Here is a 115343-nt window from a genome sequence, read left to right as displayed (position 1 = left end):
TATCGCGCCCGCCATATTGTTGATCAAATGGCCCTCACCATGCAGGCGCACCTGCTGTTACAGGGGAACAGTGCCTGTGTTACTGACGCCTTTATTAAATCCAGGCTTGGGGCCAGTGGTACACACAATACTGGGAGCCTGCCGACCGGTATCGATATCGCCACAATTCTGGAGCGCGGCAACCCTCTGGTGAGCTAACCCCTCCAATATAAAAGGAAAGAATACCCTGCGCGGTGATATACCCCTGTAAGCTCACAAGCGGCACCCATGCCTTATGCGGTCCGAGTGCAGGGTGTTCTTTCCCGCCGTCTTTTAAATCTGTCAGCGCAAGCGCTACCAGGATATCTCACTGCCATCCCAGGATAGGAATTTTCCGCTATCTGATGCGACCAACTGGCCGAGGATATTCACAATACGGTTGGCGCTCACTGCCGGGCTATAGAGTTTATCTGGCGGTACATTAGCCTGAAAAGGCTTAGACAGTGAGGTGTCTGTGGTGCCCGGATGAATCGCAACGACACAGCTCTCCTCCAGCTTGCGCGCCCACTCAATAGACAGATTCTTAATCAGCATATTTAATGCCGCCTTGCTGGCGCGGTAGCTATACCAGCCACCGAGCTGGTTATCCGCAATACTTCCCACCTTTGCCGATAGCGAGGCCCACAGCAGAGACGACCTGCGCGGTAAGATTCCGTCCACAGCTTGGGCCAAATGCAAATGCGAAAGCACATTGACCCGCATAGACTGCAATAACCAGCGATCCTCACACTGCGACAGAGACTTCTCCGGCCGCTGAAATTCATCGTGCAAAATACCGCAGCAACTGATAATCCAGTGCGGGGGGGATGGCTGCTCAGCCAAAAAACTTCCAACGGCATCAACCGACTCAGGCCCATCCAGAGCAACGGATAGATGGTGGCGCTCGCCGGCGTGGCCGGGAATCCTGTCAACGCTCGTTCGGCTTAGAGTCAGCAGCCGGGTCTGGGGATAGCGCCGAATAATTTCGGCGCCAATAGCCTGTGCAATACCGCCGGAAGCACCGGCAATAAGTACAGAGTGTGGGCTTTCAAGCATACCGGCCTCCATGCCGGATTCCAGGATTTTACGATTTCCCTGCCTTTTTCGCGACAGAGGATCGCGCTTTGCCGGACTTGGCTTGGGAAGATTCCTTAACGACCCTCAGCATCGGCTCATCAGAGCGGAAAATCAGGCCGTGGATTTCCGTTGTATTCTGCCCCTGAAGCAGTTGCTGTAAAAACTGTACTATTTGCGCCGAGATTTCCTGGCCAGGTACAAGAACGGGGATACCTGGAGGATAGGGAACAATTTCATCGGCACTGGTGCGGCCAACCAGATTCTCGATGGCCTCTGTGCCATTATCCATTAGCGGCAGTTCTTCCGCTGCCGAAAAGTAGGCATCCGCCGGCAAACAGGTGAAACGGGTAAATTCCGGCAGACGTCTCGGCGATCCAATATGAATACGCTTGTGAGTATTGCCAGCCAATTGCTTAAGCGCATGAATCAAGCGAAGCAGCTTGCTCTCAGTGCTGCCGAGGGTTACAAGCACAGTGATGGTATTGTAGGTGGTCTTTTCCACCTGGATACCATACTGGTCGAATAGTTTAATCTGCATTTCATTGCCAGAATAACCACTCTTGGAAATATCAATCGTCACCTTGGTGGGATCGAGGCGAATATTATCAGCGGCAAGGGGGGCAGCAATCAGATCATCGCGGGTGAGCGCGCGGAATACACCGGTCTCATTGACGGCGTTGCGCAAGGTTTCCACCATTTGTAGACACTGCTTCAAACGGCCGTATCCCTCCATGGCCATTTGCTTGCGGGCCACATCGAGACTGGCAATCATCGCGTACTGGGGGCTGGTGGAGGCGTGCATATTCAGGTTTTCGCGAAAGCGGAATTCATCGAAGTCCGGGTCCTGCACATGGATCATACTGGCCTGGGAGAAGGCGGACAGCATCTTGTGGGTACTCTGGGTTACATAATCTGCGCCACACTCCAGCGCCGTGGGGCGCAGCTCCGGGTGGAAGAAACCGTGAGCAAACCAGGCTTCGTCCACCAGTACTTTCACTCCGCGCTCATGGGCATAATCAATAATTGGCTTGAGATCATAGCGCAAGCCATCATAGGTACAGGAGGTGATCACCAGTAAGCGCGCATCACTGTGCTGATCCAGGGCCGCCTCAATATCTGAGCGCTTAACCGGCCCGTAAATACCAAACTCGGGGTGCAGTACAGACTTCAGGTAAACCGGCTCACAGCGATTCATAACAATCGCGTGGTGAACCGATTTATGACAGGCCTGGTCAACAATAATTTTTCCGCCACCGCCTAGGATTTGCTGGATAACCACTTTATTTGCGGTAGAGGTGCCATTGGTCAGAAAGAAAGTGTGGCGGGCCCCAAAAGCCTGAGCTGCCAGATCCTGAGCCTCCTGAATCACCGAGTGGGGCTCGAGTAAACTATCCAAGACCTGGACGGATACGGACAGGTCCGTATTGAAGATATGCTCGCCCATAAAGCGATAGAAGTCCCCCACCCAGGGGCTGTTGCGCAAGCTATCGCCACCGGAATGGCCGGGGGTGTGCCAGGCATCCCGGGCCGAGAAAACGTATTCTTTTAGTGTGTCGGCAAAAGGCGTCGATGCTCTTCGAGCAATAAATGCCTGCACCAAGCGGAACATATGATTGAAGTTGCCTTCGCGGCGGTCGAACAGCTCATCAAAGCGGCGGCGCAAGTTGGCTAGAGATTTGGAACCGGTTTTGCCCGGCTTGGAAGTGGTACCGGCAAAGCCGCTGTGGGCAACCAAAAAGATATTGAGTTGGGAACGCAATGCGTGTATCCGGTCAGCAAGCTCATCGGCACTATCCAGCCCCTGGCCATCACTGCCTCCGTCAATAATAACCGCCTGTAGGCAGTCCTCTTCCCTTGCCAGCCTTTCAGCTTCAGCCGGCGCTACGGCGGTAAAGTGGAGACCAAAAGGATTGTCGTGTACCGCAGCTGTATTGTTGAGCGCCGTAATCCAGTCATTGGCTAATTTGCTATCAGAGCTGACCAAAGCGACCCGGCACTCCAACTTAAAACTGCTTTCACTGAGATTGCCCAATTCAGGCATATTCAATTCCAAACCCATAATTCTTATCCATCAGCATAGCCTGCCACTGTGTGCCGCTTACTGTATCTATTATTTAACTATTTGATTTTATTTACTTTTATAAAGCCCCGCCGATGGCGACGGCTCTGGAATTCCAGGGCAATAAACACCAGAGGGCAAATACTAATGTAGGCGGGAGGGGAATTCTGCGACTGTTATACATTTGGCGATTTTCGCCAAATGTCTGCAGGCAAACCAGAACTATTGCCAAGGAAGATAATAAAGTTAGAACTTTGCGCTACGCACAATCCCATCAAAGGTCAGGCAATCTTCAACCCTGTGGCGCTGCACAGCAGAGAGTTTATGCAGGGGAAAGTAGGCCCACTGGGAGTGTTCATCGGAGAGGATACAGTCACCCTCATTAATAAAATGAGTTCGAAAAATAAAAACGTGGGAATTGTAAAAATTGTGGTAATAAACGCCACTGAGGTACTCAATTCGCACCTCGCGACCAAGCTCTTCATGACACTCCCGTACCAAAGCCTCATGGGCAGTTTCACCCGGATCCAGTGCGCCGCCGGGCAAACCCCAGCGGCGCTCGGCGTAAGTGGCTTTCAGCTGTAATACTTCTCCAGCACTATTGGTAATGACTGCGTGAGCACTGAGGCGGTAACTATCATCAAAGGCCATGAACAAACCCTTGTAATGAGTCAGCTTAACAGGAAAAAAGCGAGAGCCTATTGATCAAAAATACACTCTCGCCATTGATTAAAACCCCTGGGCTAAAATAAATCCGAAGCCCAAAGTCTGCACCGATTCATCGTAATCGAGGAGGCTCTCACCATAGCCATTGAAATAGCGAACATAACCATCGACGCGCTTGCCGAGGGGGAAGCCCCAGGTGAGTTCTACAGCACCGCGATTATCTGAGCGCAAATTATTGCGCAGCATCAGTGAAACGGTGTGGTCTCCATCCCGGTAGCGCCCACCCAGTTCGAAATGTCCCAGGTAGTGCTCGATATCCGGGTTGTCATCGTCATCCTTATCTTCTGGAACTCGATACCAAGGTTTGAAGCTAAGGGAATAGTTATCCCGCTCAAAAATAAAGTTTGCATATATCCTATTCCAACTGCGCGAATAGGGCTCACTGCGCCCGTTGGACTGGTGATTGATCGCCACCTGATTGGCAACATTGTGCCAACCAAACACACTCCAGTCATTGAGCCAGCTTAAAATCAATTCCGGTTCGTGATTCGTCTCGCGGAACGGAGATGAGTCATCGGAATTATACGCCTGCCAAAAACTGCGATTGGTATAGGCTACACTCAGTACAGAAGCCTGTCCCAAAAACCCCCGCCAAACAGGCACCTGGACAGAGAGCTGAAACTGCACTTCGACATTGTCCAGCTCCTCGGCCTCAGCGATACCTTCAATATCCGCCAGTCCCCCCTCTTCCGGGGCCGGGTTGTAGGTTAAAGGCAACACATAGTTGGCTTTATGGGATGCCAAAGTAAACGGGTTATTGGCCGCATCCCTGATCGCCTGGGCCCGGCCGCCTAACAAGATCTTGTCGGTAGGCAGTTCCTCTTCATACTCATCGACAATAACATCCGCTATCACCGGGCCCTCTTCCAGGGTGAGCTCGGCTCTGACCCTTTCTGCACAGATATTCCGAATCTCTCTTATTGTGACATCGGCATCTGAAATCAGAATTTGCTCGTTCAGGCAGCGCTCATGCAGAGTTTGCGGGCTGTCCTCAACACCGAGAGAGAAAGTTGATTCAGGCGCCTCTTCGGCATAAGCAGGTGGCAATGGTGCTGCTAGTACAGCGGAAGAAAGTAATGCGAGCCCGACATAAACTCCCCTTCGATAGTAGGACAAAACGCTTCCCCCTAGTCATTTCTTGCAAATAGGGTGCAAGCTTACACTGGAGAGGGTGATAAGTCCCATTACGCAATATTGCGATTATAGTGACAGTATGACCAATAGAACTAAAAGGGCTGCTATTGCCCCCCAAAACAGCACAAAAAAACTGAAAAGCCTACCCGGGCAATAAGATTGGCCCCATATCGACATATCCTTATGACCAATAGCGGATATTTAGTCTATTTTGGCGACTAAAATAGGCCTCCCAGGCTCGACGACCACTCCAAATCTCTAAGCCGAACCTGCCACAGGCGCCCGGTACTAGACGGCCAGTCATAGCCCACCAGCAAGCTGCGGCTATCGACATAGCAGTGGGCATCTCTCTCAGCTTCATCGCCCTGATAAATATATGCGCAGATATCGGCACCCAATTCCTGGGCCTTCTGCCCCGAAACATCCCCAACCATAGGTTTTGCGGTGCGATGGCTGACCCTGGGGGAGAGCAACTTGCCCCGCTGGGATGGATCGACAATATCAGGGGAAACGACTTCCAACCCTCTTTCGTGCTGTACCAGCCTCGATAGTACCGGCCCCATAAATACCCGCATCAATGGAAACAAAAGCCGCTGTTCGCCCTCCAGATTGAGGTGCTGAGGACCATTGGGGCCCGTCCAACAGACTTCAATATCATCCCCCAATGCCGGCCTCTTGCCGTCCTCAGGTATCAATTTATAGTGGGCGCTCACTTCGTCAACTTCATCCCGCCAGTACACCTCGCATTCACTCACCAGGCCACCATCTAGAGAGGCGAACACTTCGATACCAAACCCCTGCTCTCCCACTAAACGCCGACTGATCAATGAGCGCCGCCCCTGCTCATCATCCCCCAGCTGCCAACTATCCTGTACGGGCATTTCCCTGCCATCACAACTGTAGTGATACCGTCCCTGTGCCAAAGTTGAATTTAAACGCATCGCAGGCTCCCTCCTTGCTCACCGCACACCAGACCGGCGGTCCAGTACCCAAAAAGTATTGCACATGGAGGGAAACTAACCCCGCATTTTGCGCCACCTTTAAACCAAAATTTTATCCGGGGAAGTCATGGTTAACCCCTCTGCGGGAAAGTACATGGGTGTAATGAAATCAATAAAATGCTTCCGGAGAACCCCCTGAAGAGTTTTTTAAGTGAAAGTAGCCCTGTATGAAAACCTCACCTATTCGTTAGGCAAAAACAGTTTAGGGCTACTACAAAATAAGCTCGCACAAAAATAGGCAGATTCAAGTCAGTGTTCGATAACTGGAAAATCTATATCTATGCAAGTGTTTATAACTTTCCATTTTATGTTTATTTATCTAAATTTAGGTTCCCCTAGAAAGCTTCCAGAGCAGTGGCACTCAACACCCAACTCAAGGGAGCGATTCTTAGGTTCCGACTTCCGCCTGCCAACCTATTAACTTTAACGCTGGCAGCAATTGCAGAATTGACCAGTCCATATTTGCCCCGTATAGCGATTACCTTCAAGCGGAATCACTGGCGCTCAGTTATACCTGCCGCAGATAGATAAAATCCCAAGTTACACTCCACTATTCAATCCAACCAGTAACCCTGGCATCTCTGGGGCTTATTAGTAAAGATCAGCACCGCAATACCCATTTCTGAATATGCTTGAGGGGAAGACTCGCCCAAGTACCTCAACTACTCGCTTGGCCGAACTTGCAATTTATAAGTAGACCGCAAAATACCGGGGAGTGATCAACGGAGAGTGTATAAAGATAATGGCCGTATCGATTTTGTGGAATGCAAGGTCCACTGGAGAAATGCTCGCGTTACCGCCGGCATATAAAATTTTATTAGGCGTCACCGAGTAGTGATTACTTTTGCCGGACTGCCAAAAGGATAGAAAGATCAGTGATCGAATTAAGCATTCGACCACTGATTAGCATAAATTAGGCTACCGCAGCCTCTTTAGCCTTTTTAGGGCTAATCCAGTTCATATAATGGTTTGGCTGTTGGTTGTTGTACACCGTTTCACGGTGTAAATCATTAACCACCCGTGCAGCTCTCCAGGCGGAAAGGCTGAGTTGTGGCTCGGCAATACCGTGGCTAAATCGTCCAGTTCCCAGGAAATAAAGCCGGCGATCACTGTCATCATCTTTTAATTGGGCGGAAAACGCATCATTCAGGAGTAGGCGTCCCTCCTCATCCCGAACGATACGGTCCTGTAGCGGTGCAATACAAGGCGGCAGCGCTTCACTAAGCCCCGTACATAAAATAACAATATCCGCATCCAGCCACTCTTGCCCATCAGCGCCACCGAGCAGATGGTTTTGCAACTGGATTCGATAAGCACCGTAATTAGAAAGATCCACCATCTCACGATTAGGCATCAGCACCATCCGATCCCTATCGCCCTCCAGGTGTACCAATCGATAAAACAGCTGGTACAATTCTTTTAGGGTATCCGGTGAAATACCATCCGAGGCCAGCTTTTGCTCTGCCACAACCTGCTCCTTGCGCGGCTGCGACAGCTGACGGAATACATCGACATATGCCGGTGTAAACCAGTCATTGGTAAATGGTGTTTCATCCAAGGGGAGATAATTACTGCGACGGGAAACCCAGGTAACCTGCTCCGGTTTTCCCCACTGCTTATTCAGTAAATTAATAACTACCTCAGCCCCGGTTTGGCCGCCGCCTATAACAGCAACCCGCTTACCATGAACATCGGGATTGCGCAGCGCAATCTCCAACGCATGGAAACAAGATCCAGATAATTGAGGGCGGCAAAACTCCGGGATATGGGGCTTCTTACCACCGGCAACACAGATATTTTTAGCCTTGACCAGCTCCTGCCCCTTGGGGCCATGGATATCCAGCTCAAAATAGCTGCCTTTATCTACAACGCTTTGTACCCGGCTCCCCATCTCTACAGCGTCCAGGCGCTTGGCAGCCCAGCCCAAATAATCCGCAAACTCGCGACGGCTAACTGTGCGCTGCTCAGCGTTCAGAAAGTCGTAAAAGCGTTGTTTCTCAACCAAATAAGCAAGAAAACTGCATGGATTGGTCGGGTCGACAGGTGTGACTAGGTCCTTTAAATAGGAGGTCTGCATCATAGCGCCAGGCAACATCAACCCCGGATGCCAGGAGAACTCTGCTTTCGCCTCAAAAAATCGGTGTGTTAGAGATTTATCCCACATTAGGGCAGCGACAGCCAGGTTAAAGGGACCGGCGCCGATACCAGCTAAATCTAATATATTGCTCATAATTATACCTCTGTGGGAGAAACTGTATTAATTTTAGATGTTTCGTTCTCTGGCTTCTGCTCTGATAGCCAAAGGGGATTTTCCAAGTCGCCTCCAACTATAGGTACCGGTCTTTCCGCACTATCATCATAACCTTGCGATAAACGCACCCGGTTAATACAAACCCGCTCTATATGGGCACGAAAAACATCAAAACACTGGAACCGCTCAGCCATTAGCGGATTTTTTGCTACTGCCATTTTTTGATAAGCACGCAGTACTTGAGCCAATACGCTATAAAACTTAAGCTCGGGAAAATTCAGTTCTAGCATCAACTGGGAGGAAAGATAACGCAAGACCGTAACAAAGTGCCCGGTAAAAAGGTCATGGATAATATAATTTGGAGGCAGCTGATCCAGAACCTGTAAAGCTGATGATGGAATATCACTCCGCTCTGGAAAATCTCCTTGGGCAAGGCGTAGATCTCCCTGAAAATCTTTTAACAGAACCCGCGCTACGCGATCTTCCGTTAATACCAAGGTCAAATTTTGCGAGTGTGCAACTAAACCGATCCCGTAGCGGCTGAGCAAGTGATACAGCGGCACAACAGTGGCATCAAAGAGATATTCCAACCACTTTTCCACAGAGAGCCCTGAGCGCTCAATAAGTGTTGCCACAATAGATTTCCCGCTGGAATCCTTTTGCAACAGTGCTGCCATCAACAAGTGGCGCTCCCCCGCCGCACAATGGCTCGCTGGACTTTGACGCCAAGTTGCTCCCAACATCTCTCGATAGCGGTAAGGCGTTCCCTGCACTTGCTCATGATAGGGGTTGGGAACATGCAAACCGGCAACTTCCTGCAAAATACCAGTACCACGTGTAGACAAATCTTCATCTCTATCGCAGAGATTTTGCACCCACTGTGATAACGCCGGCCCACACTGCATATATTTTCCGGGAATACCGCGATAGCACGAAGTATTTAGCACCGTCAAAGGCAATTTAACATGCAGTGCTTGCGGGCGAGATAGGTTAGAGAATGTGCGCAACGAAACCTGCGGCAGATACTCATCACCAAACTCGCCCAGAAGAACGATATCCCCACGAGTTAATTGCAAGGCGTAATGCTGACAAATATGATGCTGCCACTGCCACGGATGTACCGGGAGGGGAATAAAATCCTGCCAGCTTATCTCTTTTTCCCGACAGACCTCTTCCATCAACTGTACTTGCTCAGCAGTGAGGCTCTCCTCTAATAGCTGCTGCCAGGGCCAGTGCTCGCTATGCCCATTAACGGTCAGCTCGCGCCGCACGGCCAACCATAAAAAGCGAACACTTGCCGCAGACTCTGTGCCATAGGCGCGAAATTCTTGCGCGCCCCAACCAATACGCCCCTTATTGACCATCGCCTTTGGGTGCCCATCCAAGAAGCACTGTAACTGCTCATCGGCAAACTTGGCCATATCGTCTGCCGTACAACCTTCACGCTTCTCAAGCAAGGCCATATCGGCAGCTAAGGTATTCGACAGTTCGTGTAATAAATTGCCCAGTGTGCTGGCAGTTATTTTCAGATCCTCAGCAGCATCAATAAAAAACTGAGACGCATCATCCGCAGTGCGCTTCTCGCCATCCTGATGCCTCTGAATAGTCTCCTCATCAATCAGGAGCCAATCCCAGATAGTTAGGACAGCGTTAAACTGATAGCTCACCCCAGACTTGAGTCTAACCCTATAGGATTGATCAGACTCTTGCTGAGCACTTAAAGCTTGCTCGTAGCAGAGCTCTGCTAAAGATTTAGCCAGGACTTTTTGATTGACCTGTTTCCAGTAACTGTGTTGTTTCATATCTCCCCCATACTCTCAAAGAACTCAGCTCTATCGCAGGTAACTAGTGCGGCTCGCTTGTGGGGAAAATCAAACTCTTTTACTTTTTTCCAGCCAAAAGTGCCATTGATATACTTTAATAGGGGACCGTTATCAGCTCTCGGCTCACCAACCAGTGTCTGAGTTCGGCAATCATCCAGGAACATAAAATGCGAGACCGCGTTAAACCAGGCTAGTGCATAGCGCCGTCCCAGAAAACGATTGTTGCCCACCAACATGTGAGCGCCGCGGTCAAATGGCTGGCAGTCGTAGTAAGGTGCTATGCGGTCCTCGAATGCCCAATAAATCTCAAAATAAGCAAAGGGCACATCATCAAAGCAGGCAATTAACGGGTACTTATGCGGATCCTGAATAACCTCCTGGATAAACTTTCGCTGTTTGTCTATTCCTCCTTCCTCTTCCCAAAATTTGGCCACACGATCCATGTTCATCCAGCTAGTGAAGAGTTCAAGATCACTATCCAGATCCAAATGACGAAAACTGAAATCCATTCCGAGAGAATAAAAATGACGGCGATATACCTCGCCCTTTACAGGCTCCGCTCTGAGCGGATGCTTTGTACCCTGGGCATTTTCAACCCATCGCAGGGGAAAGGTTCCTGCATTATTGCCGCGATACCAAATGTCGGTGCGCTGGTAGAAATCAGATTTAAAAACTTCTTTGAGTTTTTCCCCGCTTAAAGATAAAAGTTCAATCCGCTTAATAGTGCTGTGAACACCAAACAGCCAATCCAGCCAGGCATCCAGTTCTGATGACTCAGCCTTATCCGGGGAAATATGTATCTGCGCCCGATTACTATTCTCTGCGTGCAGTACTGTAAACAAACTACTCGCATCTAATTGACATTGATAACCCTCACCCTCCACTGTCCAGTATCTTCCATCGGGTAGTGTGCCGGTCCTGAGATCCTGCTTTGCAGTGCCAGCCGTTACATCGTTCATCATACAATCCTTATTGCTCTGCAAGGTCTGTACTACCAGGCTCTGTGGCAGATACACTTTCAGTTGCTTTCAACGGGTTATCCATGGAATGGTAGATCGAGAGAGGGTTTTCACTCGTAGTTTCGTTCATACCAATCACCGCACACTGGAAATTCCCCTTTGCCCAAATTTGCGCGGATTGAAGCAAATAGGCGAGGCAGCTGCGATCGCGTCGCTGGCCGTCATACAGAAATTGCAGACGATCGCGAAATTGATTTAATAGGACCCTTTCGCTTACAAGTCCGGCAGCGGCGATCGCTGAAATTACTCCAAAACAACTATTAACGATGAGATAGTAAACGAACAGACGATTAGCCATTTCCTCATCAAATACGTTTACACTATTTTCGGCGAGATTTGGTAAATAGGGCTTCAACAATTCTTCACCGAGGCGGCTGTAACCGCTACCTTGGCAATCGCGGAAATAACCCGCCACTGGCAGGGCCCCCTCAAAACGCATAATTAAGTTCTGCTGATGAGCGCCAAACAAAATCCCAAAATCTGCCTGGGCTATTAACAGGGGTTCTATCACTGCATCGAGAAAAGCATCAAACCAGCGTTTGCTCGCCGCGATAGAAGATATATTTTGCTCTTGTGCCAGCTGGCCGATAAGTTGAGCCGCGCGGCAATCATCTGTCCCCGGGTGATCTTGGGTCAAAGTGGCCAGCAGGCAGGTATTCTCTGCCGCCTCGCCAACAAACGGGTTTTCACGGAACATCACCAGACTTTCGATCATCGGGCTTCCGCTTTCATCCGTTAACATCAGATAGGCGGGTTCGGCCAAAACTTGGAAATTGGGATAACGGCGCGCAAATTCCTGGCCGACGGGCGTATCTCGCACCTTTAAGACTTCCAGCCCCCTGACCATTTCCTTCGGTTGCAGAGTGCGCACCGAATTCGTCAGGCGCAGGCTGAGAGAGAACTTCAACATATAGGGGCTGTCAGCGCTGTAAACTGCGCGGAGTGATGAAGTCGCCCGCCAGTCCCCCGAGCCCGCACCCAGTTCAACGATTCTGCCGCTCTCCAATAACTGGACGATTCGCTGGTCGCTCTGCAATTGCTGCCACTGCCAGGGGTGAGCGGGCACTGCGACAAAGCCCTCCGGCGGCTGTGGCGCACCATCAGTTTCACCAAGCAAAGCCGCCAACTGCTCCTCCGACACTTGGGCTCCGCTAGCACCGGATAAAAACTGAGGATCGACCCCCAACCACATCAGTGCAAAGCTATTGCCGAATTCCGGCGCAAAGCGCTCGGCGTCTCGATCGGTGAAGGGCTCCCTGCTCTTCGGGGTCGGGTGGATAGAATGGCCGCAGAGCAGGGCTTGCTCAGACTCAGCAAAAGACAGCACACCCTCAAACAAGTGGGCCATCTCTTCATCGCGCGCCTGCAAGGCTTGGGTCATATTGCGCACACTCGCCTGCACACGCTCGACAAACACCTTGCGCGACTGCTCACTTGCACCGGGGAAAAATGCCGGTTCAGCGGCGATCAACTGAGCACAATCCGCCATTGAGACCGTTTGACTCTGTGCAGGGTTTTGTTGCCAAACTATCGGCAAATCGAACTGATGCCTGCCACATTCGCTGCGGTAGGTCACATTGAGCCACAGCTCAGAATTCGTTGCCGGCAGGGGCACAGAAACTGCGGGAAGCCTGACCCCCTGAGGGAGCAAGGCGCCGCTCTGCTCGTGCCATTGGCCACAATCGGTTTCACGCAGTAGCGCATTAAAGAAACAGTTAGCCGACAATTTTTCACCAGCAAATTTGACCTTTCGGTCTTCCGCAGTCATATTGGCCCGCTGCTCAGAAGTAGTCGAGCTCATTTTTTGAGCATTAGAAGCCCCTACAGCGACGCCCGGCGTGGCCTCGTTGAGATCTGGATTGTTCATGAGTAAGGTTCTTTTACAGAATTGTAATGCGAATGATTTGTATTTTTATTATCATCTCGCTAAATTTGGTACACATCAAGCCTTTTGATAGGGAAATTATTCGGCTAAGCACTTTTGTGTAGGACAAATTTGATGTCTGGTTAAAATTTATCCTCTGGAGCCCGAATGAAACGCCCCCTCCACCTTCAACAAATAAACTGGATTGTTGCCAGTCAGGGTGCAGCCCAGGTCATCCTGCTGACCCAGATCCCACTGATCATCGAGTACTGCGGACTGGATTTGGCCACGCTCGGCGCACTGGTTGCGGTTAGCACTTTCTGCCTGATGATTGCAGGCCCAGTTTGGGGGGAGTTGGGGGATAAAATTGGGCGAAAGCCGATACTGTTATTCGGCCTCAGTGGGGCACTGCTGGCGCAGGTGTTATTCGTAGCCCTATTGGTTGCCCTGGCCCAAGGGTACCTGGACACTGACACCGCACTGGTGGCCCTGGTTGCCAGCAGGATTCTGTACGGGTTGAACGCTGCCGCAATTTTCCCCTGCTGTCAGGCCTGGGCTATTGAGCTGGGAGAGGAGCAGCAGCGGCTGTCTATTCTATCGAAAATCAGTGCTGCCGCTAACTTAGGCCGTGGCTTGGGCCCATTACTTGCACTGCCAGCCCTTGTTGCAGGCAGCTTATGGCCGCTGTTATGGCTGGTACTCTTGCCCCTTTCCGCTCTGGCCCTGGCACTGTTTTTACCCCAGGCCTCCAGTAAAAAAACGGCGAAGCAGAAAGCTGAAACCACTCACTGGCCCACTGCAACCATGGGCTTTTTCGCAATAGCACTGCTGGGCACGGTGAGTATCGGGCAACTGCAAGTTGTTATGGGACCGGTGCTGCAAGATTTATACGGTTTAAGTGCACTGGGAGCATCATCGACAACGGCTATTCTGCTTGCCGCTGTCGCAATTTGCGGATTTCTTGTCCAGGTGGGATTAGTAAGAAAAATAAAGCACCCGCAAATCAGCCTGATGATAGGCGTGCTGTGCATGGGCCTGGGCACCGCGACTCTGTCACTCGCCCTGGGCAGCGCTTTTGCCGCGCCAGGCTTACTACTATTTGTTATCGGTATTGCCTTTCTGGTTCCCGGCTACAGCGCCCTGTTAAGTCGAGGGCAACAGCGCAACGGCCGCTTGTTTGGCCTTTTATCACTGATGCATACCGGGGGCTACACCATAGGCTTTGCAGTGGGGGGCTGGCTCTATGAACAAAACCCTGTGCAACCCCTAACAGGAATGCTATTTAGTGTCAGCTTAATTGGTATTCTCACGGTGATCAGCCTCGCCAGTTTCTGGAAAAAAGCGCCCGAGGCACCGGAAACATCCGAGGCAAAGGCGATATAGCGCCGGCAAAACTACCCCAGCAGTTACCAACAACAGTAAGTCATTGCTGGGGGAAGCACTAAAAGCCCCGCCGAGATATTGCGGGGTTATGCCGAGGCCTCTAAAGATAGCGCTGCCAAAACTCCGCTTGACCAAACTCCTCATCCAAAGCGTAGGGCTTAAACCCCGTCTTGCGATAGGCCGCCTGTGCCGTGTAATTTTTTTGTAAAACTTCCAGGGTAAGTTTACAGCAACCCTTGGCTTTCGCTTCTTTGGCCAAAAAATCTAACATAGCCGTACACACCCCCAACCCCCGAGCAGACTCACTGACAATCACGTCGTGGATATTAATCAGCGGCTTACATAAAAAGGTGGAAAATCCGCTAAAACAATTGACGAGACCAACAGCGCGCTCTCCCCGATAGGCAAGGATACTAAAAGCCCCGGGAAACGCTCTTAATGTGGGCACCAATTCCGACCGACAGCGGTCCGCAAGAGGCTCGCCCCCGCCAAATGGATGGAGCGCATACTCCTCCATTAAAGCGATGATCGCTTTCCCATGCTCTAACTCATCATAATTAGCCAGGCAAATTTTTAAATCCGTAGCGATATCACAACCCGATAACATCATACAGCGCTCTGCTCTACTCCTTGAGTAAAATTCAGGGGCTTATTGAGCCCCACCAGTAGTTTAACGACGATAATAAAAAATCCTGCAAAATACGTTATCGGTATTACTCCACAATCTCCGAGTCTATCTTCTCCGCTATTTTTTCGCCCTCCGACTTATCATCTGCCAAAAAATACTGCAAATAACTGCGCAGGCGTATCCGTCTCGCCAACAACTGGCGCACCCTCAGACGGCGCCGCCCCACAGGATTTGCGTGTCTGGAAACCCTGTGCCTCCTCCCTGAGATGGCGCTTTTCTTTCTTCCCATGATCTGTCATTCCTTTTTAGACCAGGTATTAATCAATAGTCACTTTTTCAGATTAGACCAGATACACTTGGCCTGCACAAACAAAGCCGCTATCCTGCTGCGTAAATGTCCCAGTGGTCACTTCAGGATAAATTCATTGCACCCGCTTAATCATTTATTAAAAAATAACCAGCACTGGTCTGAGGCAACCCGCGAAGACGAGCCCGACTTTTTCCTTAAATTATCTGAACAGCAAAGCCCAGAATATCTCTGGATTGGTTGCGCCGATAGCCGCGTGCCCGCCAATGAAATTGTCGGCCTATTGCCCGGTGAACTTTTTGTTCACCGGAATGTTGCCAATGTCGTCGTTCACACAGACCTGAACTGCCTGTCTGTGCTCCAATACGCTGTAGAAATCCTAAAGGTAAAACATATTATCGTCTGTGGTCATTACGGCTGTGGCGGTGTTCAGGCGGCACTGCATAATGAGCAGTTGGGCCTGATCGATAACTGGCTGCGACATATCCAGGACGTGAGAGACAAACACCACACCTTGATCGACCTGTTTCAACAGCAGCAGCGCACAGACCTACTGTGTGAGCTCAATGTTCTGGAGCAGGTGATACACGTCTGCCAGACCACCATCGTTCGCGATGCCTGGCGCGCGGGCCAGGCACTCACCGTCAATGGCTGGGTATACGGTCTCAAGGATGGCCTGGTACACGATTTAGGTATTTCAATTAATCACCCCGGGGAAATTGCAAATATTTATCAAAGTGCCCTAAGCAAAATTGCCCAGCGCGGCGCGGAATAACACAACCCTCCCGCAACTCCCCACCCTTTTACCACTATAAATGGGAAGACCCCGGTTACCTTGGCTACCGGGGCCAACCCGCTTGGTGGAAAAATATGTCGATATACAAACAGTGGCAGTGCCAGAACTGCGGTTGGATATACGATGAGGCCAAAGGTTGGCCGGAGGATGGTATCGTCCCCGGTACTCGCTGGGAGGACATTCCCGACGACTGGTGTTGCCCGGAGTGCGGCGCGGCCAAGTGCGAATTCTCTATGTTGCAGATCGGCACAAGTCCCCCCGCAGAGCCGCACAACTGGGAGTGTATGGTTTGCAACTGGATATACCGTGAGGCCGAGGGAGATCCGCAAAATGGCATTGCCCCCGCTACCCGCTGGGAGGATCTTCCCGCCAACTGGAGCTGTCCCCAGTGCGGTGTCAGCAAGCGGGAATTCAATCGGGCTCCCGCCGGTAAAACCACCCCCACAGAGCCCGAGCAACCCAACAGCGCCATCACAACAACAGTGGTCATCATTGGAACGGGGCTGGCCGGATATAATTTGGCACGAGAATTCCGCAAACGGGCTCCCCTATCCCCGCTCCTGTTGATAACTGCCGATGACGGCGCCTTTTACTCCAAACCCCTGCTATCGGCCTCTTTCTCCCTGGGCAAAACAGCACAACAGCTCAGTTCTGCCAGCGCCGAGGAAATGGCTCGGAAACTCGATGCAGAGATTTTCGTGCACACACGGGTAATACAGATAGATCGCGCCAATAAAGTGCTGACCCTCCAGCAGGAGGGGGCAGAGCGAGTCTGCAGGGTTCACTACGGGAAACTGGTCCTGGCCACTGGCGCCAACTGCCGCAAATTGCCTCACTACCAAGGGGATACCCTGGCGCCTATCTTCCGCATTAACAGCCTCAGAGACTATCACCGCTTTCGCACCGCTGCGGTCGGGCGCAAGCGCATATTACTCTTGGGGGCCGGGTTGATCGGCTGCGAATTTGCCAATGACCTGATACAGGCCGGCTTCGAGGTGGATCTGGTCGACCTCGAACAGTGGCCACTGGCTGCATTGACCCCCAGAGCGGTTGGCCTCGATCTACAGAATTCACTGGAAAGTCATGGTGTGCGCTTTCACGGGGGCACATCACTGTCTCGAATCGAGGACTCCGGCGCCGGTATACGGGCGCACCTGGACAGCGGAGAGGTGCTTGAAGCAGATATTGTTCTCGCCGCATTAGGGCTCGAAGCCAATACCCATCTAGCCAGTATGGCCGGCCTATCAATCCAAAGGGGGATCGCCGTTAACAGGTATCTACAATCGAGCGACCCCTGTATCTATGCCCTCGGGGATTGCGCAGAAATCGATAAGCAGCAGCGGTTCTTTGTTGCGCCACTTATCGCCGAGGCAAAGTGTCTGGCACAAACCCTATCTGGCCACCCCAGCCCAGTCTGTTTCGGTGTAATCCCTATCGCCGTGAAAACCACCCTGCACCCCACTGTCATCTTCCCTCCCCACCCCGGCGCCCAGGGCACCTGGCAAATCCAGCGGGAAAACGGTGGAGTTTGTGCCGAATTTCGCAATAGCAGCGGAGAACTGCTCGGCTTCGCCCTGACAGGCAGCGCTGTTGCCCACCGCAGCAGGCTCAGCCAGGAGTGTCAGGCCATAGTGAACTAGCAGTCAAAAAAGACCAGTAACCATTTTTATTTTGATATGGGTTCGGGGTAAAGCGCGCAAATCATTTACTTTTGCCTTAAAATGGCCGCCCTTCACAGTTTCGGTACAAGTAGCCTTAGTATGACGACAGAGAAAAGCGGTACGACTCCCCCATCACCCGAGCAAAGCCGGCTGTTGCGGGACACCCTCGGCCACTTTGCTACAGGTGTCACTGTCATAACCACTCAGGATACCAGCGGCCAACCAGCCGGCATGACAGCCAACAGTTTTAACTCCGTCTCCCTGGATCCCGCCCTGATTTTATGGAGTATTGATAAGCAATCTATGGGCTACAAGGCGTTTACTACGCAAGAGCACTTTGCTGTTCATATTCTGCGGGCAGACCAGCAGCATGTTTCCAACCTGTTTGCCGGTCGGGGCGCAGACAAGTTTGGCCAGGTCAATTGGCATGAAGGCCCCAATGGCATACCCCGCCTTGAGGAGTGCGCCGCCTATTTCCACTGCCGTCGCGCCCAGTGTATCGACGGTGGTGATCACACGATACTTTTAGGCGAAGTCCTGGAATTTGCAGCCTTTGGCGGCGAACCTTTGATTTTCCATCAGGGTTGTTACCGCGCCCTGGCCGGAGACTAGCCGCGCGCCCCACTGTTCTACTCCCACAGGCTATAAAAAATAACTTTTTATAGCCTATTAGCCCACAACTGGCAGAAACTTTGGTGCTGCCTTAGCAATCCCGTAATACTTCAAAGGCAGTCTGCAACAGACCACGAAAATGGACTGATAAACCATGACTTCAGCTACGCTCTTCTGTTTCGCCCACCGGGGCTATCAGCAGCGAGCCAGTGAAAATACGCTCGAGGCCATCCAACACGCGCTGGAACTGAACGCGGAGGGGATCGAAATTGACGTGTGGAATATCGGCGGGCAACTTCTGGTCAAGCACGACCGGCGACTGGGGCGCCTGCTTGCGGGCTCAGAGCTAATCACGGAAGTACACCCGGAAATCCTGAAAGAAAGGCCTCTCCCCTGTGGCAATAAAGTGCCCACATTGCGACAGGTGCTGGAACTTGTGGGGAGCCGTGCCCAGCTCAATATCGAGCTTAAAGGGCCTGACTGTGCCGACCTGTTCGCAGAGGAGATTCGCGCTTTTACACAGGATACCGGCGCGAGCTGCGAACAGTACATCGTCTCCTCTTTTGATCACCGCCAGCTTTATCGGTGTCTGCAATTGATCCCCGAAGTCCGCCGGGGAGTACTGATTGTCGGTGTACCTCTCGACCTTGCCGCCTGCTCAGTCCCGCTTAAAGCCTACTCTCTTCACACCTGTGTCGATTTTGTCAATGCGGATCTGATCGGCGATGCCAAAATGCGCGGGCTTAAAAATTATGTCTTTACTGTCAACGACCCCAACGACCTGATCCTACTGGCGGCCCAGGGCGTCGATGGCGTATTCACCGATGAGCCCCAGATCGTGTTGGATTTTAATGCCCGCGCCGGGCTGACAAAAACCACCCGATAAAAAACCTGACAATATTCAGAGGCCCCTCAACCAGGGAGCCTCTGCCCTATAGGCAAGCCGCTAAAAATCTGCACTCGCGCGCAGATACCAATAGCCGCCATTAAACCCAAACGGCGATGTCAGGGCATGGCGCACACCGAGAAATCGCAGTGTCGGGTCCTGCTCATCATCGGGCATTTCATCAAAAATATTTTCGCCCCCCAGGGATAGTTTGTAATTTTCATAAAGCGTAAAAGTCGCTTCGATATCTACCAGAATTTCACTGCCATAGCTGTAAGTATCGCTGGCATTTCCGTCACCAAACAAACCACTGGTGGACTCCCAGCCGGCATATCGGTTAAAGCGCAAATAGCCCTCGAAGAAGCTACCGGTATCGAGATCAAAAGTTAACGTCGTCCGGTTGTTGGGGACCTGGTTTTCAAGATCAAACACCCGCGAGGCATTAATCGTATTTTCCGTGACATTGGTGACTTCCTGGCGGTTGTAATTGTGGCGTAGATCCACCACCAACAGGCTATCAAGTACGGCAAAATCGCTGGTAATCGCCAGGTCCACCCCGGACACTTCCGAGTCATAAGCATTGACGAAATAATTGGCATTACTGCCATTGAGCAGTGCCGCATTTTCTATACCGGCATTTTGCAGCAGGATAACTTCATCCTCTCCAATAGCGTTGTTGCGCAGAGCCAGGCGATCCTCGATATCGATACTGTAATAATCGATTGTCACACTGGTATTATCCATTGGGTTAAACACCGCACCCAGAGTAAAACTGCTGGACTCTTCCGGCTCCAACTCAGCAGCCCCCAGCGCTATCGCTACCGGGTGACTAACCGGGTAGGTACCATTGGGGATCAGGTTGCCGCTGGAATCCGATGTCGTGGTGACATTTAAGGTATTAACCTGACCCGGGGTGGGCGCCCGGAAGCCGGTATTTACCGTGGCCCGCAAGGCCAGCCGTTCATTGACATCGTAGCGGGCTGACAACTTCCAGTCCGAGGTTGAGCCAAATTCATCATACTCCTCCAGGCGCAGAGCCGCCCCCAAGGTCAGAGCGTCTGTCACATCCGCTTCGAGATCAATATAAGCCGCGATACTCTCGCTGCTGAAACTGCCAACCGCCTCGACCGGAAAACCCTGAAAACCATCGGAGCCCACGCCAAAGTAGGCCGCCGTCGGCCCCACCGCGATAGACGCTGTATCGCCCCGGCCAATTGAGTAGGTTTCTTCGCGCCACTCAGCACCAAATGCCAGGTTCAGCGGGGAGGCGAAGGCCATAACCTCAATGGGGTAGACAAAATCTGCATTGAAGCTGGACTCTTCCTGTGTGAGCGTGCCCGGCTTGAACGACGTGGGAGACAAAATCCCCAAACTTGGGTTAATAGAATTTTTAAGGACATAGTCCACTTCATTTTCTGCCAAGCGCCCGCGTATATCCCAGGACAGGCCATTAACCAACTCCCCACGGGCACCCACTACTGCGGCAATATCGTAAATGTCTGCCCCAAACTGCGGGTTATAGCCCCCGGGAAACTGGGTATAAATCGGGTTGCGCAAGACGTAGCCACTGGGGCTCGATGAGTCAGCCACCAGGTAATTCGATGGGTCCAGCCCCTGCGCCAACAGAGCGGATATTAACGACTGGGGCGCGGGATCGGGCATGTAATCGATACTGCTCGGGTCCAGCGGATCATTCGGGCTATCGACTTGCAGAGTCCCCCTGGCGGTGAATTGGTATTCCGGGTCCAGTACCGGGCCGCGATAGAAGAAGTCTGACATCGTCTCATTCTCGGAGTATCCCAGATTTCCATATAATTCAACCGAGTCAGAAATTTCCAAGCCACTATTAATAAACAACTTCATAGACTCAATATCGGGGTCCCCCCACCTCTGCCCCAGGCCATCCAGGGGCACCAGGTTGCTACCGACAACGGTCCCCACCAGCTGCGCGTCCGGGCGCGCCTCACTGCGCCAGGTTTTGTCTGCACGGGAAAATTCGACAGTGCCATTTACAAACCCAGACTCCGTCAATGCAAAACCCGCATTTGCCGCAAGGCTCATCCGGGTGCCATCCCCCTCATAATATTCCCCGGTCTGCGCAGACAGGCTAAAACCCTCTGCGTCATCCTTCAGGATAATATTAACCACCCCGGCAATCGCATCGGAACCGTACTGCGCCGATGCCCCATCCCGCAAAACCTCAACCCGCTCGATAGCCATAGCCGGCAGTGCGGCAAAGTCCACGGCTTGAGCGCCTTGATTCACAGTACCCAGGGGAGCGAGCTGTAAGTTGACCAGTGCGGAGCGGTGGCGACGGGTTCCATTGACCAGCACCAGAGTTTGGTCTGGAGATAAGTTTCGCAGCGTCACCGGACGAATAAAAGCGGTACCATCGGCAATGGGAAATCTCTGCGTGTTAAATGAGGGGGCAATTTTTGCCAGGGATTCCGTCAGATCAAAGCTGGCCTGATTGGCAACATCCGCTCCAGCAACCACATCGACCGGCGAGAGGGTTTCAGTGGGGGATACCCCCTCTTTGCGTGTACCCGTGGTTATCACTTCCTCCATTGCCCGGTCAGCAGAATTGGAGGCCTCCTCTTCCCTCTCTTCAGCGACAACATAGCCACCAATATTTAAAACCGTAACAGCCACTGCAAGAGACAAAGGCTTTAACACATAACGCTTCATATTCACCACCCTCTTTTCTCATTATTAATTTCAAGAAGAATAGCACCGGATAAAATTCGGGAGCCGCTGAGCAATACACACGGGTGTTAGGCTTGATTCAGGATTTAATCCATAAAAACCAACAAAACCAAATTCAATTAATTAGTGAGCACACCCAAAGTGAGCGCTGGTTAGGTTTTTACGCGAATAAATGCCAACTTCCAACCAATCAAAAAATTAATGACGTGCTTTTTCTTAAAAAAGAGGTAAGTTCACGTTCAGCAAAAACTCAAAACTGCCAAACGTGACTTTCTGGAGAGGTGAAAAATAACTAACTACAATAAATCAGAAAGAAATACCGCAGCTACATGCAATATTGGCTATTCAGGCGTATAGGTAACATCCACCTCATAATCTGATCCCAGGCGACTATAGCCCCGCACCATAAAGTAGGCTTCGCTCTCACCACTTGGCACGGTTAAAGAACAAGTCTCATCGCTATCCCCCTCATAGGGGCGGCAATCGTATTGGCGCAAAGTCGGTGCCGCACCAAAACGCACATACAAGTCCGCATCATTAGTACCGCTCATCTCTGCAGTAAAATCAGTACCGGGTGTCACACTGAGGGGGCCATAGTCATCCTCCGAGCTGCGGCCGACATAGCCACTGAAGGTTTCTGTTTGTTCCTCACCTGGGTCCGGATCGGGATCGGGGTCTGGATCGGGACCTGGATCATCCCCGATATAGCCCTTGGCCAACTCGGCGACATAAGCCGCTGCGAGCTTGCCAAATTTCACAGCATGACTGGCATCCCCACCACTGTTAGCGAGGGTATCACTTGAGGTGTGGATATATGGGTTTGAACCATTAAAAGTCGCCTCAAAAGGGAAGGAAACCGGGTAGCCCTCGTTGTACCAGGAGGCGTGATCGGAGCAGGCGTAACCACAGTAAGCGGTTGCAACCGTGAGATCGCTCAGGTAGGTATCAGCCAGGTCCTCAAGGAAGCTATTCTGAGCACTATTGGTGTAATCTCCTATAAGGTAGATATCACTATTTGAGCCATAGTAATTTGTCATATCCAGCTGTAAAGCACCGATCACATTCTTGTTCTGTGAGCGGTAATCTTCCGCAATATCACCGGAGCCCCGCAGCCCCACTTCCTCAGCAGCGTAGCCCATAAAAGCCAGGGTTTTATCCGGCTTGTAGTCGGTGGCAACAATTGCATTAATAACATCTGTCAGTGTTGCGATACCCGAGGCATCATCATCGGCCCCCGGTGCCCGCGTACCCTCACCGGTACCAAAACCCACGGTAGAATCCAGATGAGCCCCCAGCACAATAATTTCATCAGGATCTGTTTGCCCCTGAATCGTCAAAATAACAGAGGGCTGTGCCCAGCTATGGCTATAGAGCTCCACAGAGGCATCACTGCGTGAACTCGTCAGCGCCTGCCATTTATCCCTTATCCACTCGGCACCATCCACGCCGGTAGAAGTACTGTAATAGCGATTGGTAAAGTTCGACAAAGTTTGAATAGTTGATCGTATATTGGACTCTGAAATCTCTGCCTGCAGGGCATTCACCGCATCGGCATTGTCAATAGAGTAGGCGAGTAAGTTATTAAAAGTTGTCGTCAGTGATGAGACCTGTGCGGCCTCGGCCTCCTCCAGTGAGTCATGCACCATAAAACCGCCGCAGCGATTATGGTTAATATGCATTAATGTCGATATATCGGAGAGATTCTCCTCATCAACCTTTAAAATAGTAACGCCATTACGCTCCTCACCCTGGATTGTGAGTGACTGTTTGGCAACCAGGCTATTATTTTTCTTTAACGTTTGATAGCCGTCATTACCGATCGTTATCCACAGCTCTTGAGCCATAACAACACTGGGGATTGCAAGCACCCCCAGCAAAGACCTTCTAATCATTTTTTTCATTATCTTCTCCACATTGAATTAACCCCCTGCGCACTCCTTACACATCCAAAACACAGGCGGGCAATAAACACACATGCAAGAAGCCTGCACAAACAGCAATTTTGAATTTCAACAGCATTCAAATAGCGGAAAAATATCAAGAGTGGAACTACAGACCTTACCAACAAACAATCACGGACAATCCAAGCCATTTATTATTATTTATTTTTTGAAAAACGCAGAGGGAACAAACAAAAACAGGTTGACCAACCTGACCTGGAAAAGCTAGCACAGCACAAAAAAATACTAAAACCACTTGGCGCCATTCAACCTAGGAGCCACAATAAACTATAAGTGGATCACAAATAGGCAAAAAAACATAGAATATAAAAAAACTATTAATAACAAATAGAACTAGAAACAGTTCAAAAACCCAAGGGCTTTCTTCCCCTTTACTTTAATTAGATCTACAACTGCCCCATCACAGGAAAGGTCCACACCATCCCACCCATCCCACCCAAACCCCCTTAATCCCTGCTTGCCCTGTAATATCCCAATCGGCAAAATCGCGGATATCTACAGGTCATACTGCAAAATTGACACGCGCCCAATAGCGTTATAGCCCCACCTCAGTGCAGCGAAGCCCCGGTAAAGCTATTTGGCTTACCCGCCCGGCAGGGCTGCAAAGGCTAACTGGAACCCACTGCCATCGGCTCCCACGGCCAAGGGGCACCTCTACACCTCATAGTTTGATAAAATAATGTCCAACTAAGAAGCCTCTTCAGCTTCCAGTCAGGATCGACTGGGTAAGCTGCAATAAAACCAATGATATGGAAAGCCGTCGTGAAATTTGCTCCCGGAATCACCCTCCTCTTTCTTTTTGCGCTATTAATCTCAGGCTGTGCCACCATGAGTGAAGATGAGTGCTATGTCGCTGACTGGCAGGCAATCGGCTATGAAGATGGCGCAGCGGGTCGAGACCTGTCCTACTTGGGCGGGCGCCGCGAGGCCTGTGCAAAGTATGGAGTATCGCTCAATACCAAGGCTTATCGCAGTGGGCGCAGTGAAGGGCTGGAGTTATTTTGTACCGAACTGCGCGGATTTGACCAGGGGCGCTCCGGCAACAACTACAACGGCGTCTGCCCCGCCGACCTCGAGGGCCTGTTTCTGCGGGGATACCATTCCGGGCAAGATATTTTTCATGCCAAAACAGTTGTAGACGCACTGGTAACGACCATTCACGATCTCGAACTGGAGAGGGAGCAGACCCTCGATAATATGACAGAGATCGGTGCTCTATTAGTGGATGAAACCGTCAGCAACTCTGAGCGGGTGACGTTCATCGCTGATATCGCCCGCCTGAAGGTTCGCCATTCAGAGCTGGGGATGGAGATCGAAAATTTACAATTCGAATTGGTACAACGCGAGGCCGAGTACCAGGAAATCCTCGCCCGCTCTCCCTACCTCTAGCGACTCCTCTCTGGTCAACAAGCGTCAAGGAACCTCTGTGGAGATTAGAATCTGCGGAGGTTCAAGGGAAAATCTACCCAATCCAGCTTGGCACCACATGACAAATGGCAAAGCCGTTTATCAATAGCGAAATTGCACGGATGGCCACATCCTGGCAACAGCCCAAATTGGCACCAAGGGACCAAGTAAAGCCTCGAAAAATAAACACCCCTGCCCCCGGATCAGTGCTGATCTTTAACTCGCCCCCTCATTGCCTTTACCTGGGAGCGACGATTTTTTGTTTGCAGGCGGCGCTCCTTCGCACCGCGACTGGGCTTGGTTGCCACGCGAAACTTCGGCTTAAAAGCGGCTTTATCGACCAGCTCCTGCAGGCGCTCCAGGGCATCTATACGGTTTTTTTCCTGGGTGCGAAACCGCTGAGCCTTGATCACCACCACGCCATCAGAGGAGATGCGCCGATCTTTTAATTTCAACAGGCCGTCCTTAATCGGTGCTGGAAGTGAGGAGGCCCGGACATCGAAACGCAGATGAATCGCGCTGGAGACTTTATTTACATTTTGGCCGCCGGCGCCTTGCGCGCGTATCGCACTCATTTCGATCTCATCTTGAGAAATCGACACCTTACCTTTTCCATAAACCATAAAATCCAAAACCCGAGCTACATCGTTTTACTAAAAATACAAAACCCAGTGACTATTCTGCCCAAATAGCCCAGCGGCTAGCCAGTCCTGTCACACAGATACAATTCGCCATTGACAGAGATCAAATGATAAAAAAATGCTTTCTATAAAGTGGCAGTATTGAGGGATAAACATCATTTACCGAGCAACCCTCATTAAGTAATATTGCGCCAGCCCAATAAAAGCTATTAAAGCGGCCTCACAGGCCGACAAAATACCCGAAATGATTTGTGACTTATTTTAAAGTTATAGTCAAATTTGATAATATCGCCCAGCTACCTTGAGGTACTGGAGCAAAGAACAATAAAGACTCGCGCCCTGTAGTTTCCTCTGGACTGCTCCCGATGTCTCCGCGGGTGTGAGATTACCGCGACAAGGAGAAAACCATGCACAACGCCAAGCGTAGCCTCGCTGCGGCCATTGCACTCGCAACAATGACAAGCCCTGCGGCCTTTGCCAAAGATACCGCTTTTTCCCAAGTTATCGCCTTTGGTGACAGCCTGACCGATGTCGGCAACTACGATGTATTCACCAATGGTGGCGACGACCGCGAAGTTGCAATCAGCATCCTGTCACAAAATTTAGGCCTGGGAGCCGTTACTCCCTCCTGCGCAGATCTAACACTGTGCCTGCCGGATGTCGACCTGTCTGATACCAGCATGACTACAGAGGAGCTGCTGGCGGAAGCTCAAGCTCAAGTATCGGAAGCCTTTACCAACTCCGGCAATGGCTGGGCTGTTGGCGGCCACAAGGCAGCGGATGTCCTGGTCAATATTATCGGTAGCGAAAACTACTACGCGTACCTGGAAGCCAGTGGCATCACCTATGACTCCAGCATGCACAGCTTTGCCAGCGCACTCCTGCCCGACCGTACACGGGACACAGAAACAGGTCTTTACCCCGACCTGACTCAACTCGCCTACGTACTGGCAGCGCAAGAGGACCCGACCCTATCCTCTCAAATGCGTGCAGCTGGCGACCTGTATACCGCAGCAGGCGACACTGATACCGCAAGCTACTACTACAGCCTGGCAGATGCGATTGATGAGGCCCCGGCCACTATCATTGCTGACAGTGGCACGACTGGCAGTCCGTTCCCTCTCGGCATGGGCTACCTGGAAACCACTCTCGGTAGCGTTGACCACAATGCCCTTTACTGGGTCAATGGCGGCGGCAACGATCTCCTCAGCGGTTTCTCCAGTGTCGCCGCTGGCACTGCCACCACCGAAGAAGTCACTGCGGATCTGGAAATTGCATCGACAATGCTGGCGAGCGCTGCCGGCGCGCTGTCCGATGCCGGAGCCAATTACATCCTGCTGTCCAACGTACCGGATATCAGCAAGACCCCCGGTGTTTACGCCGCAGCCTATGAGGCGGTCTACTCCAGTGATGACGCCGCCACTCTACAGGCAGCCGTTGACGCCGGCCTAATAACCCAGGACGAGGCTGACGCCGAGCTGGCCGACGCCATTGACGGAGTGCTGTCAGAGGCCAGCGCGGCTGCTGCAAGCTTCAACGCCGACCTGCTCAGCAAAGCCAAAGATATCGACGGCGTGTTGATGGTCGACCAATCGGGGATTCTTCAGGTCGCCCTCAATAACCCCAGCCTGCTGGGACTACCCTCCGACCTTGATCAGAGCCAGTACTGCTACGACGATAGCGGTAATGACTGCATTGAGCATCCAGTTTACGGTATCGACGGCAGCGATCCCGATGCGGACCAGCTGATCTTTAACGACAGCGTACACCCCACCCAAATTGGCCAGGAAATTCTGGCTGACTACTACACCGCCGTCGTCAATGCCGCTCAGGTGGCCGGCCAGTTGCCGGATATCGCTATCCAGGCTGCCCGCACCCACACCAACAGCCTCGACGAGAGCCTGGCAAGTGTGCGCTACCGCCCCGCGCAAACCGGCGTATTCGCCGGCAGCTCCCTGGGTAATATTGACTACGATACCGACTACACCGCAAACGTCAGAGGGGACGGTTACTCCAACGTTCTCGGCCTGACCTACGCCCTGCGCGACAACGCTGAAATCGGTTTTGCGGTAAGCCGCTCCAATATCGATGTGGACAACTCCCAGCTCGCTATCGACTCCACTTCAACCAACTACAGCTTCTTTGGCCGCATGCACTACGACATTTTCTTTGTCGAAAGTAACGCAACCCTGACCGATGTAGATTATGACGAAGTTAGCCGGGCCGTCTCCCTCGCCGATTCTTATAGCGGCGACCTGACCGGTAACACCTCCGGCCAAAACCTGTCTCTGGGCATTACTGCCGGTGCCAATCTGCTCGACAGCGGCACCTTCCAGTTCGGTCCCTTTGTCAGCTTCACCAGGGTCACTACCGATGTAGATGGCTATACCGAAGATGCGATTGAAGGCTTCACCTACACCGATGCCAATGGCAATGAGCAAGATCCCCTGGGTATGAACTACGGGGATCAAGAGCGCCGCCTGAGAAATATGCGTTTCGGTGCTTTTGCCAGCAAGAGCTGGGAGACCGTTAACACCTATGCGGAAATCTGGTATGAAGACACCAATGGCACCGAGGAAGACACCATTGAGGTCGGTGTTAAGTCCATGGAAGGCAATATGAATGCTATGCCGAGCTACGCCAGTGTTGACGAAGGCATCTTCAACGGCGGCATGGGTATGATTGCCGGCATTCGCTGGCAGGCCGCTGACGCTATCGCAGTGAATGCCACTGTCGCGTCCCGCCCGACCACTGAATCGGCTTCCGTCAATGTAACCTACCGCTTCTAAGTGGTAACTGTGCCCCCAGCCGGGGGCACAGCCCCTCCCTTTTATTACCCCTCTTTCCCTCACTCAAACACCTAAGCCCCCAATAGAAATTGAAGGGTATCGGGCTCATAAAGTACTTGAGACAGATACTGGCGGCTAGGTGAAGCTGGGCCCCTAAAAGGTCTATAAACGATTCACTGAAAAACTTTTTGCGATAAAAAAATAAACCTATACAACAAAAATAAAAATTCCCCCACGGACTCTATGGTTTTTTATTGATTTGCCTCCAGGCTGAACTAGTCTCCAACTGACGATTAAGGAGAGGCCTGCCATGATTATCGCAACCGATATGCCCGAAGTCAGTCGCTGTGCCGCCAGCCAGTGCGCATATAACGCCAATGATGCCTGCCACGCCAGAGCGATTACGATTGGCGATGGTGCAGATCCCGACTGTGACACCTTTTTCACCAATTCCCGCCACACAAGCAGCTCCCGCACCGCCGGCGTCGGCGCCTGCAAGATGGAAAACTGCAAATTTAATGATGACTTTGAGTGCTCAGCGGAAAGCATTCAAATTGAATTGAGGGGAAGATCCCAGCACTGTCAAAGCTACACTCACTGATTGAGCAGGTAAAAAAGCCCGGCGCAATAGGCCGGGCTTTTTTATTATGGCTGGGTAGTTTTAACTCGCCACCTCCAACGAAGCCTCCCGGGAAACCTCGGCAACTGGAGCGCGGGGCTCCCAAACAATCCCTTTAGCATCCGAATACTGCTTAAATAACGGCTGATAGTGGGCTTCCAATACCTTGCGCTTGATCTTCAAGGTCGGCGTCAGGAACTCATTGAGGGGGGTCCACTCTTCTCTGGTAATAAAGATGGTGTTAATCCGCTCATATGGCGGTAACTTCTCATTCACAGATGCCAGCAACTTCTGCAACTGCCCATCGACCTCCTCTCGCGCCAGCTTTTCAGCAGACTCGGAGAGTGTTACCAGCATCACCGGCTGATCCATTCCATGCCCGAGCACACAGAGCTGGGCCAGTAATGTCTCATTGCCAAAATAACTTTCCAGGCGGCTGGGCTGAATAAACTTGCCTTTACTGGTCTTAAAGGTCTCAGAAATACGCCCGGTAATATGCACAAGGCCATCTTTATCAATAAAACCGGAATCGCCGGTATAATAGTAACCGTCCCGTAACACCTCCGCCGTTTTTGCCGGCTCCAGGTAGTAGCCCTTCATCAGGGAGCCGCTTTTAAATAGTATCTCCCCCTCCTTGGAAATCTTAACTTCACAGCCATGGTAAGGCTTACCCACGGTTCCAGGAACAGGGTCTTCCCCCGGCGGGGCAAAGCAGCCATAAATAAAGTTCTCGGTCATACCGTAACCATCGGCCACCTTCATACCCATACGCTCATACCAGCGAAGCAGCTCAATGGAAATGGGCGAGGCGCCACTGATCAATACCTCGGCCTCATCCAACCCCAGCCCATAGCGAACTTTTTTTCTCAGCCAAGTATTGATTCCGGGAATACGCAGCAACACCTGTTGTAGTGACGGCGGAATTTTTTCATCAATTCCCTCTTTGAACTTGGTCCAGAGCCGGGGAACTGAGAAAAACATCGTCGGGCGCGTGCGCTTTAAATCTTCCAGGAAAGTGTCCAGGGACTCGGGGAAGTGAATTCGGGTACCCGAATACAGACAGTGGAATTCAACCAATATCCGCTCTGCGGCATGAGCCAGGGGGAGATAGGAGAGCACCCGGTCGTTTTCATCCATGCCGTAACCGCGAATCATATTTGGCGAGACAAAGACCACCGAAGACCAGCTGTGCATAACCCCTTTTGGATTGCCGGTAGTTCCAGAGGTATACATAATCGTGAAAATATCATCCAAATCGAAGACCGGCTTCCCTTCAAAGCGCTCACAGCCTTTGATTAGGGACTCCAGGTCCTGATCACAGCGGATCTCACAGCGCTGGATAGCGACGGAGGGCAACATATCGGCAACCTCCTGAAGCGCCGCATTATCATCTGTGGCACCGCAAAAAAGCATCTTCGATTCAGAGTGCTTCAATACATAGGTCATGGAGGAGACCGACTGACCCGGGTAGAGTGGCACGCTAATCATACCCGCCAGCATGATACCCACGTCTACAATAATCCAGTCCGCACAGTTCTTGCCGTGAATAGCGATGCGATCACCGGGCTCAAATCGACTGCGTAAATAGCCCGCGATCCTGCGCGCCCGATCCATCACCTCGCCCCAGGTGTAGTCTCTCCACTGCCGCTGCTGCATCTGGCGAAGAAAAATGGCATCGGCCTGCTGCACTTCTCTCTGGTACAGAAGTTCCAGAGGCTGTAGGTCCTTCACCTTTTCGTACTTTTCTTCTGGGGTCATCGCTAGTCCTCTCTCATTATTGTGCTTTTTAATTATGGATAACGTCGATCGCCTGGGCAGATTGCACCAATATGCGGCATATCAAGACAAAGTTACCGGAATCACTTAGTACTAAGAAGCCTGTAAATAACTCCGTCATACTTCTACGGGGTTTTCAGAGTGACTCAGAGGCTCCATAAAGTAATTAAATAACGACTTTTGCCCAGTTTGATTAGATCCGTCTTTTGAATATGGCAGATGAGACACCCGGGTAGGGTAGTATCTCTGACAGTTATTGTTTTCTGTAAAGTTACTGAAGATCTGCTATTAGTGCAATTCCTGTTATCCCCCGGCAGAAAGCGGCTGAATAGTCACATAGGGGCAACCCCCTAAATAAGCCTTCAGGGGACAAGCCTAGACTACGCTCGTTAAGTTGAAATCAGCGACATTCAGGCATAACTTAAAGCAATGCCGCAGAGAGGTTGTACTGTAAGTACGCTATTCGAAGATATTCAAAACTGGGGATCAGCCAGCCAGCTCTCCAGCAAAAACCAATTGCCCTCCATTTTACGGCCACTCTCACTAAGCAACCTCTATTAGAGCGCCGAAATTTTCGATTATCTTATTCAGATCAGAATTGAGAGAGACAGAATATTTAATTAATACTGAACAAACAGATACTATTATTTCAACTTATAGTGATAACCTGCACAACTGTAGAAAAACAACTCGTTGAACTCTGCGCTGCCCCCCCGCTAAAAAACCCAGCGCTAATAAAAAACTGAAGATTAGTAATCCAAAAATAAAAAAGGGTGCATAAAAGCACCCTTAAAAAAATCAAATTAAAAGCCCGAATCAGCCCACCTTCTCTCCGTGGGCCTGCTTGTCAGCGTGGTAAGAAGAGCGTACCAATGGGCCGCAAGCCGCGTGTTTAAAGCCGATTTTCTCGGCGTAACGGCGATACTCTTCAAACTCATCCGGGTGAACGTAGCGCTGCACCGGCAAGTGCTCCTTACTGGGCTGCAAGTACTGGCCGATAGTGAGCATATCGATATCGTGCTCGCGCATATCGTCCATTACCTGGAAAATTTCCTCTTTCTCTTCACCCAGGCCAACCATCAAGCCAGACTTGGTCAGCACATCAGGGCGGCGCTTCTTAAATTCCTGCAACAGCTTTAAAGACCACTTGTAATTGGCGCCGGGGCGGGACTCTTTATACAGGCGAGGTACCGTTTCCAAATTGTGGTTAAACACATCCGGAGCTTCCTTCTCCAGGATATCCAGGGCCACATCCATACGACCGCGAAAATCCGGGGTAAGAATTTCCACCTGTAAATTGGGCGACTGCGCTCTGGATTCACGAATACAGTGGGCAAAGTGCTCGGCACCGCCATCGCGCAAGTCATCGCGATCCACTGAGGTAATCACCACATAGCGCAAGCTCATCGCCGCAATGGCATCCGCCAGGTTCTTTGGCTCTTCCGGGTCCAGCGGGTTGGGCTTACCGTGGCCCACATCGCAGAAGGGGCAACGACGGGTACAAATTTCCCCCATGATCATAAAGGTCGCGGTGCCGTTACTAAAACACTCGCCCAAGTTGGGGCAGCTCGCCTCTTCACAAACCGTGGAGAGCTTCTGTGAGCGGAGGATACTCTTGATGCGATCCACTTCTTTTGACGCCGGCACCTTTACGCGAATCCAGTCGGGTTTGCGCAGCAGGTTATCACTGGCGATTACTTTCACCGGGATACGCTCTACCTTATCGCCATCGCGGAGTTTCTCCCCCTGCTGGAGGCGGCGAGTGCGCTTTACAGGCACCAGATCGGGTTTATCAGCCATTAATTTATTCCTGCGGTTCTGCGCTCAGTTGCGCAAATTCTTTTTCATCGATGGGTTGCCACTGGGCGTCAGACAACCGAAGCGCGCGGAGTAACTCGCGCACAAAAATCTCAGCAACCTGTCCCCACTCGGGGGTAGGCTCCAATATCTCCGCCATCTGCACCATCTGCATTCCGGCATAACCACAGGGGTTAATCCGCAGGAAGGGGGCCAGATCCATATCGATATTGATCGCAATACCGTGGAAGCTACACCCCCGCCTTACGCGCAGACCGATAGAGGCAATTTTATTGCCCGCGCGGGGCCCTTCGGTGAGATAAACGCCCGGTGCATCGGCCCTGGGGGCTGCGGCGATCGCAAAATTTGCCAGCATCGCCACAGTGGCGGTTTCCAGTGCCGAGACCAGCTCGCGCACACCAATTTTGGCCCTGCGCAAATCCAGCAGTGGATACACCACCAGCTGGCCGGGGCCGTGATATGTCACCTGCCCGCCCCGGTCCACCTGGACCACGGGAATATCACCGGTATTCAACAGGTGCTCAGCCTTGCCGGCCTGGCCCTGAGTGAAAACCGGCTCGTGTTCTACGCACCAGATCTCGTCGGCACTCTCACTATCGCGACTATCGGTATAGTGCGACATGGCCTGCCAGACGCTCTTGTAATCTCGCCGCGCCAGATTGCGAACAATGGTCATCAGAGCACCATATGTACAGCGGGGTGCTGCTTCAACTCTTCAAACAATGCTTTGAGTTGCTCCTCACCGGTGGCGAGGATAAAGAAGGTCATAGAGGTAAATTTACCGGTGCTGCTATCGCGCAGGGTAATACGCTCTTCATCCAAGCCGGGGGCATGGCGGCGCATCACTTCCAGTACAAACTCGTGCGCGTCGTTATTGGCATCGCGCACCACCTTGATCATATAGTCTTCACAAGGGAATTCGATTTTTGGGGCTTTTTGATTGGGATCTTGACTCATACCACTCTCCGGGAACGGGCTGCTAGATATTGAGAAAAGCTTGAGCACAGCCGGGCGGCGATTATACAGCGGCTAAACAGCAGTGGACAGTAAGCAGAAGGGGAAGTGGACAGAGGTGTAGGGAGGGATGGACAGGGATGGGAATCATTCCCATCCCCGAGGCCGAAATCAGCTGAAAAAGCCCATCATAAAGCGCTTGATGGAGTCCCACATACGCTTAAAGAAACCGGCGCGCTCCACATCTTCGGCGGCAACCGCCTTAACGTCGGCAACGGTTTCGCCGTCCAGGGTCACAACCACTTTACCTACCGGCTGACCCTTCTGCACAGGCGCTTCCAGCTCACCGGCCACAATCAGGTCCGCTTTAATGCTGTCCTCACCACCACGGGGGATAGTGACAAACACGTCTTTGGCTACGGCAATGCCCACGCTGGGCTCTTCCCCGCCCCAGACACGCTCGGTTTGCAGCTCTTCACCCTGGCCGTAGACCTTGTGGGTCTGGTAGTAGCGGAAGCCGTAAGCCAGCAGTTTTTGGGTCTCGGAAGCGCGTTTTTCATCGCTATCGGTGCCCACCACGATCGCGATCAGGCGCATACCGCGCTTCATCGCCGAAGCTACCAGGCAGTAGCCGGCCTCTTCTGTATGACCGGTCTTGATACCGTCGACAGAGGAGTCGCGCCACAACAGGCGGTTGCGGTTGGGCTGGTTAATACCGGAATAGCTGAAGTATTTCTCGGAGTAAATGTCGTAGTGTTCCGGGTGATCCATCACCAGTGCGCGGGCCAAAATGCCCAGGTCGCGGGCAGTAGTTAAATGCCCCTCAGCTGGCCAGCCGGTCGCATTGACGAAGTGGGTATGCTCCATGCCCAGCAGTTCGGCCTGCTGGTTCATCACCTCGGCGAAGACTTCTTCGCTACCGGACACATGCTCGGCCAGGGCGATACTGGCATCATTGCCGGACTGGATAATGACACCGCGCATCAAGTCGATCACCGGCACCTGGTCACCCACTTTGACGAACATCTTCGAGCCGCCCTTGCGCCAGGCCTTCTCGGAAATGCGCACCATATCGTTCTCTTTGATACTCCCTTTCAGGATTTCCTCAGAGACGATATAAGCCGTCATCATTTTGGTAAGGCTCGCCGGGGGGAGCTGGGTATCCGCCTCGTGCTCAACCAATACTTGGCCGGTATTGGCATCCAGCAGCAGGTAAGACTTGGCCGCCAGCTGGGGCGGTGCCGGGATAAGAGATTGCGCCTGGGCCAGGCCCGCACAGAACAACAGGAAAGAACAGGCGATAATCCGTGTCATCATAGGTATATGTCTCGTCATTCCTCGTTTTCGTTGGCTATGGACTAACCTGCAACGAAGACTACAGGGTTAATCAGCGGCGCTACAGCTTGTCACCAAACGCCGCCCATCATTACAAGATTACAAAATACAAGAAAAAAGGCGCCAGTGCGCAGTATTTTGTGAATGGGTATTCAAATGACTATCGCCCGCCGGAATAGTCATAGAGCATCTGGGGAGATTTACCCCACCGCATTGATGCCCATAAGCCCAAAAACATTATTCATAAACAACCTGTGGCTGGCCAAGCTGTTTTTGCTCAACCGTTTCCCGCGCAGTTGCCAGGGCTCGCTGTTGGGTTAGCGGGCCTATTCGCACCCGATAAAAAGTCTTGCCGCCGCGCTGAACGGAACTAACCGCAACAGGATAGTCAATGGCAACGGCCAACTGGGCGCGAATCTCCCGGGCCTGTGTTGCGTTGCTATAGGCGCCGACCTGCAAATAGGTATTATCGGGCAGTTTAATAGTCGTATCTTCTGCCAAGCCCGCAGTGCCATCGCTGTTGGCCAGCACTTCATTGGCAGCGGGCAGTGAGGCCGGGTCCAGCGCTTCCACCTCAACCCGGGCAACGCCTTGATCCAGATAGCCGAGCTTCTGTGCAGCGGTATAACTCAGGTCGATAATTCGCCCGTGCACAAAGGGGCCCCGATCGTTTACCCGCACAATAATACTGCGGCCATTGTCGAGATTGGTCACCTTGGCGTAACTGGGCAGCGGCAGCGTTTTGTGGGCGGCAGACATGGCGTACATATTGTAGATCTCGCCATTTGCGGTGCGCCGGCCGTGGAATTTTGTCCCGTACCAGGAGGCGTGCCCCACCTCTTTGTAACCTTTGACATCATTGCGCACACGATAGGTGACGCCGTTGACCTTGTAGGGGGATTTATTGCCCGCATCACCGATAGGCTCGCGCACAGGGATAGGCTCTGGGGCGGCTTGCATATTCACCGGTGTGGAAGGGCCGCTATCTTTAAGACTATTAAAATCCGGCGTGGTATTTTGGCTTTTCTGCGGTTTTGGCTGCGGGCTACTACAGGCCGCCAATATCAGGACCGCCAGGGCCACTCCCCAACGCGCTTTGCACTGAAACATAATCCCCCCGGCGCGCGATTGCTGCCGTCTCCAAACCGTTATTATCTGGTACTGCGAAATAAGATAGAAAGAGTCAGAACGTCAAAAGTCCAAATGGTTCCCTCCATTTGGACCGAATTTAGCAGCGCAGCTAAGGCCGCCTTAAGACTTGCCACCTCTCGCTTTGACGATCTCCTGAGCCAGGTCGTTGACGGCCATGGCATAGAGACGACTGCGATTATAGCGGGTGATAGTGGCAAAGTTGTTGAGGCCCAGCCAGTACTGTTTGCCCTGCTCCGTTTGCAGAGAAAATACATTGGCGGGCATTTCCGGGGCCACCTGGCTGGTGGCGCTAAAGCCTTTATCCGCCAGCTCGCCCACCGTCCACTGCGGCCGCAGGGTATCGTTGACGATGGTCATATCCGCATTGGGGCGCGGGCTCGCCAGTACGGCAACCGGCTCGCCGGGCTTCCACCCGTGCTTTACAAAATAGTTGGCCACACTGCCGATGGCATCGGTGGGATCGTTCCAGATATCCGCCTTGCCGTCTTCGCTAAAGTCCACCGCATAAGAGCGATAGCTGGAAGGCATAAACTGGCCGTAGCCCATAGCGCCGGCATAGGAGCCCTTGAGGGCCAGCGGGTCCATATCCTGCTCGCGGGTCAGCAGCAGGTAATTCTCCAGCTCTTTGGTAAAAAACGCCGAGCGGCGGGGGTAGTTGAACGCCAGGGTGGAGAGCGCATCCAGCACCCGGTAGCCGCCCATATTGCCACCGTAGCGGGTCTCAATACCGATAATGGCAACGATCATCTCGGCGGGTACGCCATATTTTTTTTCAGCCTCAGCCAGGGCCTCGGCATTCTGATCCCAAAAGTCCACGCCACCGGCAATACTCCTCGGGGTGATGAACATTTTGCGGTATTCATACCAGGGCTTGGCCTTCTCGGCGGGGCGTTTGATCGCCTTGAGAATGGCATCCTTGCGCTTTGCCTCGCGCATCAGCTGCTGCATTTCTTCGCGGTTAAAATCGTGCTCCTGCACCATATAATCGACGAATTCCTGCGCCTGCTGGTTGTTACCGTGACCAGGCTCCTTTGCACAGGCGGCGAGGGCCAGGCCCATCCCGATCAATAATCCCGAGGTCCACTTCAAAACGACCACTCCTGTCTTCATCTCGCGTCTCTAAAATCCGATTAATTTCCTTAAAGCGCCTATTAAAAATGTACTCGGCGCCGCTCAGTCGCAACAGCCATCAGCAGGCCAAACCCGGCCATCAACGTAATTAGGGATGTCCCGCCATAACTGATCACGGGCAAAGGTACACCGACCACCGGCAATAATCCTGTAACCATACCAATGTTTACAAAGACATAGACAAAAAAAGTGAGAGTTATACTCCCAGCCAGCAGCCGGCCAAATACGTGTTGGGCCATAAAGCTAATATAAATACCACGGGAGATAATTAGTACATATAGCAAAAGCAGTAACAAGGCGCCGCGCATCCCCCACTCCTCCGACAGTACCGCGATAATAAAATCGGTGTGGCTCTCCGGCAGGAAATCCAGCTGCGACTGGGTGCCCTGAAGGTAGCCCTTGCCGTAGACACCACCTGAGCCGATAGCCGCCTTGGAGTTAAATATATTCCAACCCGCGCCAAAACGATCATCGTCTGGATTGAGCAGAGTCAAAATTCGCTGTCGCTGGTAATCGTGGAGCCCCCAGTGCCAGATAGGATAGGCGGCAACCAACAAAGTCATTGCCGCTGCTCCGATCATCGCCCAGCTCAACCCCGCCAGGTACAGGGCAAAAAGCCCAGACGCGGCAATCAGGATTGAAGTGCCCAAATCCGGCTGGCGCACAATCAGCGCTGCCGGAATCGCTACAATCGCCAGTGCGCCCATCACTGTCGGCAGCGAGGGCGGCAGGCGGCGCTGATGCAGGTAAGCCGCCACCGCCATAGGCACACCGAGCTTCATCACCTCCGATGGCTGAAAGCGAAACCCACCGATTTCCAGCCAGCGCTGTGCGCCCATCGCCTTGGTGCCAATAAACAACACCCCGACCAGGAGCACACAGCCGCCCAAATAGGCCCAGGGAGACCAGCGCCTGTAGAAGTCGAGGGGAATTTGCGCCACGATAAACATGCCGACAAAAGCCGCGCACATAAAGATCGACTGGCGGCGCACATAGTTCATATCGCCGCCGGAGGCGCTGTACAGCACCCCGAGCCCCACCGCAGCCAGCACCAACAACAGCACCAGCAGCGGTATATCAATGTGCAGGCGACGGGAGAGACTGACCGGTTTGCGCAGACTACCGTGGACCTCTGATAAACGGTGGGAAAAGTCGCGACTAGCCATTATTGCCCGCCCCCTCACTCAAACTCATCGTATCTGCCGTTTTCTGCGACTCTTGTTGCTGCCGTGGCACCCACTCGGCAAATAGCTCCCGCGCTATAGGTGCCGCCACCTTTCCCCCGCCCTCACCGTTTTCAACCAGCACAGAGACGGCAATACGGGGATTATCCAGCGGGGCAAAGGCCACAAACAGAGCGTGATCGCGGTGGCGTTCCTGTAGGGCTTCTGAGTCATAACGCGCCCCCTGGGCAATACCGACCACCTGGGCAGTACCGGATTTACCCGCCACGCGGAAATCCAAGTCTCTGCCGGCCCGCTTGCCGGTGCCGGTGCGATGGTTGACCACGGCCTCCATCCCCTCAAACACCAGGTCCCAGTGATCCGGGCGGGCCTCAAAGTTGTGCAGTATCTCTGCGGGCTGTGCCACCCCATTGATCGACTTGACCATCTGCGGGCGGTAGTGGGTACCGCGATTGGCAATCGTTGCCGTCATCACTGCCAATTGCAGTGGTGTCGCCAAGACAAAGCCCTGCCCCAGTACCGCATTTAAACTGTCGCCGGGAAACCAGGGCATACCCCGGGCACCGCGCTTCCAATCCCGCGACGGAAACAACCCTGAACTCTCTATCGGCAGATCGATCCCGGTCTTGGCGCCCAGGCCAAAATGAGTGGCAATGCTGTGCATCTCATCGATATCCCAGCGGTGCGCCATATCCCAGAAGTAGACATCACAGCTCTGCGCCGTGGCCTGTATCAGATCTACCTTGTCGCCGTGGCCCCAACGCACGTGGTCGCGGTAGATGCGGGGATCGTTGGGCAGCTTGTAGAAGCCAGGGTCCTTGACGGTAGTTTCCCGAGTGATAATACCCGCCTGAAGCCCCCCCAATCCCATCAGTGGCTTTATCGTAGAACCGGGCGGATAGCGCCCCTGCACCGCGCGATTAAACAGGGGGACATCGAGGGAATCACTGAGGGCGCGGTAGTCGGCAAAGCTGATACCGGTCACAAATAAGTTGGGGTCGAAGGACGGCTTACTGACAAACGCCAGCACGCCACCGCTGTTCACATCGATCGCGACCACCGCACCGCGACGGTCACCGAGGGCATCCGAGGCCACCTGTTGCAGGCGCGCATCCAAGTTGAGGACCAGGTCCGCACCGGGCTTGGGGTCCTCGCGCTCAAGTACCCGCAATACCCGCTCATGGGCATTGACCTCAACATTCTCATAACCGACCTCCCCCAGTAGCAGGTCCTCGTAGGAGCGCTCCAGCCCGACCTTGCCAATGCTGCGAGTACCGCTATAGCGGCGCACATCACCCTCAGTAAAATTACTCAGATCGCGGTCACTGATTCGCCCCATATAGCCCACACTGTGGGCAAAGAGGTCTCCAAGGGGGTAGTAGCGCACCAACTCCGCCCCCACCGACACCCCCGGCATACGGAATTGATTGACACTGATACGGGCTATTTCATCGTCGGTCAGTCGAAAACGGAGGGGGACTGGCGCATATGAGGCGCGCGGGCGTTTGAGGCGCTTGCGGAATTTGGCGATATCGTTTTCATCGAGCCGCACCAGATTGCCGATCAGCTCCAGGGTGGCGTCCATCTCGCGAACCCGCTCGCTCACAATCAACAAGCTGTAACTGGGGCGGTTATCCGCCAATAAGAGGCCATTGCGGTCGTAGATCAAGCCCCGGGTCGGCGCGACCGGGCGTACCTGAATGCGGTTAATATCAGAGGCGGTGCGGTAGTCTTCGTAATTCACTACCTGCAAGTTGTAAAAGCGCGCAACTAAAACCCCCAGCAGAGCGATCACCCCCACAAGCGCCACCAGCATTCGGTTGCGAAACAGCCGCTGTTCGGTAAGGGGATCCTTGAGCGGGTCCTTGGGCGAAGGCTGAAAAGAGGCCTTGAAGGGGACCTTGAAGCGGTAATCGTGCGGCATCAGAATCTAGTCGATGGTTTTTGACTGGCGTGCAAAAAATCTAAATCCTACATTAACACAGGGCGAGCCGGGAGAGAGAACCGAGTCGGCAAATCTCTCCACGACTTATCGCAAACCCATTATTTGTGATAGGGGTGCCCGGCCAATAGAGTCCAGGCGCGATAAATTTGTTCCGCCAAAACCACCCTCACCAGCGGGTGGGGCAAGGTGAGTGGGGACAGGGACCAGCGCTGGCGCGCGCGGGCGAGGCAGTCTTCAGATAAGCCGTCGGGCCCACCGATAAACAGACTGACATTTTCCCCCAGTAGCTGCCAATCCCTCAGCTGGGTCGACAGCTGCTCGGTGCTCCAGGGCTTGCCTTTCACATCGAGCGCCACCACGTGATCCCGAGGGCCCACAGCGGCGAGCATTGCCTCACCCTCTTTTTTACGCGCTTTTTCAATCAGGGCCGCAGAGCTTTTTTGGCCCCGCTGCCCCAGGGGGATTTCCACCATTTCCAGGGCGATTTCCCGGGGCAGGCGCTTGGCGTACTCGGCGTAGCCCTCCTGCACCCAAGCCGGCATTTTTCCACCGGCGGCCAGAATGCGGATTTTCACAGCGATTAATCCCGGTGTGGATCGCTGCCATCGGCATCGTCGCGGGTGTTCGGCGTCATGGACCAGAGTTTCTCCAGGTCGTAGAAGCCGCGAACATCGGCGAGCATGACATGAACGACTAGATCGCCATAGTCAACTAACACCCACTCGCCCTGCTCGACGCCTTCAACGCCAATAGGGCGGATACCTTCTTTCTTCAGGTCGTCCACAACGTTCTCTGCCAGAGATTTTACCTGGCGGCTGGAAGTACCGGTGCAGATCAGCAGGCTATCCATTACATCTGAAAGTCCGGAGACATCCAGATCAACGATATCCTTACCTTTCAAATCCTCCAGCGCGTTGAGAGCGATATCTTTAATATTTGTCATAACACCTTGATTCATTGCGGGTCGCCGGAGGCGACCTCTGTATAAAGTCGATGGTTTTCTATGTACTGCAACACTGTGGCCGGCAATAAATAGCGTGGCGATTGACCACTTTTAATTAATTCACGAATTTGTGTCGCGGAAATTGGCAGCAGGCTCTGTTCCCGCAACAGTAGGCAGCCATAGGCCCGGGTATGCAAGTCTGTAGCAGTGCCCCGGTGGCGCTCCAACAACTCGACAAGGGGCCCCTGCCCTTCACTATCCCGATCCGGCAAATGCCAACCGGGCCGGGTCACCACTACTAAGTGCGCCAGTTCCAAGAGGCGCTCCCAGCGGTGCCAGCGATGCAAACTCAACAGGGAATCCAGTCCCATACAGAAACTGATGGAGACTTCGTCTCCCAGCTCACTGCGCAGCTCCTCCAGAGTATCCACCGTATAGGTTGAGCCGCCGCGAACAAGTTCCCGCTCATCCAGAGTTAATTCCTCACAACCCTCCAGCGCCAGGGCCAGCATTTCGCTGCGCTGGCGGGAGGAGACCCCGGGGCTCTGCCGGTGGGCCGGCTGGTGACTCGGCAGCAGGCGCATCTCATCAAATTCGAGCAGCTGGCGCAGCTCCAGCGCCATGCGCAGATGACCGAAATGGATCGGATCAAAGGTGCCGCCAAACAGGGCCAGTGTATGCCTTTTGCTCGCCACTATTACCTCTCGTGCTCGCAGCGCCTGCGGGAAAATATCTATTGGCGGATATGGCCATCCCCGAACACAATCCATTTCTGCGAGGTCAGTCCCTCCAGACCAACCGGGCCACGGGCATGGATTTTATCAGTACTGATACCAATTTCCGCCCCCAGTCCGTATTCGAAACCATCCGCAAAGCGGGTGGAAGCGTTAATCATCACCGAACTGGCATCCACAGCACTCATAAAGCGACGGCTGCGACTGTAGTCCTGGGTGACAATGGCCTCGGTATGACCGGAACCGTAACGGGCGATATGCGCCATGGCCGCCGCCATATCCGCGACAACCCGCACGGCGAGAACCGGGGCCAGGTACTCCTCGCTCCAATCCTCCTCTGTCGCCGCAACACAGTGGGGAAGGATTTCACGGGTGCGGTCACAACCGCGCAGCTCCACCCCTTTCTCCCCGTAGGCACTGGCCAAGCGCGGCAGTATATCCGCCGCAACCGTCTCGGCAACTAAAAGTGTCTCCATGGCGTTGCAAACACCGTAGCGGTGAGTCTTGGCATTGAGGGCGATATCAAATGCCTTTTGCAGATCGGCACGGTCATCAATATAGACGTGGCAGACACCGTGCAGGTGTTTGATCACCGGTACCCGCGCCTCGCGGCTGATCCTTTCAATCAGGCCCGTACCGCCGCGGGGAACAATCACATCCACATATTCCGGCATGGTAATCAGGGCACCCACCGCCGCGCGATCGGTGGTATCTACAACCTGCACCGTCGTTTCCGGCAAACCCGCTTCGCGCAGGCCGGCCACAATACAGCTGGCAATTGCCTTGTTGGAGTGCAGCGCTTCACTGCCCCCACGCAAAATGGTGGCATTGCCGGATTTCAGGCACAGGCTGGCCGCATCGATGGTCACATTGGGTCTGGACTCATAAATAATGCCCACCACCCCCAGGGGCACACGCATTTTGCCCACTTGGATACCGCTGGGGCGGTAGCGCAAGTCTGCAACTTCCCCCACCGGGTCGGGCAGTTCTGCAACCTGGGTCAGCCCCTCGATCATAGCGTCGATACGGGCATCGTTAAGTTCCAGGCGGTCGAGCAGAGCCGCGTCCAAGCCGCGCTCGCGCCCCGCCTGCATATCCAGTGCATTGGCCTCTAATAAAGACGGTCGCTGGGCCTCCAGTTGGGCGGCGATGGCTTTGAGGGCGCGATTTTTGGTAGCGGTATCGGCGCCAGCTATCTGTCTGGCTGCGGCGCGGGCGGCACGCCCCATATGTTCGAGCTTGGCGCGGGTGGATTGCTGATCAGCGGTGTCTGTGGCGGTCACTTGGCTCTCCGTGCAAAATCCGGTCGGCCGCGCAGTATAACCCAGCGCGATCCGCTTGAAAGTGCCGATTGCCGCGCCCCAGGGTTTTATAGCGGTCTATTCCCGGGCCCAGCGGTCCAGGTTCTCCGCGATGGTCGCAAGCCGCATAAGCGGATCTCGCACCGCCAACAGGTCTGTGCGCACCTTGTCTTCCAGCGGCAAAAGTTGTGCCAGCTGCCAGGAGAGCGCGTCGGCCGAATCCACCGGCTCAAATTTGAGCGACAGTGTGTGCGCCCGCTCCTTGAGCTCCTCCAACACCGACAGGAGGCCGTCGCAATCCACCGGAACCGGTTTTTCCTCGTCCTCGGGCAGCCACTCCACCTCCCCCAGAAGCAAGTCATCTTCTGCGCGACTGGTTCTGACGATGCGAAAGCGGCGCCGGCCTTTCACCTCTACGTTCAGCAGGCCCCCCTCGCCCTGCCCCCAGTCGACAATCTCGACATACACGCCGAGAGGCCATACAGAGGCCCGCCCCACTTCGCCCCCGGAGCGAATCAATACAATGCCAAAACCGCTATTGGTTTTCATGGACTCACTGACAAGGTGAATATAGCGCTGCTCAAAAATCCGCAGGGGCAAAGTTACGCCGGGATACAGGGGGACACTGAGGGGAAAAAGGGGAATCTGTTGCAAGGTGGTCACTCATTATTTTGCTGTGCCCTAAAGATACCACCGCCCGGGGATAGCCTGTGGCGGGGCACCAGACTTTTTACCGCCAATCCGCCGAATTGGGGTAAGTTTTTCCAATTTGGGACAATTGTCTCTGGCAAGCCCAACACCCAGCCTTTAAGCTGCTGCGGTAAATTGACCAAACGGAGATTTTTCATGCCTACAGCAACCGCTCGTCACATCCTGGTTGAAAGTGAGCAGCAGTGCCAGGACCTGAAACAGCAAATTGAGAACGGCGCTGACTTCGGCAAAATTGCCGAGCAGTACTCCCAGTGCCCCTCTAGCCGTTCCGGCGGTGACCTGGGCTCCTTCAGCAAGGGAATGATGGTTCCCGAATTCGACAAGGTCGTATTTTCCGAGGAGCTGCACAAGGTGCACGGCCCGGTCAAAACCCAGTTTGGCTACCACCTGCTGGAAATCACCAGCCGCCAGGACTGAGTCCGCGCTGTTTAGCAGACACAAAAAAGCCGGGATTATCCCGGCTTTTTTGTACTCCAAATTCCTTCTCTTCAGGCGCTCGGCGCCTCCTGTAGCGACACCTCGGGCTCGACCTCATCGGCCTGTCTCTGGCGACCGAGGGGCTTGAACATCACCAGCAACAGCGGCAGCAGGGTCAGGGAACCCAGCAGTGCGGCAGACATCGCCAGCGCGGTGAGCAGGCCGAAGTAAATCGACGGCACAAACTTCGACAGCGCCAGAATTGAGAAACCGGCAATAATCGTAATCGCGGTGTAGAACATGGCGCGGCCGATAGTGGCATGGCTGCGGTGCATGGTCGCCAGGTAATTGCCGTCTTTGGCAAACTCGGCGCGGAAGCGATACAGGTAGTGAATCGCGTGATCCACACCGATGCCCACGGTAATCGCGGCGATAGTAATCGTCATCATATCCAGCGGAATACCCGCGAGCCCCATACCACCGAGTACCACGCAGGCAGCCAACATATTCGGCACCAGCGCGATCAGCGCTATCCACAGGGAGCGGAACAGCACCAGGAACATCAGCAGGATGCCGACAAAGACCGCACCCAAAGTCAGAATCTGGGACTTGAACAGACTCTGCAACATATTGTTATACAGAACCAGCAGGCCGGTCTGGTGGATATTTTCCGGGGCTACACCCATCTCATTGTGGGCGTAGTTGTAGATACGCTGGATCAATTCATCCCGGCGCAGCGTCGGGTCTGTCTCCATCACCCGCAGGGTAATGCGGGCCTGGTTGTTCTCCGCCGACAGGTAGGGATTTACCAGCACCGAGCGGATTTCTGCCGGCAGGCTGGTATTGGCCACTGCCAGCTCAAAGTCATTGAGGGGGCCGCCTTTCAGATCTTTGGCGACCTTGTACAGGGTTGCCAGTGATTGCACCTTGCCAATCTCCGGCTGCTGCTCCAGGTAATCGTGCAACTGCTCCAGTTTGCTCAAGCCGGCCACGGTAAACCAGTAGCTCTGCTCCGGGGATGCCTCTTCACTGCCGAAAGGATCATCGCTGGCAAAAGGGTCCTCCTCCACGGCGAAGGGGTCTTCCTCGGCTTCCATCGCGAAGGGGTCCTCCTCGCCCTCGAAGGCCGCGTCCTGCTCCTCGGGCTGATCCAGAATAATATCCAGGGTCACGGTGCCGCCCAGGCGGCGGTCGATCACCAGCATGCCCTGGTAAATCTCAGTGGAATCGTCGAAGTAATCGATAAAACGGTTTTCCACTTTCAACTGCGCAATCCCCACCACGCTCACCACCGCTGCGACCAGGGAGATACCCAGCACTACAAACTTGTGGCGCTCGGCAAAGCGGGAAAATTGCAGGGTAAATGCGTGGGAGTTATCCGCACTCACACTGCCCACGCGCTTCGGCAGCAGCATCAGGAAGCTGGGAATAATCAGGAACGACAGCAGCAGGGCCACGGTCACCCCCATTGTCATCATCCAGCCAAAGTCGATTACCGGGCGGATGCCGCTCACCACCAGAGAGGCAAAAGCCACAATGGTGGTCAGCGCGGTATACAGACAGGGCTTGGCCATAAAGCGCACCGTCTGCAACACCAGCGTTTCAAGATCCCAGTCCGGGTTCTGGGCGATATATTCCCGGTAGCGCACGGCCAGATGAATCGTGATCGCCAGGGTGATAATCAGCAGCAGCGCGACAAAGTTGGCCGAGATCACCGTGAGTCGCCAGTCCAGCCAGCTGAGCAGCCCCAGCATCACAATCGCAGTGGTGACACAGGTCAGCAGCGGCAGCAGTACCCAGCGCGGCTGGCGGAAAATCAGCAGCAGGGTGATCACGATAAAAGCGAGAATACCGATACCGAAAACCAGCAGGTCGCTTTTAATAAACGAAATCATATCGGCGGTAATCATGGTTACACCACCGAGGAACAGCTCCGCCTCACCGCTGTAGCCGGCCAGGATAGCGCGCACCGTATCGACCCGCTGGTGAGCCACTTTCTCCTGTTCAGTGCGGTGGGCCAGGTAGACCGCGCTTATCTCTTCCAGGCGAGCGGCCTCTTGCGGGGTCAGGCCCTCGCTATTGCGCTTGCTGCGCAGGGCATCCCGCTCGCGCACCATCTCAATACCCCGGCTATCCAGGGTTAAGTTCGCCAGCAGTGCGGTTGTCTGCCCGTCCGGGCTCAGGATCAGCTCCCGATAAATTGGGCTGGAGAGGAACTCTTGCCGGGCCATATCCCGGTCCACATCGGGCCTGGAGAGGGTGCGCACCTCATCGCTGATATCGGTGAGCGCCAGTTTGGGGCTGTACAACAGGGGCACATCGAGAATGCTCTGCACACTGGACACACCGTCGACCTTGGCCAGTTGATCCCGCAACTTGCCCAGGGTGTGCAGGGACTCATCGCTGAACAGGTCCCCGGTCTTGGAGCGGTAGGTAACGACGAGGAAGTCGCCACTGGCATAGCGCTCGGAAATCTCGCGGAAGTAATCCAGGGATTGATCGGCCTCCAATGTCAGGGAATCGGCGGAGGCGTCGATCTTCAGCCGGGGCAGGCCCAGGGCCGCCAGCAGGGTTAACAAGCCGATCACCACCAACACCGCAGCGGGTCGCTTGGTCACCAGGTATTCATAGGACTTCTGTAAAGCTGGTAGCATAAAATTCCGCTTCTTATCCAAACTAAAAACTGACCGCATTGCGGCACAAACATTGTTCGCCCCGGCAATGATTTCGCAAACCTGAATTTGCCATAGCGCTGTTTTATTGAAACTTTTTTCAGGGTTTATCGATATGTCCCAGGTCACGACCGGGAAACAGGGTGTCCCTGACCCGCCGCTTAAGCTCCTTGGCTTCGGGGAAACCGCCGTCGCGCTTGCGCTCCCAGATTAAATTTTCACCAATCCGAATTTCGAATACTCCCCCACTACCGGGCTGCAACGCAACCTGATTTAAATCACTGGCAAATGTGTACAGCAACTCCTGGGCCATCCAGGTAGCGCGCAACATCCAGTTGCACTGCACACAAAAGTGAATGGTGATACTCGGCTTTACCGTCTCAACCATTTTGATCCCCCCAACTGGGCAGGAGTTTCTGCTCTATACCCAATTGGTCGAGCAGCCGCGCCACCACGAAGTCCACAATATCTTCGACCGAGCCGGGCTTCTGGTAAAAACCCGGGCTGGCCGGCAGAATCATCGCTCCCATACGGGTGAGCTTGAGCATATTTTCCAGGTGAATCTCGGAGTAAGGCGCCTCGCGGGGGACCAGGATTAACTGGCGGCGCTCTTTCAGGGCCACATCGGCGGCCCGCTCAATCAGGTTGTTCGAGGCCCCGCAGGCCACCGCCGACAGGGTGCCGCCACTGGCCGGGCAGATCACCATACTGGCGGGGGCTCCGGTTCCCGAGGCCACCGGGGAAAACCAGTCCCGCTTGCTAAACAGAGTCAGCTGTCCCGCCTGCGCGGCAAAGCGCTCGGCGAGAAACGCCTGTAACTCGCGCTCATCGCCCTCGGGCAGCTGCATATCGGTTTCGGTGTTGATCACCACCTGGGCCGCCTCGGACAGCAGTAGCCATACGCGAACGTTCGCCGCCAACAGGCATTGCAGCAGGCGCAAACCGTACTGGGCACCGGAAGCCCCGGTCATGGCCAGGGTCACGGTTTTTTCGAAAGAGGATTGGTGCAAGGTCGATCCCTTATTCGGCCCCGCGCACACTGGGTGGCGCAAGGGCAGTGATTGTCTGACTTACAGATCGTATTTCTGTTCCAGGGCGCCGATCAAGCGCTGGTGGATACCGCCAAAGCCGCCGTTGCTCATCACCACGATATGGCTGCCCTCAGCGGCGAGTTCCACCGCCAGTGCCACCCCACTTTCAACGGAGTCAAACACTTTTGCCGGTACCGGGCTGTCGTGGATAACTTGATCCAGCGACCAGTTCATCCCCTGGGGCTGATACCACAGCACCATATCGGCCCCGGAGCAGGCCTGGGCCAGGGCCTCCCGGTGTATCCCCATGCGCATGGTGTTGGAGCGCGGCTCAATCAGGGCAATAATTTTGTCCTGCCCCACTTTTGCGCGCAGGCCGTTCAGAGTGGATTCTATCGCCGTGGGGTGGTGGGCAAAATCATCGTAGACACGGATGCCGGCAACCTCACCCAGGCACTCCATACGGCGCTTAACCCCCTGGAAGCGCCCCAGGGCCGCCGCACTCAATTCCGGGGTAACCCCCACATGGCGCGCCGCCGCTATCGCGGCGAGGCCATTTTGTACATTGTGTTGCCCGGTCAGGTCCCACTCGACCCGCGCCACGGTCTCACCGGCAAACTGGACGCTAAAACGGCTGCCATCGGCGGCGACATCCACCGCGCACCAATCATCGCCGACCCGCTGCACTTCACTCCAGCAGCCTTTCTCCAGCACCTGCTCTACATTCTGCTCCGCAGAGGCCACAATCAGGCCGCTGGCGGGCACCGTGCGCACCAGGTGGTGGAACTGTTTCTGGATCGCCGCCAGATCTTCAAAGATATCCGCGTGGTCAAATTCGAGATTGTTGATAATCACGGTGCGCGGGCGATAGTGTACAAATTTGGAGCGCTTGTCGAAAAAGGCGGTGTCATATTCATCCGCTTCGACAATAAAGAAGGGGGACTCTCCCAGGCGGGCGGAAACGCCAAAATTACCCGGCACCCCGCCGATCAGGAAGCCCGGCTGCATATCTGCCGCTTCCAGAATCCAGGCCAGCATACTGGCGGTGGTGGTTTTACCGTGGGTACCGGACACCGCCAATACCCAGCGATTGCCCAAGAAGTGATCGCACAACCACTGGGCGCCGGAGGTATAGGGCAGCCCCTTCTCCAGTACCGCCTCCACCGCCGGATTCCCCCGGGACATAGCGTTGCCGATAATCACCAGGTCCGGGGCCGGCTCCAGCTGCGCGGCATCATAGCCCTCGGTAATCTGGATACCCGCCAGTTGCAACTGGGTGCTCATGGGCGGATAGACATTGGCATCACTGCCGGTAACGCGGTGGCCTTCCGCCACTGCCAACTGGGCCAAGCTGCCCATAAATGTGCCGCAAATACCTAATATATGAATATGCATAGCGGAAAAGTGTACTCCTACGGGTTGCGGCGCAAGCTTAACATGGCAAATCGGGGCAGTAATTGCCAAATACCGCAGTTACCATGCAATTTTATCGCTATTCCATTAGACTCCACCCCCGCACTGGCTGGCCTCATCCCCTCAGCGGGAGTAGGATTTTCCCAGTAGTGCCAACCCCGATACGAGCTCCCGGTTATCCCCACTGGCACAGGCCTTAAAACGAGATGCGAGGCGGATTACCGGATCGGAACACTTTCCTATATCTCTAAAACACAGGATAACCATGTCGAAAAAGAACGCCTTCTATGCGCAGTCCGGTGGTGTGACCGCCGTGATCAACGCATCCGCCTGCGGCGTAATCGAAGCTGCGCGTGAAAACCAGGACAAAATTGGCAATGTCTATGCGGGCCTCAACGGTATTCTCGGCGCACTGCGCGAGGAACTGATCGACGTGAGCCAGGAGAGTCCAGAAGATATCGCCGCACTGCGCCACACCCCCTCCGGCGCCTTTGGTTCCTGCCGCTATAAACTGAAGAGCCTGGAAGAGAATCGCGCCGAGTACGAGCGACTGATCGAAGTTTTCAAGGCGCACAATATTGGCTACTTTTTTTACAACGGTGGCGGCGACTCCGCAGATACCTGCCTGAAAGTATCCCAGCTGTCCGAGACCATGGGCTACCCCATTCAGGCCATCCATATCCCCAAAACTGTGGATAACGACCTGCCGCTGACCGACAACTGTCCGGGCTTTGGCTCCGTTGCCAAATATGTTGCCGTCTCCACCCGCGAAGCGGCGATGGATGTCGCCTCTATGTGCGCCACCTCCACCAAGGTATTTATCCTCGAAGTGATGGGTCGCCACGCGGGCTGGATCGCCGCCGCCGGCGCCCTGGCCCAGGAGCAGGAGGGCGATGCGCCCCATATCATCCTGTTCCCGGAAATCGCTTTCGATAAAGAGAAATTCCTCGCCAAAGTTCAGAAGACTGTGGACGAGAAAGGTTACTGCGTGATTGTCGCCTCCGAGGGCGCCCAGTACGCAGACGGCACCTTCCTCGCCGACGCCGGCACCACCGACGCCTTTGGCCACAAGCAGCTGGGTGGTGTTGCCCCGACCCTGGCCAATATGGTCAAAAGCGAACTCGGCCTGAAGTACCACTGGGCCCTGGCAGATTACCTCCAGCGCGCCGCGCGCCATATCGCCTCCGCCACCGATGTCGAGCAGGCCTACGCCGTGGGCCGCGCCGCTGTAGAAATGGCAGCAGCAGGCAAAAACGCCATTATGCCGGCTATTATTCGCGCAGAAGGTGAAGAGTACAGCTGGTCCATCGCAGAGGCACCGCTGTCTGAAGTTGCCAACGTGGAAAAGTTTATGCCGCGCGACTACATCAGCGAAGATGGCTTCGGCATTACTGAAGCGGGACGCAACTACCTGCTGCCCTTAATCCAGGGCGAGGACTACCCTCCCTATAAAAACGGTATTCCCCAGTACACCACTCTGAAGAAGCAACTGGTAGATAAAAAGCTGGATACCGATTTCGAAGCTTAATCGAAGCGGCAAGCGCTAATAAAAAGCCCCCGGGTAACAGCGGGGGCTTTTTATATTAATCTGGCCGCGCAGCCTCCATATCCGACCAAACCGCAAACTCATTGCCGCAGGGCTCCCTAAAATGAAAGCGCCTGCCACCGGGAAAGGAAAAAATCGGCTTGGCAATTTCAGCGCCATAGCGCACAACTTTTTCCAGGGTACCCTCCAGGTCGCGACTGTATAGCACCACCAGCGCAGATCCACTTTCTGGTGTACTTTTCCGCTCCGACTTAAAAAAGCCGCCATCCAATCCCGCATTGGAAAAAGTACTATACTCCGCACCGTAATCGGTAAAGGTCCAGGCAAAAGCTTCGCGGAAAAATGCCTTGGTTTTATTCAAATCTGTGGAGGGTAATTCAATATAATTTATTTTTTCACACTCTCGCATAAGCTCGTCACTTAATCCTTTTTTCACCGCTTAAACTGTCGGGCGCACCGGGGAGTTCAGCCGCTGAAAACTGATATTTGCCACTGCCAGTGGTGCCTCCGGCAGAGAGTAATGGGGGGCGCTTTCATAGGTTAGCGTGCGGGTAGAGAGGCTCTCTTTTAAAGAGTGGGTGCCGGTCCATTCCAGGCTCAAGTCTTTCAATATCTCAACTACCTGCACACCTTTCTCCCCCGCAGCGCTGTAACAAGGCCGCCAACTATCCCTAAATAATTCACTCAACCGATAAACTGCGTCGCTTTGGCCCCATAGGTATAACCGAAATCCCGGCTTTCCGTACCTTCGGCCTGATCCCTCGCCTGCCCTTCATCGCGGCGATTCCAGGGATAATTAAAATGGCTTAACCTGACCATAGATTCAAATTGGTCCGGCTCCCGCAGGGGAATACAGGTAAAGAACAGCCCGTCTAACGGGAAGCGCAATGCCTTTGGGATCTGGTTCTGCTTGGCCTCCAAGTCAGGCAAGTAGTTGTTATAGAAGTTTTTAATCGATTGGCTGGCCTTCGATCCCCTTCTATTCCTTCCGACAGAATTGGTACCGATAAAGTGCTCTCCCAGGCGCTTTCGCAGGGAACGCCTGTGCTTGCCAACATACATTGGGTAAAAACCCGTCGGATAACCAACCGCATGCAAGCCAAAAGCCGTATTTTGCAAGGCCATATACTTATCCTTTCTAAAACCGATCTCGTAGACACCGGCAGTGTCTGGAGCATCCAGATAGTGGCTCAACGGGCGCAATGGTTCCCACGAAGGCAGATCTTTCCAATATACCTCTATCATTTTTCAAATCCCTTTGGCTAATGGCGCTTAAAATCCCCAGATATTACCCAGCGGACACTTCACAAGCCAAACGGAATCAACCCGCCCAGCAACAAAACTCTAGCCGCTGCCAGGCAATTAAACGGGATATTCACCTGCAACGCTATAGGTCGATAGTTTAATCGCAGCCAATAAAACAACAGAAGAAACAATAAGGCGCCAACAATAGAGAGAGGAGAAAGCGGCCGGCCACCTCCCCCGCCAATCCAGGCTATAAAGGCACTTAATATACCGCGTCATTTATTTTGAAAAACCACCAGACCTAAACACCAATAAAACAACCCCTAATCTATGGAGACATCATTTTTCTCACCCATTGCGCACCCTTAGCTTTTCAAAATTCACCCATCAAAAAATTTTTGATACGAAAATTTCACCAGAGAATCATCACCTCTAAACAATTCAGTTGGCCGCAAGCCAAAAGATTTAAACCTGAAATCAAGCATAGGCTTATAAGAACCCTCATGATAAACCCCTCCATCGCCCCCGAAGCCAGTCAACTCTATGGTCACTATACCCTCGGGCTTCAACAATCTGGCGAGATTACTAAACGCATTATTACTATTCAGAAAGCATTCACCCGCAGCACTATAAACATCTATGGTCTCAAAGTGTTCCTCCGTCAAATCGTGACTACTCCACTCTGAACAAATGTCATATTCCAGATCAGGTCGCACATCAAGACTCTCTCGGCTGTCCACTATCAAATAGGGTTTAACCTCATCAAAATAGTATTTAAGAAGCCGAAAATTTCTAACCACCTCAAACTTCCATCTATGCAAAATAAGCCCGTATGTCTTCCCGGGCATTAACCACATGGGTAAAAAAGGCATCTATAGACTCCACTGATAATTATCTACAATTAAAAATTCCGCAAATATAAATATCGAGACACATGTCAGACTGCAACTCTTGAGATATATAAGGATTTCCGCAAAGTAGTAAATAGATCATCTGCCAGCTTAAAAGTCAGCGCTATCACAGGGTAGTGTAGCGACTCCCCAAGCATCTCTATAGAGCATTTTTCCTTAACCCAAAGGTAGATCACAGGGATATTGAGTTAAATTGAAATTCGTAATTTACTGGAGCAGCCTGCGCCCCCTCTAAATATAAGCGAACCTTACCAGAGCGTTTTCTCTCCACAACTTTCATATTATTTTTTGGTTAACTCTGGTTTCGACCTCATTTTAGCCATTTTATTTTTTTGAATAGTTAATCTTGACCCCGCTCTCATTTTGGCCATTTCGACTCTTGGCACCGTTGATTTTGGCTCCGCCCTAATTTTGGCCACCTCGACCTTTGCTGCACTTAACTTCACTCCGGCTCTCATTTTGGCTACTTTGTCTCTTGGACTAACTACTTTTTGCCGCACTCCCATTTTGGCACCAAACCCTTCTAATTCAGCCTTAAACTGATTCACTTGTGATACCAAGCTGGCAACTGCCCCGGATATAAGTTCGGCAGTTATAGGTGCACCCGTCAAATAACTTCCAGTGAGCCGGGGTGGTGCAGATACACCACCATGGTTTTCTCCAAAAAAATTGACAGGGAGCTCAGAAGGACAACGATTAGGATATAGCATCCACGTATCCCCTTGATAAACCTCCTTAACGGTGGAGAAAAAATCTTCACTTCCATTCAAATCCTCCGCCATCAAAGCCTCCCTCCTAACCCTTTGCTCGTCAAAATCATTCCAGGGATAATAGAACATCCCCAATCTCTTTAGAGCCTCAAAGTGTGCTGGATTTTTCAGAGGAATATAAGTAAAGTACAGGCCATATTTTAAAAAACCATACCCTGCTAACCCAAAATAACCACCAGCAATATCCCTATACACCTCCAGGTAATCTCTAATATTTTCATTACAATTGCTATTCGCTGGGTAATAACAATCTGCTATACCGCAACACCCTCTACCTTGATCCTTCCCGACAAACATTGGGATAAACGCTTTTGGGTACTCACGGCCATGTATCTCCTCCGGAGCAAAACTTTGCTGAACCACAGCCCCGCTCACGATAAAACCTATCTCGTAGACATAAAACTTATCCTTTAGACCTAAAAAATTCTCAGGTTCCAGCCTGCGCGGAACACTCCATTTAGGGGTTTTAAGCTTATTTATATTATCATTCCAGTCCTTAGCTTTTCCTAAGTTTACTCTCGCCATTTCTCCATCTCTTTAATTAACAGAATTTAATCCATCAATATCATCCGAATCCCCAACCCAAACATTCACACACAGTGCCACATCCCCAACCCCAGCCACAAGCCATTCCCTCTCTAAAAAACAGCAAGCCGCCAAAACGGCTGACGAGCCTCAATTTGACCGAGAGAAGCTTTCTTAGGTAGCCATCAAAGTCGTAGCTATAAACGCCATCCATATTGACACGACAGAATTCAAAGAATTAAATACTGTATATAAACACAGATAACAGAGACCGATGCCCTTACCCCGCAGCGCCCAGATTTCCCTAGAGGCAACCCCCTACTACCACTGCGTATCTCGATGTGTACGCCGAGCATTTCTGTGCGGCAGGGATAGGCAATCCGGCATTGACTATGAGCATCGCCGTGAGTGGATTGAGTCAAGAATGCACAAGTTGGCTGGAGTATTTGCGCTAGATATCGCAGCCTATGCCGTGATGAGCAATCACTACCATATCGTGCTCTATATTGACAAAGAAGCCGCGCAGGACTGGTCGGATACTGAAGTGATTCTCCGCTGGCAAGAGCTATTCAAAGTTTCCCACCTGGCCCAGCGCTTCATACGAGGGGCCTCGCTAGATCGCGGCGAAAAGGGAAAACTCAAAGAGTTGATAGATCTATGGCGGGAACGCTTAATGGATATTAGCTGGTTTATGCGCTGCTTAAATGAATCCATCGCCCGCCAGGCTAACGCAGAAGACAATTGTACCGGCCGCTTTTGGGAGGGTCGTTTTAAATCTCAGGCCCTGCTCGATGAAAAAGCCCTTGCCGCCTGCATGGCCTATGTCGACCTTAATCCTATCCGTGCCAACATCGCTAAAACGCCAGAGGATTCTAATCACACTTCGATACAGCAACGTATTCGTGCAGCAACCTCAGGGGACCAACCCAAAGATCTGCTACCCCTTGTGGGCGGCGAGCGTCTGAATATGCCCAAGGGGCTGCCCTTTCAGCTAGATCACTATTTGGAACTGGTAGACTGGAGTGGCCGACACTTAGACCCCAAAAAGCGTGGCGCGATTTCTGAAGACACGCCCCCAATTCTCAATCGGCTGGGTATCTCAGCAAAACATTGGCTCTATCTCAATCGAAACTTTGAAAGCCGCTTTAAAGGCCTGGTGGGATCGGTAGAGGCTGTACGACAAGCCTGTATTCAACTCGATAAACGCTGGGCACACGGAGTCAGTGACTGCCAGCGCTTCCTATCTGCTCCATCAAGCTAACCCCTATAAATCCCCAACATCACTCTTACTGACTTTTTATCCAAACCCACTATTTCACCCTCAAAACAGAACCCCAATCTACTTGCTCTATTTCATAGGGTTTAATTCAAAATTAGAAAGAAATACCTGCCAGAGCCGACTTCTAAAGGAGATTTCAGCACAGCCCTCCAATCTATGGGTGTCTTATTTTGTTGTTGGCTAACGCAGAAGACAATTGTACCGGCCGCTTTTGGGAGGGTCGTTTTAAATCTCAGGCCCTGCTCGATGAAAAAGCCCTTGCCGCCTGTATGGCCTATGTCGACCTTAATCCTATTCGCGCCAATATCGCTAAAACTTCAGAGGATTCTGATCATACTTCGATACAGCAACGTATTCGTGCAGCAACCTCAGGGGGCCAACCCAAAGATCTGCTACCCCTTGTGGGCGGCGAGCGTCTGAATATGCCCAAGGGGCTGCCCTTTCAGCTAGATCACTATTTGGAACTGGTAGACTGGAGTGGCCGACACTTAGACCCCAAAAAGCGTGGCGCTATCTCAGAAGACACGCCCCCAATTCTCAATCGGCTGGGTATCTCAGCAAAACACTGGCTCTATCTCAATCGAAACTTTGAAAGCCGCTTTAAAGGCCTGGTGGGATCGGTAGAGGCTGTGCGACAAGCCTGTATTCAACTCGATAAACGCTGGGCACACGGAGTCAGTGACTGCCGGCGCTTCCTATCTGCTCCATCAAGCTAACCCCTATAAATCCCCAACATCACTCTTACTGACTTTTTATCCAAACCCACTATTTCACCCTCAAAACAGAACCCCAATCTACTTGCTCTATTTCATAGGGTTTAATTCAAAACTAAAAAGAAATAGCCGGCATAACTGGCACCCAAAGACACTGCCAGCGCCATTCTCCAATCTATGGGTGTCTTATTTTGTTTTTCTTCTTTCATCTATCCCTTTATAAACCTTCTCCCTCCTGAATTTACCTGCCAGCATACGTATCACCACATTCCGCGACACCTTCTTACCTCCACCAATCCTTACATTATCCGTTCTATCCTCCGTATCAACAATGGACGGCAAAATCTTTTCCGTATTAAAATCCCCCTTCGAATACCTCTCCGCATTCTCCTTAACTCTTCTTGCATTTTCCTCACGTCGAACTTTTGAGATATCAGCAATCAGTGTGTTAAAATCATCAGACATCTCGAAAGGGTCCACCATCACCTTCGCACTATAAATCCTATCCACACAATTATAACAATGTGTCATCCCATCTTCAGGGATTTGAGCTTCACTTAAAATCCTTAAATCTAGACTCCCCTCAGTCAGCATCCGTTCTCTATTTTTAGGTTGATCGTAGTCATTCCAAGGATATTCATAAAGCCCCAATCTGAGACCTTCAAATTTATCCGGCTCTTGCAAAGGGATACAAGTAAAATACAATTCCGAAAATAGATAGGTGTAATCCCTCAAGACCCCACCATTTACTCCTGCCAAAGCTTTCCAAATATAAGTGCACCCAGCCGTCCTAACAAATTTCAACATATTATAGTATGTTGCTATACATCTATTAACTCTCTCTCTAACCTTCTTTTTGTTAGAATAGGATGATTCCAAATGTTCCCTCAAACGTTGTCGCATAGAATTCTCATGCTTACCAACATACATTGGTATAAACGAATGCATTGGATAGCCATAGCCAGATATCAGCGGGAGGCCTGTGTTCTGTTCAGCGTAACGCTCTGGTAGACGAAAGCCTATTTCATAGACACCCCCGGTATTGGGAGCCTCATGAAAATCTAGTAGACTATGAACCTTAGTCCATCGAGGCACAGGCCTTCCATTAGCGTCAGAGATTTTTTCTTCGTTTGATTTCAAAGTTAGCGTCACCGTTTAGCGCCTCTTCAATTAATAGAATTTATCCCATCACCCACCAATAAAAACCCCACCCAAATCACCAAACAGAATATACACCCACACTGCCACACCCAACCCCCACCCACAAGCCACTCCCCCTCCCAAAAAAACAATAACCCGCCAAAAATAAAAACAGACAAAAGAAAACGGCCGGACACCTCCAAAAGGTATCCGGCCGCCCAATAAAAAATCGAATTATTTATGCTTAGCGACGCTCAATCCACGCTAAAACAGCGGGCGAATCTCAATTTGGCGATAGGCTTTATCTTCACTGCCCAAATCGTCTTTCACCGTCAGGGCTATTTCATAACTGCCAGCGCTGGTATAGCGATGCAGGGCCCAGGGGCCGGTGTGGCTGTTGCCATCGCCGAAATCCCACTCGTAGCTCAGCTTGCCAGCGCCGGCGTAACTGCTGCGATCTTCCACCCATACCCAGCGCAGGAAATTATGTACTTTAAAATCCGCCTGGATATCAGCAAGCGCTGCCACCCGCACAGTTTGTTCAGCCGTAGAGACCGCACCGCGATCGTCTTCGACTTGCAAAGTAACTACATAGGTCCCCGCAGCGGCGTAACTGTGGCTGGGGTTTTGCTCAGTGCTGCCGCTGCCATCGCCAAAATCCCAGGCCCAGCGCACGATATTGCCATCGCTGTCGATACTGCTGTCGGAGTAGCTCACGGTAAAACCCTCAACACCCCAAGCAAATCCGGCCTGCGGCTGCAGATTGTCGGCGCGCAAATCCAGCTCAAGCACCAGCGGATCATGGTCTGATGCGCGGAATGCATCGGCAGAGTAAAGCGTTTGCACCTGCTCATCGGTTTTATTTTCGGTGTTGTAATCCAGCACGCGGGGCTCGTCGGCATTGATATGCCAGTCGACCGCGCCGGTTACCAAAGGCGCCAGGGCGGCACTGGCGAGGGCGTGATCCAGATAGCCGGACTCACCGCTATAAACATAGGAATAGGCCTCAGCCCCGCCAAACTCCGCCAGCAAGTCGGTATAACCCGCATCCTTTAATGTGGTGATGGGATTTTCCCGCGCGTAGCTATTGAGGTCGCCGAGTATCAGCACGCGCTCGGTGCCGCTGTTGCTGGGATCGGTATCGATCCAGCTAAGCAGGGCGTCCGCCGCTGCCGTGCGCAGGGTATTCCAGCAGCCCTGGCCATCGCCCTGGTCATCGTTCAGACTGCCGTCACCGGGGCAGCTGCCTTTCGATTTAAAGTGATTGACCACCACCGCCAGCATCTCACCGCTGGACAGCTCGCTAAAGGTCTGCAACAGGGGCTGGCGGTTGGCATCATCGAAGGGGTAGCTATCGGTTGTCGCGGCGGCCCCTACGGGCACCACCCGGTCGCTGCGATAAATCAGTCCCACCGCAATTTCATCGCTGCCCAGTTGCGCAAGGTCCGGATGAATAAATTGATAGTGCTCGCTGCCTATGGCGGCGTTGAGACCGTCAATCAAATCCCGGATTGCACTGTCGGAACCGTAGCCGTCGTTTTCAATTTCCATTAGGCCGATTACGTCGGCATTCAGGCCGAGAATAGCGGAGATAATTTTATCTCTCTGGCGCAGGAATTCCGCTTCGCTGTCGGCGCCCCGGGCAGTCGGGAAGCCCGCGCCGTTGCCGTCGCCATTGAAATAATTCAGCACATTGAAGCTGGCAACTTTCAAACTGCCCACACCGGGTAGTTGCGGAGCACTTTCGCGCGGGTTGGCCGCAACAAAATCCGGTGCTGTTACCGGGTGGATACGGTAATTCCCGTAGCTATACCCGATAACACCGCGCAGCCCCGCGACGGTATCGCCATTGCGCAAGGTATTGCTGGCACTGAGACCGGATACCGGGTAGGGCACCCGCTCTGGGTTTTGCACATTGGAGCCGTCATCCAGTATGAGCTTGTTCAGTTCGTTGGCGCTGTCTTGGGCTGCGGCCGCCGCGCCGGGCTCATTGTTGTGAGTGGGGATATAGCGGCGGCCATTGGCCAGGGTCACTTCGCCGTAGCGGCCCAGGTTGTAGTGATCGTTCACCGTCAGCGCCTGCGGGAACTCCACCAGCATGCCCTCGTATTGCTCCGGCACTTCGGCAGCGCTAAACGGCAGGGACAGCTGCTCGGCCGTCACTTGGTAACCACTGCCACACACGGCAACAGCATCGACCTCATCCAATTCGGTAAAGTCGTAGTACTCGGTGACCACTCCGGCAACCCGTACCAGATCGCCCACTTGCACCGCTACGCCAAAGCCTTCATCGTGTACAAACAGGCCCTCAGACGTATTGAGCTGGCCATCCTGATCGCCGTCTTCCTCTTGCAAAAAGAAGCCGCCGAGGCCGCTATTGGTATCTTGAAAAGCGCCGACAACCACCGCTTCAATTTCGTGGCGCTCGCCTTGCAAGGCGCTGGCAAAACCGCTCCCCTGCACCTGGCTGATCAGCGTGGAGGTGTCGCCACATTCGCCGAATAGAACATCGCCATCGTCGTCACCACCGTCCTCTTCGCCGTGCCAGCCGAGGTGGGAAAAATCGTCCAGGCCCGCACTGGACCACTGCGCTGCGGGATCGAAAGCCGCGCTGCCATTGGTGCGTCCCACAGTCACACTGAGGTCGCGAATCAATGTTTGATTCTGGGTGCCCAGGCTGCTGTCGCCCCACTGGCTGCCGGGATCAAAGCCGATTTGGCCGATAATATCCACAGCCCCGCCTGGGCCATGCAGGGCCACCGCATCGTCGCCGTTAAACAGGCCACTGGTATAAATTTGATCGGCGAGCGACAGGATTGAAGGGTCGGCACTGCCGTGGGCCAATACGTACACATCGCCATCGGCCAAGCTGCCACTCAGGGCAATTGCCGCAGATGCGCTGGTGGCACCATTAAAATAAATTTCAATACTGTAATCACTCAGGTCCACCGCCGCACCGGTGCCATTGTAAATTTCCAGGGCCTTATTGTTGCTGCTGCCCTCGATATATTCAGAAATAATGAGGTCGCTGGCTTGGACCTCTTCAGCCAAAAGTGGTAACGCCAAAGCCGCAATGGCAGCCAAGCCAAATTCTTTCATAATTTTTCCTTTAGGTTGTACCCGGTACTGATCGAGTGGCGCAAAGAGTGGCGATTAATTTCTAAAATTCGATGAATGAAATATGAAATTTAAATTTCAGATCTGTGACAGAAAATCTATATCGCCACGGGTGCAGTGGGCTCAAGGCAAAAAGAAAAAGGCATCACATTATTCTCACCCAGAGAAAAATCGCCGGGCCGGCAGTTGCAATGCACAGATAAAATAATACACTGATTTATATAAGCGCTTATGGATAGGCCGCCGATGAAATACAGCCAACTGGGAACCCAGCTGCGCCATTTAGTCGAATTGCTGGATGGCGATGTTGCGGAAAGTTATAGCGCCTGCGGTTTGGCAAACTACAAACCGCGCTACACCCCGGTGATGCGCGCGCTGATGCAGCAACAGGCGGTCACAATTGGCGAACTGGTAGCGGCTAGCCATATCTCCCAGCCGGCGGTGAGCCAGACTGTCAAAGCGATGCTGCAACAGGGCTTGGTAAAAGTATCCGCCGGGGCAGACGCCCGCGAGCGCAACATCAGCCTGACCCGCCAGGGCCGCGCTTTAATCCCCAAACTAAAACAGCAGTGGCTGGCGACCCTGGGGGCCGAGCACAGCCTCAATGGCGAACTGTCGGCGCCGCTAACCAAATTGCTCGACGAGGCAATTGCAGCCCTGGAGAAGCAGTCCTATTTAGCGCGTATACAAAAAAATCTCGCTGCGGAGCATTGAAGCCATGAAACGTCAACTCAAGCTGAGTTTAGCGGTATTTATCGGTTTTTTTACCCCCCCACTCAGCGCCAGTGACAGCGCCACGGCCTGCCAATTTGAGCGCGCGGCCGTTATTCGAGCGGCCGCAGCGGCAATTCGACAACACTATGTGCTGAAGGAAAAAGGCTACACGCTCTCCGCCCAGCTGCAGCAACTGGCCGCATCTGAGCCCTTATCGCAACAGTGTCGCGATCAGGCGTTATTCGCCGACAGCCTCAGCGAAAAAATTCACTCCCTGTCCGGGGATCAACATTTCTATGTAACCTATATCGACCCACAGCGCGATGCCACTGACTGGATTGCCCAGTGGCGCGCCGAGGCCCCGCGCAATAATTACGGGGTTCAAAAAATTGAAATTCTGCCGGGCAATACCGCCTACCTTTCCCTCTCCGCCTTTCACACCCTGGAAAATGCCCAGCCGACGCTCGCCGCCGCTTTCACCCTGCTTCGACACAGCGAGGGGTTAATTCTGGATTTACGCAGCAATGGCGGCGGGGATGAGGACACCGCCAATGCGATTATGCAGTCGTTTATTGATCCCCAGGCCCCCCTGCCGTTTGTGATTGAAAGCCGCACGGCGCGCGAAATACCCCAGCGGATTTCTCCTCTGCCCTGGCCCGCCTACGGCACCGAGAGGCCCCTGGTTGTGCTGATCGATGGCAGATCCTTTTCCGCCGCAGAGAGCACCGCCTTTGCACTACAGCAACTGGGGCGGGCCACCGTGATCGGCACGGCCAGTGCCGGCGGCGCACATATGCTGGGGGAGCCGCAGCCGCTGCCCTACGGCTTTACCATCGGCATCCCCCACAAGCGTCCGCTGAGCACAATTGCCGGCGCTCGCCGCAACTGGGAGGGACAGGGCGTAATTCCCGATATCCAGGCCGGCGCCGGAGAGATTATTCCGCTCGCGTTAAAAGTCATAGCGCAGCAACGCTGAACTCTTAATAACTTATTCCCGCTTAAGCCAGCGGGCACAGCGGTTTGACACCGCTCCACACAGGCAGGGCCGAATCCGCAGAATTATCGACTGGCGCGCCGCTGCGGCGCTTGAATGCGCCCTCCTCTATGGTCAGGCGCATCAGCGCGGTGCCCTTGCGCTCCTGCAAGCTGGGCGGGCGCACCTGATCCCAGCGGCCCGGCTCGATATCGTTAATTATCGCCTTAAACACCGCGTCAAACTCCTGCGGGTCCTGCACCCGCTGCCCCCGGCAAAACACTACCGCAGAGCGATAATTAGCGCTGTGGCGAAAGGCCGACTTGGCCAGCACCCACTCATCGCAGCGGGCAAAAGAAATACACACCTGTTCGCCGGCCTCCAACAGTTTGTGCAGGCGGCTTTTATTCGCCAGGTGAAAGTATAAAAACTCTCCCAGGCGCCAAATGGTTAAGGGGATAATGATAACTTCGCCGCCCTCCACAAAGCCCACATGGCCGAGTTTTAATTCATCCACAAGCTGAAAAACATCCTCGCGGCGATAACTGGCGCGCTGTGGGGCGCGGCGCACACGACTTTTTGCCGACCTGGGCAACTCGGTGGAAATGGCTGTATCTCGCTCCATGGGACCTCTCTCAGATGCACTCGCAATAAAATGAATATCGCCAATGTAGGGGCTTGCTGGTACGCTGATAAGAGCCAGTTTTAACTATTTTATGGTGCCAGTTTTGAGTGCCCCCGAGTTTGCAGATCTCACCCTCGACCCACATCAGCCCCTACAGGGGCAGCTGTACCGGCAGCTGGTGCGCTGGATCTGCGCCGGCCGGCTGCCGGCGGGCACCCAGCTGCCCTCGTCGCGCCGCCTGGCAGAATCCCTCGCCATTAGCCGCAACACCGTCACCCAGGTTCTGGACCAACTGAAGGCGGAAGGTTTCCTCAGCAGCCACCCGGGCAAAGGTGTATTCGTATCCAGAGAAGTCCCAGCCCAGCTGCAAAAACCGCAGGGGCGAAATTGGCGGGAGCCGGCCAATCGACCGCTGCCGCCACTGTCGAGCTACGGTAATCTGCTCCAGACTTTGCCGGCGGGCAGGGGCAGCGCGGATCTGGGGCTGCCCTTCAGCCCCGGTTTACCGGATCTCAAAGCCTTTCCGCATTCAATTTGGAACAAGCTGTACCGCCGCCACCAATCGAGAGTGGCCCTGGCCGGCTACGGCCAGGCGCAGGGCTACCTGCCCCTGCGCCTGGCACTGAGCGACTACCTGCGCAACTCCCGCGGCGTGCGCTGCACTGCCGAACAAATTATTATCACCAACGGCGCCCAGGAGGCGCTGAATTTGTGTGCGCTGACGGCGCTAAACCCGGGAGACCGGGTATACAGTGAAAACCCCGGCTATCGCCGCGCGCGCTCCGCCTTTCAGGCGGTCGGGGCGGAACTCCTGCCGGCGCAGCTGAACAACAAGCACCTGGATGTGGAGCGGCTGATAAAAAGCGCAACGGGGGCCAAATTACTTTTTACCACACCAACCCACCAATACCCGATGGGCGGAGTTATGCCTGCCAGTGCGCGGATTAAACTGCTGGACTGGGCCACGCGGGCAAACTGCTGGATTATTGAAGATGATTACGACAGCGAATTTGCCTTTCAACACAAGCCCGTCGCCGCACTTCAGGGAATGGGAGAAAATACCCCCGTGCTCTATATGGGCAGTTTTAGCAAAACACTGTTACCCAGCCTGAGACTCGGTTACCTGGTGGTTCCCAGAGCTAGCGCAGCCGCATTTATTCACGCCAAGGAAATGCTCTCCGGCCACTCGCCACTTATCACCCAGGCGGTGGCGGCAGACTTTCTCAGTGAGGGACACTTTGTGCGGCATCTGCGCAAAATGCGCGTTCTCTATCGGGAAAAGTGGCAGCATTTTTGCCAGCTTATTCGGCAAAATATACCGGCACCGGCAAAATTAATCGCCACTAGCGCCGGCATGCACCTGGTTATCTCAACACCACAGCGCGATGATATCACCCTGAGCAAAAAACTCCGTGAGCACGGCTTTGGCAGCACGCCACTATCGCTGTTTTACCCACCGCAAAAAGCGGAAAATAGCGGGTTGGTACTGGGTTTTGCCAACACCGATGCCGAGCAGCGGGCAGCCTGTGTAAATATTCTGAGCACGCTATTACAAACCTAACCCACAAGCCAATAAATAGCCGTTAGCGCCAAAATAACAGCGCGCAGCTTTGCCGGAATAGCCAGACCTTGCCAAAAGTCACAGCGCGGAGTGTAAATTGCTTTAAACGACGTGCAGCGATATTACAAAATTATTCAGGCGCACCTTAATAGGCAATCCCACCTATCGATAGAGATATCGCCCTCATTTTCCATACACAAAATACTCAATATCAGTGCTTTTCCGGCACTTCAAAGCAAGTATTCTGTATACCTGTGACAATATTACCTGGAAACTTGACTCTGCCAACCCCTCATATACTTTCCTAATAGCAATCGCCAACCTGTGAGAACCCCTACTCTTTCCCCCGCGCCAAAAATCGGCAGGGAGAGAATAATCCTATTGGGCACGAATGCCGATTAGCAGCTTAGCGGGGTGTGTTCACAGCGCATATCGAGTGCAGTGCATTCTTTCTCTCTGACCCAGTAGTAACTGAACAGCTCAATCCCAACGCCCCAACCAGCAGAGGTGCTGGCTTACCCAGGTATTACTTAACATTATTGCGGGTGTGCACACCTCTTTTTTAATGATGTAAATACTCAGGGAAATGCTATATGAAAAATGAAAATCTAAAGCCGACAAAAGTATTAATACTCACTGCTGTCGGCACCGCCAGTCTATTGCTATCCGCCGTGTCCCCAGCGGTGAGCTGCGGCGATGTTATTAGAGACGCCCAAGTACTCGCCAGCGATATTCTTAACTGCTCCTCTCATCCGGCCATCACACTGGATGATAACGGCTCACTTGATCTGAATGGCTATTCCGTGAGCTGTACTGGAGGTGACACAGGCATCGGTATTCTCTTACAGGGTAGCAATAACATCCTGGAAGACAGCGCCGGGGGAAGTTTGATCAGCAACTGTAGCACGGGAGTATCCATCGAGGGAGATGGCTTCCACCATGTTAGCGGTATCTCTGCCAGCGCAAACTCAACGGCGGGAATCAGCTTTACGAGCTTGTATAACGTTGTAGAAAACTCCTATGCCAATAATAACACGGCCATCGGTATTCGCATCCTATCTGACGCCGATCACAATAGCGTATTTTTCTCCGAGGCGAACGGCAATGGTGCCGTGGGATTTAGAATTATAGGGGAAAGCACTTTCGTGAGCTTAAGTGAGGCCAATGACAATTCAGGCAGCGGTATTTTTATTGCAACAAAGGCCAATTATTCTCTGCTCATTCGCAATACTGCCAACAATAACGGTGGAAATGGTATTTTAAGACAATCGGGATATTCCTATGACACGGTTGTTGTTGGCAATACCGCAATGGGCAATTCACAACCTGATCTCGTCGACCAGCAGAATGACTGCGATGGCGATGCCATCTGGGCAGAAAATATTTTTATCGAGAGAAACCAAGACTGTATCCAATAAAGCAGCTATCCCCGCCGATTACGCGATGCTGTGACAGGCTAGCAGCCCTCCAGTTAAATCGCACAAATAATTAGGAAACTTGACATGAAAATTGAATATAGAACTTCAATGAAAATATTACTATGCGGCCTTGCCGGCTCTGCCAGCCTGTCGCTACCTATTGCGGCCGCAGCGGTAAGCTGCGGCGATGCGATCAGGGACGAGCAAAGACTCAACCAGGATCTCACCTGCTCCTCCTATCCAGCCCTCAAAATTGAGGATCAAGGTTCACTGGATTTAAATGGCCACACAATAAGTTGTTCTAACTCGGCATATGGCGTACAACTACTTGGCAGCCACAATGTTATTCAAGATACGGTCGGTGACGGCGGCATCGAAAATTGCAGGGTTGGAATATCGGCCGAAGGTAATGGCTTCCACCATATTGTGGATATAAATATCACCTCAACCTCAGAAAAAGGCATTTCTTTAAAGAGCTCGTATAACGTTATAGAAACCTCCAGCGTCAGCAACAATACGGGTTACGGTATTTACATAAACAGCAACAGTAGCTACAACCGGGTATTAAACACAGAGGTCATAGGCAACGGCGAGCAGGGAATTAAAATTAACGGAGAAAGCAATTTGGTTAGATTCAGTGAGGTCAGCTCCGGAGAGACCATCGGAATTGCCATTAACTACCACGGGGATTATTCAGTTGTCGCGCAAAATATAGCGAACGACAATGGTATTAATGGTATTTCCCGCAAAGGAAGCGCTTACTACAATGTGATTGTCGGCAATACGGCACGGTACAATACAGGTAACGATCTGACCGACCACACCAACAACTGCAATTATGATGCGATATGGACCAATAATCGTTTCACCGATAGAAACCAGGACTGTATTGACTAAAGATATTCACCCGTACAGGCATCGCACTCAAAAGCACAAATCCTCGGCCTTTTAAGCCACGGGGACAAAATTCGCCGCTCGCCCCCAGAAATGGGGGCTGTCCCTTCCCGCAAGCGATAGTTTGTGCGTCCCGGCAAAATGCGCGCTGTATCTGTGGCGAAGTGGCAGTATTTTTATCCGTTTATTCGGCACTCAAACGATTCGCCAACAACACAGGAGCGCCACCAGTGAAAACTTACAGCGCCCCATTTGAGGACACGGACTGCTACAGGGGTTTTTCTACACCGATGGCCCATAGGCCCCATAAAAAATCTTCACCCGAGCAGCACAAAAATAGCTAGCCTCCCCCCCAGTAGCGCCCTGCCATTTAATCACACTATACTGCCCGCCAAAGCTAAAGCCGTTAACCGAGCGCAAAGCGGCCACACTTTTAAAAATACGCCGCTCTTAAAGCAGTGACGCGGTTAAAACCACTGCTTTAAGAGTAATTTCCCATACCCCTTCCTCACAACTTAATTAAAATAATTTTGTTATTGGATATTTACCCCCCGTTTCAATCCTTCAGACAATGAGGTAAATTTGACATGAAGAATGGAAATATAAATCCGATAAAAGCATCTCTGCTGACTCTCGCGGGTACCGCCTGCTTATCACTATCCACTACTGCGATCTCAGCCGTTGTATGCGGCCAGGTTATTAGAGATATTCAAACTATGGATAGCGACCTCTACTGCACTCAAAGTCCGGCGATTATTATTGGCCACGGTGGCGTTCTCAACATGGACAACCACACACTGGAGTGTGATGGAGACGGCGTCGGCATTCAATTAGTAGAAAGCCACGCCATGGTGGTCGGCGAATACATTAGCCAGGGTGGCGGCATCGGCACCATCCAAAATTGCAATATTGGCGTCGCTATGACAGAGGTGGGGCACCACCAGGCCTCAGACCTCATATTGACCGGACACAATACTGTCGGATTAAGTTTTGAAGCTGCGTTCAGCAGTGCGTATGACATCGTATCCGAAAATAATCCCGGCATGGGGGTTCGCTTTATCACGGGCCACTATTATTACCCTGAAGGGCACTACAATATATTGGCCAACGCTGAGGTAAATAATAATAACCTACAGGGGGTTAGAATGATTTCGAGCTACAATATGGTGAGAAACATCGTAGTCAATAACAATCTCGGGATAGGAATCTCTATTGAAGATGGCGGTGATGGCAATATGATCCTTAACTCCTCTCTCGACAGCAATGGCGCCAATGGCATTTCGAGAAGGCGTGAGGATCAGGTGGACAATGTCATCGCGTTCAATAGTGTATCTAACAGTGAGGGACCTGATATAACCGATTTCACCGCCTATTGCGCTGGCGCCCTCTATGGTGCTAACAGTTTTTTAAATTCCAATCAGTATTGGTGCATCCATTAAAGCAGATTTTGGCGAATGCCCGCTAAAAATTGGCTGCCCCCCTCTTTTACCCCCCGCTGCATAGAGCAAAGGGGATTTATATCAGCGCAGGTCTATACAGCGATTCTCAAGTGGGGGAATACAGCTGAATAGGCCTGCTTTTAACGCTGACTAAAAAGGAGGTCAGGCATACACTGCACCCGGCCATTAAGCTCTTAGCAGGCTCTTCAGCACGCCTTGAGTGCGGGGGCGCTGGCGAGCACAAAGAAGATATCCGCATCTCAGCGGCAGCCGCTGTGCAACCCCGCAGTCCACTCTAATTCAGCCCGGGTTATTAATTAAGAAAACTTTCCTATGGTCCTTTCGCAAAGCTCAGTCAAAATCTCTTTAGTCTTGGGGGTTCTCTTTTGTTTAACCACTCAGATTCTTAGGGAAACTTGACATGAAAAATGGAAATATGAATCCACTCAAAATACTACTTATCACTGCTGCGGGCACTACCGGTCTTTCTTTGGCCGCCGCTGCCTCAGCTGTCAGTTGTGGCGATGTCATTACGACTGCGGAAACCCTGACTGGCGATATCCTGCACTGCGATATTCACCCGGCACTGTTAATAAAGGACAACGGCTCACTCGACTTGAATGGCCATACCGTCAGCTGCGATGGCGACAGCACCGGCATCCGATTATCGGGTTTCAATAGAGTTCTACACGACAGTACAGGGCTGGGCAGTGTTGAAAACTGCAACAATGGTGTATCTGCCGAAGGCGAGGGCGGCCACCAAATTGTGGATATCAATACCACCGGAAACTTTATTTCCGGCATTACCCTTTCGAGTTCCAACAACAGCCTGAAAACCTCCATCGCTAACGCCAACCTTGGTATCGGTATACGGGTTATCGGCGACGGCAATCACGTCAGGAGTTCGGAGGCGACAGGCAACAGCTTACAGGGGATAAAAGTTACGGGGGCCAGTAACTATATTCGCCTGAATACCGCCAGCAACAATACACAGAGCGGCATTGCCATTAGTGGCGGCACTGGAAGCCTTATTTCTGAAAATCTGGCGGAAGACAATCATACTCACGGTATTATTTTGCTGGGAGACGGCGAAGTCGGCAATATGGTGGCCGACAATGTCGCCAGCAACAATACCTATACGGACCTGAGCGATCGCAGTACCCTGCCCTGCTTTGAAAATATATGGAGCAACAACGATTACACTACGTCAAATGAAACTTGTATCGAATAGTGCAGACGGCTATCGCCAGCACAGGCCTACGGGAGTTTTCCCATAGGCCTGTGAACTGACAACAAAAGAGGGAGCAAGCACGCCGATAAACAGCACCTCAGCAGCGCCGACCGCGCATAAAAAAACCCCACAAACTTGCCGCCGTCTGAGCCTTTATTTCCGAGCAAAAAACCGCACAATCCCGGCAAAACAAACCCAATACACTGCGCAGGCGCTATAACTAAATTGAGATTTCAGTTTGCCCCACCCCGCGATCTCTCGACTGGCCTTGCCGAAGCTCTCCAGACAACCCTAGCAGCGGCCAAATCAGGCACTGGCACTGCGGTGATTTAACTATCGATAACGGTTAATGATTAAACTCGACAAATATAAAGGCTGTTTTAGCGGTCTCGCCATCGGCGATTCATTTGGCGCACCTTATGAGGGCGGCCTTTTGGAGAGGCAACTGTGGAAACTTATCGGCAAAACCCGCCAGGGCAAGCGGCGCTACACCGATGATACCCAGATGTCGATGGATATCGCCACATCCTTTCTCGAACACAATGGCTTTGACCAGGACCATATGGCAAAACAATTTGCACAGAGCTATCAGTGGAGCAGAAGTTATGGCCCCAGTGCGGCACAGCTACTCAAAGGGGTTAAAAAGGGCAAGCACTGGCAGGATTTAAACCGAAAAAAATTTAAGCAGGGCTTCGCTGGCAACGGCGCCGCCATGCGCGCGCCTATTATCGCTCTCTGCTACCCGCAAAATGATCCGCAACTGAAACAGTACGTACAGGGAGTATCCGAAATCACCCACGCCCACCCCGCTGCGATTGAGGGGGCCTACCTGATCGCCATCACCATCTGTGAGGCCCTGCAAGAACGCTCGAACAGGCAGATAGTGGACAAACTGCTGGCGAGCTGCACAGTGGACATATACCGCAGAAAACTTAAAAAGTGCTCCACGCTACTGTTCCACCGGCACCTCCCCCACCCACAACAGATCAGGCAGTGGCTGGGGAATGGGATTACCGCGCCGGAGTCCTGTATTACCGCTATCTACTTTGGCCTGAAGTATCGCAGCTCGCCGTTAAACTCCCTGCTGGCCGCTATATTTTACCTGGGCGGTGATACCGACACCCTGGCGGCCATGGCCGCCAGTATTTGGGGAACACTCAACGGTGCAGAGTCGATGAAAAACCTGGCCGCTGAAGTTGAAAATATCGATTTTATTAGCCGGCTCTCCGAGAAATTATATATCCATCAGCAAGCCCAAGAACGGCTGCTCCAGCAGGCATAATAAACCCGGCGCTGACTGCGGAGCAAAGCGCCGATTAATCCGCAGCCTTGCCCCACACTTCAGCCAGCCGTTGATCGCGACCACAGCGATAGCGATAGTATTTATAGCGCAGGGGATTGCGCTGGTAATAGTCCTGGTGGTAGGCCTCCGCAGGGTAGAAAGTTGCGGCGGGCTCTATCTGTACCGCGACCTTTTTGTCCAGTTTGGCCTGAATTTTTTCCCGGCTCTCCTGTGCCAATTTCTTTTGTTGGTCATCGGCATAGAATATTTCAGGGCGATATTGGTCGCCGCGATCGCAAAACTGGCCGCCGCCGTCAAAGGGGTCGACATTGTGCCAAAAAATCGTCAGCAGCTCGGAATAGCTGACTTTGTCCGCATCGTACTTGACCTGCACCACCTCAGCGTGGCCGGTATTGCCAGCAGATACCTGCCCATAACTCGGGTTTTTAACCCGGCCACCACTGTAGCCGGAAGTGGTGGAGATAACGCCATCAACCCGGTCAAATGGCGGTTCCATACACCAAAAACAGCCGCCGGCAAAAATCGCCGTGCGAATATTCGCTGAGTCCTGCGCCAGTGCAGTGCTGGCGAGCAACAGCAGTAACAGGGTCATAGTATTGCGCATCATTCAGCCCTCTAGTGATGATCGCTGGAGTCTATAGGTGTCTGTCGTTTGTCGCTGGCAATTTATTACCGCTCAATTTATTTTTGAGTCATTTATTGCTGAGTTATCGCGCCCTCGCACGCGCGCAGGAAAATATCCCGATACTCAATGGCGTTAAAGTGCATGGGGTTGGTGCCGGCGGAGGCCTCCAGCGAAGCCATTGTCCCAATTCGATCGGCGTCGCTATCGTCGATGCCAATATCCGCCAGACGCGGGGGAATTCCGAGCTGCCTGCGCAAGCCGAGCACCCAATCCAGCACCCGGGCAAATCCACTGTCGCCGCTATCACTAGCTGGCAACTGCAAGTAGAGCGCCAGGTGTTCCATCGACGGTTGAACCGCCGGGCGATTGGCCGCGAGGACATAGGGCATCAAAATAGCGTTTAACAAACCGTGGTGTTTGTCATACAGGGCTCCGAGTGGGTGCGCCAGAGCGTGCATAGCCCCCAGGCCGCGCTGAAACGCGGTCGCCCCCATGCAGGATGCAACCAGCATCTGCTGGCGCGCCTCAAGCTCTGCACCCGCAGCGTAGGCGCGGGGCAAATACGCCTTAATCAGGCGCATCCCTTCAACGGCAATACCCTCGGCCATGGGGTGGTATTGGGGGGAGCAAAAAGACTCCAGGTTGTGCGACAGCGCATCCATGCCCGTCGCGGCGGTGAGAGCCGGCGGCAGCCCCAGCGTCAGCTGGGCATCCAGAATAACAATGTCCGGCATCATGCGCGGGTGGAAAATCAGCCGCTTAATCTGGGCGACCTCGTCGGTGATCACCGCGACCCGCCCCACCTCAGAGCCGGTACCGGCAGTGGTGGGGATGGCAACCAGCGGCAATATCGCCGCCGCGTCCACACGCCTGTAGTTATCGCCAATATCTTCAAAATCCCAAATGCGGCGACGCTGTCCCGCCATCAGGGCGATAGCTTTGCCCGCATCCAGGGCCGAGCCCCCTCCCAGGGCAATCACCCCATCGCACTGCTGTTCGCGCAGCTCGGCCACCCCAGCGCTAATATTGGCCTCGTTGGGGTTGCCTTTAATACGGTAAAAAATACGCACATCCAGCCCCGCTTGCCGGCACGGGTTGGCCGCGCTCTGCAGCAGTGGCAGCGCCGCGATGGCGGGGTCGGTAACCAACAGGGGTTTGCGTATATTCAGCGTCCGGCAAGCTTCAGCCAGCTCGGCAACGCGGCCGGGCCCCACCCAAACCGTTGTGGGATAATTCCAATTGACAGGGTATTTATCCACATTGTCCTCTCTGACGCTCTGTCATTTTTATCGATTCAAAGTGGACCGCAGCCTCTCCGCACACAGACAGATAATTGCACTCTCTGCGCCCGCGAAAAATATCCGCTAAGCACCGCACTTAAAGTGAAAAGATTTGGGGCGGGTTAAATACTCAAAGCCGAGTTTAGATAGCGTGCAGCCGCGCCCGGATTGCTTGACCCCGGTCCAGGCCAGTTCCGGGTCCAGATAATCACAGCGATTTAAAAAAACCGTGCCCACCTCCAGGCTGTCACCAATTTCCAGTGCCGCGTCTTCATCCCGGGAAAAAATAGCCGCGCTCAGGCCAAATACGCTGTTGTTCATCAAGTTCAGCGCTTCGCAATCGTCATAGACTTTTTGCACCCCCAATACGGGTCCAAAAGTTTCTTCGCGCATCACCTGCATATGATCGCGCACCCGGGTTAACAGCTGCGGCGCCATATATTGGGTGCCGCGCTTATCCTGCGGAAACTCGCTCACATCCAAATGCACTCTGGCGCCCTCTGCGACCGCTTCGTCCACTTGCGCGCGAACCCGGTCGGCAGCTTCGGCGCACACCAGCGGCCCCAGGGTGGTCTCCATTTGATCCGGGCGCCCGAGTCGGTAGTCGCGCAGTAAGTCGACGGCGCGGGCGACAAATTCGCTAAAAATATCCGCATGCACATAAGCCCGCTCAATAGCGCAACAGGACTGCCCGGAGTTAAAATAAGCGCCGTCGACAACCGCCGCTACCGCCTGGGTAAGATCCGCATCGGCGCGAACATAGGCCGGGTCCTTGCCGCCCAGCTCCAGGCCCAGCGGAATAAATCGGCCGGCCACCGTGCGCTCCAAATTTACCCCCGCGCCAACCGAACCGGTAAAGGCGACCTGCTGCACCTCGCCGGCACACGCCAAGCGCTGGGTATACGCATGGTTTAAGTGGAGGAACTGAAATACACCGCCGGGCAGCCCCGCCTCATGAAATACTTCGACCATGCGCTCGGCGCACAGCGGCGTTTGCGCCGAGTGCTTTAAAATAACCGCATTGCCCGCCAGCAGTGACGGCACCACCGCATTAACTGCCGTCAAATAGGGATAATTCCACGGGGCAATAACCAGGGAAACTCCCAGGGGCTCGTGGCGTATAAAGCGCTTAAACCCCGGCTTCTGCGCCAGGTGAATATCGGCCAGGGCTTCTGGGGCGAGCTGCGCCATGGTTTGCGCGCGCTCGATCAACCCGCTGATCTCCCCACCCGCGTAGCGAATCGGGCGGCCCATCATCCAGCAGAGTTCAGCGGCCAAACACGCTTTTTTCTTTGAAAATATTTCTACCGCCCGCTCGACAATGGCAATTCGCTCGCCGAGTGGCGTTCGCCGCCAGACTTGCTGTGCCGCGCTGGCCCGATCCAGCACCTCGCGGATTTCTATCTCCCCGGCCAGGGCGCGCTCTATATAGATACTGTTATCGATAGGGGAGATGCACTGTAGATGGTGCATGATTTTTGTGGTCTCCATCGGCGTCGATACTCCCGATTAAATAATTTCGAAGTACCGCTCCAACTCCCAGTCGCTCACATGGCGGCGATATTCCCGCTCCTCCCACTCGCGCCCCGCAGCAAAATGCGCTACAAAATCGCTGCCAAATAATTCCCGCGCCGCATCGGACTGTTTAAATTGCTGTGTGGATTCCCACAGGGTCCCCGGCAGAGTCTGCCCCTGATCCAGTTTCAGCGCGTAGGCATTACCGCTAATCGGCTCGCTGGGCGACCACTGCTGGGTGATTCCGTAGAGCCCCGACCCCAGGGCCGCCGCCAGGGCCAAATAGGGGTTGGCATCTGCGGCCCCCAGGCGGTATTCGATGCGCTGGGACTGATCTCCGCCGGGAATCGCGCGCAGCGCAGTGGTGCGATTTTCCACCCCCCAGTTGGCCCCGGTGGGCGCCCAAAAACCCGGCACCAAACGGCGATAGCTATTGACCGTGGGGGCTATCAAGGCCAGAAATTGCGGCATCAAGCGCTGCTGCCCGGCGATAAACTGGCGCATGGTGCGGCTGATGCCATCGGGCTGCTCGGCATCGAAAAATGCCGAATCGCCGCTGTCGCGATTGCGCAGTGACAAATGGATATGTCCACTCTGCCCCGGGTATTCGCCGGACCAGCGCGACATAAATGTCGCCATCAGGCCCATGCGCTGGGCCAGCACTTTGATAAAGGTTTTAAACAGCGCGGCCTTATCCCCGGCGGCCTCGGCGTCGTCCACCGCAATAGCCGCCTCCAGTACGCCCGGGCCCGTTTCCGTGTGCAGCCCCTCCAGGGGGAAATCCATGCCCTCGCCCAGATCCAGTATCTCCCGGTACAGCTCGCCGTGTACTGAGTTGCGCAGCATCGAATAGCCAAACACATCCGGGGTAAAGGGCTTTAAATGGCGAAACCCCTTTTTGCGCACGGATTCGGGGGATTCATCAAACAGAAAGAACTCATATTCCAGTGCCGCATAGGGGTCAAAACCCAGGGCGCTACAGCGCTCTACCACCCGCCGCAGCACTGCGCGCGGGCACAGGGCCTGGGCGCGTCCAGCGAACTCCGCGATAAACAGCAGCATGTCATCTTCAAAAGGAATATCCCGGCAGCTCTGCGGAACAATACGCACCGGGGCATCTGGGTATCCCGTATGCCACCCGGTGTAGCGGCTATTGTCATAGAGCTGATCTTTGACATCCCAGCCCAGGACCACATCGCAAAAGGAGAAGCCTTTCTCCAGAGATGACAGAAATTTGGCGCGGCTCATATATTTGCCGCGCATAACCCCATCGATATCGAATAGCCCCACTTTGACATGACTGAGGCCTCGCTCCTCGACAATTGCGCGGGCCTCCCGAGCGCTGGTTACCTCCCGTGCCTTTACCATGACTGCTCCTGCCCCATTATTGTTGTCTGCGAGTTACAGGATAGACCCGCCAGCCCCTCTGCGACGCGATTTACCCAGCGCGGGCGTGTAACCCGGCGCAGGCGTGACTTTCAGCCGGGCCCCGCAACCTATATAATTCGCCCTCCAAATTTTCAGTTAACCATTCATTTCATTCAGGACCCGCAATGAGCTTCGAAAAGATCCCCGCAGGTAAAGAGCTGCCCAACGATATCAATGTAATCATCGAGATCCCTGCCAACCACGACCCGATCAAATACGAAGTAGACAAGGACTCCGACGCAGTATTTGTGGATCGCTTCGTTGCCACTCCGATGTTCTACCCGGCCAACTACGGCTACGTACCCCAGACTCTGTCCGAAGACGGTGACCCCCTGGACGTGCTGGTTGTAGCGCCCTACCCGGTAATGGTGGGTTCTGTGATCCGCTCTCGCGTTGTCGGCGTTCTGAACATGACCGACGAATCCGGTGTTGACGCCAAGCTGCTGGCGGTACCGCACACCAAGCTGACCAAGCTGTACGATCACGTTGAAGAAATCGGCGATCTGCCCGAGCTGCTGATCAAGCAGATCGAACACTACTTCGAAAACTACAAAGCTCTGGAAGCGGGCAAGTGGGTAAAAGTAGAAGGCTGGGCTGACGCCGAAGCGGCGCGCAAAGAAGTGATGGCTTCCCGCGAGCGCTACCTGAAAGAAGAAGGTTAATTCCCCCTTCTTCAGCGCATAAAAAAACCGGCCAAATGCCGGTTTTTTTATGCCTGCGCGGGAGAAGTCCCGTCAGTTGAGTTCCCAGTTGGGAACAGAGACGGGAGCGGGCTCCTCCCCCTTGCGCTCACTCTCATCCAGAAGTTGGCCTTCCGCTGCACGCAGACTGAGGTGCTCTACCTCAACGCTGACCGCTTCCACGGACTTGCGTTCATGCGCCTTGACGAGGTTCCCCTCCATCGGCGCCAGGGTCCACTGCGCGCCAGCTGCGGTTTCCGTCTTGGGCTCAGCCCGCTCAGTGGCGGCGGCTCCACCGCTCTCATCCCTGATACTGACCTGGGCGCCTATTTTGGCCAAACTCGCCCGGAACTGCTGCGCCTGGGGCAGAGACACGCCCTTCTTTAATACCAGCGGGCGCCCGCTGAACAGCTTCTCTATCGCCTGGGGATTGCTCTTAAATAAGCGCGCCATACTGGCTTTCACATCAGCGGCGGTAAATCCCGCCACCAGGTCACCGCGAAAAACCAAGCTGTAGGTGGATTGCGACATAGCTACTATTTCCCCGCGTTACTCTGGCGAATCCAGGGTCTGATCCATGGTATAGGCCGGCGCGCTGTCGACCCGCCCCCCCACTTGGCGGGCGGGAACACCAGCCACCGTCGTGTGATCGGGCACATCCTGCAACACCAGGCTACCGGCAGCAATTTTCACATCCGCCCCCACCCTGACCGGCCCCAACACTTTAGCCCCGGCACCGATCATAACCCCGTGACCAATTTTGGGGTGGCGATCGCCACTGCCGCAGCCACTGCCCCCCAGGGTCACCGAGTGGAGAATAGACACATTGTCCTCTACCACACAGGTCTCCCCCACCACCAGTCCGGTGGCGTGATCGATCATAATACCGCAGCCAAATCGCGCGGCCGGGTGGATGTCCACAGAGAACTGCTCCGACACCTGGCTCTGAAAGTAGAGCGCCAGGGTGTGGCGCCCCTGGTTCCACAGCCAGTGCGCTATCCGGTGGGATTGCAAGGCGTGAAAACCCTTAAAATAAAGGAAAGGCATCAGGTACTGATCACAGGCCGGGTCCCGGTCATACCAAGCGCAAATATCCTCGCTCATACAGCGGGAAATACTCGGGTCACTGGCCAGGGCCGTGGCAATCACCTCCTGAAGCGCGGTAGCCGTAAGGGCGTTGTGCTCCAGCACCGAGGCCAAGTGATCCGCGATGGCATTGTCCAGAGACTGGTGGCGCAAAATAGTATTGTGGAAATAGCTTGCCAGAATAGGCTCACCGGCTGCGGCCTCAGCGGCTTCCGCGCGCATCGCCTGCCAGATATCCCGCTGGCCGCCGACGGCCACGTCCTCACCCATAATTGATCTCCCTCATATTACCCCGGGCACACTCTGCCGCGCAGCTTGGCAGGATCAACCGCCCCTTTCAAGGAAAAAGCCCGCGAACAGCGCCTATCTGGCCGCTATTGTGCCGCCTTATAGCGGTGCAAAAATGCACCCTTCTAACCCCAATTAAAGGCGCCTAAAAAGGCGGATAACAGTGATCCGGCACCCAAATAAAGCGCGTATATATTTCCTGAAGGTGCTCGCACACAGTCTCCCCCAGGGATAGCTCGGTTGCCTGCAGCCGCTCCGACAGCCGCTCCACACTGAGGAGTTCCTGAAGCTCGCGGGCTCTGGGGGCATAGCTCAGGTGCCAGCGCTCCGGTGCAACGCCGCCGCGATCCTCGGCATAGGGCCGGAACAGGCCATAGCTGTTACCGGCGCTAATTTGCCGGTCCAGCCAGAGGTGGAAGGCGCCGAATACACCGTCATCGGCCACCTCCTGCGGGGTCAACTGAACCGAGTAATCGTCGGGTAGCGCCGCCGCGTCAATAATGTCGAAGTCCGTACCCCAGTGGTGGCGCGAGGCCCCCGGCAGCGCAGACCAGCGCAGAATGGCAAATACCCGTTCCGCAGCGCTGAGCCGGGCGATATCCAGCGGCTTGCCAGCGCTATCGAGCACTGGGCGCGCACCGCCGGCCTTGGCATTCCAGATCAGGCACTGGCGCTCAAAGGCGCGAAACCCGGAGACAATTTTGGGGGCGAAGCCCTCTTCGCGGGCATCCCGGCACAACTGCTGAAAAGCGACCAGCGCCTCGGGGTGCAAAAGTTGGTTGGAAGCCGGGTCGACGATGACATGCTCATCGCCGAGCCCAAACAGCATCCGTTGCAGCGGTATCGATAACATGGGCCTCTCATTATTGGGCAAATTTCGAACGGTTTTAAAATGCGGTGGCTACTTTAACAGAGGGGCTACAGCGACGGCTTGCCCCTGTGAATTGATAGCACCAAAAGTAGGCGCCGCGCACAATAATCTGGCGGTAATGTTTGTTAGCGCACTGTTAATTTATGTTAAGTTCAAATTTGCAATCGGAGACTGATTGCGTGAATGGACGCTCAAACTGGCGGGGGAACACCGAATGCACCCGAGTCAATCAGAACTACTAAAACTAAAAAACCTGGGCCTGGCCTCGGTCAATATTCTCCACTCTATTGGCATTCGCTCTCTGGAAGATCTGCGCAGGGTGGGACCGGTGGAGGCCTTTATCAGTATTCGCAACCGGGGCATCAACGCCTCCAAAGTGATGCTCTACGCACTGCAAGGCGCACTGATGGACGTGCACTGGAACGACCTGGACCCGGAGCTAAAGCAGCAGTTGACCAACGAGGTCGAACGCCTGCTCGCCACACAGAATTCTGACTAGCCGCTGTGGCGCAGTGCGGGTGGAGACCCGAGACGTTATCTTCCCCATCTCGGCACAGCCATAGCGCTGGGCCCGAACTCGCCGTGCCGGCTCCCAGTAATACCCGTTACGCCATCCGTATCTAAACTTACCCTGACCCTTAAATAACTCTGTTAAATATTCACGAGAAGGAGAGATCCGATGTTGCGCATTGGGCTATTCCTGCTGACCAACTTGGCGGTCCTGATTTTGGTTGGCATTATTTTTAACCTCTTGGGGATAGGGGGCATTCTTCAGAGTAACGGCGTTGATCTCAACCTCGGCGCCCTGTTATTGATGTGTGCCATTTTTGGTTTTGGCGGCTCTTTTATTTCCCTGCTATTGTCGAAGACTATTGCCCGGGTCAGTACCCGCACACAAATTATCCAACAGCCGCGCAGCGCCGATGAGCAGTGGCTGGTGGAAACTGTGCGGGACTTATCGCGCAAAGCGGGCATCGGTATGCCGGAGGTGGGGATATTTCCCATGCCCCAGGCCAATGCCTTCGCCACCGGCTGGAATCGCAACAATGCCCTGGTCTCTGTCAGTGCCGGCCTGTTGCAGCGCTTTAGTCGGGAGGAAGCCCGCGCCGTTATCGGCCACGAAATAGGCCATGTGGCCAATGGCGATATGGTGACGCTGACTCTAATTCAGGGCGTGGTAAATACCTTTGTGATGTTCTTCGCCCGCCTGGTGGGGTTCTTTGTGGACCGGGTTATCCTGCGCAATGAAGAGGGATTGGGCATCGGCTACTTTATTACCTCCATTGTTATGGATATCGTATTTGGCATCTTCGCCATGATGATTGTCGCCTGGTTCAGCCGCCGCCGCGAATACCGGGCCGACCACGCCGGCGCCACTCTGGCCAGCCCCCAGTCCATGATTGCCGCACTGCAACGGCTCAAGGTGGAGTCCGATCGCGGCCACGAGGAACCCCTGCCCGGCAATATGAAAGCCTTTGGTATTTTTGGCAATATGGGCGCTCTTATGGCCACGCACCCACCACTGGACGATCGAATCCTCGCCCTGCAAAATTTTCGCAATTAGGGTCTAATTAAACTGGTGCGGGGCAAAGTGGTATTTTAATTACTTACAACGCCATCGCTGCCCCCATCGGGATACGGATAAATAACAGATGCCGTCAAATACTTCTCAGCAGTCATCGCCGTATTATTAATTGGCCGCTCTCCCTTATGGAGTGAAAACCCACAATATATCAATGCCAACAAGCTATTTATTTCAAACTATACCTGCACGAAAAATAACCTTGTCAAATTACAACAAAAGCTGCGATTAGCAAAACTGGAGTAACGATAAAATATGCGAACAGCATCAAGATTTATGCTTAAATACAAGCCCGAAAGGGCCAGTAAATTTACATCATTTACTTTCCTGACCGCAGTTTTAGCTCTCTTTATTTACCAGCCAATCTATTTTTTAGTTTTAGCTGGCTTAGGATTGTTGACCATAATTTGCGGCTACATCGAACAACCGAAAATTGACAGGCACTTCCAACAACTATGTGAAAAGCGCAAAGGTTTATCTATTTGTGAATTTGCCCGGGAGTTTGATTGTAAAATTGTAGATACATGGATTATTCGAGCGGTATATGAGCAACTACAAGCGGCACTTCCCACTAAACAACAGGTCCCAATTCAGGCATCAGATGAACTCTTTAATACTCTAAAACTGGATGAAGATGACCTCGATCTGGACTTAATTGAGCAAATCGCACAAAGAACTGGGCGAAGCCTTGCGGGCTGTGGAAATAACCCCTATTACGGCAAGGTAACCACGGTACGCAATCTGGTGCTGTTTTTTAATCGGCAACCCCGCACCGGGGCAATCTGAACCTGTTTATCACCAGCGCGATTGGTCAAAACGAGTTCCCGCTTTAAATCTCGCCAACAGGCCCCAATAAGCAGCCAGTACCGCACCAATATTGCGAACAAGGTACACTTTTCAACACAGTGAGCAAAAGACGGAAGACGACAGCGACACTCGGCTTCCGGCCCCGAGTTCATAGGGAGGATAGTATTAATGACTCTGCTTAAGACGCAGCTCTGCCGCTTTATTGCCGTATTTTTACTGCTCGCCCCTGTGCTGTCTGCACAGGCGGAAATCTTCGCCACCGACGACGAGCGCAACACCATGCAGGTGTTCAACTTTGCCAGCCCCTCGGTGGTCTACGTCACCAATGAAACCCTGGTGCGGGATCGCAGAACCCTGCGCCTGCACTCGGTGCCCAAAGGGGCCGGCAGTGGCTTTATCTGGGATAGCGAGGGCCATATTGTCACGAACTTTCACGTTATTGAGGGGGCGCGCCAGGTCACTATCACTTTGCAGGACCGCAGTGAGTGGCCGGCCGAGCTGGTGGGATCGGCGCCGGAAAAGGATCTGGCCGTATTGAGAATTGACGCGCCGCCAGAGCTGTTAAAACCGCTGGTGGTCGGCACCTCCAGCAATCTCGCGGTGGGCCGCAAGGTACTGGCTATCGGCAACCCGTTCGGCCTGGATACCACTCTCACCACCGGGGTGGTCAGCGCCCTGGGGCGGGAAATTGAAGCCGCCAACAATCGCACCATTCGCAATGTTATCCAAACCGATGCGGCCATTAACCCGGGCAATTCCGGCGGCCCACTGCTGGACTCCCGGGCCCGCTTAATCGGGGTCAACACCGCAATTTACAGTCCCAGTGGCGCCAGTGTCGGTATTGGCTTTGCGATTCCGGTAGATACGGTCAAGAAAATTGTACCGGAATTGATTGTGCATGGCCGCCTGGTGCGGCCGATTATCGGTATCGAATCCGCCCCGGACCAGTGGAGCAGCCGCTACGGTTTTGAGGGGGTGGCCGTGTTGCGCACGGCACCCGGACTCCCCGCCGAGAGAGCCGGTCTGCGCGGTATCCACCGCAGCCGAAGTGGCGGCTGGCAGCTGGGCGATGTGATTGTCGAAGTGGAACAGCAGCCGATTCGCAGCTATGACGACCTGCTCAACGCCCTGGAAAAACACCGTGCCGGCGATGAAATCACCCTCGGTATACTGCGCGACGGGACAATCCGCTATACGTCTATTAGACTCGCGGCACCCGAATAAAGCGGCGCTTGCGCCCTGAACACCCACTAGGCCGGGAGCCGATAATCTATGCAGAAGTACTTCCTGTGTCGCTATGACGAATTGAGCGAAGGACAATCCAAGGGGTTTTCCCTCGGCGACACTGCCGCCGGCACTGACAATGTGTTTGCAGTGATGAAAGACGGCGAGGTCTACGCCTACAAGAACACCTGTCCGCACCGGGGCATCAATCTGGATTGGCAGGAAGATCAGTTCCTCGATCCCGATGGCGCACTGATCCAGTGCGCCTCTCACGGCGCGCTATTTCTTATCGAATCCGGGGAGTGTATTGCCGGGCCCTGCACCGGCGATGCCCTGACGCCGGTACCGGTGGAATATGCCCAGGATGGTCTCTACGCACTGCTGGCCGACTGACAACTCCGCACCGCTTCTCCCTCACGGGAGAAAAGGCAGGGCCTCGGTTAACTCGACACCGGTGGCAGCGAGCTGCGCGCGGTAGGCGAGCACTTGCACACCGGCAGCGACAGCGGCGTCGAGGGCCTCGGCATAAGCGGGGTCAATTTCCCGCGCCGCCTGCACCGTCTCGATAGCGCTGTGTTGCACACAGTAAAACAGCACCGCGCGCACGCCGCTCTCGGCCAGCTTTTGCAATTCGCGCAGGTGCTTGGCGCCCCGGGTGCTGACCGCATCGGGGAAGTAACCCCGGGCTCCGTCTGCCAGGGTGACATTTTTTACCTCTACGTAGCAGTCCCCCGCAGCGCCGGACAGGAGCAGGTCGATACGGCTGTTCTCCTCGCCATAGCGCACCTCCCTGCGCAGGGAGGTATAGCCCTGTAACTCGCTGACCACGCTGGACAAAATCGCCTCTTCCACCAGGGCGTTGGCGCGGCCGGTATTGACCCCCGCCAGGGCGCCCTCCGGGGTGGTGCAGATTTCCAGGCTGTGACGGTATTTGCGTTTTGGATTGCCGGAATCGGAGTACCAGCAATCGCCCCCTTCCACCCAGCAATTTTTCATAGAGCCCGTGTTCGGGCAGTGAATGGTAAACTCCTCGCCACTGGCTGATTTCACATCGGCGAGAAAGCGCTTGTAACGGCGTAAAAGCGTTGCTTTTTGCAACGGAGGGGTAAATTTCACGGGCTGAACCACTTGGCTGTAATTTCAGGCGCCACAAAATAGCAGACAACTATTGGTAGCGCGAATCGCACAGATTTGATAGCTTCCTCGCTCTCGGTCACCGGGGGTATTGGTACCGAGAACAGGATTAGCCTGCCAGCGCAGCGAGTCACATAGGTGAAAAAAAATGCATCACTTAGAAAGATTCCAGGCTAGGCTAGATTGAATTTGGTGGTATCGCCCCCATAAAGGGGGGCCCGTATAGAAAGAGAGGCAACGACTATGCCCAAAACTGCTGCGAGCACCGAATCTCTGCACGGCTTTGAGCCCTACAAGGAGACCCAGGGCGAAGAGTACATGAATGAGAAGCAGCAGGAGCATTTCCGCAACTTGCTGTTGGCCTGGAAGGCCGAGCTAATGGCGGAAGTGGACCGCACCGTTTCCCACATGAAAGACGAGGCCGCAAACTTCCCCGATCCCGCAGATCGCGCCAGCCAGGAAGAAGAGTTTAGCCTGGAACTGCGCACTCGCGATCGCGAGCGCAAGCTGATCAAGAAGATCGACTCCACCCTGGAGCTTATCGACCAGGATGACTACGGTTTCTGTGAAGCCTGTGGCGTGGATATTGGCATTCGCCGCCTGGAAGCCCGTCCCACCGCCACTCTGTGCGTGGACTGCAAAACCCTCGCGGAAATTAAGGAACGGCAGATCTCCGGCTGATCCGCGATCGCCCAATCCATAACCAAAGTGGCACGGCGTTCGCTTGTGATCGCCCTGCTTTAAAAGGGGCGATCATCGTATCGCCCTTTTTTATTTTGAACAGTACGATTTCCTATATTGGCCGCTTCGCACCCTCCCCCAGTGGACCGCTCCACTTCGGCTCCCTGGTGTGCGCCGTCGGCAGCTACCTCGACGCCCTCGCCCACGGCGGGCACTGGCTTGTGCGCATGGAAGACCTCGACCCGCCCCGCGAGGAGCCCGGCGCGGCAACCCGTATTCTCAAATCCCTGGAAGCCCACGGCCTGCACTGGCACGGCCCCATCCAGTGGCAGAGCAAGCGCTATGCACTCTACGAGGACACCCTGTCCACACTGCGCCAACAGGGACTGCTCTACCCCTGTGACTGCTCCCGCAGCCAGATTAAAAAAAATGGCGGCCACGCCAACGACTTCTGCCGCCTTAAATCCGAGGTGAGCGAACCCTCGGCACTGCGACTAGAGTGCGCCGGCGGCGAGGAGCGCTTTGTGGATATTTGGCACGGTGAACAGCGCCAGCAGATACGCGAGGACACTATCCTCAAGCGCCGCGACGGCTTCTACGCCTACCAGCTGGCCGTGGTGGTCGACGATATCGATCAACGCATCAACCAGGTGGTGCGCGGCTCAGACCTGCTGGAGACCACCGGCGTACAACAGCGCCTATTTAAAATCCTCGGCGCCACTGCGCCCCAGTTCGGCCACCTGCCGCTGGTGATGGGTCCCGACGACAAGCAAAAACTCAGCAAACAAAATCACGCGCCGGCTATCGACGAGCGTACGCCCGCCGAGAACCTGTGCGAAGCTTTGCACTTCCTCGGCTTCAAATTGCCGAGCAGCGCCGCAGCGGAATCCCCCGAGGCGATTCTCAAGTGGGCCACCGCCCACTGGCGCCGTCACCAGGTAGATAGGCGCAACCGCCAATTGCACTGACCCCGAGCTGCACTTACCATTTCCGCGCCAGCTGCCCCTGCGGGGCCGGCTGATAACCCGCGCCATCGATTGCTCAGGGATGACTTCTCACCGGCACAGGGCGCGGGCAACACACTTTCTCTAGCGGGTTTTCAAGGCGATCTATGAGTAACCGCACACTATTAATTTTGCTGGTGCTGGTGGGCTATGTATTCTCCCCCACGATTTTCACCTGGATGATCAATCCCGTCGGCGCCTGGTATCGGCCCTTTATCCTCTGGTTCGTGCTGATCCTACTGGCGATTTTTATCCAGTGGAGGCGCAAATCAAATGAGCTTTGATATCGCCCATATTGCCCTGGTGGGAGTGGCCTATATCGCCACCCTGTTTTTTGTCGCCTTCGCCACTTCGAAGGGCTGGCTGCCCTCCCGCTGGGTGCGCCACCCGCTGGTGTATGTGCTCTCCCTCGGCGTTTCGCTATCGGCCTGGACCTTCTACGGTATTGTCGACCTGGCCTGGCAGTACGGCTACGGGGTGCTCGCCTACTATTTGGGCACCGGCGCCATGTTCCTGTTTGCACCGGTGGCCCTGGAGCCGCTGGCGCGGCTGGCGCAGCGCTACCAACTTTACTCCCCGGCGGATCTGCTGGTGTTCCGCTATCACAGCCGCCAGGCGGGGACTCTCGCCACCCTGTTTATGCTGCTGGCGCTGCTGCCGCTGATCGCCCTGCAAATCCAGGCGGTATCCGAGACCCTGGCGCTGCTGTCGCGGGATAGTGTGGCCGCCCTGGCACTGCCGGACAGCGGCGTGTCGAGCAAAAATTTAATCGCATTTTTCTACTGTGTGCTGCTGGCCGTATTTACCAGTATGTACGGCGCCACCCGCGAGCGCGGCGAGGGCCTGGCCAGTGCCATGGCGCTGGAGTCCCTGGTAAAACTGGTGGCACTGACCGCAGTGGGCGGCTATGCCATCTACGGTGTCTTCGGCGGTTTCTCCGGCCTGGATGAGTGGCTGCGGGACAATCCCGATATGCACCAGCTACTCTACACCCCCATCAAGCAGGGCTCATCCCACACCCTGCTGCTGGTGTTTATCGCCACGGCCGTGGCCATGCCGCATATTTTTTACCTGAGTGTGGCCGAGCGCCCCACCGGGCAGGCAATGCGCACCGCCAGCTGGGGCTTCCCCCTGTTCCTGCTGCTGATGGCCCTGCCGATCTTTCCCATTATGTGGGCGGGCTTTGCCCTGGATGTGGCCGGCCCGGTGCAGTACTTCTCCCTGGCGGTGCCCCGCGCCAGCGGCTCGGCCCTGCTCACCACCCTGGCCTTTATCGGCGGCCTGTCGGCGGCGACCGGCGCACTGATTATGATCACCCTGGCCCTCGCCACTATGGTGATGAACCACTGGTTGCTGCCCGGCACCCGCTGGCACTCCGAGGACAATATGTACCGGCAGCTGGTGTGGCTGCGCCGCGCCCTGATCGCCACTCTGTTTATCGCCGGCTTTGCCTTTTACCTGCTGCTCAACAACCGCCTCTCCCTGTCGGACCTGGCCCTGCTGGCATTTATCGGCTCACTGCAATTCCTGCCGGGGATTTTTGCCGTTATCCACTGGCCCCGGGGCAATCGGCGCGGCTTTGTCGGCGGCCTGCTGGCGGGCATGCTGCTGTGGGGCTGCGGCCTGTTAATCCCGTCAATCTTTGGGATTACCGGCATCACCCTGCCCGGCACCGCCCTCGAAATTCCCCTGGGCATGTCGATCTGGACTCAGATCACCACCCTGTCACTGGGGCTCAACGTCCTGTTATTTGTCGGGCTGTCGCTTCTCACCCGCGCCAGCAACCTGGAGCAGTACGCCGCTGACCTGTGCAGCGACGACACCATCGCCCAGGCTCTGCGCCTGGGACTGGATGTGGAATCCGCAGCGGATTTTCGCCTGCGCCTGGCTGAGAGCCTCGGCACCGCCACCGCTCACAAAGAAGTTCAGCGCGCCCTCGCCGCCCTCAACCTGCCGGATGACGAGCGCCGCCCCTACGCCCTGCGCCAGCTGCGCAACAAGCTGGAGTCCAACCTGTCCGGCCTGTTGGGGCGGGTGCTGGCGGTGCAGATTATCGACCGCCACTTCCCGTTCCAAAACAGCGACCAACCGGCCAACAAAGATATCCACCTGATCGAGACCCGCTTGGGCCGCTACAAGCACCAGCTCACCGGCCTGGCCGCAGAACTCAACAACCTGCGCCTGTACCACCGCCAAATGCTGGAGGAACTGCCGATGGCCGCCTGCTCTCTGGGGCGCGATGGCGAAATCCTGCTGTGGAACTACGCCATGCAGGACCTCACCGGCATCAGTGCCGGCGAGGTCATCGGCTCGAAACTGGAGTACCTGGCCGAGCCCTGGCGCAGCCTGTTGGGAGAGTTTGCCCTGTCCACCGACGCCAGCCGCTTTAAGCAGCAGGTGAGTCTCGATGGCAACAGCCACTGGCTCAACCTGCACAAGGCGCGGCAAAAGCGCAGCCGCAGCGACCGCTCCCGCAACGAGCGCGGCGATGCACAGATGCTGCTGCTGGAGGACATCACCGAAACCCAGGTACTGGAGCAGGAACTTATCCACAGCGAGCGCCTGGCCTCTGTGGGCCGCCTCGCCGCCGGTGTCGCCCACGAGGTGGGCAACCCGGTAACGGGAATCGCCTGCCTGGCGCAAAACCTCCAGTACGACTGCGACAACCCCGAAGTCCTGGAAACCGCCGACCAGATCCTGAGCCAGACCCAGCGCATCAGCCGTATTGTCCACTCACTGGTCAACTTCTCCCACAGCGGCAACCAGGACGACAGCGAGCGGGCGCCGGTGGACCTCTACGCCTGTGTGCAGGAGGCGGTCAATCTGCTGTCCCTACAGCGGGACAAGACCGAGGTCCAGTTTGAAAATCAGGTGCCGGCAGACCTGATCGCCCCGGGGGACAACCAGCGCCTGATCCAGGTGTTTATCAACCTGCTCAGCAACGCCCGCGACGCCAGCCCCGATGGCGGCCAGATCGCAATCGAGGGCTATCGCAAGCGCGGCAGCGCCTGTGTTTCGGTAACCGATAGCGGACCGGGGATTTCTGCGCAGCACCGGGAGCGAATTCTGGAGCCCTTTTTCACCACCAAGGAGCCCGGCGAAGGCACGGGGCTGGGGCTGGCGATGGTTTACAGCATTGTGGAGGAACACGGCGGCCAGCTGGAGCTGGTGAGCCCAGCCAACCGGGAAAGCGGAACTGGCGCCCGCTTTATTGTGCAGCTGCCCCTGGATCTCTGAGCTGACTGAACATTCTAATAGATCATTATTTGAGCAAAAACAACTCGATTAACGGTTTTTGAGTTGCATCGAAACGGCGCCCGGGTAAAACTAGGCGCTTACTGAGTATTTTGTAACCAGGCGTAACATATGAGCCACATCCTCATCGTCGAAGATGAAGCCATTATCCGAACGGCGCTGCGCAAGCTGTTAGAGCGGCACCGCTACAAAATCAGTGAAGCGGGGTCGGTAAAGGAGGCGCTCAGCAAGTATCGCCTCAATGAAGTTGACCTGGTTATCTCCGACCTGCGCCTGCCCGGCGCACCGGGTACCGACCTGCTCAAGCACGCCGGCGATGTACCGGTGCTGATTATGACCAGTTACGCCAGCCTCCGCTCTGCGGTGGATTCCATGCGTATGGGTGCCGCAGACTATATCGCCAAACCCTTTGATCACGACGAAATGCTCGCCACCGTGCGCCGGGTTATTGGCAAGGCCGAGCAGAATCGCGCCCAGCCCATCGCCGAAAAGGAAAACACCGGCACCATCGCCGGTATGATCGGCAGCAGCCCGGTGATGCGGGAACTCTACGCCCGTATCCACAAGGTGGCGCCCACCGATGCCACCGTCCTGGTACACGGTGAAACCGGTACCGGTAAAGAACTGGTGGCCCGCGCTATCCACGAGGAGAGCCGCCGGGCCAGCAAGCCCCTGATCTCAGTTAACTGCGCCGCGATTCCCGACACCCTGATCGAATCGGAGCTGTTCGGCTACGAGAAGGGCGCGTTTACCGGCGCCCAGAGTTCCCGCGAGGGACTGGTCGCGGCCGCCGATGGCGGCACTCTGTTCCTCGATGAGATCGGCGAGCTGCCCCTGGAGGCCCAGGCCCGCCTGCTGCGCGTTCTACAGGAAGGCGAGGTGCGGCCGATCGGCTCGATCGAATCCCACAAAGTGGATGTGCGCCTGGTAACGGCGACCCACCGCAACCTGCGCCAGCTATCGGCGGAGCGCAAATTCCGCGAAGACCTCTACTACCGCATCAATGTGGTGCAAATGACGCTTGCGCCCCTGCGAGAGCGCGGCAGGGACGTCCTCGCACTGGCAGAGCACCTATTGGAGAAGTTCTGCACCAAAATTGAGCGCCCTTTATTGCGCCTGTCCCCGGAAGCCGTCCAGGCGGTGACCACCTATACCTGGCCCGGTAACGTGCGCGAACTCGAAAACGCCATTCAGCGTGCGGTTATCCTGACAGACAGCAACAGCCGCGAGATCGACCACAAAACCCTGGATATCGACCTGGACCTGGTGCCGATCGAAGAGGCCGACGGTATCCCGCGCCCGCGCAGCCTGCACACAGACCCCCGCGAGGACCTGTCCCTGGAGGACTACTTCGCCCGCTTCGTGATCGAGCACCAGGACACCATGAGCGAGACCGACCTGGCCAAGAAGCTCGGCGTCAGCCGCAAGTGCCTGTGGGAGCGCCGCCAAAAGCTCGGCATCCCGCGCAAGAAGAGCCGCCGCAGCGCCACCGCAGAGGCATAAAACACGCCTTTCCCCAGGGGGCTCCAGCCCCCTGTTTCCCCCTTTGTCCTCCAATACCACACGACCCCCAGCGCTCTGTTACCCCACCCCCACAGGGGTTACCGCAGAGAGTGTTACCCACCCCCACCCAGAAGTAACAACTACCGCTCCTTCCGTAACGCAATGGCGCTAAGAAAAGTTCCGTCAAATTTCGTAAAGATCGTAACTTATTGATTTATAAGGATTTTTAAAAGTTGGCATACTAAGTGCTTTACTCTTAGTACAAAAATTGAAAACAGCCAACAATAAAAATAAATGACTGTTACAAGCCCTAGAACAACTCACAATAAGCGGGGCGAAACATAATAAAAATAATGGGGCGGCCGACAATAAAAGCAATGAGAGGCCAAAACCAGCAGAACAACAATAAACAATAACAATAAATCTCAAGAAGAATAAGAATAACAACAAGCGCGTTGCAAACTGACTGAACTATACCTGGGAGAGGGTGTTTGCTTGACAGCAAATTGAGAGCGCAAGGAAGCCGCTGCCTTCATACTGGTAATAATAATTCCCATATTTCTTTTCCCCGAACTTACCGGCACCCGCATATTGCGGGCGCATTCCTTTGCGTGTGTTAGAATCGCGCCCGCGAGTCCCGATCTCTGAGGATAGATAGCCGCTGAGGCTCCCTTTCCGGGCTCGCTCCTGGGGCAGCCCAGGTACAGAGGCCCAGCAGTGCCACCGCGAACCTCCCCCTGAGGGACCGCCACTTTTAGCGGCCGCCAGTCGATGTGCGGCCGTGCACAGCGGGGCTTTCCCGGCCATCCCTAAATGGCAGCAGTCAACATAGACAGCCGTATGCTCAACAACCTGATTAGTAGTATCAAACGCTGGCGCAAGCCGGCCAGTAAAGGCCCCAGGGTTATCGCCCGCAACGACCACAACATCTCGCGCCGGGAGATCAGCCGCGCGGCCTTGACGGTTATGAAACGCCTACAGGATGCCGGCTACCAGGCGTATATCGTCGGCGGGGGCGTACGCGACCTGATGCTCGGCGGCCACCCCAAGGATTTTGATGTCGCTACCGATGCCACCCCGGAGCAGGCCAAGGTGCTGTTTCGCGGCGCCCGCATCGTCGGCCGTCGCTTTCGCATCCTGCACGCCCGCATCGGCCGCGAAGTTATTGAGGTAACGACCTTCCGCGGCCACCACAGCGACGGCGAGGCCCACGAGGCCAAGCAGTCCGAACACGGCATGCTGCTGCGCGACAACGTCTACGGCGATCTGGAGAGTGATGCCGTGCGCCGGGATTTCACCGTGAACGCGCTCTACTACACTACCAAAGGGTTTGAAATCCACGACTACACCGGCGGTGTCGAGGATATCGAGAAGCGCCTGATTCGCATGATCGGCTGCCCCGAGGTCCGCTATAAAGAAGACCCGGTGCGCATGTTGCGCGCGGTGCGCTTCGCCGCCAAACTGGACTTCACCATCGAGGGCGAGACCGAGGCGCCCCTGCACGAACTGGCGCCCCTGCTGCGCAATATTGCCCCGGCGCGCCTGTTCGATGAGATTCTCAAGCTGCTGATGAGCGGCCACGGCGAGCGCACCTTTGAACTGCTGCGCCAGTACCAGCTCTGGCAGCACCTGTTCCCGGACAATGCGGCCTATATTGAGCGCGACAGCGCGGCACTGGCCCTGTCCCAACAGGCCCTGCGCAATACCGACCAGCGTATTCGCGCCGATATGCGCGTGACCCCGGCCTTCCTCTACGCCGCCCTACTGTGGCCTGCGGTCAACGCCGAGCAGCAGAAGCTGATCGGCAAGGGCACCCCAGCGGCACCGGCGCTGGCCCAGGCGGCACAAAAAATCACCAGTTCACAGCTGGCCCACACCGCGATCCCCAAGCGCTTCTCAATTCCCATGCGCGAAATCTGGGATCTACAGCAGCGCCTGCCCCAACGCGGTGGCAGCCGCGCCCAGCGCCTGTTGGAACACCCCCGTTTCCGCGCCGCCTACGACTTTCTGCTGCTGCGGGAGGAGAGCGGTGAAATTGAAGCGGGTCTGGGCCAGTGGTGGACCGACTTCCAGCAAGCTGACGACGAACAGCGCCAGCAGATGGTGCGCAAGCTACAGCGCAGCGGCAGCAGCAGCGGTGGCCGTCGCAACCGCAACTCTCGCGGCCGCCGCCGCAAACCGAGAGCAGAGCAGTAATGGAAACGGTCTATATCGGCCTCGGCAGCAATCTGGCGGAGCCCGGCAAACAACTGCGCAGCGCGCTGTCCGCGATGGAGCAAATCCCCAGTACAGAGCTATTGGGGTGTTCGAGCTTTTACCGCAGCGCCCCCATCGGCCCCGGCGAGCAACCGGACTACATCAATGCCGTCGCCGCCTTGAAAACGGCACTGGCCCCTCTGGCGCTACTGGAGCAGCTCCAGTCTATCGAGCAATCCCACGGGCGCGAGCGCTCCATCCGCTGGGGCGCCCGCACCCTGGACCTGGATATCCTGCTGTTTGGGCAAACTCAAATTGACGAGCCGCGCCTGCAAGTCCCGCACCCACGCATGGCCGAGCGCAATTTTGTATTGCTGCCCCTGGCGGAGCTGGCTCCCGAGGTGACACTGCCCGGCGCTGACACACTGCCCGCGCTGCTACAACGCTGCCCGGAAAACCGCCTGGAAAAGGTTGGCTCGACTGAGGCCTAGAGGGCCCCTGAATAACTTCGCAATGCCCCTGGCTATCAGGGCGCGGCTGCGCAGTAGACCTCGCGCGGCGGCCTGCGCCCAATATCTGTAGCCCTCAAGGCCCGCAGAGAGGTAACGGAATTATTCAGAGGCTCCCCAGTTACTCGACGGGCGGCTCTCTCAATAGTACTTTTGCGTTTGCAACTCACCAGGGAAGCCCCCAACGAAAAGGAGTCGCTCAAGTGGTTATCGAAAAATCCGAGACCAGCACGACTGAGTTCAACCTGCCCGAGCAAACACCGCCCAAATTTATTGCGGTGGAAGGCAATATTGGTGTGGGCAAAACCACACTGGCAAAAAAGCTGGCCGCCACCTTCAATTACGACACCCTGCTGGAATTACCCGAGGAGAACCCTTTTTTAGAGCGCTTCTACCGGGACCCCAACAATGCCGCGCTATCCACCCAGCTGCACTTCCTCCTACAGCGATCACAGCAGATCCAGGCGCTGCGGCAGGACGATATTTTTAAGCCGGTGCGGGTGTCGGACTTTTTGATCGAAAAGGACCAGCTGTTTGCCGAGGTCACCCTGGATAAGGACGAGCTGCACCTGTACCAGCAGGTCTACAAGCACCTCACCCTGGAGGCCCCCAAGCCGGACCTGGTGATCTATTTGCAGGCACCGCTGAATGTACTGCAAGCCCGAATCCGCAGTCGCGGCGTCAGCGCAGAACAGAGCATAAGCGATGAGTATCTGGCCAGCCTCAATAACGCCTACGCCCGCTTTTTCCATTTTTACGATGAGGCGCCTCTACTCATCGTCAATACCGAGGAGATCGACATTGTCGATAGCCCAGAGGACTACCAACAGCTGGTCGAATATCTGTTCACGATTTCCAGCGGCCGGCATTATTACAACCCAGGAAGTTAATCGTTATGTATGCACCCTCTAAATTAGAAAAGCTCGTAACTGTGCAAACCCTGCGAAAAATGAAAGCCAGCGGTGAGAAGTTTATTACCGTTGCTCTCTACGATGCCCCAATGGCTGCGATGGCGCAAAAGTCCGGGGTTGAGACACTGCTCGTCGGAGATTCCCTGGGCATGACTGTGCTGGGTTACGACAGCACCGTGCCAGTGACCATGGAGCAGATGATCTACCACGTCGAGGCAGTCGCGCGCGGCAATAAAAAGTCCCTGATTATGGGGGATATGCCGTTTATGACTTACGCCACCCCAGAGCAGGCACTGACCAATGCCACCCGGATCATGCAGGCCGGCGCCCATATGGTGAAGATCGAAGGCGGCGCCTGGCTCGCTGACACGGTAAAAATCCTTACCGATCGCGGTATTCCCGTCTGTGCCCACCTGGGCCTCACCCCTCAATCCGTGCACAAGCTGGGGGGCTATCGGGTCCAGGGGCGCGATGAGGAGCACGCCAAGCAAATCCTCGAAGACGCCCTGCTACTCGACGAAGCCGGAGCCGATCTGCTGGTACTGGAATGTGTGCCCGCCGACCTGGCAAAGCGGATTACCGAATCCGTATCCATGCCCACCATCGGCATCGGCGCGGGCCGCGACTGCGATGCCCAGGTACTGGTAATCAATGACATTCTGGGCCTCACCGAACAGCCGCCCAAGTTTTCCAAAAACTTCCTGGTGGAGGCCGAAGATATTCCCGGAGCCCTGCGCAAGTACGCCGAGGACGTCAAGCAAGGCGTTTTCCCCGGCGAGGAACACATCTTTAAATAATACCCCTCTCACCCGGTATTTTTCTGCGGCAGGTCCCACCTGCCGCTCTCAAGCGGTAACTCTATGACTTTCGATCAATTACTTCGGGATTGGCAATCCGCACAAGGTGCCACCTCTGTGCCCGAGGGCTGGACCCAGGGGCGCGCGACATTTGGCGGCTTGGTAGCCGCAATGCTGTACGAGCAGATGGCTTCAAAACTGCCCGCCGACAGCAGCTTGCGCTCTTTTACCACCTCATTCGTAGGCCCGGTTGCCCCGGGCGCGATCGGCACCCGCGCCGAAGTACTGCGCGCCGGGCGCTCTGTCACCCAGGTGCAGGGACACCTCGACCAGGAGGGTGCGGTTATGCTGGCGGGTCTCGCCAGTTTTGGCCGGGGCAGAGAGTCATCGGTTCTCGCCGAAGGCCCCTCAGCACCGGAGTACCCCTCCCCGGAAAAATGCCTAACCCTGCCCTATATCGAAGGCCTGGTGCCGGAGTTCACGCAGAAGTTTGACTACCGCATCGCTTGCGGGGGCCTGCCTTTTAGCGCCGCGAAAGAGCGGGTTTTGGGGGGTTGGGTGCGCTTTAAGGACGGCAGTGAGGGCCGCACCGGTATCGGCCACCTGCTCGCACTGATCGATGCCTGGCCACCGGCGACACTCCCAATGATGAAAGAGCCGGCGCCCGCCAGCTCATTAACCTGGACCGTGGAGTTTATGGAGCCACTGCCAGAGCGCAGCGCTTCTGACTGGTGGCAATACCAGGCCGAAGTGGAGCAGGCTGAGGATGGCTACGCCGTAATCCAGGCGCGCCTGTGGGATGCCGATGGGCGTTTAACCGCCCTCTCCCGCCAAATGGTCACTATCTTTGGCTAATCCGCACTCGTCGAGCAAAGCGCCATTGACCGCCCCCCAATAAATACCCCGGTTCCACGGATGGAACCCTTTAAGCGGCCCTAAAGAATTTGGCAATTTTGCTGCGCTCTTTAGGCCACGCTGAGTAATATTTCCCCAGCCCACTTAACCCGACTAAAAAACCATTTATTGCTCACCGGGAAATATACAATTTTTGTGTTTTTTATTATGTTTTGGTGAAGAAAAATAATCTGCGGCTTTTTTACAAATAAATAAAATAAAATAAACCTGCCTTACTCCGATTTGTAACCTACGCTATCCATCATCCCCACCGGCGAAACAAAGAGGTCCCGCGAATAAAAAATCGTTTTTCGCCCACCACAAAATAATCAGCGATAACAAGTCTGGAGAATAACAGTGATAAAAAGACTATTAATTTCCCTCACCCTACTATTTAGCCACTCTGCTGCCGCAGTAGATTTTGAGGACATATGGGATGCTATAACCTCGTGTAACTGGTTTGAATTTATTGGCGACGTCGATGACACCGGCTCAAAGGATCTCGATGGCTACGACTACGGTGACAGCGAATTTCCCGATGCCAACTCCGGCAACTTTGACATGATCGTCTACAACATGGATGGCTTTTTAGAGTGTATTGGCGGCAATAGCACATCTGATTTTAAACAGATCATTGACACATTTGACAACAACCCCAAAGACCTCTGGCTGATGCAGGAGGTGTGGAATAAAACCAAAGCCAATTATTTGGACGACGACGACAAGCTCGATAACGATACCGTTCCCTATCGCTCCAAGCACTGGAAGGGCGGCAGCACCAGTTTTGGTAACGGCCTGCTGACTTTCTCCAAGTTTCCATTCGACCGGGAAGACCGCGACAACAACGATTACTCCTTTGCCACCTATGAGGAGGAAACTTTTAATAATTGTGCCGGCAACGATTGCGATACGGAAAAAGGCTTTACCGTGGCAAAAATCGAAGTCACGAAAAACTTCCACGTGCATGTCTATAACACCCATATGGATGCGGGGCGCGAGGACGATGACCTGAATGCCAAGGCCAAACAGTTGGATCAAATAGCCGATATGATTGCCGCCCACTCGAACGATGCCACCGTTATTTTGGCCGGCGATTTCAATATGGCATTTGACGAAAGTGACAATGACTGGCGCGGTGCCAATTACCAGGCCTGGAAAGCCTTTTTTGCCCGGGTCGGCGGCCAGCACGCCTGCCAGTATATGCTGTCTGGCAGCGATACCAGCCTGGAGGCCTGCGCCGATGAACTTCAGGACACTACCGATCATGTCGTTGTTATTAACAACAACCCCAATTACACACTGGATGTCAGCAATTACTATATCAGCTCTTCAGCCTACAGCGGGTTGAGCGACCACGATCCAGTATTTGTAGACTTCTCCTGGGTTAAGCACTAAGCGAGCGACGCCGCCTCTTTCGCCGGGGATCGAAAGGGGCAGCTTACTTGCTCAGATGGGCCAGCTCGGCGGCATTCTGCTCCCAGTTTTGACCGTCGAAAGGTTCTACCTGTAAGTCCCCCGGTCTCTCGTCAAAACAGCGCGCATTCAGACTGTAGCCATCCGGGTTGGAGCGCGGCACATAAAATGATTTCACCCCGCAGTGGCGACAAAACAAGTGCTTGGCCACCCCGCTATTAAAGGTGTAACACTCCAGCTCGCCCTCCCCCGACTCCAGCGTAAAGTTAGCTGCGGGAGTAATAACGTGCAGGAAACCCACTTTCTCACACATGGAGCAGTTGCACGCGTGGGCGATCAGTTTCTGCCCCGCTTTGCGCTCGTGCCGCGCCCGGTAGCGAACGGCACCGCAGTGGCAGCCCCCGCGCAGTTCAGTAATTACGTTACTCATGTAAACACTTATCCCGTTCGAACAGTGGCCGGGCCGCTAACAGCGAAAATAGCGAAAGTCCCAGCAGCAGGTGAAACCAATTTGTGCGCGCCAACCCCAAGACCCGGGGAGCGCCGGTACCCACAAACAAACCATCCATCGCAATAACAACAGCGCCGGCCCCCAGCAACAGGGGCCCCGGTGGCGACAGGCGTCGCGGCGACATCAGCTCCATCATGGCGACCCCCAGCCACAGCAGAAGCCCCAGGGCAGAAAATACCTCTATCACCTCTTGCGGCGACAAGCTGCCACTTTCCGAAATACCAATAGACGAAGCCAATACCAGCACCAGTACTGCATAGGCGGGTCCCCGGGTACCCTGTCCAAGACCTATCCCGAAACGCGCCCAAACCAATCCGATTCCAATTAGCAGCAGCGAGCTAAACCCGGACAATTGCAGCAGGGCTCGGTGCAGCTGGGTTACGCCGGGATCGATACCGTAGCGATAGGCGCCGACCAACGCACAGACAGCGATCAATAAAAGCCCCGCCATCACCAGTAGTGCGGCAGATAAGTAGCGGGTATTGCCAAGGCGCCAGTACTGATTGGCAATCAGCAGTGCGGCGAGGGAGAGGAGAATATCGATCGGCCACAAACTATCCACTGTTTTGTCCCTTTTTTTGCAGAATTCTAATCGAAAACTGGCAACAAGCGACCATGCCATAGTGGTGCGGGCATAAAAAAACCCGGCTTAAAAGCCGGGTTTTTTCAGTTCGGCGACTTAAGCTTCGCCGGAACCTTGCTTGGCTTCTTCCGCAGCAGCGGCATCGGCCTTGGCTTCCTTGATAGAAAGCTTGATACGTCCACGCTGGTCAACGTCGAGCACCTTGACCTTAACCTTCTCACCTTCGCTCAGGTAGTCGGTTACCGCATTGACGCGCTCTTCAGCGATCTGCGAGATATGCACCAGACCGTCTTTGCCTGGCAGGAAGTTAACAAACGCACCGAAGTCCACGATACGCACCACGGTGCCCTCGTAGATAGCGCCGATCTCAGCTTCCGCAGTGATCTCCTCGATGCGGGTTACCGCCGCTTCCAGGCTCTCACCGTCTTCACCGAAGACTTTGATGCTGCCGTCATCTTCGATATCGATGGAAGCACCGGTCTCTTCAGTGATAGAACGAATAGTCGCGCCACCCTTGCCGATCACATCGCGAATCTTGTCCGGATGGATCTTCAGGGTTGCGAAACGCGGTGCGTTTTCATTCACGCTGGTACGCGATTCACCGATCAGCTTGTTCATTTCCACGAGGATATGAAGACGCGCTTGCAGAGCCTGCTCCAGAGCAGTTTCCATGATCTCTTCGGTAATACCTTCGATCTTGATGTCCATCTGCAGCGCGGTCACACCGGAGGCGGTACCCGCTACTTTGAAGTCCATATCGCCGAGATGGTCTTCGTCGCCGAGGATATCGGTCAGAACCGCATAGCCTTCGTCTTCCTTCACCAGGCCCATAGCAATACCAGCTACCGGTGCCTTCAGCGGAACACCCGCATCCATCAGCGCCAGGCTGGAACCACACACGGAGGCCATGGAGCTGGAACCGTTGGATTCAGTAATCTCGGAAACCACACGCACGGTGTAGGGGAAGCTCTCGGGGTCTGGCAGAACGGCAGCAATACCGCGACGGGCGAGGCGGCCATGGCCAATTTCACGACGACCGGTAGCACCGACACGACCTGCTTCACCTACAGAGTAGGGAGGGAAGTTGTAGTGCAGCATAAAGTAGTCTTTACGTTCACCTTCCAGGGCATCAATGATCTGTGCATCACGGGTAGCACCCAGAGTAGCAACGACCAGAGCCTGGGTTTCACCACGGGTGAACAGCGCAGAACCGTGGCCTTTTGGCAAGACACCAGCTTCTACGTTGATCGGGCGCACAGTCTTGGTATCGCGACCATCGATGCGCGGCTCGCCACGCACTACGGCGCCGCGAACGGTTTTCTTTTCCAGCTTACCGAAATAGCTATTTACATCGCCAGCTTCAACTTCCTCAGAAGCCAGGGCTTCGACCGCTTCGCTGCGCAGCTCGCTCAGGCGAGCAGTACGCTGCTGCTTGTCGGTGATGCGGTATGCTTCGGCAACCTTGCCACCAAACTGGCCTTCCAGCGCAGATTTTAGCTCGGTCTTTTCGGCTTCCGGCTGCCAGTCCCAAGTGGGCTTACCAGCTTCTGCTTTCAGTTCTTCACAGACTTTAACAACAGCCTGCATTTCCTGGTGGGCAAACAGTACCGCACCCAACATGATATCTTCCGGCAGCTCTTTCGCTTCGGATTCAACCATCAGCACCGCATCTTTAGTACCCGCAACCACCATGTCCAGCTCTGAGCCGGCCAGCACGCTGTAGTTCGGGTTCAACAGGTAGCCGTCCTGCTGGGTATAGCCCACACGAGCAGCGCCGATCGGGCCACCAAATGGGATACCGGATACAGACAATGCTGCGGAAGTACCGATCATACCGGCAATATCCGGATCCACGTCCTTCTCTGCGGACAGCACCGTAATCATTACCTGAACTTCATTCATGAAGCCTTTAGGGAACAATGGACGGATCGGGCGATCGATCAGACGGGAAGTCAGGGTTTCTTTTTCAGACGGGCGGCCTTCGCGCTTGAAGAAGCCACCGGGAATTTTGCCAGCCGCGTAGGCTTTTTCTTGATAGTGCACGGACAGCGGGAAGAAGTCCTGATCTGGCTTGGCTTCTTTGGCGCCGACAACAGTACACAGAACAACGGTCTCACCCATGGTAACCAGGGCGGCACCAGTGGCTTGACGCGCGATGCGGCCAGTCTCGATGGTGACTTGGTGTTGTCCGTATTGGAAAGTTTTGCTTACTGGATTCACTAGTTTTTTTCCTATTTCCTTACGGTTACTGGCCCATTCCAGTAACCCCTACAGTGGTTGCCTGGGCAGAGGTTCCAAACCTTCAACCCAGAGCGATACGGGGATGTACCGCTACCGACCCGGGTGGCCGGTGCAGACGCAACACAGTCGCCGGGTGTTTGCCCTGGGCTGTGCTGCGAAACTGCGGAAAAGTGACAACAGCGCCACTTTTCCACAAGCATTAAAAAAGAATGCCCGCCAGAGGCGGGCATTCCAGGGTCTTAGCGACGCAGGCCGAGCTTAGCGATCAGCTGTGCGTAACGGTTCAGATCCTTGCGCTTCAGGTAGTCCAGCAGCTTGCGACGCTGGTTTACCATGCGGATCAGACCACGGCGAGAGTGGTGATCCTGCTTGTGCGCAGAGAAGTGACCCTGCAGTTTGTTGATGTTGGCGGTCAGCAGGGCTACCTGGACTTCCGGGGAACCGGTGTCGCCTTCAGATTGGCCGTGCTCTTTCAGGATTGCTGCTTTTTCTACTGCAGACAGTGCCATAACGAATAACCTCGTCGTAATATGCTTTAAAAGATTCGGCTGGCCCGTGCATATTTACAGACCAGCTACTCACTATTGCGATACTCTCACATCAAGCGCCAGCGGCTCTCACCAATATAGCGTTTTCTGCTTAAGTACCACTTACCAGACGCCGAGGTGCTACGCACCCGTCGTCAGTAATTTCTCCTACGCCCAGAAAATCGCCATTTTCCAGGAAGAGGCGCACCATATCACCTTCTGCACCGATACGGTAGACCTGCAAATCCATTACCGGCTGCCCCTGGCGCACATAGTAACCGGAGTCATCCGGGAGGGTGAGCTTGGGCAGTGAGGACGCGGGGGAGTCCACCGACAGCAGGTGGTGGTCCAGCGCTTCCGCCATTCCCTCACCGCGCTCTTCGGTAAGCTCGTCCAGGGTCACTGAGTCGGCCTCGTTGTAGGGGCCGGCGGCGCTGCGATGCAGCTCTTCCACATAGGCGCCGACACCCAGGGCCTGGCCCAGGTCTTCGGCAATGCTGCGGATATAAGTGCCCTTGGAGCAGTGAACCTCAACTTCCGCACGGGGCTGGGCGCCCGGGGTAAAGCTCAGCAGCTCGAATTCAAAAATCTCTACTTCCCGCGCCTCGCGCTCCACTTCCAAGCCCTGGCGCGCCAGCTTATACAGCGGCTGCCCCTTGTGCTTGAGGGCCGAGTACATGGACGGCACCTGTTTGATGCGACCGCGAAAGGCTTCCATCGCTTTCAGCACGGCCTCTTCGCTCAAAGCGGAAGCGTCTTTGGTTTCCAGCACATCGCCGTCGGCGTCGCCGCTGGCGGTGGTCATGCCGAAAACAAAAGTACTGCGGTAGCGCTTGTCCGCATCGAGCAGGTACTGGGAGAACTTGGTCGCCTCACCGAAACAGATCGGTAGTACACCGGTTGCCAGGGGGTCCAGCGCTCCGGTATGACCGGCGCGATTGGCGAAAAAGAGTCGTTTGGCTTTTTGCAGGGCGTCGTTGGCGGTAATCCCGGCGGGCTTGTTCAATAACAGCACGCCGTGAACCGGCCGGCCCCATTTTGGTCTGCGGCCCATGGATTAATCTTCGTTGGAGTCGCTATCGTCGTCCTGGTGCTTACGATCAGAACTTATCGCCTTATCAATCAGCGCGGAAAGTGCCTGTCCGCGTACGGAGGTTTCATCGTAGCGAAAGTGTAAGCGCGGAATACTGCGCATTTGTATGGAGCGTGCCAACTGGGTACGCAGGAAGCCTGCGGCCTTATTCAGCACAGACATAGAAGCATCAATTTTTTCGCGGTCGTCTTCACCGACCAGGGTGACAAACACCTTGGCGGTGGCCAGATCACGACTGACCTCTACATCATTGACATTAATCATGCCCAGACGAGGGTCGCGTACTTCTTTCTGAATAAGCTGGGCCAACTCGCGGCGCATGGCGTCGGCGACGCGGTCTGCGCGGTGGAATTCTCTTGCCATTGTTTACCTATTGAGAATGGCGGTTTAAAGACAGGAAAACCCGCACGGCGATCGCCGCGCGGGTTTGTCCCTGGCTCCGCTGCAAAACTCCTTAGAGTTCGCGAGCAACCTTAACGATATCGTAAACTTCGATCTGGTCGCCGGACTTGACGTCGTTGTAGTCCTTAACCCCGATACCACACTCCATGCCGTTGCGCACATCCTGCACATCGTCTTTGAAGCGGCGCAGGGATTCCAGTTCACCCTGGTAGATTACAACGTTGTCGCGCAGTACGCGGATCGGCTTGTTGCGGTAGACGGTACCTTCGGTAACCATACAACCGGCAATGGCGCCAAACTTCGGTGAACGGAACACATCGCGAACCTGGGCAATACCCACGATTTCTTCGCGTATTTCCGGATCAAGCATACCGGACAGCGCCTGCTTCACTTCGTCGAGCAGGTTGTAGATAACGCTGTAGTAGCGAACTTCTACACTTTCCGTCTCGGCCACTTTGCGCGCTGCGACATCGGCACGGGTGTTAAAGCCCAGTACGATAGCGCCGGAGGTCAGGGCCAGGTTGATATCGTTTTCGGCGATACCACCCACACCGCTGGACACAACGTTGACAGAAACTTCGTCGTTGCCGATCTCCGCCAGTGCACTCAGGATAGCTTCCAGGGAACCGCGCACGTCCGCTTTGATCACAACCGGCAGTACTTTGCGCTCGCCGGCTTCCATGTTGGCAAACATGTTTTCCAGCTTGGCCGCCTGCTGGCGCTGCATGCGCTCGCGACGCTCTTTGTCACCGCGCTGCTCAGCCACTTCACGGGCTCTGCGCTCGTCCGCAACCACCATGAACTCGTCACCGGCGTTGGGGGTAGTGTCCAGACCCAGCAGCTCAACCGGGGTTGAGGGGCCGGCTTCTTTTACCTGCTTGCCCAGCTCGTTGGTCATGGCGCGCACACGGCCATAGCTCTGACCCGCCAGTACGATATCGCCGCGCTTCAGCTCGCCGTTTTGTACCAACAGGGTAGCCACAACACCGCGACCTTTTTCCAGGCGGGATTCGATCACAACACCCGTTGCCGGTACCTTGATCTTGGCCTTCAGCTCCAGCATCTCTGCTTGCAGGGAAACAGCTTCCAGCAGTTCGTCGATACCTTCACCGGTGTGTGCAGACACATTGATAAACTGGGTATCACCGCCCCAGTCTTCCGGGATAACGTCCTTCGCTGCCAGCTCGTTTTTAACGCGATCGGGATCGGCAGCTTCTTTGTCGCACTTGTTGATGGCGACAACCAGCGGTACACCGGCGGCGCGAGCGTGGTTCACCGCTTCTTCCGTCTGCGGCATCACACCGTCGTCGGCGGCCACTACCAGGATAACCACGTCAGTTGCCTGGGCGCCACGGGCGCGCATCGCGGTAAAGGCGGCGTGTCCGGGGGTGTCCAGGAAGGCGATCTCGCCCTGGCTGGTTTTTACGCGGTAGGCACCGATGTGCTGGGTAATACCACCGGCTTCACCGGAAGCCACCTTAGTCTTACGGATGTAGTCCAGCAGGGAGGTTTTACCGTGGTCGACGTGACCCATTACGGTAACGACCGGTGCGCGGGAAACCTCAGCGCCTTCACTGGCCTGAGTCTCGGCAACCAGTGCTTCCTCCAGCTCGCTCTCGGAGCGGAATACCACCTTGTGGCCCATCTCTTCGATGATCAGCTGAGCGGTCTCACGGTCCAGGCTCTGGTTGATGGTAGCCATCTCGCCCATTTTCATCAGGCGTTTGATCAGGTCGCCGGCTTTCACATTCATCTGTTTGGCCAGCTCGCCAACAGTGATGGTTTCGCCCAACTGTACTTCGTACACCTGCTTCTCCGTGGGCCTTTTAAAGCCGTGGGTGGGTTTAACCCTCAGAGTCGGACTAGACAGGGAGCGCGTGCTGCGCTTGGATGCTTCGTCTTCCTCAAATACTTCCAGCGCCTGCTCGTACAGAGCGGTCTTGCTGGATTTTTTCGGGCCGGACTTGGAGCGGCGACCGCGACGCTTGCGCGGCTCGTCCTCGGAGCGATCAGTTTCAGCGGGAGCAGTGGTCGCTGCCTCCAGCTTGCGACGCAGAGCCGGCTTGACCTCATTGGTCTTCTCAGCACTTTTCGCCGGTGCTGGTTTAGCCTTGGCTGCCTGAGCAGCTTTCTCTTTCTTTTCCTGGGCTGCGCGTCGATCGGCTTCTACTTTAGCCTTTTTCTCTTCAAGTTCACGCTTTTCCTGCTCAGCTTGCTGCTTGCGACGCTCCATCGCGGCAATACGCATTGCCTCGATATCGTCGGAGTAGCTGGAGCGGATTGGTGCGGCGGGTTCTGCCTTTTTCACTACGTTTTCCGCGGTCTTATCCTCAGATTTAGCCGGCTTTTGCTCGGCCTTCACTTCAGTTGTTGCTTTCACTTTGGCCTTGGCTTCAGCTTCGGCCTTGGCTTTCGCCTCGGCTTCGGCTTTGGCTTTTGCCTCGGCTTCGGCCTGGGCTTTCGCCTCGGCTTCGGCTTTGGCTTTGGCCGCTTCTTCCGCCGCTAGGCGTGCAGCTTCCGCCTCGGCCTCAGCGCGTGCGCGCTCGGCTTCGGCTGCCAGTCTTTCCTGCTCGTTTTGCAGGGCTTCAACTGCCGCGTCCTGTGCGGGGTTGCTGGATTCGTCACCTGCCGCTGTTTCAAGCTCAGCTTGAGGGCGCTTCACATAAGTGCGCTTCTTGCGCACTTCCACATTCACAGTCTTGCGGCCGGTGCCAGAGCCGGTCTTCAGCGTGGTTGTGGTTTTGCGCTTCAAGGTGATCTTGCGCGGCGCAGCGCCCTGCTCCCCGTGACTGCTTTTCAGGAAGCTGAGCAAGACCTGCTTTTCCTCGTCTGACACCGCTGCATCGGCAGAGGTGTGAGGCAAACCCGCTTCTTTCATCTGCTTGAGCAGACGGTCCTCGGTGGCACCAACCGATTTGGCGAGTTCACTAACTGTTACTTCGGCCATTCTCTCTCCTAAAAGTCACTTGGTCGGAGGGGGTTACTTATACGTAAGTTATCTTTCGCTGCGCTTAAGCTTATTCGCCGCTGTCATCGGCAAACCAGGGCTCACGCGCTTTCATAATCAGCGCGGCAGCGCGCTCCTGGTCGAGACCATCGATATCCAACAGATCATCAACAGCCTGCTCCGCCAGGTCTTCCATAGTAGCGATCCCTCGACTGGCCAGTTGGAAGGCCAGTTGGCGCTCCATACCGTCCATATTCAAGAGATCTTCCTGGGGCTCAGATTCATCCAGCTTCTCTTCGGAAGCCAGCGCCTGAGTCAACAGGGTATCCTTGGCGCGGGCGCGCAACTCCTCAGCGATATCCTCATCGAAGCCCTCAATTGCGAGCATTTCCTCGATGGGAACATAAGCTACCTCTTCCAGGGAGGCAAAGCCCTCTTCCACCAGTACACTGGCAACGTCTTCCTCAATATCCAGGCGATCCATAAACACCTGCATAATGGAGCTGGACTCAGCTTCCTGCTTACTCTGCCACTCGGCACTGCTCATGACATTGATCTGCCACTGAGTCAGTTCGGAGGCCAGGCGCACGTTCTGGCCGCTGCGGCCGATCGCCATAGCGAGGTTTTCCTCGGCTACGGCTACATCCATAGAACCGGTGTCTTCGTCCACGACGATGGACTCAATTTCCGCCGGCGCCATGGCATTGATAACGAACTGAGCGGGGTTTTCGTCCCACAGCACGATATCCACGCGCTCACCGGACAGCTCGTTGGACACCGCCTGAACACGCGCACCGCGCATGCCCACACAGGCACCCACCGGGTCGATGCGACCGTCGTTGGTGTTTACCGCAATTTTTGCACGCAGACCGGGATCGCGGGCTGCGCCTTTAATTTCAATAACCTGCTCGGAGATTTCCGGCACTTCAATGCGGAACAGCTCGATAAGCATTTCCGGGCAGGAGCGGCTCAGCATCAGCTGAGGGCCGCGGGCTTCCGGCTGAATTTCCAACAGGATTGCGCGCACGCGATCGCCGAGTCGGAAAATTTCACGACCAACCAGTTGATCGCGGGGCAGGCGCGCTTCGGCGTTATTGCCCAGATCCACTGCGATAAAGTCGCGGGTTACTTTTTTCACCGTGCCGCTGACCATCTCGCCTACGCGATCGCGGTACTCATCCACAACCTTGGCGCGCTCGGCTTCACGTACCTTCTGTACGATAACCTGCTTGGCGGTCTGTGCGGCGATACGGCCGAACTCCACATTTTCCACCTGCTCGCGGAAAATATCACCGGCTTTTAGCTCCGCATCTTTCTCGTGAGCTTCTTCCAGAGTGAACTGGGTACCCAATTCCGCCAGGACTTCATCGCCGACCACTTCCCAGCTGCGGAAAGTCTCGTAATCACCGGTGCGGCGATCAATGATAACCTCAATGGTTGAATCTTCGTCGTAGCGTTTCTTCGTGGCCGTTGCCAATGCCGCTTCGATGGCCTGGAAAATAATCTCCTGGTCAACGCCCTTCTCGTTGGATACCGCCTCGGCTACCAGCAAGATCTCTTTGTTCATGCAACTGTGCCTCAAAATCGCCTGAGCTCAGGCTCCTACAGGTTATTTGGTAAATTGGGGAATGATATTTGCTTTTTCGATACTGTCGATCGGCAAAAGGTATTCGTTTTCACTATCCACACGCAGAACCACTTCATCACCCTCTACACCGGCCAGCAGTCCGCGCCACTTGCGCTGCCCATCCAGAGGCATACGCAGGCGAACTTCAATCTGGGCGCCGATAAAGCGCTCGTACTGAGCCAGTTTATAGAGAGGGCGGTCGAGGCCTGGGGAAGAGACTTCAAGTGTGTACTTGCTACTGATGGGGTCTTCCACATCCAGCACAGCACTGGACTGGCGGCTCACTTTCTCGCAGTCCTCTACGGCAATACCGTTTTCGGAATCGATATAAATGCGCAGCAGTGCGTTGCGACCGTGTGTTTGGTACTCAATACCCCACAGTTCACAACCCAGCGATGCCACCACCGGCGCCAGAAGCTCTTCCAGCAATTCGCGTTTGCTCGCCATTCTCGTCACCACATACAAAAAATGGGCCTGCGGCCCACTTCGAAAAATATCTGCAACTTTTCTTGCAGATACGAAAAAGCCCCTGACGGGGCTTTGACCGCACATCCGCACAGTCAGTGTGCACGGATGCAAATTTGGTAGCGGGGGCAGATATAATCTGGAACCTTCGCCCGGCCATGCCGGCCAGAGGTGAAAAGGGAGCCCGAACTGTCAGGCATCGACCTAAGCGCCACTGGCACCTGAATTTGGTAGCGAGGATAGGGTTTAACCTATGACCTTCGCTCGGCTATGCCGCCAGAGGTAAAAGGAGAGCCCGAACCGTCGGACATCGACCTAAGTACCACTGGTACCGGAATTTGCTAGCGAAGACAGAGTTTAACCTATGACCTTCGCCGGCTATGCCGCCAGAGGTAAAAGGGGAGTCCGAATCGTCGGGCATCGACCTAAATACCACTGGCACCTGAATCTGGTAGCGGGGGCAGGATTTGAACCTACGACCTTCGGGTTATGAGCCCGACGAGCTACCAAGCTGCTCCACCCCGCAACAACGAAAGCGCAATCAAAGTTTTGCCCTAAAGGCAAGTTGGTAGCGGGGGCAGGATTTGAACCTACGACCTTCGGGTTATGAGCCCGACGAGCTACCAGGCTGCTCCACCCCGCAACAACAAAAGCGCAATCAAATTTTCCCTCGGGAAATTGGTAGCGGGGGCAGGATTTGAACCTACGACCTTCGGGTTATGAGCCCGACGAGCTACCAGGCTGCTCCACCCCGCAACAACTCCAAGAAACAAAGCCTGGTTGATCTTTGCTTCCTGCGGCGGGACCAGCCCAACCACTCAAGAGGCTGCGCATTCTATTGGGGCTGACTCGGCGAGTCAAGCCATAATTGGCATTTGTTTTCACCTGGCGGGAAAAAGCCGGCGCTACCATCTCGCAGATCAGTATAGAAAAAGAAGAAAATCCCGCAAGCCGAGCGCCTCTGGCCGAGCGTCTCTATATACCTTCTTCTTTCCTGCACATACCCCTTTATAAAAAGAACGAAGAACAGCCCCGTCTAAATAAGCTAGCGGGTCAGCTGATGCACTATCGCCTTGCGGATCGGCGCAAAGCGATCGCTGGCCCGCAACACCACCTTGCGCAGCAACTTAGCCGGCAGGCGATCGTCGGTAAACAAATCCACCACCCGGTTGGTACCGGAGTAAATCGGCTTGGACTCCAGCCGGTGCAGCAGCTGGTAGCGGCTTAAGGCGCGGGCCAGTTTGGCCGGCTGATGTAAGCGGCCAGTATCCCCCAACTGGCGCGCCAGAGTGTCCGCACCGGCCAAACCCAAATTGAACCCATGTGCCGTAACCGGGTGCATACCCACAGCGGCATCTCCCACCAGGGCAAAGCGCTCGGCGAAAAAGCACTGCGCATAGGTCGCCACCAGTGGGTAGCAGTGGCGCTCGCCAAAAGCCTCGACACTGCCGAGCTGGGAGCCACTCTCGCGCAACACATGCGCGGCGAAGTCACGGTTATCCATCGCCATAATCTGCGCGGTAAGACTGGCGGGGACAGTGACAACCGCCGATGATACATTGGGCTGAGGCAGCGGCAGCAGCGCCAGGGTCGAACCGTAGCGGAAACACTCGCGGGCAATGCCGCCGTGGGCCAGCGCAGTGCGCACCGGGCCGACAATCGCCACACGGCCAAAATCGCGCATATCGGCGCCAATGCCCGCCATGCGCCGCACCTCAGAAAAACGGCTATCCGCTGCAACCACCAGGGAAGCGCGCACACCCTCCCCCTCTGCCAACTCAAGGTGACGCACAGCACCGTTCAATGTCATCCCGGTAACGGTCGAGTTATCGAGCAGCGTTATATTCTCGCTCTCCAATACTGTCTCATATAAGATTCGCCGGATCGCAGCGTTGCAGACAATAAAACCCAGAGGCCCCCGTTCTTCCCGACCAAAGTGGAGCGTCGAAGGGGAGTTGCCGTCGACCACCTCGGCAGCATTTAGCGGACTGATCTCTTGCGGGGATAATCTCTGCCAGGCCCCCAGTTCTTGCAACAGCTTGTAGGATTTGTGTGTCAGGGCAATCTCGCGGCCGTCGTTGACCGGCGCAGACAGCGCCGACTTATCCTGGCGCTCAACAATGGCCACCCGGCAACCCCTGCGGGCCAGCATCACCGCCAGGGACAACCCAGCGGGACCGCCCCCCACAATAGCGACATCAGACTCCATCACTCACCCCCGGTTTGCATACACCAAATATCGGCCACTGTAGAGATTTGCACTGGCGAGCAAGTGATTCAGATCAGGTTAACGTCAATCTCGGCCCGCGCTATAGCGGTGTAAAGCGAGGTTTTTTAGCGGTATAAATACGGGCTTAGCGCCAACTACCCCAGGAGCCTGCCGTGGAACTTAAAATTCATTTTATTAACGCCTTTACCGACCGGGTCTTTCACGGAAATTCGGCCGGGGTAGTAATTACCCAGGAGTGGCTGGACGCCGAACTAATGCAGTCTATCGCCACAGAAAACAATCTGTCTGAGACCGCCTTTCTGGTAAAGCACCCAGACGGCGACTATAAGATTCGCTGGTTCTCGCCGCTAACCGAGATCGATTTTTGCGGCCATGCCACCCTGGCCTCAGCCCATGTTCTTTTTTCTCAAAACCCTCAGTGCGAGCAACTCCAGCTCCATGCGAGCGCTGTGGGCAAAATGACAATCAACCGAGGAGAAAATGGAATTATTTCCATGGACTTCCCGCGCAGGGAGCCGCAAGCCGTAGATCGCATACCAGCGGAATTACTGGAGGGGCTCTCAATAACACCGGCCAAAATACTGCTGAACGACCAGGCCTACTTTGCCATCTACGATAGCGAACAAGAGGTACTGGATGTACAGCAGAATGCGGATAATCTAAAGAAACTCGCCCCCTACGATGTGGTCGTTACGGCAAAATCTGATAAGTACGATTTTATCTCCCGCTATTTCTGGCCAGCCAATGGCGGCGCCGAAGACCCGGTAACCGGTTCAATTCATACCGGGCTCGCCCCCTACTGGTCACAAATTCTGGATAAGAAAGAGTTGCTTGCCTATCAAGCCTCCACGCGCGGCGGCCTGCTAAATTGCACTATCGCCGGAGACAGGGTCATTATCTCAGGTAAAGCGGTGCCCTACCTCGAAGGCACAATACAGCTATAAGCAATAAAACCCATATCTACGGAAAGGAATCCAGGACTGATGAACAAAACAGGATCTTGCCTCTGTGGCACCGTTCGCTACGAGATCGACGGAGACTTTGAGGGCTTCTTTCTCTGCCACTGCGGCTACTGTCGCAAAGACACCGGCTCTGCTCACGCCGCCACGTTATTTTCCTCGACCGCTAAGCTCAAGTGGCTGGCCGGTAGTGAGGCCAGCAAAATTTTCAAGCTGGCCGGCACCCGTCACAGCAAGGGTTTTTGCAGGGAGTGCGGCTCCGCTCTGCCGCTGGAGGATAAAGAGCTTGGACACCTGGCGGTGCCTGCCGGCAGCCTGGACAGCCCCATAGCGATAAAGCCCAATGCCCATATTTTTATGGCCAGCAAAGCCGAGTGGGATCAGGACCTCAACGAGATTCCACAAGTCACCACCTTCCCGCAAGCGGACAAACCCGACACCCTTTAAAGCCGATCGGGAACTTAAAGATGAGTAGAAAACACCTATCCGAACCTACAGATACGCAAATCAAAGAGCGCCTGAAAGAATTTAGCCGCAAGCACCGCGAAAAATATCCCACTCCGCCATTCGATGAAAATGAGCCCACAGGGCTTCTTGCCGGCAACCCCGATAAGATCAATGCGCGTATCGAAGGAAGGGCTGCCAATGCGCGTCAGGGTCAGGCGCAGGGGGAGAAGCCGAAATTAAAACCCACCAGCAAGGAAGACACTAACAGCTAAAAGACAGGGAAAATACCGCTCAGTTCAACGCCATTGCGCGAGGAGCTGAAATTAACTCACTTTTTAAATTAGCGCACCCCAGTTGCTGCGGATAAAAACCACCGCAGCAACCAACGGCCTACAGCGTATTAGCCGGGGTGGCCATCAACGCGCGGTTGGAACAACACCGGGGTGTAATACAGCAGGAAAAGCGTGTAACCGACTACCCAGGCAATAATTGCCGCGAGAAAACCGCTCGGCGCCGGCGCCCAAAAAACGCGCGCGAGCGCCGATAGCGCCAAGGCCACAAACGCCAGGGGCATCCAGCGCGGCGCTTGCAGTACTCGACCGGTATGGCCGAGGCTGACCCGGCTGGTCATAGACAAAATCAACCCACCGATACCGCCAACCGCAAACGCGTGCAGGGCTGGGCTCTGCCAGGAGGGGGCAATATGACTCCAGGCCAAAGCCGCGAGGAAACAGCCCAAAATAACCAGCCAGTAACTCACGTGCAGAGACCACACCATCGGTTCTGCCCATATTTTAGTGGGGTGCCAGCGCAGTACGCGAATCACCTGTAAAACCCCCAGGGAAAATACAAAAAAGGCCCACACTATTTTCGGCAAGCCAATCGCCACCGACAGCAATAAACCCAGCACCGCAATATGGGTACCCCACTCCACAGCGGGCAACTTATCCCTTGGGCTCATATGGAAACGACGCGCAGTAAAGAACGGGATAACCCGCCCGCCGATCACCAAAATAATGGCCGTCACCAGCAGCAGCGCCAACAGGGCAATCCGACTCTGCGCAGCGGGCAACAGCCAATGACTGGCCGATAGCGCGGCAAACATCAGCATCGCCGGCAACACAAACATATTCCGCCACTGTTTGGTTCTCAACACCCTGGCGCCGAGCAGAAAAGCCGAAAACAGGAAAAAGGACACTTCGGCAATCACCGGCACCCAGATAGGCACCGCTGCCAGCAGGTAGCCCAGGCGGGCCAAAAGCCACAGACCGACCAGCCCCATAAGCTGGCCACCCTTGGGCGAGGGAATACCGGTCCAGGTCTGCATGGCGGTGCCGAGAAAGCCCACCACCACCGTAGCGGCGAAGCCGAACAGCATCTCATGGGAGTGCCAGACCACCCCCGCGCGCAGCGCCGGCATCTGCCAGCCCAGCAGCTGCCCCTGCCAGATCAACAGGGCAAGCATACTCCACAGCGCCGCCCCCCAAAAAAACGGGCGGAATGGCATACGCCAAATAGGTGCAATAGATTCCGCGCGCGCGCGGTCAACGATAGGTATCAAAATCCGTTCTCCTTACCAACTACAGGAACCCCAGGCTCCCTATACACATAATTCGCAGCACAAAACCATCCCGGCAGACCCGCCTATTGGGGTGGCAAAGGCGCCCCAACAGGCGGGGCGCAGAGAGATTTATCTGTTCAGCGGCGCCAGCTCAGTAGCCGCGCCGACTTTTTAGTCACCCGCATCGTTGCGGAATATCCCGCGAGAGTCCATTTCCGGGGAGCGGGAAAGCGTCCTATTCTTACTCAATTAAGCAAAATAGTTAACAAAAAAATAAGTGCCGGGTAAATTAATTTGTGCGGTGTGAGAAAAATCTTACACTGTCGGCGGTAATGCAAAAACCCTATGTTTTATAGGGTTATTTCTTTTTTAGAAAAGAAAAAAGTGAGGATAAAGTGCACTTTAAAGTGCATTTAAAGTATCGCACAACTTTATGACTTCTGGGAAGCACCGGCCTTAACAAAAAATAAACTCAGCAATAATGCCACAGCGGCCAAACCCGCATTCAGCGTAAAGGCCCGGTCAATACCCGCAGACAACTCCGGGGCCATTGCCACAACCGTGGTATTTATCGCCAGGCCGATGGCCCCACCAATAATTTGAAACATATAAATTAAGGCCGCCGCCAGACTTGCCTTAGCGGGACCCAGCACGGTGACACCGGTGGTTGTTATGGTGGGAAAATACAAACCCAGGCCCACCCCGAGGGCGAGCATCCCCGGCACCAGGTGCAGGTAGCGCTCGTGCAGCATTAACCCGGAGAGTAAAAGCATTCCCAAGCCCAAAAAGAAAGCCGCAGCCGCCAGAATCAAGCGGGCTCCCAAGACCTCATAGAGGCGCCCCGCAATATAGGAGACCAGCGCAAAAGTTACCATCACCGGCAATAAACCGACACCGGACCAAACGGCGGAAAAGTCCAATATTCGAATCAAAAATTGGGGGATATACAGCAGCATGGAAACGAAGGTGACCGATAACAGCAGTGTTACCAAACCGACGGCAAAAAAACGCCAATTGGCCGCGACATCCGAGGGGATCAGCGGGTCCGCGCGGGTATGGGGCTCGACCCAGGCAAAGATAACAAAAAATAGCAGCGACGCGCTAATAAGCCCAATAACCGGCGGGCTGGTAAACCCCACATCAATCGCAAAATCCAACGACAGCATCAATGCCAACAGGCAGATTGACAGGGTCAGCATACCCCAGTAATCGACTTTTTCATTATTGTTATCCGGCTTATCCGCTTCAATAACTTTCCAGCCCACCAGCATTGCCGTCAAGGCAATGGGAAAGTTAATAAAAAATATCCAGCGCCAACTGACAAACTCGGTAAAAAACCCTCCCAGCAGCGGCCCTATCGCATTGGCAAAGCCGCACACCGTCATAATCAAGCCGCCCGCCTGCCCGGCTCTATCCTCGGGCATAATCTGGTAGGTCATACCGAGGACCGCAGGCCACATCAGGGCACCGCCAACCCCCATCAATGCCCGGCTCCCCAGCAGCATCCACTCGTTGACGGCCAGGCCGCCGACAACGGAAAAGCCGGCAAAAATTGCAGTCCCGATAAAGAAAAGACGGCGGCGGCCAAACATATCCGCCAAACGACCACCGGTAACAATCACAATCCCGAACACCAGCGCATAACCATTGATCACCCACTGGAGCGTGGAAATATCGGCGTGGAAGTGTTTTTCCATTGCCGGAATGGCAACAGAAAAGGCCGTAAAATCATTGGCCACTAAAAAAAGGGCCAGCGACAAAGCCACCAGGCCAATAATCTGTGATCGTGTTAGCGGGGTCTTTGCGGCTGCCATAAATGCCACACTTCACTCTGTGCAAGTTATGCAACGGATATTAAAGCTTGGACCAAGCGGGGCGCAGTTGCAGCGCCAATTAGTGGACAACACCCAATACCTGCGCTCCAGTAAGAGAATGCGCATAAACTTTATTACTAATATCTCAGTGCTTTTATCCCATTCTCAGCACAACTTTCATTAACAATACTTGTGCTATTACTAAACCCACTCCACTTGGCAAGCCTATCGAACGCTCTATAGAGGAGGATTATGGAATCACTTTTAAAACCATCAAATGTGAATGCGCCAGCATAGCCGAGTATTTATGCTAACAATAATGGCTTGAAGCCAGTGCAAGTCAGCAGTCTCACTACTTCTCTCACCATTTTGGGCCGATCATCCCCCCCGAGTGCCAGGGGCGAATCGAGTAGCTGCTCGTTTGTACCGGGATGGGATATAGATTTCACCTGTGTAATACAGGAAGCCCTATGGACGCCATCAATGCGCCATAGAGAGCCGAAGTAAAGGGGTTACTTATGAGAATCTTACCTGTAGTCGCTACCGCATTATCTCTTGCCATTAGCGGCCTAGTTTATGCTGACGACAATGAGTCTATCCTCAACCAGGAGGGTACCGATAATACCGCCACCGGGGACCAGAGCGACGCCACCATCAGCGACAATCTTATAGATCAAACTCAAATCGGAACGAGCAATTCTGTGGATGCGACTCAATCTAATAGCAATATCGGCGGGACAATTACCCAGTATCAGGAGGACAGCAATAATTACTCCCTCAGCACCCAAGACGGCAACACTAACTCAACGGTAGAAACCAGTGCTATCGGTGACAACAATGATTTACAAACCACCCAAACTTCCAACTCCACCAGCTTTATCGGCGTTTATGTAACAGGAAACGGCAATGAAATAGAAAATATGCAAACAGGAAATTCAGATACAACGGTGATCTATGCCATTGA

102 protein-coding genes and 3 tRNA genes (2 of these 105 only partly in view) are annotated in these 115343 nt (G+C 54.4%); 43 read left to right on the top strand and 62 right to left on the bottom strand.

Features of this window, described 5'->3' with window-relative positions; all coding sequences use genetic code 11:
- Positions 1-198: the 3' portion of an acyl-CoA dehydrogenase family protein gene (locus ACJJIF_RS19325; protein WP_444929903.1), read on the top strand. The gene continues 1461 nt to the left of window position 1, outside the view; 198 of the gene's 1659 nt are visible here — the last part of the coding sequence; its start codon lies beyond the left edge, outside the window; it ends in the stop codon at positions 196-198.
- A 135-nt stretch (positions 199-333) separates the two neighbouring features.
- Here the strand turns inward: ACJJIF_RS19325 and ACJJIF_RS19320 are convergent, their stop codons facing one another.
- From ACJJIF_RS19320 to ACJJIF_RS19280, 9 genes are all read right to left on the bottom strand, one after another.
- Positions 334-1074, bottom strand: a complete 741-nt coding sequence (locus tag ACJJIF_RS19320; protein WP_444929902.1) for an SDR family NAD(P)-dependent oxidoreductase — start codon at positions 1072-1074, stop codon at positions 334-336.
- Positions 1075-1102: 28 nt separating this feature from the next.
- Positions 1103-3154 (bottom strand): aminotransferase class I/II-fold pyridoxal phosphate-dependent enzyme, encoded by a 2052-nt coding sequence (locus ACJJIF_RS19315; RefSeq protein WP_444929901.1) that lies wholly within the window; start codon positions 3152-3154, stop codon positions 1103-1105.
- 246 nt (positions 3155-3400) lie between these two features.
- A complete protein-coding gene (locus ACJJIF_RS19310; RefSeq protein WP_444929900.1) occupies positions 3401-3805 on the bottom strand; it encodes an NUDIX hydrolase in 405 nt (134 codons plus the stop codon).
- Positions 3806-3883: 78 nt separating this feature from the next.
- Positions 3884-4996, bottom strand: a complete 1113-nt coding sequence (locus tag ACJJIF_RS19305) for a phospholipase A (protein WP_444929899.1) — start codon at positions 4994-4996, stop codon at positions 3884-3886.
- A gap of 236 nt (positions 4997-5232) precedes the next feature.
- Positions 5233-5955, bottom strand: a complete 723-nt coding sequence (locus ACJJIF_RS19300) for a hypothetical protein (RefSeq protein ID WP_444929898.1) — start codon at positions 5953-5955, stop codon at positions 5233-5235.
- Positions 5956-6928: 973 nt separating this feature from the next.
- Positions 6929-8245: a lysine N(6)-hydroxylase/L-ornithine N(5)-oxygenase family protein gene (locus tag ACJJIF_RS19295; protein ID WP_444929897.1), complete on the bottom strand. Its 1317-nt coding sequence runs from the start codon at positions 8243-8245 to the stop codon at positions 6929-6931.
- A gap of 2 nt (positions 8246-8247) precedes the next feature.
- Positions 8248-10068, bottom strand: a complete 1821-nt coding sequence (locus ACJJIF_RS19290; protein ID WP_444929896.1) for an IucA/IucC family protein — start codon at positions 10066-10068, stop codon at positions 8248-8250.
- Positions 10065-11048 carry a GNAT family N-acetyltransferase gene (locus ACJJIF_RS19285; protein ID WP_444929895.1) on the bottom strand — a complete coding sequence of 328 codons (984 nt, stop codon included), beginning with the start codon at positions 11046-11048 and terminating at the stop codon, positions 10065-10067. The genes ACJJIF_RS19290 and ACJJIF_RS19285 overlap by 4 nt, the downstream gene beginning before the upstream one ends.
- A 10-nt stretch (positions 11049-11058) precedes the next feature.
- Positions 11059-12975, bottom strand: a complete 1917-nt coding sequence (locus tag ACJJIF_RS19280) for an IucA/IucC family protein (protein ID WP_444929894.1) — start codon at positions 12973-12975, stop codon at positions 11059-11061.
- Between the two features lie 165 nt (positions 12976-13140).
- Between ACJJIF_RS19280 and ACJJIF_RS19275 the strand changes: the two genes are divergently transcribed.
- A complete protein-coding gene (locus ACJJIF_RS19275; RefSeq protein ID WP_444929893.1) occupies positions 13141-14355 on the top strand; it encodes an MFS transporter in 1215 nt (404 codons plus the stop codon).
- 100 nt (positions 14356-14455) lie between these two features.
- Here the strand turns inward: ACJJIF_RS19275 and ACJJIF_RS19270 are convergent, their stop codons facing one another.
- Positions 14456-14965, bottom strand: coding sequence for a GNAT family N-acetyltransferase (locus tag ACJJIF_RS19270; RefSeq protein ID WP_444929892.1), 510 nt, complete (start codon positions 14963-14965; stop codon positions 14456-14458).
- A gap of 443 nt (positions 14966-15408) precedes the next feature.
- On the opposite strand from ACJJIF_RS19270, the gene can reads away from it, so the two are divergent.
- The 4 genes from can (at position 15409) to ACJJIF_RS19250 (ending at position 19245) form a co-directional block, all read left to right on the top strand.
- The gene (can, locus tag ACJJIF_RS19265; RefSeq protein WP_444929891.1) at positions 15409-16065 is read left to right on the top strand and encodes a carbonate dehydratase; all 657 of its coding nucleotides are present in this window, start codon (positions 15409-15411) and stop codon (positions 16063-16065) included.
- 95 nt (positions 16066-16160) lie between these two features.
- Positions 16161-17726, top strand: a complete 1566-nt coding sequence (locus tag ACJJIF_RS19260) for an FAD-dependent oxidoreductase (protein ID WP_444929890.1) — start codon at positions 16161-16163, stop codon at positions 17724-17726.
- A gap of 120 nt (positions 17727-17846) precedes the next feature.
- Positions 17847-18359 (top strand): flavin reductase family protein, encoded by a 513-nt coding sequence (locus ACJJIF_RS19255; protein ID WP_444929889.1) that lies wholly within the window; start codon positions 17847-17849, stop codon positions 18357-18359.
- 154 nt (positions 18360-18513) lie between these two features.
- Positions 18514-19245, top strand: a complete 732-nt coding sequence (locus ACJJIF_RS19250) for a glycerophosphodiester phosphodiesterase (RefSeq protein WP_444929888.1) — start codon at positions 18514-18516, stop codon at positions 19243-19245.
- A 60-nt stretch (positions 19246-19305) separates the two neighbouring features.
- Here ACJJIF_RS19250 and ACJJIF_RS19245 read toward each other — a convergent pair whose 3' ends face one another.
- Positions 19306-21933: a TonB-dependent receptor plug domain-containing protein gene (locus ACJJIF_RS19245; protein ID WP_444929887.1), complete on the bottom strand. Its 2628-nt coding sequence runs from the start codon at positions 21931-21933 to the stop codon at positions 19306-19308.
- A 92-nt stretch (positions 21934-22025) separates the two neighbouring features.
- Between ACJJIF_RS19245 and ACJJIF_RS19240 the strand changes: the two genes are divergently transcribed.
- On the top strand, positions 22026-22220 hold the full coding sequence (locus ACJJIF_RS19240) for a hypothetical protein (protein WP_444929886.1): 195 nt from the start codon (positions 22026-22028) through the stop codon (positions 22218-22220).
- A 72-nt stretch (positions 22221-22292) separates the two neighbouring features.
- Here ACJJIF_RS19240 and ACJJIF_RS19235 read toward each other — a convergent pair whose 3' ends face one another.
- Positions 22293-23852: a M20/M25/M40 family metallo-hydrolase gene (locus tag ACJJIF_RS19235; RefSeq protein WP_444929885.1), complete on the bottom strand. Its 1560-nt coding sequence runs from the start codon at positions 23850-23852 to the stop codon at positions 22293-22295.
- Between the two features lie 822 nt (positions 23853-24674).
- Between ACJJIF_RS19235 and ACJJIF_RS19230 the strand changes: the two genes are divergently transcribed.
- Complete coding sequence (locus ACJJIF_RS19230; RefSeq protein WP_444929884.1) at positions 24675-25301, top strand: DUF2799 domain-containing protein; 627 nt, start codon at positions 24675-24677, stop codon at positions 25299-25301.
- A 221-nt stretch (positions 25302-25522) separates the two neighbouring features.
- Here the strand turns inward: ACJJIF_RS19230 and arfB are convergent, their stop codons facing one another.
- Positions 25523-25921, bottom strand: coding sequence for an alternative ribosome rescue aminoacyl-tRNA hydrolase ArfB (gene arfB / locus ACJJIF_RS19225; protein WP_444929883.1), 399 nt, complete (start codon positions 25919-25921; stop codon positions 25523-25525).
- Positions 25922-26367: 446 nt separating this feature from the next.
- On the opposite strand from arfB, the gene ACJJIF_RS19220 reads away from it, so the two are divergent.
- Together ACJJIF_RS19220 and ACJJIF_RS19215 are read left to right on the top strand one after the other, a co-directional pair.
- The gene (locus ACJJIF_RS19220; RefSeq protein ID WP_444929882.1) at positions 26368-28749 is read left to right on the top strand and encodes an autotransporter domain-containing protein; all 2382 of its coding nucleotides are present in this window, start codon (positions 26368-26370) and stop codon (positions 28747-28749) included.
- Between the two features lie 310 nt (positions 28750-29059).
- Positions 29060-29350, top strand: coding sequence for a DUF1540 domain-containing protein (locus tag ACJJIF_RS19215; RefSeq protein WP_444929881.1), 291 nt, complete (start codon positions 29060-29062; stop codon positions 29348-29350).
- 60 nt (positions 29351-29410) lie between these two features.
- Here ACJJIF_RS19215 and ACJJIF_RS19210 read toward each other — a convergent pair whose 3' ends face one another.
- The 14 genes from ACJJIF_RS19210 to ACJJIF_RS19145 all read right to left on the bottom strand — a co-directional run bounded on the left by ACJJIF_RS19210 (position 29411) and on the right by ACJJIF_RS19145 (position 44304).
- On the bottom strand, positions 29411-31126 hold the full coding sequence (locus tag ACJJIF_RS19210; protein WP_444929880.1) for an AMP-binding protein: 1716 nt from the start codon (positions 31124-31126) through the stop codon (positions 29411-29413).
- Between the two features lie 834 nt (positions 31127-31960).
- Positions 31961-32944, bottom strand: a complete 984-nt coding sequence (lipA, locus tag ACJJIF_RS19205; protein WP_444929879.1) for a lipoyl synthase — start codon at positions 32942-32944, stop codon at positions 31961-31963.
- A 4-nt stretch (positions 32945-32948) separates the two neighbouring features.
- Positions 32949-33638, bottom strand: coding sequence for a lipoyl(octanoyl) transferase LipB (gene lipB, locus ACJJIF_RS19200; RefSeq protein WP_444929878.1), 690 nt, complete (start codon positions 33636-33638; stop codon positions 32949-32951).
- A complete protein-coding gene (locus tag ACJJIF_RS19195) occupies positions 33638-33919 on the bottom strand; it encodes an HP0495 family protein (RefSeq protein WP_444929877.1) in 282 nt (93 codons plus the stop codon). The genes lipB and ACJJIF_RS19195 overlap by 1 nt, the downstream gene beginning before the upstream one ends.
- A 168-nt stretch (positions 33920-34087) precedes the next feature.
- Positions 34088-35233, bottom strand: coding sequence for a D-alanyl-D-alanine carboxypeptidase family protein (locus tag ACJJIF_RS19190; RefSeq protein WP_444932384.1), 1146 nt, complete (start codon positions 35231-35233; stop codon positions 34088-34090).
- Positions 35234-35488: 255 nt separating this feature from the next.
- Positions 35489-36361 (bottom strand): septal ring lytic transglycosylase RlpA family protein, encoded by an 873-nt coding sequence (locus ACJJIF_RS19185; protein ID WP_444929876.1) that lies wholly within the window; start codon positions 36359-36361, stop codon positions 35489-35491.
- A gap of 141 nt (positions 36362-36502) precedes the next feature.
- On the bottom strand, positions 36503-37513 hold the full coding sequence (gene mltB, locus ACJJIF_RS19180; protein WP_444929875.1) for a lytic murein transglycosylase B: 1011 nt from the start codon (positions 37511-37513) through the stop codon (positions 36503-36505).
- A 41-nt stretch (positions 37514-37554) separates the two neighbouring features.
- Positions 37555-38700 carry a rod shape-determining protein RodA gene (gene rodA, locus ACJJIF_RS19175; protein ID WP_444929874.1) on the bottom strand — a complete coding sequence of 382 codons (1146 nt, stop codon included), beginning with the start codon at positions 38698-38700 and terminating at the stop codon, positions 37555-37557.
- The gene (gene mrdA / locus ACJJIF_RS19170) at positions 38693-40534 is read right to left on the bottom strand and encodes a penicillin-binding protein 2 (RefSeq protein WP_444932383.1); all 1842 of its coding nucleotides are present in this window, start codon (positions 40532-40534) and stop codon (positions 38693-38695) included. The genes rodA and mrdA overlap by 8 nt, the downstream gene beginning before the upstream one ends.
- 227 nt (positions 40535-40761) lie before the next feature.
- The gene (gene rlmH / locus ACJJIF_RS19165; protein ID WP_444929873.1) at positions 40762-41238 is read right to left on the bottom strand and encodes a 23S rRNA (pseudouridine(1915)-N(3))-methyltransferase RlmH; all 477 of its coding nucleotides are present in this window, start codon (positions 41236-41238) and stop codon (positions 40762-40764) included.
- Positions 41239-41243: 5 nt separating this feature from the next.
- The gene (gene rsfS / locus ACJJIF_RS19160) at positions 41244-41621 is read right to left on the bottom strand and encodes a ribosome silencing factor (protein ID WP_444929872.1); all 378 of its coding nucleotides are present in this window, start codon (positions 41619-41621) and stop codon (positions 41244-41246) included.
- On the bottom strand, positions 41618-42301 hold the full coding sequence (gene nadD, locus ACJJIF_RS19155; RefSeq protein ID WP_444929871.1) for a nicotinate-nucleotide adenylyltransferase: 684 nt from the start codon (positions 42299-42301) through the stop codon (positions 41618-41620). Before nadD ends, rsfS begins: the two co-directional genes overlap by 4 nt.
- Before the next feature lie 38 nt (positions 42302-42339).
- The gene (locus ACJJIF_RS19150) at positions 42340-43623 is read right to left on the bottom strand and encodes a glutamate-5-semialdehyde dehydrogenase (RefSeq protein WP_444929870.1); all 1284 of its coding nucleotides are present in this window, start codon (positions 43621-43623) and stop codon (positions 42340-42342) included.
- 96 nt (positions 43624-43719) lie between these two features.
- Entirely contained in the window at positions 43720-44304 is a 585-nt protein-coding gene (locus ACJJIF_RS19145; protein ID WP_444929869.1) for an LON peptidase substrate-binding domain-containing protein, read from the bottom strand.
- Between the two features lie 183 nt (positions 44305-44487).
- Here ACJJIF_RS19145 and ACJJIF_RS19140 point away from each other — a divergent pair, with 183 nt between their 5' ends.
- Positions 44488-44769: a peptidylprolyl isomerase gene (locus ACJJIF_RS19140; protein ID WP_108734321.1), complete on the top strand. Its 282-nt coding sequence runs from the start codon at positions 44488-44490 to the stop codon at positions 44767-44769.
- A 71-nt stretch (positions 44770-44840) separates the two neighbouring features.
- Here ACJJIF_RS19140 and ACJJIF_RS19135 read toward each other — a convergent pair whose 3' ends face one another.
- From ACJJIF_RS19135 to mpl, 4 genes are all read right to left on the bottom strand, one after another.
- On the bottom strand, positions 44841-47423 hold the full coding sequence (locus tag ACJJIF_RS19135; RefSeq protein ID WP_444929868.1) for an efflux RND transporter permease subunit: 2583 nt from the start codon (positions 47421-47423) through the stop codon (positions 44841-44843).
- 118 nt (positions 47424-47541) lie between these two features.
- Entirely contained in the window at positions 47542-47829 is a 288-nt protein-coding gene (locus tag ACJJIF_RS19130) for an Rdx family protein (RefSeq protein WP_444929867.1), read from the bottom strand.
- Positions 47822-48412 (bottom strand): flavin prenyltransferase UbiX, encoded by a 591-nt coding sequence (locus ACJJIF_RS19125; RefSeq protein ID WP_444932382.1) that lies wholly within the window; start codon positions 48410-48412, stop codon positions 47822-47824. The genes ACJJIF_RS19130 and ACJJIF_RS19125 overlap by 8 nt, the downstream gene beginning before the upstream one ends.
- Positions 48413-48511: 99 nt before the next feature.
- Entirely contained in the window at positions 48512-49867 is a 1356-nt protein-coding gene (gene mpl, locus ACJJIF_RS19120; RefSeq protein ID WP_444929866.1) for a UDP-N-acetylmuramate:L-alanyl-gamma-D-glutamyl-meso-diaminopimelate ligase, read from the bottom strand.
- A 283-nt stretch (positions 49868-50150) separates the two neighbouring features.
- On the opposite strand from mpl, the gene ACJJIF_RS19115 reads away from it, so the two are divergent.
- The gene (locus ACJJIF_RS19115; RefSeq protein ID WP_444929865.1) at positions 50151-51413 is read left to right on the top strand and encodes a 6-phosphofructokinase; all 1263 of its coding nucleotides are present in this window, start codon (positions 50151-50153) and stop codon (positions 51411-51413) included.
- Between the two features lie 55 nt (positions 51414-51468).
- Here the strand turns inward: ACJJIF_RS19115 and ACJJIF_RS19110 are convergent, their stop codons facing one another.
- The 5 genes from ACJJIF_RS19110 to ACJJIF_RS19090 form a co-directional block, all read right to left on the bottom strand.
- On the bottom strand, positions 51469-51867 hold the full coding sequence (locus ACJJIF_RS19110) for a VOC family protein (RefSeq protein ID WP_444929864.1): 399 nt from the start codon (positions 51865-51867) through the stop codon (positions 51469-51471).
- A 3-nt stretch (positions 51868-51870) separates the two neighbouring features.
- Positions 51871-52059, bottom strand: a complete 189-nt coding sequence (locus ACJJIF_RS19105; RefSeq protein WP_444929863.1) for a hypothetical protein — start codon at positions 52057-52059, stop codon at positions 51871-51873.
- A gap of 56 nt (positions 52060-52115) precedes the next feature.
- A complete protein-coding gene (locus ACJJIF_RS19100) occupies positions 52116-52676 on the bottom strand; it encodes a hypothetical protein (protein WP_444929862.1) in 561 nt (186 codons plus the stop codon).
- A 380-nt stretch (positions 52677-53056) separates the two neighbouring features.
- Positions 53057-53548: a hypothetical protein gene (locus ACJJIF_RS19095; RefSeq protein WP_444929861.1), complete on the bottom strand. Its 492-nt coding sequence runs from the start codon at positions 53546-53548 to the stop codon at positions 53057-53059.
- Between the two features lie 320 nt (positions 53549-53868).
- Complete coding sequence (locus ACJJIF_RS19090; protein WP_444929860.1) at positions 53869-54882, bottom strand: hypothetical protein; 1014 nt, start codon at positions 54880-54882, stop codon at positions 53869-53871.
- A 274-nt stretch (positions 54883-55156) separates the two neighbouring features.
- Here ACJJIF_RS19090 and ACJJIF_RS19085 point away from each other — a divergent pair, with 274 nt between their 5' ends.
- Both ACJJIF_RS19085 and ACJJIF_RS19080 read left to right on the top strand, forming a co-directional pair.
- A complete protein-coding gene (locus ACJJIF_RS19085; RefSeq protein WP_444929859.1) occupies positions 55157-56143 on the top strand; it encodes a transposase in 987 nt (328 codons plus the stop codon).
- Between the two features lie 188 nt (positions 56144-56331).
- The gene (locus tag ACJJIF_RS19080) at positions 56332-56877 is read left to right on the top strand and encodes a hypothetical protein (protein WP_444929858.1); all 546 of its coding nucleotides are present in this window, start codon (positions 56332-56334) and stop codon (positions 56875-56877) included.
- A gap of 183 nt (positions 56878-57060) precedes the next feature.
- On the opposite strand, the gene ACJJIF_RS19075 is transcribed toward ACJJIF_RS19080, so the two are convergent.
- A complete protein-coding gene (locus ACJJIF_RS19075; protein ID WP_444929857.1) occupies positions 57061-58014 on the bottom strand; it encodes a hypothetical protein in 954 nt (317 codons plus the stop codon).
- Positions 58015-58278: 264 nt separating this feature from the next.
- Positions 58279-61113, bottom strand: a complete 2835-nt coding sequence (locus ACJJIF_RS19070; RefSeq protein ID WP_444929856.1) for an ExeM/NucH family extracellular endonuclease — start codon at positions 61111-61113, stop codon at positions 58279-58281.
- 264 nt (positions 61114-61377) lie between these two features.
- Between ACJJIF_RS19070 and ACJJIF_RS19065 the strand changes: the two genes are divergently transcribed.
- Together ACJJIF_RS19065 and ACJJIF_RS19060 are read left to right on the top strand one after the other, a co-directional pair.
- Positions 61378-61845, top strand: coding sequence for a MarR family winged helix-turn-helix transcriptional regulator (locus tag ACJJIF_RS19065; RefSeq protein ID WP_444929855.1), 468 nt, complete (start codon positions 61378-61380; stop codon positions 61843-61845).
- 4 nt (positions 61846-61849) lie between these two features.
- The gene (locus ACJJIF_RS19060) at positions 61850-62821 is read left to right on the top strand and encodes a S41 family peptidase (RefSeq protein WP_444929854.1); all 972 of its coding nucleotides are present in this window, start codon (positions 61850-61852) and stop codon (positions 62819-62821) included.
- A gap of 22 nt (positions 62822-62843) precedes the next feature.
- On the opposite strand, the gene ACJJIF_RS19055 is transcribed toward ACJJIF_RS19060, so the two are convergent.
- Positions 62844-63443, bottom strand: coding sequence for a pyridoxamine 5'-phosphate oxidase family protein (locus ACJJIF_RS19055; protein ID WP_444929853.1), 600 nt, complete (start codon positions 63441-63443; stop codon positions 62844-62846).
- Between the two features lie 103 nt (positions 63444-63546).
- Between ACJJIF_RS19055 and pdxR the strand changes: the two genes are divergently transcribed.
- The 6 genes from pdxR to ACJJIF_RS19025 all read left to right on the top strand — a co-directional run bounded on the left by pdxR (position 63547) and on the right by ACJJIF_RS19025 (position 71268).
- Positions 63547-65004 carry a MocR-like pyridoxine biosynthesis transcription factor PdxR gene (gene pdxR, locus ACJJIF_RS19050; RefSeq protein WP_444929852.1) on the top strand — a complete coding sequence of 486 codons (1458 nt, stop codon included), beginning with the start codon at positions 63547-63549 and terminating at the stop codon, positions 65002-65004.
- Between the two features lie 593 nt (positions 65005-65597).
- Positions 65598-66422: a right-handed parallel beta-helix repeat-containing protein gene (locus ACJJIF_RS19045; protein ID WP_444929851.1), complete on the top strand. Its 825-nt coding sequence runs from the start codon at positions 65598-65600 to the stop codon at positions 66420-66422.
- Positions 66423-66530: 108 nt separating this feature from the next.
- Positions 66531-67319 carry a right-handed parallel beta-helix repeat-containing protein gene (locus ACJJIF_RS19040; RefSeq protein WP_444929850.1) on the top strand — a complete coding sequence of 263 codons (789 nt, stop codon included), beginning with the start codon at positions 66531-66533 and terminating at the stop codon, positions 67317-67319.
- A gap of 584 nt (positions 67320-67903) precedes the next feature.
- Positions 67904-68755: a hypothetical protein gene (locus tag ACJJIF_RS19035; RefSeq protein WP_444929849.1), complete on the top strand. Its 852-nt coding sequence runs from the start codon at positions 67904-67906 to the stop codon at positions 68753-68755.
- Between the two features lie 421 nt (positions 68756-69176).
- Positions 69177-69986 carry a right-handed parallel beta-helix repeat-containing protein gene (locus ACJJIF_RS19030; protein WP_444929848.1) on the top strand — a complete coding sequence of 270 codons (810 nt, stop codon included), beginning with the start codon at positions 69177-69179 and terminating at the stop codon, positions 69984-69986.
- Between the two features lie 349 nt (positions 69987-70335).
- Positions 70336-71268, top strand: coding sequence for an ADP-ribosylglycohydrolase family protein (locus tag ACJJIF_RS19025; protein WP_444929847.1), 933 nt, complete (start codon positions 70336-70338; stop codon positions 71266-71268).
- 34 nt (positions 71269-71302) lie between these two features.
- Here ACJJIF_RS19025 and msrA read toward each other — a convergent pair whose 3' ends face one another.
- The 4 genes from msrA to ACJJIF_RS19005 form a co-directional block, all read right to left on the bottom strand.
- On the bottom strand, positions 71303-71896 hold the full coding sequence (gene msrA, locus ACJJIF_RS19020) for a peptide-methionine (S)-S-oxide reductase MsrA (protein WP_444929846.1): 594 nt from the start codon (positions 71894-71896) through the stop codon (positions 71303-71305).
- Between the two features lie 89 nt (positions 71897-71985).
- Positions 71986-73173 carry an iron-containing alcohol dehydrogenase gene (locus ACJJIF_RS19015; RefSeq protein ID WP_444929845.1) on the bottom strand — a complete coding sequence of 396 codons (1188 nt, stop codon included), beginning with the start codon at positions 73171-73173 and terminating at the stop codon, positions 71986-71988.
- Positions 73174-73278: 105 nt separating this feature from the next.
- Positions 73279-74685: an aldehyde dehydrogenase family protein gene (locus ACJJIF_RS19010; RefSeq protein WP_444929844.1), complete on the bottom strand. Its 1407-nt coding sequence runs from the start codon at positions 74683-74685 to the stop codon at positions 73279-73281.
- Positions 74686-74703: 18 nt separating this feature from the next.
- The gene (locus tag ACJJIF_RS19005; RefSeq protein ID WP_444929843.1) at positions 74704-76077 is read right to left on the bottom strand and encodes a glutamine synthetase family protein; all 1374 of its coding nucleotides are present in this window, start codon (positions 76075-76077) and stop codon (positions 74704-74706) included.
- A 185-nt stretch (positions 76078-76262) separates the two neighbouring features.
- On the opposite strand from ACJJIF_RS19005, the gene ppa reads away from it, so the two are divergent.
- Positions 76263-76799: an inorganic diphosphatase gene (ppa, locus tag ACJJIF_RS19000; protein WP_444929842.1), complete on the top strand. Its 537-nt coding sequence runs from the start codon at positions 76263-76265 to the stop codon at positions 76797-76799.
- A gap of 72 nt (positions 76800-76871) precedes the next feature.
- Here ppa and ACJJIF_RS18995 read toward each other — a convergent pair whose 3' ends face one another.
- The 3 genes from ACJJIF_RS18995 to ACJJIF_RS18985 form a co-directional block, all read right to left on the bottom strand.
- Positions 76872-77348 (bottom strand): hypothetical protein, encoded by a 477-nt coding sequence (locus ACJJIF_RS18995; protein WP_444929841.1) that lies wholly within the window; start codon positions 77346-77348, stop codon positions 76872-76874.
- Between the two features lie 18 nt (positions 77349-77366).
- The gene (gene cysE / locus ACJJIF_RS18990; RefSeq protein WP_444929840.1) at positions 77367-78173 is read right to left on the bottom strand and encodes a serine O-acetyltransferase; all 807 of its coding nucleotides are present in this window, start codon (positions 78171-78173) and stop codon (positions 77367-77369) included.
- Between the two features lie 163 nt (positions 78174-78336).
- A complete protein-coding gene (locus ACJJIF_RS18985; protein WP_444929839.1) occupies positions 78337-79044 on the bottom strand; it encodes a M15 family metallopeptidase in 708 nt (235 codons plus the stop codon).
- 232 nt (positions 79045-79276) lie between these two features.
- On the opposite strand from ACJJIF_RS18985, the gene ACJJIF_RS18980 reads away from it, so the two are divergent.
- From ACJJIF_RS18980 to ACJJIF_RS18960, 5 genes are all read left to right on the top strand, one after another.
- The gene (locus tag ACJJIF_RS18980) at positions 79277-79561 is read left to right on the top strand and encodes a TfoX/Sxy family protein (RefSeq protein ID WP_444929838.1); all 285 of its coding nucleotides are present in this window, start codon (positions 79277-79279) and stop codon (positions 79559-79561) included.
- A gap of 180 nt (positions 79562-79741) precedes the next feature.
- Positions 79742-80626, top strand: a complete 885-nt coding sequence (htpX, locus tag ACJJIF_RS18975) for a protease HtpX (RefSeq protein ID WP_444929837.1) — start codon at positions 79742-79744, stop codon at positions 80624-80626.
- Positions 80627-80899: 273 nt separating this feature from the next.
- On the top strand, positions 80900-81430 hold the full coding sequence (locus tag ACJJIF_RS18970; protein ID WP_444929836.1) for a hypothetical protein: 531 nt from the start codon (positions 80900-80902) through the stop codon (positions 81428-81430).
- 189 nt (positions 81431-81619) lie between these two features.
- Entirely contained in the window at positions 81620-82675 is a 1056-nt protein-coding gene (locus ACJJIF_RS18965; RefSeq protein ID WP_444929835.1) for a S1C family serine protease, read from the top strand.
- Positions 82676-82723: 48 nt separating this feature from the next.
- Positions 82724-83068 (top strand): Rieske (2Fe-2S) protein, encoded by a 345-nt coding sequence (locus tag ACJJIF_RS18960; protein WP_108734344.1) that lies wholly within the window; start codon positions 82724-82726, stop codon positions 83066-83068.
- 21 nt (positions 83069-83089) lie between these two features.
- Here the strand turns inward: ACJJIF_RS18960 and sfsA are convergent, their stop codons facing one another.
- Entirely contained in the window at positions 83090-83791 is a 702-nt protein-coding gene (sfsA, locus tag ACJJIF_RS18955) for a DNA/RNA nuclease SfsA (RefSeq protein WP_444929834.1), read from the bottom strand.
- Between the two features lie 261 nt (positions 83792-84052).
- On the opposite strand from sfsA, the gene dksA reads away from it, so the two are divergent.
- The 11 genes from dksA (at position 84053) to ACJJIF_RS18900 (ending at position 96954) form a co-directional block, all read left to right on the top strand.
- Positions 84053-84490 carry an RNA polymerase-binding protein DksA gene (gene dksA, locus ACJJIF_RS18950; RefSeq protein ID WP_444929833.1) on the top strand — a complete coding sequence of 146 codons (438 nt, stop codon included), beginning with the start codon at positions 84053-84055 and terminating at the stop codon, positions 84488-84490.
- A gap of 95 nt (positions 84491-84585) precedes the next feature.
- Positions 84586-85458, top strand: a complete 873-nt coding sequence (gene gluQRS / locus ACJJIF_RS18945) for a tRNA glutamyl-Q(34) synthetase GluQRS (RefSeq protein ID WP_444929832.1) — start codon at positions 84586-84588, stop codon at positions 85456-85458.
- Positions 85459-85601: 143 nt separating this feature from the next.
- Complete coding sequence (locus ACJJIF_RS18940; protein ID WP_169337099.1) at positions 85602-85778, top strand: hypothetical protein; 177 nt, start codon at positions 85602-85604, stop codon at positions 85776-85778.
- On the top strand, positions 85768-88731 hold the full coding sequence (locus ACJJIF_RS18935) for an ATP-binding protein (RefSeq protein WP_444929831.1): 2964 nt from the start codon (positions 85768-85770) through the stop codon (positions 88729-88731). Before ACJJIF_RS18940 ends, ACJJIF_RS18935 begins: the two co-directional genes overlap by 11 nt.
- A gap of 129 nt (positions 88732-88860) precedes the next feature.
- Positions 88861-90252, top strand: a complete 1392-nt coding sequence (locus ACJJIF_RS18930; RefSeq protein WP_444929830.1) for a sigma-54-dependent transcriptional regulator — start codon at positions 88861-88863, stop codon at positions 90250-90252.
- 813 nt (positions 90253-91065) lie between these two features.
- Positions 91066-92448: a polynucleotide adenylyltransferase PcnB gene (gene pcnB, locus ACJJIF_RS18925; RefSeq protein WP_444929829.1), complete on the top strand. Its 1383-nt coding sequence runs from the start codon at positions 91066-91068 to the stop codon at positions 92446-92448.
- A complete protein-coding gene (gene folK, locus ACJJIF_RS18920; protein ID WP_444929828.1) occupies positions 92448-92939 on the top strand; it encodes a 2-amino-4-hydroxy-6-hydroxymethyldihydropteridine diphosphokinase in 492 nt (163 codons plus the stop codon). Before pcnB ends, folK begins: the two co-directional genes overlap by 1 nt.
- Before the next feature lie 221 nt (positions 92940-93160).
- A complete protein-coding gene (locus ACJJIF_RS18915) occupies positions 93161-93847 on the top strand; it encodes a deoxynucleoside kinase (RefSeq protein WP_444929827.1) in 687 nt (228 codons plus the stop codon).
- Positions 93848-93852: 5 nt separating this feature from the next.
- Entirely contained in the window at positions 93853-94665 is an 813-nt protein-coding gene (gene panB / locus ACJJIF_RS18910) for a 3-methyl-2-oxobutanoate hydroxymethyltransferase (protein WP_444929826.1), read from the top strand.
- Positions 94666-94728: 63 nt separating this feature from the next.
- On the top strand, positions 94729-95520 hold the full coding sequence (locus ACJJIF_RS18905) for an acyl-CoA thioesterase (RefSeq protein WP_444929825.1): 792 nt from the start codon (positions 94729-94731) through the stop codon (positions 95518-95520).
- Between the two features lie 396 nt (positions 95521-95916).
- A complete protein-coding gene (locus tag ACJJIF_RS18900) occupies positions 95917-96954 on the top strand; it encodes an endonuclease/exonuclease/phosphatase family protein (protein WP_444929824.1) in 1038 nt (345 codons plus the stop codon).
- A gap of 43 nt (positions 96955-96997) precedes the next feature.
- Here the strand turns inward: ACJJIF_RS18900 and ACJJIF_RS18895 are convergent, their stop codons facing one another.
- The 13 genes from ACJJIF_RS18895 to ubiM all read right to left on the bottom strand — a co-directional run bounded on the left by ACJJIF_RS18895 (position 96998) and on the right by ubiM (position 109577).
- A complete protein-coding gene (locus ACJJIF_RS18895) occupies positions 96998-97402 on the bottom strand; it encodes a GFA family protein (protein ID WP_444929823.1) in 405 nt (134 codons plus the stop codon).
- Positions 97395-98045: a hypothetical protein gene (locus tag ACJJIF_RS18890; RefSeq protein WP_444929822.1), complete on the bottom strand. Its 651-nt coding sequence runs from the start codon at positions 98043-98045 to the stop codon at positions 97395-97397. Before ACJJIF_RS18890 ends, ACJJIF_RS18895 begins: the two co-directional genes overlap by 8 nt.
- Positions 98046-98162: 117 nt before the next feature.
- The gene (gene pnp / locus ACJJIF_RS18885; protein ID WP_444929821.1) at positions 98163-100286 is read right to left on the bottom strand and encodes a polyribonucleotide nucleotidyltransferase; all 2124 of its coding nucleotides are present in this window, start codon (positions 100284-100286) and stop codon (positions 98163-98165) included.
- A 260-nt stretch (positions 100287-100546) separates the two neighbouring features.
- Entirely contained in the window at positions 100547-100816 is a 270-nt protein-coding gene (gene rpsO / locus ACJJIF_RS18880; protein WP_252083174.1) for a 30S ribosomal protein S15, read from the bottom strand.
- Positions 100817-100946: 130 nt separating this feature from the next.
- Positions 100947-101888 (bottom strand): tRNA pseudouridine(55) synthase TruB, encoded by a 942-nt coding sequence (gene truB, locus ACJJIF_RS18875; protein WP_444929820.1) that lies wholly within the window; start codon positions 101886-101888, stop codon positions 100947-100949.
- A 3-nt stretch (positions 101889-101891) separates the two neighbouring features.
- Positions 101892-102290: a 30S ribosome-binding factor RbfA gene (gene rbfA, locus ACJJIF_RS18870; protein ID WP_444929819.1), complete on the bottom strand. Its 399-nt coding sequence runs from the start codon at positions 102288-102290 to the stop codon at positions 101892-101894.
- A gap of 91 nt (positions 102291-102381) precedes the next feature.
- Positions 102382-105276, bottom strand: coding sequence for a translation initiation factor IF-2 (gene infB, locus ACJJIF_RS18865; RefSeq protein ID WP_444929818.1), 2895 nt, complete (start codon positions 105274-105276; stop codon positions 102382-102384).
- Between the two features lie 70 nt (positions 105277-105346).
- A complete protein-coding gene (gene nusA, locus ACJJIF_RS18860) occupies positions 105347-106843 on the bottom strand; it encodes a transcription termination factor NusA (RefSeq protein ID WP_444929817.1) in 1497 nt (498 codons plus the stop codon).
- 42 nt (positions 106844-106885) lie between these two features.
- A complete protein-coding gene (gene rimP / locus ACJJIF_RS18855) occupies positions 106886-107350 on the bottom strand; it encodes a ribosome maturation factor RimP (RefSeq protein ID WP_444929816.1) in 465 nt (154 codons plus the stop codon).
- Between the two features lie 467 nt (positions 107351-107817).
- Positions 107818-107894: transfer RNA gene (locus ACJJIF_RS18850), tRNA-Met, on the bottom strand.
- A gap of 40 nt (positions 107895-107934) precedes the next feature.
- Positions 107935-108011, bottom strand: a tRNA-Met gene (locus tag ACJJIF_RS18845).
- A 36-nt stretch (positions 108012-108047) separates the two neighbouring features.
- A tRNA-Met gene (locus ACJJIF_RS18840) sits at positions 108048-108124 on the bottom strand.
- Between the two features lie 289 nt (positions 108125-108413).
- Entirely contained in the window at positions 108414-109577 is a 1164-nt protein-coding gene (gene ubiM / locus ACJJIF_RS18835; RefSeq protein ID WP_444929815.1) for a 5-demethoxyubiquinol-8 5-hydroxylase UbiM, read from the bottom strand.
- A gap of 173 nt (positions 109578-109750) precedes the next feature.
- On the opposite strand from ubiM, the gene ACJJIF_RS18830 reads away from it, so the two are divergent.
- From ACJJIF_RS18830 to ACJJIF_RS18820, 3 genes are read left to right on the top strand one after another with little or no spacing between them, the layout of a single operon-like run.
- Positions 109751-110542 carry a PhzF family protein gene (locus ACJJIF_RS18830; protein WP_444929814.1) on the top strand — a complete coding sequence of 264 codons (792 nt, stop codon included), beginning with the start codon at positions 109751-109753 and terminating at the stop codon, positions 110540-110542.
- A 39-nt stretch (positions 110543-110581) separates the two neighbouring features.
- On the top strand, positions 110582-111004 hold the full coding sequence (locus ACJJIF_RS18825) for a GFA family protein (protein ID WP_444929813.1): 423 nt from the start codon (positions 110582-110584) through the stop codon (positions 111002-111004).
- Positions 111005-111024: 20 nt separating this feature from the next.
- Positions 111025-111276: a hypothetical protein gene (locus ACJJIF_RS18820; RefSeq protein WP_444929812.1), complete on the top strand. Its 252-nt coding sequence runs from the start codon at positions 111025-111027 to the stop codon at positions 111274-111276.
- A 128-nt stretch (positions 111277-111404) separates the two neighbouring features.
- Here ACJJIF_RS18820 and ACJJIF_RS18815 read toward each other — a convergent pair whose 3' ends face one another.
- Positions 111405-112565, bottom strand: coding sequence for an NnrS family protein (locus ACJJIF_RS18815; RefSeq protein WP_444929811.1), 1161 nt, complete (start codon positions 112563-112565; stop codon positions 111405-111407).
- A 431-nt stretch (positions 112566-112996) separates the two neighbouring features.
- Positions 112997-114379, bottom strand: a complete 1383-nt coding sequence (locus ACJJIF_RS18810; RefSeq protein WP_444929810.1) for an MFS transporter — start codon at positions 114377-114379, stop codon at positions 112997-112999.
- Between the two features lie 518 nt (positions 114380-114897).
- On the opposite strand from ACJJIF_RS18810, the gene ACJJIF_RS18805 reads away from it, so the two are divergent.
- A protein-coding gene (locus ACJJIF_RS18805) for an autotransporter outer membrane beta-barrel domain-containing protein (RefSeq protein ID WP_444929809.1) crosses the window boundary here: on the top strand, positions 114898-115343 show its start. The gene runs 850 nt beyond the window's last position; 446 of the gene's 1296 nt are visible here — the first part of the coding sequence; it begins with the start codon at positions 114898-114900; the stop codon falls past the right edge of the window.

Source organism: Microbulbifer regidiadema (SeqCode), from assembly GCF_052467605.1.
The sequence above is the reverse complement of the archived record's forward strand: the minus strand, read 5'-3'. Positions and strand labels throughout refer to the sequence as shown.

Coding starts and splice junctions, on each gene's coding strand:
- ACJJIF_RS19280 (WP_444929894.1), bottom strand. CDS start 12,975: ATGAACAATCCAGATCTCAACGAGGCCACGCCGGGCGTCGCTGTAGGG.
- ACJJIF_RS19090 (WP_444929860.1), bottom strand. CDS start 54,882: ATGGCGAGAGTAAACTTAGGAAAAGCTAAGGACTGGAATGATAATATA.
- ACJJIF_RS18825 (WP_444929813.1), top strand. CDS start 110,582: ATGAACAAAACAGGATCTTGCCTCTGTGGCACCGTTCGCTACGAGATC.
- ACJJIF_RS18930 (WP_444929830.1), top strand. CDS start 88,861: ATGAGCCACATCCTCATCGTCGAAGATGAAGCCATTATCCGAACGGCG.
- ACJJIF_RS19275 (WP_444929893.1), top strand. CDS start 13,141: ATGAAACGCCCCCTCCACCTTCAACAAATAAACTGGATTGTTGCCAGT.
- ACJJIF_RS19025 (WP_444929847.1), top strand. CDS start 70,336: ATGATTAAACTCGACAAATATAAAGGCTGTTTTAGCGGTCTCGCCATC.
- ACJJIF_RS18960 (WP_108734344.1), top strand. CDS start 82,724: ATGCAGAAGTACTTCCTGTGTCGCTATGACGAATTGAGCGAAGGACAA.
- ACJJIF_RS19235 (WP_444929885.1), bottom strand. CDS start 23,852: ATGAAAAAAATGATTAGAAGGTCTTTGCTGGGGGTGCTTGCAATCCCC.
- truB (WP_444929820.1), bottom strand. CDS start 101,888: ATGGGCCGCAGACCAAAATGGGGCCGGCCGGTTCACGGCGTGCTGTTA.
- lipB (WP_444929878.1), bottom strand. CDS start 33,638: ATGACCATTGTTCGCAATCTGGCGCGGCGAGATTACAAGAGCGTCTGG.
- ACJJIF_RS18895 (WP_444929823.1), bottom strand. CDS start 97,402: ATGAGTAACGTAATTACTGAACTGCGCGGGGGCTGCCACTGCGGTGCC.
- ACJJIF_RS19070 (WP_444929856.1), bottom strand. CDS start 61,113: ATGAAAGAATTTGGCTTGGCTGCCATTGCGGCTTTGGCGTTACCACTT.
- ACJJIF_RS18980 (WP_444929838.1), top strand. CDS start 79,277: ATGCACCCGAGTCAATCAGAACTACTAAAACTAAAAAACCTGGGCCTG.
- ACJJIF_RS19260 (WP_444929890.1), top strand. CDS start 16,161: ATGTCGATATACAAACAGTGGCAGTGCCAGAACTGCGGTTGGATATAC.
- lipA (WP_444929879.1), bottom strand. CDS start 32,944: ATGGCTGATAAACCCGATCTGGTGCCTGTAAAGCGCACTCGCCGCCTC.
- ACJJIF_RS19140 (WP_108734321.1), top strand. CDS start 44,488: ATGCCTACAGCAACCGCTCGTCACATCCTGGTTGAAAGTGAGCAGCAG.
- ACJJIF_RS19300 (WP_444929898.1), bottom strand. CDS start 5,955: ATGCGTTTAAATTCAACTTTGGCACAGGGACGGTATCACTACAGTTGT.
- ACJJIF_RS19095 (WP_444929861.1), bottom strand. CDS start 53,548: ATGCCTTTTTTACCCATGTGGTTAATGCCCGGGAAGACATACGGGCTT.
- mpl (WP_444929866.1), bottom strand. CDS start 49,867: ATGCATATTCATATATTAGGTATTTGCGGCACATTTATGGGCAGCTTG.
- ACJJIF_RS19320 (WP_444929902.1), bottom strand. CDS start 1,074: ATGCTTGAAAGCCCACACTCTGTACTTATTGCCGGTGCTTCCGGCGGT.
- dksA (WP_444929833.1), top strand. CDS start 84,053: ATGCCCAAAACTGCTGCGAGCACCGAATCTCTGCACGGCTTTGAGCCC.
- rimP (WP_444929816.1), bottom strand. CDS start 107,350: ATGGCGAGCAAACGCGAATTGCTGGAAGAGCTTCTGGCGCCGGTGGTG.
- rpsO (WP_252083174.1), bottom strand. CDS start 100,816: ATGGCACTGTCTGCAGTAGAAAAAGCAGCAATCCTGAAAGAGCACGGC.
- ACJJIF_RS19190 (WP_444932384.1), bottom strand. CDS start 35,233: ATGATGACACGGATTATCGCCTGTTCTTTCCTGTTGTTCTGTGCGGGC.
- nusA (WP_444929817.1), bottom strand. CDS start 106,843: ATGAACAAAGAGATCTTGCTGGTAGCCGAGGCGGTATCCAACGAGAAG.
- ACJJIF_RS18995 (WP_444929841.1), bottom strand. CDS start 77,348: ATGTCGCAATCCACCTACAGCTTGGTTTTTCGCGGTGACCTGGTGGCG.
- ACJJIF_RS19045 (WP_444929851.1), top strand. CDS start 65,598: ATGAAAAATGAAAATCTAAAGCCGACAAAAGTATTAATACTCACTGCT.
- ACJJIF_RS19040 (WP_444929850.1), top strand. CDS start 66,531: ATGAAAATATTACTATGCGGCCTTGCCGGCTCTGCCAGCCTGTCGCTA.
- ACJJIF_RS18810 (WP_444929810.1), bottom strand. CDS start 114,379: ATGGCAGCCGCAAAGACCCCGCTAACACGATCACAGATTATTGGCCTG.
- ACJJIF_RS19315 (WP_444929901.1), bottom strand. CDS start 3,154: ATGGGTTTGGAATTGAATATGCCTGAATTGGGCAATCTCAGTGAAAGC.
- ACJJIF_RS18820 (WP_444929812.1), top strand. CDS start 111,025: ATGAGTAGAAAACACCTATCCGAACCTACAGATACGCAAATCAAAGAG.
- ACJJIF_RS19290 (WP_444929896.1), bottom strand. CDS start 10,068: ATGAAACAACACAGTTACTGGAAACAGGTCAATCAAAAAGTCCTGGCT.
- folK (WP_444929828.1), top strand. CDS start 92,448: ATGGAAACGGTCTATATCGGCCTCGGCAGCAATCTGGCGGAGCCCGGC.
- ACJJIF_RS19010 (WP_444929844.1), bottom strand. CDS start 74,685: ATGGAGACCACAAAAATCATGCACCATCTACAGTGCATCTCCCCTATC.
- pcnB (WP_444929829.1), top strand. CDS start 91,066: ATGGCAGCAGTCAACATAGACAGCCGTATGCTCAACAACCTGATTAGT.
- ACJJIF_RS19250 (WP_444929888.1), top strand. CDS start 18,514: ATGACTTCAGCTACGCTCTTCTGTTTCGCCCACCGGGGCTATCAGCAG.
- ubiM (WP_444929815.1), bottom strand. CDS start 109,577: ATGGAGTCTGATGTCGCTATTGTGGGGGGCGGTCCCGCTGGGTTGTCC.
- ACJJIF_RS19030 (WP_444929848.1), top strand. CDS start 69,177: ATGAAAAATGGAAATATGAATCCACTCAAAATACTACTTATCACTGCT.
- rsfS (WP_444929872.1), bottom strand. CDS start 41,621: ATGAATCAAGGTGTTATGACAAATATTAAAGATATCGCTCTCAACGCG.
- ACJJIF_RS19055 (WP_444929853.1), bottom strand. CDS start 63,443: ATGGAGCGAGATACAGCCATTTCCACCGAGTTGCCCAGGTCGGCAAAA.
- ACJJIF_RS19270 (WP_444929892.1), bottom strand. CDS start 14,965: ATGATGTTATCGGGTTGTGATATCGCTACGGATTTAAAAATTTGCCTG.
- cysE (WP_444929840.1), bottom strand. CDS start 78,173: ATGGGTGAGGACGTGGCCGTCGGCGGCCAGCGGGATATCTGGCAGGCG.
- ACJJIF_RS19295 (WP_444929897.1), bottom strand. CDS start 8,245: ATGAGCAATATATTAGATTTAGCTGGTATCGGCGCCGGTCCCTTTAAC.
- ACJJIF_RS19130 (WP_444929867.1), bottom strand. CDS start 47,829: ATGGTTGAGACGGTAAAGCCGAGTATCACCATTCACTTTTGTGTGCAG.
- ACJJIF_RS19195 (WP_444929877.1), bottom strand. CDS start 33,919: ATGAGTCAAGATCCCAATCAAAAAGCCCCAAAAATCGAATTCCCTTGT.
- ACJJIF_RS19285 (WP_444929895.1), bottom strand. CDS start 11,048: ATGAACGATGTAACGGCTGGCACTGCAAAGCAGGATCTCAGGACCGGC.
- ACJJIF_RS18905 (WP_444929825.1), top strand. CDS start 94,729: ATGACTTTCGATCAATTACTTCGGGATTGGCAATCCGCACAAGGTGCC.
- panB (WP_444929826.1), top strand. CDS start 93,853: ATGTATGCACCCTCTAAATTAGAAAAGCTCGTAACTGTGCAAACCCTG.
- ACJJIF_RS19215 (WP_444929881.1), top strand. CDS start 29,060: ATGATTATCGCAACCGATATGCCCGAAGTCAGTCGCTGTGCCGCCAGC.
- ACJJIF_RS19220 (WP_444929882.1), top strand. CDS start 26,368: ATGCACAACGCCAAGCGTAGCCTCGCTGCGGCCATTGCACTCGCAACA.
- infB (WP_444929818.1), bottom strand. CDS start 105,276: ATGGCCGAAGTAACAGTTAGTGAACTCGCCAAATCGGTTGGTGCCACC.
- mltB (WP_444929875.1), bottom strand. CDS start 37,513: ATGAAGACAGGAGTGGTCGTTTTGAAGTGGACCTCGGGATTATTGATC.
- ACJJIF_RS18965 (WP_444929835.1), top strand. CDS start 81,620: ATGACTCTGCTTAAGACGCAGCTCTGCCGCTTTATTGCCGTATTTTTA.
- ACJJIF_RS19115 (WP_444929865.1), top strand. CDS start 50,151: ATGTCGAAAAAGAACGCCTTCTATGCGCAGTCCGGTGGTGTGACCGCC.
- ACJJIF_RS19310 (WP_444929900.1), bottom strand. CDS start 3,805: ATGGCCTTTGATGATAGTTACCGCCTCAGTGCTCACGCAGTCATTACC.
- ACJJIF_RS19100 (WP_444929862.1), bottom strand. CDS start 52,676: ATGATAGAGGTATATTGGAAAGATCTGCCTTCGTGGGAACCATTGCGC.
- ACJJIF_RS19060 (WP_444929854.1), top strand. CDS start 61,850: ATGAAACGTCAACTCAAGCTGAGTTTAGCGGTATTTATCGGTTTTTTT.
- ACJJIF_RS19085 (WP_444929859.1), top strand. CDS start 55,157: ATGCCCTTACCCCGCAGCGCCCAGATTTCCCTAGAGGCAACCCCCTAC.
- rbfA (WP_444929819.1), bottom strand. CDS start 102,290: ATGGCAAGAGAATTCCACCGCGCAGACCGCGTCGCCGACGCCATGCGC.
- ACJJIF_RS19065 (WP_444929855.1), top strand. CDS start 61,378: ATGAAATACAGCCAACTGGGAACCCAGCTGCGCCATTTAGTCGAATTG.
- ACJJIF_RS19005 (WP_444929843.1), bottom strand. CDS start 76,077: ATGGTAAAGGCACGGGAGGTAACCAGCGCTCGGGAGGCCCGCGCAATT.
- ACJJIF_RS18940 (WP_169337099.1), top strand. CDS start 85,602: ATGAGTAACCGCACACTATTAATTTTGCTGGTGCTGGTGGGCTATGTA.
- htpX (WP_444929837.1), top strand. CDS start 79,742: ATGTTGCGCATTGGGCTATTCCTGCTGACCAACTTGGCGGTCCTGATT.
- ACJJIF_RS19135 (WP_444929868.1), bottom strand. CDS start 47,423: ATGCTACCAGCTTTACAGAAGTCCTATGAATACCTGGTGACCAAGCGA.
- mrdA (WP_444932383.1), bottom strand. CDS start 40,534: ATGCTGGTGGCGCTTGTGGGGGTGATCGCTCTGCTGGGGGTTTTAGTT.
- rodA (WP_444929874.1), bottom strand. CDS start 38,700: ATGGCTAGTCGCGACTTTTCCCACCGTTTATCAGAGGTCCACGGTAGT.
- ACJJIF_RS19185 (WP_444929876.1), bottom strand. CDS start 36,361: ATGTTTCAGTGCAAAGCGCGTTGGGGAGTGGCCCTGGCGGTCCTGATA.
- ACJJIF_RS18985 (WP_444929839.1), bottom strand. CDS start 79,044: ATGTTATCGATACCGCTGCAACGGATGCTGTTTGGGCTCGGCGATGAG.
- ACJJIF_RS19210 (WP_444929880.1), bottom strand. CDS start 31,126: ATGACCCCAGAAGAAAAGTACGAAAAGGTGAAGGACCTACAGCCTCTG.
- ACJJIF_RS18970 (WP_444929836.1), top strand. CDS start 80,900: ATGCGAACAGCATCAAGATTTATGCTTAAATACAAGCCCGAAAGGGCC.
- ppa (WP_444929842.1), top strand. CDS start 76,263: ATGAGCTTCGAAAAGATCCCCGCAGGTAAAGAGCTGCCCAACGATATC.
- ACJJIF_RS19245 (WP_444929887.1), bottom strand. CDS start 21,933: ATGAAGCGTTATGTGTTAAAGCCTTTGTCTCTTGCAGTGGCTGTTACG.
- ACJJIF_RS19035 (WP_444929849.1), top strand. CDS start 67,904: ATGAAGAATGGAAATATAAATCCGATAAAAGCATCTCTGCTGACTCTC.
- msrA (WP_444929846.1), bottom strand. CDS start 71,896: ATGATGCGCAATACTATGACCCTGTTACTGCTGTTGCTCGCCAGCACT.
- ACJJIF_RS19125 (WP_444932382.1), bottom strand. CDS start 48,412: ATGACCGGGGCTTCCGGTGCCCAGTACGGTTTGCGCCTGCTGCAATGC.
- ACJJIF_RS18935 (WP_444929831.1), top strand. CDS start 85,768: ATGAGCTTTGATATCGCCCATATTGCCCTGGTGGGAGTGGCCTATATC.
- ACJJIF_RS19255 (WP_444929889.1), top strand. CDS start 17,847: ATGACGACAGAGAAAAGCGGTACGACTCCCCCATCACCCGAGCAAAGC.